The 115,343-nt window shown below is 47.2% G+C and carries 107 protein-coding genes and 1 tRNA gene (1 of these 108 running past the window's edge); 56 read left to right on the top strand and 52 right to left on the bottom strand.

Features of this window, described 5'->3' with window-relative positions; translation table 11 throughout:
- On the top strand, positions 1–1,866 hold the 3' portion of the coding sequence (pruA, locus tag H6G45_RS07175; RefSeq protein WP_190597771.1) for an L-glutamate gamma-semialdehyde dehydrogenase. The gene continues 1,107 nt to the left of window position 1, outside the view; only the last 1,866 of its 2,973 coding nucleotides appear in the window; the start codon falls outside the window, past its left edge; the stop codon is at positions 1,864–1,866.
- 286 nt (positions 1,867–2,152) lie between these two features.
- Here the strand turns inward: pruA and H6G45_RS07170 are convergent, their stop codons facing one another.
- The 8 genes from H6G45_RS07170 to H6G45_RS07135 all read right to left on the bottom strand — a co-directional run bounded on the left by H6G45_RS07170 (position 2,153) and on the right by H6G45_RS07135 (position 8,777).
- The gene (locus H6G45_RS07170; protein ID WP_190597770.1) at positions 2,153–2,305 is read right to left on the bottom strand and encodes a hypothetical protein; all 153 of its coding nucleotides are present in this window, start codon (positions 2,303–2,305) and stop codon (positions 2,153–2,155) included.
- 94 nt (positions 2,306–2,399) lie between these two features.
- The gene (locus H6G45_RS07165; protein ID WP_190597942.1) at positions 2,400–2,888 is read right to left on the bottom strand and encodes a pentapeptide repeat-containing protein; all 489 of its coding nucleotides are present in this window, start codon (positions 2,886–2,888) and stop codon (positions 2,400–2,402) included.
- A gap of 424 nt (positions 2,889–3,312) precedes the next feature.
- The gene (locus tag H6G45_RS07160) at positions 3,313–3,759 is read right to left on the bottom strand and encodes an NUDIX domain-containing protein (protein WP_190597769.1); all 447 of its coding nucleotides are present in this window, start codon (positions 3,757–3,759) and stop codon (positions 3,313–3,315) included.
- Positions 3,760–3,763: 4 nt separating this feature from the next.
- A complete protein-coding gene (gene argH / locus H6G45_RS07155) occupies positions 3,764–5,149 on the bottom strand; it encodes an argininosuccinate lyase (protein ID WP_190597768.1) in 1,386 nt (461 codons plus the stop codon).
- Positions 5,150–5,221: 72 nt separating this feature from the next.
- Entirely contained in the window at positions 5,222–5,476 is a 255-nt protein-coding gene (locus H6G45_RS07150; protein ID WP_199309619.1) for a hypothetical protein, read from the bottom strand.
- A 26-nt stretch (positions 5,477–5,502) separates the two neighbouring features.
- On the bottom strand, positions 5,503–6,939 hold the full coding sequence (locus H6G45_RS07145) for a PP2C family protein-serine/threonine phosphatase (protein ID WP_242018087.1): 1,437 nt from the start codon (positions 6,937–6,939) through the stop codon (positions 5,503–5,505).
- A 279-nt stretch (positions 6,940–7,218) separates the two neighbouring features.
- Positions 7,219–8,574: a TIGR03279 family radical SAM protein gene (locus tag H6G45_RS07140; RefSeq protein ID WP_190597767.1), complete on the bottom strand. Its 1,356-nt coding sequence runs from the start codon at positions 8,572–8,574 to the stop codon at positions 7,219–7,221.
- Positions 8,571–8,777: a hypothetical protein gene (locus H6G45_RS07135; RefSeq protein WP_190597766.1), complete on the bottom strand. Its 207-nt coding sequence runs from the start codon at positions 8,775–8,777 to the stop codon at positions 8,571–8,573. Before H6G45_RS07135 ends, H6G45_RS07140 begins: the two co-directional genes overlap by 4 nt.
- 28 nt (positions 8,778–8,805) lie before the next feature.
- On the opposite strand from H6G45_RS07135, the gene H6G45_RS07130 reads away from it, so the two are divergent.
- The 7 genes from H6G45_RS07130 to H6G45_RS07100 all read left to right on the top strand — a co-directional run bounded on the left by H6G45_RS07130 (position 8,806) and on the right by H6G45_RS07100 (position 17,222).
- Positions 8,806–11,235, top strand: a complete 2,430-nt coding sequence (locus H6G45_RS07130; protein ID WP_190597765.1) for a sucrose synthase — start codon at positions 8,806–8,808, stop codon at positions 11,233–11,235.
- A 156-nt stretch (positions 11,236–11,391) separates the two neighbouring features.
- Positions 11,392–11,628, top strand: coding sequence for a hypothetical protein (locus H6G45_RS07125; protein WP_190597764.1), 237 nt, complete (start codon positions 11,392–11,394; stop codon positions 11,626–11,628).
- Positions 11,629–11,650: 22 nt separating this feature from the next.
- On the top strand, positions 11,651–13,996 hold the full coding sequence (locus tag H6G45_RS07120) for a ribonuclease R family protein (RefSeq protein WP_190597763.1): 2,346 nt from the start codon (positions 11,651–11,653) through the stop codon (positions 13,994–13,996).
- A gap of 128 nt (positions 13,997–14,124) precedes the next feature.
- Complete coding sequence (locus H6G45_RS07115) at positions 14,125–14,511, top strand: hypothetical protein (RefSeq protein WP_190597762.1); 387 nt, start codon at positions 14,125–14,127, stop codon at positions 14,509–14,511.
- 204 nt (positions 14,512–14,715) lie between these two features.
- Positions 14,716–15,000 carry a hypothetical protein gene (locus H6G45_RS07110; RefSeq protein WP_190597761.1) on the top strand — a complete coding sequence of 95 codons (285 nt, stop codon included), beginning with the start codon at positions 14,716–14,718 and terminating at the stop codon, positions 14,998–15,000.
- On the top strand, positions 14,997–15,407 hold the full coding sequence (locus H6G45_RS07105) for a putative toxin-antitoxin system toxin component, PIN family (protein WP_190597760.1): 411 nt from the start codon (positions 14,997–14,999) through the stop codon (positions 15,405–15,407). The genes H6G45_RS07110 and H6G45_RS07105 overlap by 4 nt, the downstream gene beginning before the upstream one ends.
- Before the next feature lie 21 nt (positions 15,408–15,428).
- Positions 15,429–17,222, top strand: a complete 1,794-nt coding sequence (locus H6G45_RS07100) for an FAD-dependent oxidoreductase (RefSeq protein WP_242018086.1) — start codon at positions 15,429–15,431, stop codon at positions 17,220–17,222.
- Here H6G45_RS07100 and H6G45_RS07095 read toward each other — a convergent pair.
- Both H6G45_RS07095 and folP read right to left on the bottom strand, forming a co-directional pair.
- Positions 17,144–18,508: a glycosyltransferase family 39 protein gene (locus H6G45_RS07095; RefSeq protein WP_242018085.1), complete on the bottom strand. Its 1,365-nt coding sequence runs from the start codon at positions 18,506–18,508 to the stop codon at positions 17,144–17,146. The genes H6G45_RS07100 and H6G45_RS07095 overlap by 79 nt on opposite strands.
- Positions 18,509–18,531: 23 nt before the next feature.
- Positions 18,532–19,401 carry a dihydropteroate synthase gene (folP, locus tag H6G45_RS07090; RefSeq protein ID WP_190597757.1) on the bottom strand — a complete coding sequence of 290 codons (870 nt, stop codon included), beginning with the start codon at positions 19,399–19,401 and terminating at the stop codon, positions 18,532–18,534.
- A 170-nt stretch (positions 19,402–19,571) separates the two neighbouring features.
- Between folP and H6G45_RS07085 the strand changes: the two genes are divergently transcribed.
- The 3 genes from H6G45_RS07085 to hemW are packed head-to-tail and all read left to right on the top strand — an operon-like array spanning position 19,572 to position 22,071.
- Positions 19,572–20,123, top strand: a complete 552-nt coding sequence (locus H6G45_RS07085) for a glyoxalase-like domain protein (RefSeq protein WP_190597756.1) — start codon at positions 19,572–19,574, stop codon at positions 20,121–20,123.
- Positions 20,124–20,161: 38 nt separating this feature from the next.
- The gene (locus H6G45_RS07080; protein WP_190597755.1) at positions 20,162–20,764 is read left to right on the top strand and encodes a nicotinate-nucleotide adenylyltransferase; all 603 of its coding nucleotides are present in this window, start codon (positions 20,162–20,164) and stop codon (positions 20,762–20,764) included.
- A 47-nt stretch (positions 20,765–20,811) separates the two neighbouring features.
- Complete coding sequence (gene hemW / locus H6G45_RS07075) at positions 20,812–22,071, top strand: radical SAM family heme chaperone HemW (RefSeq protein WP_190597754.1); 1,260 nt, start codon at positions 20,812–20,814, stop codon at positions 22,069–22,071.
- Positions 22,072–22,115: 44 nt separating this feature from the next.
- Here hemW and H6G45_RS07070 read toward each other — a convergent pair whose 3' ends face one another.
- The 3 genes from H6G45_RS07070 to fabD form a co-directional block, all read right to left on the bottom strand.
- A complete protein-coding gene (locus H6G45_RS07070) occupies positions 22,116–22,577 on the bottom strand; it encodes a YbjN domain-containing protein (protein ID WP_190597753.1) in 462 nt (153 codons plus the stop codon).
- A 57-nt stretch (positions 22,578–22,634) separates the two neighbouring features.
- Entirely contained in the window at positions 22,635–23,174 is a 540-nt protein-coding gene (locus H6G45_RS07065) for a response regulator (RefSeq protein ID WP_190597752.1), read from the bottom strand.
- A gap of 314 nt (positions 23,175–23,488) precedes the next feature.
- Positions 23,489–24,370 (bottom strand): ACP S-malonyltransferase, encoded by an 882-nt coding sequence (gene fabD / locus H6G45_RS07060; RefSeq protein WP_190597751.1) that lies wholly within the window; start codon positions 24,368–24,370, stop codon positions 23,489–23,491.
- Between the two features lie 188 nt (positions 24,371–24,558).
- Here fabD and H6G45_RS07055 point away from each other — a divergent pair, with 188 nt between their 5' ends.
- Entirely contained in the window at positions 24,559–26,796 is a 2,238-nt protein-coding gene (locus H6G45_RS07055) for a heavy metal translocating P-type ATPase (RefSeq protein WP_190597750.1), read from the top strand.
- Between the two features lie 223 nt (positions 26,797–27,019).
- On the top strand, positions 27,020–27,769 hold the full coding sequence (locus H6G45_RS07050) for a hypothetical protein (RefSeq protein WP_190597749.1): 750 nt from the start codon (positions 27,020–27,022) through the stop codon (positions 27,767–27,769).
- 67 nt (positions 27,770–27,836) lie between these two features.
- Here the strand turns inward: H6G45_RS07050 and H6G45_RS07045 are convergent, their stop codons facing one another.
- The 6 genes from H6G45_RS07045 to H6G45_RS07025 all read right to left on the bottom strand — a co-directional run bounded on the left by H6G45_RS07045 (position 27,837) and on the right by H6G45_RS07025 (position 34,806).
- On the bottom strand, positions 27,837–29,618 hold the full coding sequence (locus tag H6G45_RS07045) for an ABC transporter ATP-binding protein (RefSeq protein ID WP_190597748.1): 1,782 nt from the start codon (positions 29,616–29,618) through the stop codon (positions 27,837–27,839).
- 377 nt (positions 29,619–29,995) lie between these two features.
- A complete protein-coding gene (locus tag H6G45_RS07040) occupies positions 29,996–31,903 on the bottom strand; it encodes a hypothetical protein (protein ID WP_242018084.1) in 1,908 nt (635 codons plus the stop codon).
- 39 nt (positions 31,904–31,942) lie between these two features.
- Positions 31,943–32,386, bottom strand: a complete 444-nt coding sequence (locus tag H6G45_RS19530; protein ID WP_242018083.1) for a hypothetical protein — start codon at positions 32,384–32,386, stop codon at positions 31,943–31,945.
- Positions 32,387–32,465: 79 nt separating this feature from the next.
- Positions 32,466–33,530 (bottom strand): prepilin-type N-terminal cleavage/methylation domain-containing protein, encoded by a 1,065-nt coding sequence (locus H6G45_RS07035; protein WP_190597747.1) that lies wholly within the window; start codon positions 33,528–33,530, stop codon positions 32,466–32,468.
- Complete coding sequence (locus H6G45_RS07030) at positions 33,475–33,957, bottom strand: type II secretion system protein (protein WP_190597746.1); 483 nt, start codon at positions 33,955–33,957, stop codon at positions 33,475–33,477. Before H6G45_RS07030 ends, H6G45_RS07035 begins: the two co-directional genes overlap by 56 nt.
- A 57-nt stretch (positions 33,958–34,014) precedes the next feature.
- Entirely contained in the window at positions 34,015–34,806 is a 792-nt protein-coding gene (locus H6G45_RS07025; protein WP_190597745.1) for a prepilin-type N-terminal cleavage/methylation domain-containing protein, read from the bottom strand.
- A 462-nt stretch (positions 34,807–35,268) separates the two neighbouring features.
- On the opposite strand from H6G45_RS07025, the gene H6G45_RS07020 reads away from it, so the two are divergent.
- Positions 35,269–35,994 carry a Crp/Fnr family transcriptional regulator gene (locus H6G45_RS07020; RefSeq protein ID WP_190597744.1) on the top strand — a complete coding sequence of 242 codons (726 nt, stop codon included), beginning with the start codon at positions 35,269–35,271 and terminating at the stop codon, positions 35,992–35,994.
- A gap of 23 nt (positions 35,995–36,017) precedes the next feature.
- Here the strand turns inward: H6G45_RS07020 and H6G45_RS07015 are convergent, their stop codons facing one another.
- The 8 genes from H6G45_RS07015 to H6G45_RS06980 form a co-directional block, all read right to left on the bottom strand.
- Entirely contained in the window at positions 36,018–37,325 is a 1,308-nt protein-coding gene (locus H6G45_RS07015; RefSeq protein ID WP_190597743.1) for a DUF58 domain-containing protein, read from the bottom strand.
- Between the two features lie 115 nt (positions 37,326–37,440).
- Positions 37,441–38,112, bottom strand: a complete 672-nt coding sequence (locus H6G45_RS07010; protein WP_190597742.1) for a Na(+)/H(+) antiporter subunit B — start codon at positions 38,110–38,112, stop codon at positions 37,441–37,443.
- The gene (locus tag H6G45_RS07005; protein WP_190597741.1) at positions 38,109–38,675 is read right to left on the bottom strand and encodes a hydrogenase subunit MbhD domain-containing protein; all 567 of its coding nucleotides are present in this window, start codon (positions 38,673–38,675) and stop codon (positions 38,109–38,111) included. Before H6G45_RS07005 ends, H6G45_RS07010 begins: the two co-directional genes overlap by 4 nt.
- The gene (locus tag H6G45_RS07000) at positions 38,668–38,955 is read right to left on the bottom strand and encodes a monovalent cation/H(+) antiporter subunit G (protein WP_190597740.1); all 288 of its coding nucleotides are present in this window, start codon (positions 38,953–38,955) and stop codon (positions 38,668–38,670) included. Before H6G45_RS07000 ends, H6G45_RS07005 begins: the two co-directional genes overlap by 8 nt.
- Complete coding sequence (locus H6G45_RS06995; protein WP_190597739.1) at positions 38,952–39,203, bottom strand: hypothetical protein; 252 nt, start codon at positions 39,201–39,203, stop codon at positions 38,952–38,954. The genes H6G45_RS07000 and H6G45_RS06995 overlap by 4 nt, the downstream gene beginning before the upstream one ends.
- On the bottom strand, positions 39,200–39,589 hold the full coding sequence (locus tag H6G45_RS06990; RefSeq protein WP_190597738.1) for a cation:proton antiporter: 390 nt from the start codon (positions 39,587–39,589) through the stop codon (positions 39,200–39,202). Before H6G45_RS06990 ends, H6G45_RS06995 begins: the two co-directional genes overlap by 4 nt.
- Positions 39,586–41,049 carry a cation:proton antiporter gene (locus tag H6G45_RS06985; RefSeq protein ID WP_190597737.1) on the bottom strand — a complete coding sequence of 488 codons (1,464 nt, stop codon included), beginning with the start codon at positions 41,047–41,049 and terminating at the stop codon, positions 39,586–39,588. Before H6G45_RS06985 ends, H6G45_RS06990 begins: the two co-directional genes overlap by 4 nt.
- Positions 41,046–41,390 carry an NADH-quinone oxidoreductase subunit K gene (locus H6G45_RS06980; protein WP_190597736.1) on the bottom strand — a complete coding sequence of 115 codons (345 nt, stop codon included), beginning with the start codon at positions 41,388–41,390 and terminating at the stop codon, positions 41,046–41,048. The genes H6G45_RS06985 and H6G45_RS06980 overlap by 4 nt, the downstream gene beginning before the upstream one ends.
- 101 nt (positions 41,391–41,491) lie before the next feature.
- Between H6G45_RS06980 and H6G45_RS06975 the strand changes: the two genes are divergently transcribed.
- Together H6G45_RS06975 and H6G45_RS06970 are read left to right on the top strand one after the other, a co-directional pair.
- Positions 41,492–41,695 carry a hypothetical protein gene (locus tag H6G45_RS06975; RefSeq protein ID WP_190597735.1) on the top strand — a complete coding sequence of 68 codons (204 nt, stop codon included), beginning with the start codon at positions 41,492–41,494 and terminating at the stop codon, positions 41,693–41,695.
- A gap of 19 nt (positions 41,696–41,714) precedes the next feature.
- Positions 41,715–42,431: a DUF2301 domain-containing membrane protein gene (locus H6G45_RS06970; RefSeq protein WP_190597734.1), complete on the top strand. Its 717-nt coding sequence runs from the start codon at positions 41,715–41,717 to the stop codon at positions 42,429–42,431.
- Between the two features lie 52 nt (positions 42,432–42,483).
- Here H6G45_RS06970 and H6G45_RS06965 read toward each other — a convergent pair whose 3' ends face one another.
- Entirely contained in the window at positions 42,484–43,269 is a 786-nt protein-coding gene (locus tag H6G45_RS06965; protein ID WP_190597733.1) for an MBL fold metallo-hydrolase, read from the bottom strand.
- A gap of 275 nt (positions 43,270–43,544) precedes the next feature.
- Here H6G45_RS06965 and H6G45_RS06960 point away from each other — a divergent pair, with 275 nt between their 5' ends.
- The 3 genes from H6G45_RS06960 (at position 43,545) to H6G45_RS06950 (ending at position 46,541) form a co-directional block, all read left to right on the top strand.
- Entirely contained in the window at positions 43,545–43,799 is a 255-nt protein-coding gene (locus tag H6G45_RS06960) for a hypothetical protein (protein ID WP_190597939.1), read from the top strand.
- 199 nt (positions 43,800–43,998) lie between these two features.
- A complete protein-coding gene (locus H6G45_RS06955) occupies positions 43,999–45,852 on the top strand; it encodes an ABC transporter ATP-binding protein (RefSeq protein ID WP_190597732.1) in 1,854 nt (617 codons plus the stop codon).
- An 80-nt stretch (positions 45,853–45,932) separates the two neighbouring features.
- On the top strand, positions 45,933–46,541 hold the full coding sequence (locus tag H6G45_RS06950; protein ID WP_338116549.1) for a PAP/fibrillin family protein: 609 nt from the start codon (positions 45,933–45,935) through the stop codon (positions 46,539–46,541).
- 148 nt (positions 46,542–46,689) lie between these two features.
- Here the strand turns inward: H6G45_RS06950 and H6G45_RS06945 are convergent, their stop codons facing one another.
- A complete protein-coding gene (locus H6G45_RS06945; protein ID WP_190597731.1) occupies positions 46,690–48,939 on the bottom strand; it encodes a PBP1A family penicillin-binding protein in 2,250 nt (749 codons plus the stop codon).
- Between the two features lie 155 nt (positions 48,940–49,094).
- On the opposite strand from H6G45_RS06945, the gene H6G45_RS06940 reads away from it, so the two are divergent.
- The 3 genes from H6G45_RS06940 (at position 49,095) to H6G45_RS06930 (ending at position 52,263) form a co-directional block, all read left to right on the top strand.
- Positions 49,095–49,712 (top strand): hypothetical protein, encoded by a 618-nt coding sequence (locus tag H6G45_RS06940; protein WP_242018082.1) that lies wholly within the window; start codon positions 49,095–49,097, stop codon positions 49,710–49,712.
- A gap of 162 nt (positions 49,713–49,874) precedes the next feature.
- Entirely contained in the window at positions 49,875–50,816 is a 942-nt protein-coding gene (locus H6G45_RS06935) for a hypothetical protein (RefSeq protein ID WP_190597729.1), read from the top strand.
- A gap of 70 nt (positions 50,817–50,886) precedes the next feature.
- On the top strand, positions 50,887–52,263 hold the full coding sequence (locus H6G45_RS06930) for an OB-fold nucleic acid binding domain-containing protein (RefSeq protein ID WP_190597728.1): 1,377 nt from the start codon (positions 50,887–50,889) through the stop codon (positions 52,261–52,263).
- A gap of 199 nt (positions 52,264–52,462) precedes the next feature.
- Here H6G45_RS06930 and H6G45_RS06925 read toward each other — a convergent pair whose 3' ends face one another.
- The 4 genes from H6G45_RS06925 to H6G45_RS06910 all read right to left on the bottom strand — a co-directional run bounded on the left by H6G45_RS06925 (position 52,463) and on the right by H6G45_RS06910 (position 56,094).
- Complete coding sequence (locus H6G45_RS06925; RefSeq protein ID WP_190597727.1) at positions 52,463–53,728, bottom strand: M23 family metallopeptidase; 1,266 nt, start codon at positions 53,726–53,728, stop codon at positions 52,463–52,465.
- Positions 53,729–53,851: 123 nt separating this feature from the next.
- Positions 53,852–54,046, bottom strand: a complete 195-nt coding sequence (locus H6G45_RS06920) for a heavy-metal-associated domain-containing protein (protein WP_190597726.1) — start codon at positions 54,044–54,046, stop codon at positions 53,852–53,854.
- 43 nt (positions 54,047–54,089) lie between these two features.
- Positions 54,090–55,097 (bottom strand): hopanoid-associated sugar epimerase, encoded by a 1,008-nt coding sequence (gene hpnA, locus H6G45_RS06915; protein ID WP_190597725.1) that lies wholly within the window; start codon positions 55,095–55,097, stop codon positions 54,090–54,092.
- A gap of 130 nt (positions 55,098–55,227) precedes the next feature.
- Positions 55,228–56,094 carry an aspartoacylase gene (locus H6G45_RS06910; RefSeq protein WP_190597724.1) on the bottom strand — a complete coding sequence of 289 codons (867 nt, stop codon included), beginning with the start codon at positions 56,092–56,094 and terminating at the stop codon, positions 55,228–55,230.
- Positions 56,095–56,331: 237 nt separating this feature from the next.
- Between H6G45_RS06910 and H6G45_RS06905 the strand changes: the two genes are divergently transcribed.
- The gene (locus H6G45_RS06905) at positions 56,332–56,775 is read left to right on the top strand and encodes a hypothetical protein (RefSeq protein ID WP_190597723.1); all 444 of its coding nucleotides are present in this window, start codon (positions 56,332–56,334) and stop codon (positions 56,773–56,775) included.
- Positions 56,776–56,848: 73 nt separating this feature from the next.
- On the top strand, positions 56,849–58,414 hold the full coding sequence (locus tag H6G45_RS06900) for a serine/threonine-protein kinase (RefSeq protein ID WP_190597722.1): 1,566 nt from the start codon (positions 56,849–56,851) through the stop codon (positions 58,412–58,414).
- A gap of 260 nt (positions 58,415–58,674) precedes the next feature.
- Here H6G45_RS06900 and H6G45_RS06895 read toward each other — a convergent pair whose 3' ends face one another.
- The 3 genes from H6G45_RS06895 to H6G45_RS06885 form a co-directional block, all read right to left on the bottom strand.
- Positions 58,675–58,875: a hypothetical protein gene (locus H6G45_RS06895; RefSeq protein ID WP_190597721.1), complete on the bottom strand. Its 201-nt coding sequence runs from the start codon at positions 58,873–58,875 to the stop codon at positions 58,675–58,677.
- A 179-nt stretch (positions 58,876–59,054) separates the two neighbouring features.
- Positions 59,055–59,885, bottom strand: a complete 831-nt coding sequence (locus H6G45_RS06890; RefSeq protein WP_190597720.1) for a hypothetical protein — start codon at positions 59,883–59,885, stop codon at positions 59,055–59,057.
- Between the two features lie 177 nt (positions 59,886–60,062).
- On the bottom strand, positions 60,063–60,281 hold the full coding sequence (locus H6G45_RS06885; RefSeq protein ID WP_190597719.1) for a hypothetical protein: 219 nt from the start codon (positions 60,279–60,281) through the stop codon (positions 60,063–60,065).
- An 866-nt stretch (positions 60,282–61,147) separates the two neighbouring features.
- Between H6G45_RS06885 and H6G45_RS06880 the strand changes: the two genes are divergently transcribed.
- From H6G45_RS06880 to H6G45_RS06860, 5 genes are all read left to right on the top strand, one after another.
- Positions 61,148–61,666 carry a phycocyanin subunit beta gene (locus tag H6G45_RS06880; protein WP_010871861.1) on the top strand — a complete coding sequence of 173 codons (519 nt, stop codon included), beginning with the start codon at positions 61,148–61,150 and terminating at the stop codon, positions 61,664–61,666.
- A gap of 110 nt (positions 61,667–61,776) precedes the next feature.
- A complete protein-coding gene (gene cpcA, locus H6G45_RS06875) occupies positions 61,777–62,265 on the top strand; it encodes a phycocyanin subunit alpha (protein ID WP_010871860.1) in 489 nt (162 codons plus the stop codon).
- A 114-nt stretch (positions 62,266–62,379) separates the two neighbouring features.
- The gene (locus H6G45_RS06870) at positions 62,380–63,201 is read left to right on the top strand and encodes a phycobilisome linker polypeptide (protein ID WP_190597718.1); all 822 of its coding nucleotides are present in this window, start codon (positions 62,380–62,382) and stop codon (positions 63,199–63,201) included.
- A gap of 45 nt (positions 63,202–63,246) precedes the next feature.
- The gene (locus tag H6G45_RS06865) at positions 63,247–64,122 is read left to right on the top strand and encodes a phycobilisome linker polypeptide (protein WP_190597717.1); all 876 of its coding nucleotides are present in this window, start codon (positions 63,247–63,249) and stop codon (positions 64,120–64,122) included.
- 148 nt (positions 64,123–64,270) lie between these two features.
- The gene (locus H6G45_RS06860) at positions 64,271–64,522 is read left to right on the top strand and encodes a phycobilisome linker polypeptide (protein ID WP_190597716.1); all 252 of its coding nucleotides are present in this window, start codon (positions 64,271–64,273) and stop codon (positions 64,520–64,522) included.
- Between the two features lie 225 nt (positions 64,523–64,747).
- Here the strand turns inward: H6G45_RS06860 and serS are convergent, their stop codons facing one another.
- From serS to H6G45_RS06845, 3 genes are all read right to left on the bottom strand, one after another.
- Positions 64,748–66,040, bottom strand: coding sequence for a serine--tRNA ligase (gene serS / locus H6G45_RS06855; protein WP_190597715.1), 1,293 nt, complete (start codon positions 66,038–66,040; stop codon positions 64,748–64,750).
- A 90-nt stretch (positions 66,041–66,130) separates the two neighbouring features.
- On the bottom strand, positions 66,131–66,880 hold the full coding sequence (locus H6G45_RS06850; RefSeq protein ID WP_190597714.1) for a DUF1995 family protein: 750 nt from the start codon (positions 66,878–66,880) through the stop codon (positions 66,131–66,133).
- Positions 66,881–66,913: 33 nt separating this feature from the next.
- Positions 66,914–67,177, bottom strand: a complete 264-nt coding sequence (locus tag H6G45_RS06845; protein WP_190597713.1) for a TIGR02450 family Trp-rich protein — start codon at positions 67,175–67,177, stop codon at positions 66,914–66,916.
- Positions 67,178–67,319: 142 nt separating this feature from the next.
- On the opposite strand from H6G45_RS06845, the gene H6G45_RS06840 reads away from it, so the two are divergent.
- The 4 genes from H6G45_RS06840 (at position 67,320) to H6G45_RS06825 (ending at position 74,970) form a co-directional block, all read left to right on the top strand.
- Positions 67,320–68,897: an SLBB domain-containing protein gene (locus H6G45_RS06840; protein WP_242018081.1), complete on the top strand. Its 1,578-nt coding sequence runs from the start codon at positions 67,320–67,322 to the stop codon at positions 68,895–68,897.
- A gap of 176 nt (positions 68,898–69,073) precedes the next feature.
- Positions 69,074–72,421, top strand: coding sequence for an ATP-dependent helicase (locus H6G45_RS06835; protein ID WP_190597712.1), 3,348 nt, complete (start codon positions 69,074–69,076; stop codon positions 72,419–72,421).
- Positions 72,422–72,598: 177 nt separating this feature from the next.
- Complete coding sequence (locus H6G45_RS06830) at positions 72,599–74,242, top strand: BRCT domain-containing protein (protein ID WP_190597711.1); 1,644 nt, start codon at positions 72,599–72,601, stop codon at positions 74,240–74,242.
- 299 nt (positions 74,243–74,541) lie between these two features.
- Complete coding sequence (locus H6G45_RS06825) at positions 74,542–74,970, top strand: ferredoxin (RefSeq protein ID WP_190597710.1); 429 nt, start codon at positions 74,542–74,544, stop codon at positions 74,968–74,970.
- A 130-nt stretch (positions 74,971–75,100) separates the two neighbouring features.
- Here H6G45_RS06825 and H6G45_RS06820 read toward each other — a convergent pair whose 3' ends face one another.
- On the bottom strand, positions 75,101–75,955 hold the full coding sequence (locus H6G45_RS06820) for a DUF1350 family protein (RefSeq protein ID WP_190597709.1): 855 nt from the start codon (positions 75,953–75,955) through the stop codon (positions 75,101–75,103).
- Between the two features lie 163 nt (positions 75,956–76,118).
- Here H6G45_RS06820 and H6G45_RS06815 point away from each other — a divergent pair, with 163 nt between their 5' ends.
- The 4 genes from H6G45_RS06815 to H6G45_RS06800 all read left to right on the top strand — a co-directional run bounded on the left by H6G45_RS06815 (position 76,119) and on the right by H6G45_RS06800 (position 81,557).
- Positions 76,119–77,279 carry a SpoIID/LytB domain-containing protein gene (locus H6G45_RS06815; RefSeq protein ID WP_190597708.1) on the top strand — a complete coding sequence of 387 codons (1,161 nt, stop codon included), beginning with the start codon at positions 76,119–76,121 and terminating at the stop codon, positions 77,277–77,279.
- A gap of 12 nt (positions 77,280–77,291) precedes the next feature.
- Positions 77,292–77,930: an alpha/beta hydrolase gene (locus H6G45_RS06810; protein WP_190597707.1), complete on the top strand. Its 639-nt coding sequence runs from the start codon at positions 77,292–77,294 to the stop codon at positions 77,928–77,930.
- A gap of 9 nt (positions 77,931–77,939) precedes the next feature.
- Positions 77,940–78,890, top strand: coding sequence for a 7,8-didemethyl-8-hydroxy-5-deazariboflavin synthase subunit CofG (gene cofG, locus H6G45_RS06805; RefSeq protein ID WP_190597936.1), 951 nt, complete (start codon positions 77,940–77,942; stop codon positions 78,888–78,890).
- Positions 78,891–79,079: 189 nt separating this feature from the next.
- Positions 79,080–81,557 carry a plasma-membrane proton-efflux P-type ATPase gene (locus H6G45_RS06800; RefSeq protein WP_190597706.1) on the top strand — a complete coding sequence of 826 codons (2,478 nt, stop codon included), beginning with the start codon at positions 79,080–79,082 and terminating at the stop codon, positions 81,555–81,557.
- Positions 81,558–81,872: 315 nt separating this feature from the next.
- Here H6G45_RS06800 and H6G45_RS06795 read toward each other — a convergent pair whose 3' ends face one another.
- From H6G45_RS06795 to H6G45_RS06785, 3 genes are all read right to left on the bottom strand, one after another.
- Positions 81,873–83,561, bottom strand: a complete 1,689-nt coding sequence (locus tag H6G45_RS06795) for a hypothetical protein (RefSeq protein ID WP_190597705.1) — start codon at positions 83,559–83,561, stop codon at positions 81,873–81,875.
- A gap of 87 nt (positions 83,562–83,648) precedes the next feature.
- A complete protein-coding gene (locus H6G45_RS06790; RefSeq protein WP_190597704.1) occupies positions 83,649–84,494 on the bottom strand; it encodes a nucleotide-binding protein in 846 nt (281 codons plus the stop codon).
- Positions 84,495–84,816: 322 nt separating this feature from the next.
- On the bottom strand, positions 84,817–85,893 hold the full coding sequence (locus H6G45_RS06785) for a glycosyl transferase (protein WP_190597703.1): 1,077 nt from the start codon (positions 85,891–85,893) through the stop codon (positions 84,817–84,819).
- 37 nt (positions 85,894–85,930) lie between these two features.
- On the opposite strand from H6G45_RS06785, the gene H6G45_RS06780 reads away from it, so the two are divergent.
- On the top strand, positions 85,931–86,650 hold the full coding sequence (locus H6G45_RS06780) for a TetR/AcrR family transcriptional regulator (RefSeq protein ID WP_190597702.1): 720 nt from the start codon (positions 85,931–85,933) through the stop codon (positions 86,648–86,650).
- A 125-nt stretch (positions 86,651–86,775) separates the two neighbouring features.
- Here H6G45_RS06780 and H6G45_RS06775 read toward each other — a convergent pair whose 3' ends face one another.
- From H6G45_RS06775 to H6G45_RS06765, 3 genes are read right to left on the bottom strand one after another with little or no spacing between them, the layout of a single operon-like run.
- Complete coding sequence (locus H6G45_RS06775) at positions 86,776–87,288, bottom strand: GNAT family N-acetyltransferase (protein WP_190597701.1); 513 nt, start codon at positions 87,286–87,288, stop codon at positions 86,776–86,778.
- A gap of 35 nt (positions 87,289–87,323) precedes the next feature.
- Positions 87,324–87,749 (bottom strand): hypothetical protein, encoded by a 426-nt coding sequence (locus tag H6G45_RS06770; RefSeq protein WP_190597700.1) that lies wholly within the window; start codon positions 87,747–87,749, stop codon positions 87,324–87,326.
- 16 nt (positions 87,750–87,765) lie between these two features.
- Positions 87,766–88,368 carry a VWA domain-containing protein gene (locus H6G45_RS06765; protein ID WP_190597699.1) on the bottom strand — a complete coding sequence of 201 codons (603 nt, stop codon included), beginning with the start codon at positions 88,366–88,368 and terminating at the stop codon, positions 87,766–87,768.
- A gap of 281 nt (positions 88,369–88,649) precedes the next feature.
- Here H6G45_RS06765 and dcd point away from each other — a divergent pair, with 281 nt between their 5' ends.
- Entirely contained in the window at positions 88,650–89,231 is a 582-nt protein-coding gene (dcd, locus tag H6G45_RS06760; RefSeq protein WP_190597698.1) for a dCTP deaminase, read from the top strand.
- A 24-nt stretch (positions 89,232–89,255) separates the two neighbouring features.
- Here dcd and cax read toward each other — a convergent pair whose 3' ends face one another.
- The gene (cax, locus tag H6G45_RS06755) at positions 89,256–90,374 is read right to left on the bottom strand and encodes a calcium/proton exchanger (protein ID WP_190597697.1); all 1,119 of its coding nucleotides are present in this window, start codon (positions 90,372–90,374) and stop codon (positions 89,256–89,258) included.
- Between the two features lie 186 nt (positions 90,375–90,560).
- On the opposite strand from cax, the gene H6G45_RS06750 reads away from it, so the two are divergent.
- Positions 90,561–90,633: transfer RNA gene (locus tag H6G45_RS06750), tRNA-Ile, on the top strand.
- A 48-nt stretch (positions 90,634–90,681) separates the two neighbouring features.
- On the opposite strand, the gene H6G45_RS06745 is transcribed toward H6G45_RS06750, so the two are convergent.
- Positions 90,682–90,852 carry a hypothetical protein gene (locus H6G45_RS06745; protein ID WP_190597696.1) on the bottom strand — a complete coding sequence of 57 codons (171 nt, stop codon included), beginning with the start codon at positions 90,850–90,852 and terminating at the stop codon, positions 90,682–90,684.
- Between H6G45_RS06745 and rpsB the strand changes: the two genes are divergently transcribed.
- The 7 genes from rpsB to H6G45_RS06710 all read left to right on the top strand — a co-directional run bounded on the left by rpsB (position 90,851) and on the right by H6G45_RS06710 (position 96,506).
- Positions 90,851–91,660, top strand: a complete 810-nt coding sequence (gene rpsB, locus H6G45_RS06740) for a 30S ribosomal protein S2 (RefSeq protein WP_190597695.1) — start codon at positions 90,851–90,853, stop codon at positions 91,658–91,660. The two genes, H6G45_RS06745 and rpsB, sit on opposite strands and share 2 nt — an antisense overlap.
- Positions 91,661–91,813: 153 nt before the next feature.
- Positions 91,814–92,470: a translation elongation factor Ts gene (gene tsf, locus H6G45_RS06735; protein WP_190597694.1), complete on the top strand. Its 657-nt coding sequence runs from the start codon at positions 91,814–91,816 to the stop codon at positions 92,468–92,470.
- A gap of 225 nt (positions 92,471–92,695) precedes the next feature.
- Positions 92,696–93,181 carry an NAD(P)H-quinone oxidoreductase subunit N gene (locus tag H6G45_RS06730; protein ID WP_190597693.1) on the top strand — a complete coding sequence of 162 codons (486 nt, stop codon included), beginning with the start codon at positions 92,696–92,698 and terminating at the stop codon, positions 93,179–93,181.
- 200 nt (positions 93,182–93,381) lie between these two features.
- Positions 93,382–94,314 carry a cation diffusion facilitator family transporter gene (locus H6G45_RS06725; RefSeq protein WP_190597692.1) on the top strand — a complete coding sequence of 311 codons (933 nt, stop codon included), beginning with the start codon at positions 93,382–93,384 and terminating at the stop codon, positions 94,312–94,314.
- A 101-nt stretch (positions 94,315–94,415) separates the two neighbouring features.
- Positions 94,416–94,598: a ssl1498 family light-harvesting-like protein gene (locus H6G45_RS06720; protein WP_190597691.1), complete on the top strand. Its 183-nt coding sequence runs from the start codon at positions 94,416–94,418 to the stop codon at positions 94,596–94,598.
- A gap of 98 nt (positions 94,599–94,696) precedes the next feature.
- Complete coding sequence (locus tag H6G45_RS06715; RefSeq protein WP_190597690.1) at positions 94,697–95,140, top strand: DUF29 domain-containing protein; 444 nt, start codon at positions 94,697–94,699, stop codon at positions 95,138–95,140.
- 16 nt (positions 95,141–95,156) lie between these two features.
- Positions 95,157–96,506 (top strand): GTP-binding protein, encoded by a 1,350-nt coding sequence (locus H6G45_RS06710; protein WP_190597689.1) that lies wholly within the window; start codon positions 95,157–95,159, stop codon positions 96,504–96,506.
- A gap of 53 nt (positions 96,507–96,559) precedes the next feature.
- Here the strand turns inward: H6G45_RS06710 and H6G45_RS06705 are convergent, their stop codons facing one another.
- Both H6G45_RS06705 and H6G45_RS06700 read right to left on the bottom strand, forming a co-directional pair.
- The gene (locus tag H6G45_RS06705) at positions 96,560–97,081 is read right to left on the bottom strand and encodes a photosystem I assembly protein Ycf3 (RefSeq protein WP_190597688.1); all 522 of its coding nucleotides are present in this window, start codon (positions 97,079–97,081) and stop codon (positions 96,560–96,562) included.
- 107 nt (positions 97,082–97,188) lie between these two features.
- Positions 97,189–100,050, bottom strand: coding sequence for a cation-transporting P-type ATPase (locus tag H6G45_RS06700; protein ID WP_190597687.1), 2,862 nt, complete (start codon positions 100,048–100,050; stop codon positions 97,189–97,191).
- Positions 100,051–100,202: 152 nt separating this feature from the next.
- Here H6G45_RS06700 and rpe point away from each other — a divergent pair, with 152 nt between their 5' ends.
- Positions 100,203–100,895, top strand: coding sequence for a ribulose-phosphate 3-epimerase (gene rpe, locus H6G45_RS06695; protein WP_190597686.1), 693 nt, complete (start codon positions 100,203–100,205; stop codon positions 100,893–100,895).
- Positions 100,896–101,044: 149 nt separating this feature from the next.
- On the opposite strand, the gene H6G45_RS06690 is transcribed toward rpe, so the two are convergent.
- On the bottom strand, positions 101,045–101,374 hold the full coding sequence (locus H6G45_RS06690) for a MoaD/ThiS family protein (RefSeq protein WP_190597685.1): 330 nt from the start codon (positions 101,372–101,374) through the stop codon (positions 101,045–101,047).
- A 331-nt stretch (positions 101,375–101,705) separates the two neighbouring features.
- On the opposite strand from H6G45_RS06690, the gene H6G45_RS06685 reads away from it, so the two are divergent.
- The 8 genes from H6G45_RS06685 (at position 101,706) to H6G45_RS06650 (ending at position 114,802) form a co-directional block, all read left to right on the top strand.
- Positions 101,706–102,623 carry a DUF4007 family protein gene (locus tag H6G45_RS06685; protein WP_190597935.1) on the top strand — a complete coding sequence of 306 codons (918 nt, stop codon included), beginning with the start codon at positions 101,706–101,708 and terminating at the stop codon, positions 102,621–102,623.
- 21 nt (positions 102,624–102,644) lie between these two features.
- Positions 102,645–106,127, top strand: a complete 3,483-nt coding sequence (locus tag H6G45_RS19355) for a hypothetical protein (protein ID WP_242018080.1) — start codon at positions 102,645–102,647, stop codon at positions 106,125–106,127.
- 134 nt (positions 106,128–106,261) lie between these two features.
- Positions 106,262–107,059 carry a phosphoadenosine phosphosulfate reductase family protein gene (locus H6G45_RS06675; protein ID WP_190597684.1) on the top strand — a complete coding sequence of 266 codons (798 nt, stop codon included), beginning with the start codon at positions 106,262–106,264 and terminating at the stop codon, positions 107,057–107,059.
- Between the two features lie 24 nt (positions 107,060–107,083).
- Positions 107,084–109,306, top strand: a complete 2,223-nt coding sequence (locus H6G45_RS06670; RefSeq protein ID WP_190597683.1) for a DUF262 domain-containing protein — start codon at positions 107,084–107,086, stop codon at positions 109,304–109,306.
- Positions 109,307–109,309: 3 nt separating this feature from the next.
- Positions 109,310–110,917, top strand: a complete 1,608-nt coding sequence (locus H6G45_RS06665; protein ID WP_190597682.1) for a DEAD/DEAH box helicase — start codon at positions 109,310–109,312, stop codon at positions 110,915–110,917.
- Entirely contained in the window at positions 110,914–112,740 is a 1,827-nt protein-coding gene (locus tag H6G45_RS06660) for an ATP-binding protein (RefSeq protein WP_190597681.1), read from the top strand. Before H6G45_RS06665 ends, H6G45_RS06660 begins: the two co-directional genes overlap by 4 nt.
- Positions 112,740–113,660 (top strand): phospholipase D family protein, encoded by a 921-nt coding sequence (locus H6G45_RS06655; protein WP_190597680.1) that lies wholly within the window; start codon positions 112,740–112,742, stop codon positions 113,658–113,660. The genes H6G45_RS06660 and H6G45_RS06655 overlap by 1 nt, the downstream gene beginning before the upstream one ends.
- A complete protein-coding gene (locus H6G45_RS06650; protein WP_190597679.1) occupies positions 113,657–114,802 on the top strand; it encodes a cysteine desulfurase family protein in 1,146 nt (381 codons plus the stop codon). Before H6G45_RS06655 ends, H6G45_RS06650 begins: the two co-directional genes overlap by 4 nt.
- Positions 114,803–114,949: 147 nt before the next feature.
- Here H6G45_RS06650 and H6G45_RS06645 read toward each other — a convergent pair.
- A partial coding sequence (locus tag H6G45_RS06645; RefSeq protein WP_190597678.1) for a transposase occupies positions 114,950–115,343 on the bottom strand: 394 nt, incomplete at its 5' end.

The following is a 115,343-nucleotide window of genomic DNA, read 5'->3' as shown; positions in this document are numbered from 1 at the left end:
CAAGCCCTGGCCTGTGCGATCGCCGAAGAGTTAAATATTCCCAAACGACGTTATGAAATGCAAATCCTCTATGGCATGGGGGAACCTTTGGCCCGGGCGATTGTGAAACGGGGTCATCGGGTGCGGGTCTATGCGCCCTACGGTAAGCTACTGCCGGGCATGGCCTATTTGATTCGACGGTTACTGGAAAATACGGCCAATAGTTCTTTTCTACGCCAAAACCTAGAGGAGCGCCCCATTGAAGAATTAATTACTCCGCCCCAGGTTAAAGGCATTAATGACCTGCCCACCAAGGGTTATCCCAACGCCCCTGATGCGGATTATGCCGATGCTGATTTACGCCAAAAAGCCTTCCAAGCCCTAACCCGGGTTAAACAGCAATTAGGCAAAACCTATCTGCCCTACATTAACGGCGAGTACGTCGAAACCGAGACCTATATTGATTCCGTTAATCCCTGTCGTCCATCCCAGGTGATTGGCAAGGTGGGGCTAATCAGCGTTGACCAGGCGGATCATGCCCTGGAAATGGCTAAGGCGGCCTTCCCTGCTTGGAAGAAAACCCCAGTACGGGAACGGTGCGGCATTCTCCGGAAAGCGGCGGACATTATGGAAGAGCGTCGCCATGAGTTAAACGCTTGGATTTGTTTGGAAGTGGGCAAAATTATTCCCCAAGCTGATGCGGAAGTGTCCGAGGCGATCGATTTTTGTCGCTACTATGCCGATGAAATGGAACGACTGGACCAAGGCGTTAACCTCGATATTCCCGGCGAAACCAACCGTTATTTTTATCAACCTCGCGGTATTGCTCTAGTGATTTCTCCCTGGAATTTTCCCATGGCGATCGCCGTTGGCATGACAGTGGCGGCCTTGGTGACGGGCAATTGTACGTTGTTAAAACCAGCGGAAACTTCCACGGTAATTGCGGCCAAAATTGCGGAAATTCTCATTGAAGCGGGGGTTCCCCCGGGAGTTTTCCAATATGTGCCCGGTAAGGGAGCGGTGGTGGGTTCCCACATGGTCAATCACCCCGACGTGCATTTGATTGCCTTCACCGGCTCCAGGGAAGTGGGCTGTCGTATTTACGCCGATGCCGCTTTGGTGCAACCGGGGCAACGTCATCTCAAACGGGTGATCGCCGAAATGGGCGGTAAGAATGCCATCATCGTCGATGAAAGTGCAGATCTGGATCAGGCGGTGGCTGGCGCGGTCTATTCAGCCTTTGGTTATACGGGGCAAAAGTGTTCTGCTTGTTCCCGGGTGGTGGTGCTTTCCCCTGTCCATGATGCCTTTGTGGAGCGGTTTGTGGAAGCGACCCGTTCCCTCAATGTCGGCCCCACCGATGACCCCAGCACCCAGGTGGGCCCAGTGATTGATGCCAAAGCCCAAGCCCGCATTCAGGAATATATTGAGCAGGGCAAAGCGGAATGTGAATTGGCGATCGCCTGTAATGCTCCCAGTGAAGGCTATTTCGTTGGCCCCACGGTGTTTAAAAATGTCGAACGCCATGCCACCATTGCCCAGGAAGAAATTTTTGGCCCGGTGGTAGCCATTATCCGAGCGGCCAATTTTGATGAAGCGTTGGAAATTGCCAATGGCACCGACTACGCTTTAACAGGGGGTCTCTATTCCCGCACTCCTGACCACATCAATCGTGCCGCCGCTGAGTTTGAAGTAGGCAATCTTTACATCAACCGCACTATCACCGGGGCGATCGTTTCCCGCCAACCGTTTGGGGGCTTCAAAATGTCTGGGGTGGGCTCCAAAGCTGGTGGCCCGGATTATTTACTCCAGTTCTTGGAACCCCGCCATGTCACGGAGAATATTCAACGGCAAGGTTTTGCACCCATTGAAGGAGCAGATCAGTAGTAAATTGATAAAACAGAGGAGGTGTTTGTCTCCTCTATTTCATCCAGGCTTAGATTAATAACGTTTTATACGTTTATTTTTATAGAGGATGACGTTAGGACAAATACCGGGAATCAAGCAATTATTGCTTCCCCCTGCAAAAAGCCCTGTAGCTGTTGGTCATGACCTAATGACCCCAAAGGTAAATCTTCCAGGGCATAATTTTAATTCCCTTTTCAATCTATCCTCCGGGGGCAAAGGTCAAACACGACATTGATTTATAGACCTAAATTAGCGGTCTGGTTTCTTAGAAAATTCCTACAAACATTAACAACATAAATGCAACAAAAAATACTAGAGAAAAAGCAGCAAAACCCAGCCAAGGCTCATGATTAACCCGGTCTAGATATTTGTTGACTTTTTCGTCTTTTTCTTCTGGATGCCAAATCATTGGTTTCATAATTTTATCCTCTTAGATAACAAAAAAATTATCCGCTTAAGAATTAAATATTCCTAAGCTTTTTGCCCCTGGCTATCGAGACATGAATAATTCCTTAGGAGAGATTGACAACATTAACCAGTGCGTCATCACTTATGTAAGCTCCCGTTAAGTCCGCCTCGCTAAAATCCGTATCTGTTAAGTTAGCTTCGATTAAGTTCACACCACGCAAATCTGCCCCTCGAAGGCTAGCTTCAGATAAATTCGCCTTCCGTAAGTCTGCACCTCCTAGTTTCGCACCGGATAGATCTGCATTGGAAAGATCTGCCCCCATCAAATTTGCACCACTAAGGTCTGCACCACTCAAATCGGCATAAATTAAACAAACCTCGGTCATATCAGCTAAAGCAAGATTTGCTTTTTTTAAAACTGCATTATTAAGGTGTGCATGCTTTAAATTTGCACCACTAAGGTCTGCAAAAATTAGTTGTGTTCCCATTAAGTTTGCATTCGACAAACAGACTTTAACCAAGTTTATATGACTAAAATCCCTCTGTCCTTCCGCGTAACACTGAAGAATTTCCTGAGCATCCATAGTTTTTATCCTTTTCTACGTAACAATCTTTTTCTTTTTAACTTATACTGATTTACTTATTAAGTTTGAAGTAATTTCCTTTTTCCATTCTAGCTCAAATCTCATTTATGGCTAGATGTAACTTTACGCCAACTGCTATTGTGACAAGTGGTGCAAAGGGACACTCAGGTTGGTCGTAACTGTTATGTAGCCCGTCTTTCTAGACACATTCCCTCGACTCCCCCAGGATAGACAAGACAAACTAGATGGAGATCATGCTTGTAGAATTGGCATCGATAGTTTTGGAATTTTAGTTAAATGAGAGTAATATTGGTTGAAGCAGAAGTGTTGAATGAATTCCCCAACCATTGGACATGGGGAACGTAGATTAAAGACCTCGTCGAAAACTTAGCTGATTTATACGGAATATTTACCCCAGAAGAAATACTGGGAGTCAAGCAATGATTGTTTCCCCCTGCAAATAATCCTGTAGCTGTTGGTCATGGTCGTGGCTTAATGACCCCAAAGGTAAATCTTCCACAGTAAAAGCCTGTACCTGGGATACCTCCTGGCGATCGCCAACGAGCAAATTACCTGCCGCTTGAACCACCAGGGAAATGGTGACGGAGTGCATGCGGGGATCTCGGTCAGGACTGGAATAGACCCCAAGCAGGCGATCAATTTTGATTAACTGTAAACCAGTTTCTTCCCGTAACTCCCGCGCTGCCGTTATTGTCACCGTTTCTCTCCAGTCGATCAGCCCCCCCGGCAAACTCCATTGCCCCGTATCCCGCCGTTTAACTAAGACAATAGAACCACTAGGCAAAACGGGAATTAATGTCACCGCTGACAGGGGACGACGGAGCAGTAATTTGATGAAAACCTGGGCATATCTCCACACGGGTTTAACCTAGGCCCAACTCAGCTTTGGCATTGGCGATCGCCAAATTAACTTGGTCAAAACCCGTGCCGCCGTAACTATTGCGAGCTGCCACCACCTGTTGGGGGGTAATGGCTTGGTAAATGTCCTCTTCAAAAGCCGGATGGAGTGCTTGCCATTCTTCCATAGTTAAATCCTTGAGCAATTTCCCCGCCGCTAAGCTGGTTTTTACTACCTTGCCCACTAGGTTATAAGCCTCCCGGAAGGGGACCCCTTTCGCCGCCAGGTAATCCGCCACATCCGTCGCATTGGAAAAATCTTCTGCCACTGCCTCTGCTAACCGTTCTTGCCGGAAGACAATGCCTTCATCAAGCAAAATAGTCATGGCTTCCAAGCTCACCTGGACCGTTTTAACCGCATCAAATAAAGCTTCCTTATCTTCTTGCAAATCCTTGTTGTAGGCCAAAGGTAAACCCTTCATCAGCACCAGCATGCCCTGGAGATGGCCCATCACCCGCCCTGCTTTACCCCGGATTAGCTCCGGCACGTCTGGGTTTTTCTTTTGGGGCATAATGCTCGACCCGGTGGCACAACTGTCGGTCAAACTGATGAAGCTAAATTCCTGGGAGGCCCAGAGGATCATTTCCTCACTCAACCGGCTCAGATGCACCATGATCAAACTGGCAGCATTGAGAAATTCGATGGCAAAATCCCGATCGCTCACCCCGTCTAGACTGTTGGCGTAAATGCCTTCAAAACCCAGCAATTCCGCACTGTAATGGCGATCGATGGGAAATGTGGTACCCGCTAAGGCCCCGGAGCCCAGAGGAGAAATATTAGTTCTAGCTCGAATCTCCCCTAACCGTTGCCAATCCCGTTGGGCCATCTGGAAATAGGCCAGCAGATGGTGGGCCAAACTCACTGGTTGGGCCCGCTGGAGGTGGGTGTAGCCAGGAATTAGGGTTTCCACATTGGTTTCCGCCAGTTGCAACAACACCGATTGAAAATCCCTTAACCGTTGGCGGATGTCATCAATCTGGGCCCGCAGGTAAAGACGAACATCGGTACCTACCTGGTCATTGCGGGAACGGGCGGTGTGGAGTTTTTTGCCTACGTCCCCCACCAATTCCGTTAATCGTCGCTCCACCGCAAAGTGTACGTCTTCCTGGTCTACCCCTGGGTTAAAATTACCAGCTCGGTATTCCTGGCGAATTTGCTCCAAGCCCTGCACCAATTGTTCTGCTTCCCCTGGGCTGATGATGCCCGTTTTGGCCAACATTTTGCCATGGGCGATCGAGCCATTCAGATCATGTTCAATTAACTCAATATCAAAACCAATGCTGGCATTAAAAAGGGTAATGGCAGGATGCAACGTGCCTTCAAAACGATCGCTCCAGGTTTTTTTTGTCATTGGGATGGGGGAATTTCGTGGTGATAATTAGCAGATGGTGGCCTAGCAGTTAGTTGTAGCCGGAGAAAAATATTAACCGCCAGTGAAACCCCGGAAGCCCCAACCAAGCACAAAACCAATAATCAAAGCCCAAATTTGCCCAGACTGGACAAATTTGCTCCAGGCATCCTGAAAATCCCCCAGAATGTCAACATCCCTAACATTTTGAGCAAAAAACAAACCGTGGTCCAGCCAGGAAGAGAAAACGGCGGGGGCAGTGGGGGAAAAATGCTCTATTCCTCCATGGAGAGGGAAAATATTCAAGGCTAAATCTAGGCACTGCCACATAAACGCTGACTCCCAAACAGTAAGACTCACTCCGTCGATTTTACCCGCAGAACGACCAATGTCATATCGTCCCGAGCCGGGATTTTATCGGTTTGATGACTATTGTCTGAGCCCACAAATGCTTCCACCGCAGTGAAAATTTCCGTCAGGATACCCTGGGCCGTTGGGGCGCTTTCACAGGCCCGTTGGAACGCAATGCGGAGATTTTTGTCGTCGAACCGATCGCCTTTGGCGTTACCGGCATCGGTCAGACCATCGGTGTAGTACAGCACCACGTCCCCGGGAATGAGTTGAATTTGGGCATCCCGGTAATCGGAATCTGACTCCAAACCGATTAAAGCCCCCTCCGTATCCAAGGGAATTAAACATTGGGGAGTGTCACTGCTGGCCCGCCATAACAGGGGAGGATTATGGGCGGCGTTGCTGTAGGAAAGCACACTCGTTTCCGGGTCGTACTCAGAATAAAACAGGGTGACAAAGCGATGGGAATTTTCCAGGTCGGCATACATGACCCGATTGAGGTGATTGAGAATCTGGGCCGGACTATGGCGATTTAACACTTCCGCCCGGAGCATGCCCCTGGTCATGGTCATAATTAGTCCCGCTGGCACCCCCTTACCCATGACATCGCCGATGACAATACTCCAGGGCACCCCCAAATGGCTGGTGTTGCGACATAACCAATCCCCCTGGCGCAGTTGGTCATAGTTGGCAGGAATAAAATCGTAGTAGTCTCCCCCCACCCGACTGGCGGTTTTACACTGGGCGGCAATGTCCAAACCATTAATTTGGGGGCAACAACGGGGTAACAATTGATTTTGAATTTCCGAGGCGATTTCCAATTCCCGGTCCTGACTTTCCCTGGACCTGAGTTTTTGGTTCAAGTCACTGTTGGCGATCGCCACAGCGGTTTGGTCAGAAATTAGTTGTAGTAGTTTGCGACGGGTGGGAGTCCAGCTATAGTTACGGTCCTGGCTGAAAATGTACAGACGCCCCACTTCCTCTTGGTGGCTCAAAATGGGGGTGTTATAACAGGCGATCGCCGGTAATTCCTGGCGCAATTTACGGTCAAAATAACTCAGAATAGTGGAGGAATCCGGTGCCGGAGTAATCTGGCGAGCCTTCTGTAAAGCACCTTTAATGGTGCCCTTGAGACCATTTTTGTGGCCATGGATTTGTTCAAAAATCGATATTTCCCCCTCCCGCATCAGCACTAAAACACTGCCGTCAGCATCGGTCACCCTGGTGGCCATCAGGGGGGTCAATTCCAGAAATTGATTGAGATTATGTAAACTCCGCAGGGCATAACCCATGGCGCCCAACAAATCCTGCACCTTGTTTTGTTCCCGGTACAACTTAGCCACCAACTCCTTGAGAATAACCACCGGAGAGGTGGGAGGTTCAACAAAGTTACCGGGGGGAATAACGGTATCAGTGGACGGTAAGCTAGGCACGGAGGGCATGGAGGACATCCCAGAAAGGTTAGTTGGAGCGATGCAGGAAAAAGTTGACAGAATCCATAGATGGACAAACTAGTAAATCAGAGATTGGTGCAGAAAGTACAAAGCCGTGGTCAAAATCGGCTAACTCATCAAGCAGTTTTACCAGTGGTTTGATCAAAGTTATTTTTAACCCACTATCTGCTGGGAAAAAACTATTGTTTTTAACGAAGGCAAACGACAACAATCCGGCCCATTGAACTGCTCAATTTTCCCCTGGAGAAGAAAAATTAGCGGGGCTTTTTAGCAATGGTGGGGGACAGCCATGGGCTGAACACAATGTTCCAGCAAACCGGCCACATCGGCCACAGGATAGATGGTTGTGGCCAATTTCTGGGCCACATCGGCCACCCGGAGGTCATCCAAAAAGCAAGTATCATCGTGTTTCAACATCAGAGCAGGCAATAGGATACCATCCCCTAAATCTCTGCCTGTCAATTTAGCGATTAAATCCTGTCCCGTCAATAGTCCCGTTACCGTAATTTCCTGGCCCCAATAATCACTGTTCAAGGGGGCTAAATTAACCGTTAAACCCTCTACCTGATTTAATTGTTCCACCAGGGGCTCAAACGCCTGTTCCACAGCATTGCCCACCACCCAGGTCAACGTCTTGGCTACGGCGATCGCCGGGGGGAGAAATTCCTGGGCCTGTTGTTGAAATTCCCTAATAAATTGACGGATCGAACCGACCCCATTGCCAATTTGGGGATAGTCTTCGTAATGGCTTTCCGGCGGCAAAGGTTGACGGGCAATGAGAAACCACTCATCGGCTAACCAAGCAAAGTTACTACCTAGTTGTTGGGCAAATTCCTTTTGTAAAGCTTGCACCTGGGCAATTACCTCCCTGGCTTGAGCTTGACTGACAGGACTTAACTCATCTTCCTGGGGACGGAAACGGGTCAGGCCCACCGGCACTACGGCCACGGAAATGACCGCTGGGATTTCTCCCCGGTGAAACTGGGCTAAATCCCTCAAAGTTCGTTCTAAATGGGCCCCATCATTAATACGGGGACACACCACCACCTGGGCGTGGATCTGTAACCTCCTCGCCTGGAACCAAGCTAACTGGTCGAGAATTTGCCCCGCTCGCTGATTTTTTAACAATCTTTCCCGCACCGATGCTTCCGTAGCGTGGATAGAAACGTAGAGGGGAGAAAGCCTTAACTGCTCTATGCGTTGCCATTCCTTAGCACTCAAATTGGTCAGGGTGAGATAACTGCCATAGAGAAAACTGAGACGATAGTCGTCATCTTTGTAATACAAACTCTCCCGTTTCCCCGGCGGTTGTTGGTCAATGAAGCAAAAGGGGCAACGGTTATTACACTGGATTAACCCGTCAAATAGGGCCGTTTCAAATCCCAGTCCTAAATCCTGATCAAATTCCTTCTCCACCGCCAGTTCATGCAGCTCTCCTTGACGATCCAATACGTCCAATTCCAAATAATCGTCGGCGCACAGAAATTGGTAATCAATCAAATCCCTCGGTGCCTGACCGTTAATGCGGACAATGGCATCCCCAGGCTCAAAGCCCATTTCTTCCCCCAGGGATCCCGATAACACGGTACTAATTTTGGCGGGACGTAGGGAAGCTTCACTCATGGCTTGGGGGACAAAGCAGTGGTTTGACTGACAGAATAGTTATTGAAAATTAGCGAAGACCGCATTAATTCAGTGGATGATTTATCCTGACCCATTCTACCTTGGCCCATGGAGCCCATGGTTTTAGCCCCTGTCCGGTTGGGGAAAAGGCGATCGCTAAAGGAGAGCAAATCGGGGGAAGATTGTCGATAGTGTATTATCAATAATGAATACTTCTCACATTAATATTTTATGCACAATCTGATTAAAGCAGTGGTGAATAGCAATGAAAATACCCTGCTGAGGGAATTTCTCCACCAACTGCGGCAACAGAAGCGTACCTATTGGTTAAGAAACGACATCATCGTCTTTTTTGAACAATTTTGTCAGGAACAAAAGCAAGAAGGAAAATTATCCCCGACGGGTCAAAGCACCGTCCAGATTGAAAAAATTCTGCAAGTTATCCAAGAAATTATCCTCGAATCCGAAAGTTATTGCATTGTTATTCGCCCCAAAATTGCCCAGGAAGAATTCTATCGCCTCACCAATGCCCTGGAAGTGGAAGCCATTTCCGTCCAAGAAATTCTCGCTATCCGTGACCGCTATGTCAACCGCCATCATCCAGCGGATGGAAAAATTTTTGAAATTGATTTTCGTCCTTTTTATGACTATTCTCCTCTGATTAGAGACAGTAAAAATATTGGTAACGGAGTACAATATTTAAACCGCTTTTTATCCAGTAAATTATTCCAAGATCCCCAGCAGTGGTTATCGGAGTTGTACAAATTCCTGAGCCTGCATAACTACAATGGCACCCAGTTGCTAATTAATGAAAGAATCCAAAACCAGGCCCAATTATCGAATCAAATTAAAGAGGCGATCGCCTTTGTGGAAAGTAAGCCTGGAACGGAACCCTATCCGGAATTTCGCTTTCCCCTCCAATCCCTTGGTTTTGAGCCTGGTTGGGGCAACACCGCCGCTAGGGTCCAGGAAAGCCTAGAGTTGCTCGATGCCCTGCTAGATTCACCGGATCACCAAATCCTAGAAGCCCTACTGTCCCGCATTCCGATGATTTTTCGTTTAGTGCTGGTGTCCTGCCATGGTTGGTTTGGCCAAGAAGGAGTGTTAGGGCGGCCAGATACCGGCGGCCAAGTAGTTTATGTGCTGGACCAAGCTAAAAGCTTAGAGCAACAATTGCTGGAAGATATTACCTTAGCGGGGCTTGATGTGCTAAAAATTGCCCCCCAAGTAATTATCCTCAGCCGCTTAATTCCCCAGAGTGACGGTACCCGTTGTGACGAACGTTTAGAAAAAGTTTATGGCACAGAAAATGTCTTTATTCTCCGGGTTCCCTTCCGTAGCAATGGCCATTCCACTGATTACTGGATTTCCCGCTTTGAAATTTGGCCCTACCTGGAAACTTTTGCCATTGATGCAGAAAAAGAATTGTGGTCGGTTTTAAACGGTCGTCCTGATTTAATTGTTGGTAATTACACCGACGGTAATTTAATTGCTTTTCTCCTGGCCCGTAAACTGAAGGTAACCCAATGTAATGTGGCCCACGCCCTGGAAAAGTCGAAATATTTATTTAGTAATCTCTATTGGCAAGATTTGGAGAGTCAATATCATTTTTCTCTGCAATTTACCGCCGATTTAATTGCCATGAATGCGGCCAATTTCATTGTCAGTAGCACCTATCAAGAAATCACCGGCATGCCCGATAGTGTGGGGCAGTATGAATCCTATAAGCATTTCACCATGCCAGATTTGTACCATGTGGTGGATGGTATTGAGCTATTTAGCCCCAAATTTAATGTGGTCCCCCCTGGCGTAAATGAGTCCTATTTTTTCCCCTACAGTAATTATCAAGACCGCACCATGGGCGATCGCCAACGGTTGGAGGAATTGTTATTTACCCTTGATGATCCGAGTCAGGTCTATGGCAGGTTGGACAATCCAGAAAAACGCCCCCTCTTTTCCATGGCCCGGTTAGACCGAATTAAAAATCTGACCGGATTGGTGGAAATTTTTGCCCAGAGCGATTCATTACAAGCACAATGCAACCTAATTTTAGTGGCGGGGAAATTACGCCTGGAGGAATCGGAAGACCCCGAAGAACGCAGTGAAATCGAAAAAATGTATGCCCTAATTGACCAGTATCAACTCCAGGGCAAAATTCGTTGGTTGGGGGTGCGGCTCTCCAAGGGGGATACGGGGGAAGTGTATCGGGTCATTGGCGATCGCCGGGGCATTTTTGTCCAGCCAGCTTTATTTGAGGCCTTTGGTTTGACCATCCTGGAAGCGATGATTTCCGGCCTGCCCACCTTTGCCACCCGCTTTGGCGGCCCCCTGGAAATTATCCAAGACGGAGAAAATGGTTTTCTGATTAACCCCACCCAAACTAAGGAAACGGGCGATCGCCTAGCAAAATTTGTCCAGCAATGTGACCAAGACCCCGATCTTTGGTCGAAGCTTTCCCAGGCGGCCATGGCCAGGGTTTACAGTACCTATACCTGGAAAATTCATACCACTAAACTCCTTTCCCTTTCCCGGATTTACGGCTTTTGGAATTTTGTCTCCCAGGAGGAGCGGGAAGATATGCTCCGTTACATTGAGGCCTTGTTCTATTTGCTCTACAAACCCAGGGCTAATCAGCTTCTAGCGGCCCAGCACAGCCGTTAACCAGCCCGTATTAAGAGCAGATTTTAACTTTTCCCTGCCCTATCTAACCTCAGAGGGAAAGGGGATCAAAATCCCCATTTAGGGCGTCAACCTAAACTTTACCAACAGGCCCCAACCACAAAGTTGACGTCCTCTTTGATACAATTGAGGGTTGTTATGGATTGTCATCGTCGGATTTGCTTCCATCGGTGCATTGCCCTTAATACTGGTTTACTTGCCCTCCGCCATGGCTCACCCACCTTCCAGGGATTGGGGGAGGGGGAAACACCGTTCCAAACATCTGTACATCTGCAGTTGACATGGTTCAGTAATTTACTGAGGACGGCTTTCCACTACAAACTTTATGGGCAATGGCAAACCGCGGCAATCCTAACGCTTCCCTTCACCCCGTAAGCCCACCTCAGGATTCAGTTTCATGGATTATTCGATCGCCACACTTTTGTCCTATTTTGTTGATGACAAATTAGTAGCGGGTAAATTTCTCGAAAAAAAATTAGGTTGTGAAAGTCCTGAGGCCATAGAAGCCCTGCAGATTGTCCTCGATGCCCTGGAAAAAATGGGCGTACTAGTGAAGGAGCGGGGGAAATACAAACGGGTATCCCGGGAAGATGTGGTGGAGGCACGGCTGCGTTGCTCCAGTAAGGGTTTTTGTTTTGCCATCCAAGACGATGAAGATGCCACCGATATTTACGTCCGGGAAGGCAATCTCAGCAATGCCTGGAACGGCGATCGGGTTTTGGTCAAAGTGATTAAAGACGGTACCCGCCGCAAATCCCCCGAAGGGGCCGTCCATCTCATCCTTGATCGGGCCAATCCCTCTCTGTTAGCCCAGGTGAAAAAAAGCGAAGATAATTACCGCGCAGTGCCCCTGGATGACCGTTTGCTATTTGAGCTAGAACTCAAAGACGAAGAGCAAAACCTCGCAGAGGCAGTGGACCACCTCGTCCATGTTTCCGTTCTCCGTTATCCCATTGCCCAGCACCCGCCCCTGGGGGAAGTTACCAAAGTGTTGGGTAGTGACGCTGAGGCCGCGGCCGATACCGATATCGTCTCTTGTAAGCATGATTTACCCCTAGGTTGGACTCCCGAAGCCATCGAAGCTCTGCAAAATTTGCCCAAGGTAATTGAACCCGGAGAACTGAAGAAAAGGCAAGATTACCGCAAACTCCAGTTAGTTACCTTTGGCGATCGCCTCCGGGGAGAAACCTTACCCTGGCAAGAAGTGGCCCTGAGTCTAGAAAGCCAGCCAAACCAATGGCAAGTGGGCATTCACATCACCGACATTGCCCACTACATCGCCGAAGATAGTCTGTTGGACCAGTTAGCTCGTAAACGGGGCACCACCGTATACCTAGAAGAGCAGGTTTGCCCCCTTTTCCCCGAAGGGTTGACCGGACGCTGTTCCCTCATCCCTGATGAAGATCGTTTGGCCCTATCTTTCTTCCTCACCGTGGATGACCGGGGGGAAGTAACCGGGTTTGAATACCACAGCAGTGTGGTCAAAGTTGATCGCCAACTGGACTTCAGCGAAGTGCAAACGGCCCTGGCGGATATTGAATCCGTCAATGATGATTTGAAACCCTACAGCGGTCTGCTCCAGGAACTATTTTTCCAAATTTGCCCCCTGATTAAATCCCAACGCCTACAACGGGGCAGTTTCAACCTCCAAACAGAAACGGCTTCCCCCCGCCTGGATGAGGGCCGTTTAGGGGTGATCATGACCCAAGAAACCCTGCCCATTCGTAGCTTGTTAGCAGAACTGATGGTGGTGTTGCAACGGCAAGTGGCTCTCCAACTCCAAGCCCTGGGGATACCGGGTCTCTACTGTGGGCAAGTAGCACCGGAGGCAGAAGATCTGACGGACATTGTTAAATTAGCGGAAAACCTTGATTTAGGCGTAAAAATTGACCTAGAAGGGGACATTATTCCCCAGCATTACCATCACCTCAGCCAAGCATTTGAGTCCCTCCCGGCCAAAGCGGTGTTGAACCATTTGCTGGCCAATACCCTCAAACTCGAAAAGTACTTTAGCCATCCCGCCCCCCACTTTGCCCTCGCCTACGACTCCGGTTACACCCACTGTGTTTCCCCTGCCCAACGGTATGGGGACTTGGTGGTGCAACGGTTGCTGAAACTCGTATTGGCGGAGGGGCGCGATCGCCGTACCAAACAAATGAAAACTGGGGTAGAGCTCAACGCCCACACCTGCCGCAACCAAATTAGCTGGAATGTGTTGCCGCCCAACCTCCAAGAAACCATTGAAGGGGATTTGCACCAGTTGGTGTTGGGACTCAATGACCGGGAGCAAACCGCCGAAGATGCGGAAAAAGATCTGTTAGGGCTGAAAAAAGCCGAAAAAATGAAAGCTCGCACCGGGGAAATTTTCCGGGGGTTAATCACCGGCGTCCAATCCTACGGCTTCTTTGTGCAAATTTTCGATCTACTAGCTGAAGGCCTCGTCCATGTTAGTTCCCTCAAAGATGATTGGTATGAGTTCCGCAGTCGTCAATGTGCCCTAGTGGGACGCAAAAGTCGTACTTCCTACCGCTTAGGCAACGAGGTGGACGTGCAGGTGCGCAGTGTGGACTATTACCGTCAACAAATCGACCTCGGAGCAGTTAACAATGCCCCCAAAGGTTCTGCCAACATTGATTTGGATGATGATGACGAAGAGGGAGATGACCAGGACCAGGATGGGACCATGGATTGGGATGCCATGGACGATGGTGATGATGACGAAGGAGGGGCGGTAATTTTCTAGCTGTTGTCCAGGGACAAATCCTGCAAACCAAAGCAGACTAGGGCAAAGGCCATTGTCGCCTGGGCAAAAGTTGCTAAAATTTAACAATTCGCAATAAATTTTAACAATTACCCCAGGAGCAACGATCAATGGCCGGATTATTTGGCTTATTTGGTAAAAAAGCACGGTACGTCGAAGATATTGAAGCCAACCCCGGCGCTCAACCAGAAAAAAAAGAGGCATTTTTCCTCGAAACCGACGATGCCAAGAGCTTAGGCAATGCTGAATATATGCGGACTCCCATCAAAATTAAACGGAGTTTTCCTAAAACCCTTAATTCCCAAGGAGGGGAAGTGGTAAAAGAAGTTTCTGCCATGGAAGTGAAAAAAATCCAGGCCAATGGCCAGCCGGCCCCCAGTGCCCAAACAGACTCCGCCCCATCTCCGGCCAACACCACTCCCGCAAACGACGATCGCCGTTCCAGCGACAACAGTTTGGATATGTTCCGCCAGATGGCTAAGGATTTGAAAAAATAAAATGGCAAGGGGCAGCGAAAATTTCTGAACTTGCACACAGACCATGGCCGGGTGTCTTGACCACTCTCTAATGGCAGAGGAGTTAGGACACTCGGCCAACACTAATTAAAATGCACTGTAGTTCCGGCAGGGCAATCATTAAATTCTTGCCTGGGCTGGGTAACCTATGATGGTAGTGGTAATCTTTGCTTTTCTTTCCAGACCATGAGCATTATCGAGCAAGTTCTCACCGCCACCGTCACAGCAGAACAAACTTTAGAGCTTCCCCCGGAAATTAGATCCAAACTTGTTCCCGGTGAGACCTATAGAATCACGATTCAAGAAAATATCATCGAACTAACAAAAATTCCTAAATTTGATTGGGAACAGTGGCGACAAAATTTAAGTAGGGATGGTGAGGAACTTACCGATGAAATCATGGAAGAAATTTGCGAACTTGTCCGAGAAGTACGTCATGAAAATCGTCTTGAGAGAGAATCGGCATCATGAAGGTTGTCTTGGACACAAACCTTTGGCTATCGGCGTGGTTATGGCAAGGTTTACCCAAAGAGTTAATAGAGTTGGCTAAGAAAGGAGAAGTCTGCAGTTGTACGTCCTTAGAAATTTTGCAGGAGTTAAAAAAAGTTTTAAGTTATCGTAAACTGCAAAAGAGGCTCGCAATACTTTCTTTAACATCGGAAGATATTCTGATCGGAATGCAGGAAATTTCCGTTATTTTCCCTATCCAGCCCCTGGAAGTTCCCGAACTGCGGGATCCTAAAGATGCCATGGTTTTGGCAACGGCGATCGCCTCCCAGGCCGATGCCATTATCAGTGGCGACAGCGATTTGCTCATTCTCGAAACGTATCAAAATATTCCCATTTTGACCGCAAAACAATTTTTAGATAGTTTGTGATTCCCCAGAAAAATTATGGCCATGGCAACAAAATCCATTCCCCAATTGACCACAGATATTTTGGTAGTGGGGGGGGGCACTGGGGGCACTGCGGCGGCAATCCAGGCGGCCCGGCGGGGAGTAAAAACCATCCTGGTAAGTGAAGGGCCCTGGTTGGGGGGCATGTTAACTTCAGCTGGGGTAGCGGCCCCCGATGGTAATGAATTAGCTGCTTGGCAAACAGGTTTATGGGGACAATTCTTACGGACTTTGCAAACCCAACAACCCGGGGGTTTGGATCATGGCTGGGTTAGCTTATTCACTTTTGATCCTCGCTTAGGGGCCAAAATTTTTGCTGACTGGGTGGCGGAGTTGCCTACCTTGACTTGGATTACCCATCAGTTTCCAGTAGAGGTATTAAAAAATGGCGATCGCCTGGTGGGGGTGAGATTTCCAGACTATGAAATCCGGGCTAGGGTAATTCTCGATGGCACAGAGTTGGGGGATTTACTGGCTCTGGGAGACATTGACCACCGCTGGGGTTGGGATTGGCAGGATAAATTTGATGAACCTAGTTGTCCCGTTGCGCCTAATGGCATGACAAAAGAGTATCCAATACAGTCTCCCACTTGGGTATTTTTGCTACGAAAAACGACAAATAATCAGACAAACATCATTACCGAACCTGCCATTGATGTGACCCAAGATTTCACTAATACTTGGCAGAACCACGGGGAAAAAGATTTCTTAACCTATGGTCAATTGCCTGGTGAGCATTACATGATTAATTGGCCGATCGCCGGCAATGATTATGGCAGAGATTTAGACCGTTTACTGGGTAGTGAAAAGGAAAGGCAAGCCTATTTACGGGAAGCTTACCAATATAGCTATGCCTACGCCCATTATTTACAAAAATATCATTCGAAAAATTTAGAATTAGCCACAGAATTTTTTCCACAAACGGGGGAGCTATCTACAGCCTTTGCCCTCCATCCCTACTATCGAGAAAGTAGACGTTTGAAAGGTCAACAAGTGATTACGGAAAGGGATATTTTACCCCAGGGCCAGGTGGCTTCCCTGCCAATTCATAACCAACAAGTTACTAGCATTGCGGTGGGAAACTATGCTAACGATCACCACTATCCTGGTTACGAGTTTCCCCTCGCTCCTAAATCCTTAATTTGGGGGGGACGGTGGACAGGAACTCCCTTTACCATTCCCTTCGAAGCCCTTTTATCCCCAACAATGCGGGGCTATTTACCCTGTGAAAAGAACATTTCCGTTAGTCACATGGCCAATGGCAGTACCCGTTTGCAACCCCTCGTGATGAACACAGGGCAAGCGGTAGGCATGATAGCCGCCTTAAGTGTGGAAAAAAACTGTGACCCCCAGGATTTGGACGTGCGGGATGTGCAGGAAGCCCTGATTGGCGATCGCCAAGCTCCAGCGGCGGTTATTCCCCTATTTAATTTGGTTTCTGACCATCCCGAATGGCGGCAATGGCAGAGGTATTATTTAGACAATCCTGAGCAATATCCCCCATCAGGTCATTGTCCAGTGGATGTTAATTTGACTCGATTACCATTTTCTAAAAGTCAATGTGTTTACAGCGGTGAATTGCAAAAAAACGAAAACCAAACCTATCAGTTAACCTGTCAAAAATCGGGCAAAGCCCTCAAAGTAATTACGGAACGGCCAGAAGTGGCAGAGCAATTAATCAACTGTGCTCATGGCCAAAGGATTACCCTGGGAGGTCGCTACAATCTGGCTGGTAATTGGTTAGTGGTGGAAACAGTGGAAACCATCACATCAGGTAAAGATCTTGGGGGCAGATAGCTCAGGGGCGTATAAATAACCAAAAATAGGCAGACGAATAATCCCCAAAAAAGCACATTGATAAACTCAGAACGCTGACGGTCTAGCAATAGGGAAGTCATCGCCAAAGTTAAGGCTAACAAAACTAGCACTAATATGGTGAGCACTCCGTCCTGGGCAGTCCAAGTGGTTAAATTGCCTCGGCCATAGGCGTGATAAACTGCCATGGCCCCTAGGCCCGCACAACCCCCCAGAATTAAGAAAAATCTCCGCCACCAGGGAGGATAAACCCAGGTAAGGCTTTCTTGTCTCACTTCAGCTAAAGTTAACCCCGCCGCCACTGCCAGAACTACCAACAGGGGCATCACCAAGGACGTGCTAGACCAGGGGGAAATAATCACTAACATGCTGTACGCTCCTGCTTGACAGAGGAGAAAACGGGCCCAACTCCAATGCAAGGCCTGTTGAGCTTGGGGAAAGGCATGCAGAGCAAAGATCAAACCGGGGGCACTGGCCAATAACCAAAACCAACCCCGCAGTTTAGTTGGCCAGGGGGAACCACTGATGAAATCAATGCCGGTCAACAGGTCGACACTGGAGGGTAATGAGCTATGGCCTAGCCACCAGGCGATCGCCGGCATCAAACCTAAAATGAAACCGATCCAAAAGAGGAATGAGGATTTTAAACGGGGTGTATCCCAATAAAGAAAAAGTAGACTAGTAGCCAATAGAACAATGGCTGTGGGCAAATTCGTTAATGCCAGGGCACTAAGGGTTAGACCCAAAGGTAGGGCTCCCCGTAAATCCCGACGGCAAAACAAGGCGCTAGCTAGGTAGGCAATGGTTAAGGGCAAAATAAAACTGTTAATGCTGGCTACCCTGGCCCAATAAACCACTGTGGGGGCCGTGCCATAGACCACCGCCGTTAGCAAAGCTGGCCAACGGCGGCCGTACAGTTCCTTCCCCAGCCAATATAACAACGGCAAACTGGCCCCATTGAGCAAGGCTCCCAGTAAACGATCGCCCCATAATCCTTGGCCAAAGATTATTTGACTAAGACTAATCAACCAAATGGGCAATGGCGATCGCCCTAGGTTATCGAACAAGCTAGTGGGGGTGAAGCCATAATTTTGTAGTGTCGTCCGCCAATAATGGGCTGATTCCACTAAATTTGTTTCCTCTCCCCGCCGTAGGCTATGGAAATCCAACCCCCAACAGAACAGCAAAGCTATGGGGAGCATGACCAGCACTACACTGGACCATGCCTCCAGGGGCCAACGCTGGAGTTTTTGCCCCAGATTTGCCATTAATTTCCTTAAGTTGGGCCTACTCATCGCCACAGGGCATCCGCCACCCTACAGACCTGGGCCATGGCTTCTACGTCATGCACTCTGATGATATCTGCTCCTCCGGCGATCGCCCGACAGCAGGCCGCCCCGGTACCCCAAACCCGTTGCTTGGGATCCGGCTGGTCTAAAATTTTGCCAATGAAGCTTTTGCGGGACGGCCCCACCAACAGGGGAAAACCAAGTTTTTTTAGCTCCGGCAACTGACGCAGCAGGGTGATATTTTGCTCAGCGGTTTTGGCAAAGCCAATGCCTGGATCAAGGATGATTTGTTGGGGCAATACGCCGTAATGGCGGGCTAGGTCAATTTGTGTGGCGAAAAACTGCTTCATTTCCCCCATTAAATCCCCATAATCCGTTAAATTTTGCATGGTCTGGGGAGTGCCCCGTATATGCATCAGAATAATGGGGGCCTTATGCTGGGCGGCGATCGCCAAAATTTCTGGTTCAAAGGTAGCCCCGGAAATATCGTTGATCAGATCTGCTCCAGCCTGGAGGGCTTGCCGTGCCACCTCTACCCTGGTGGTATCGATGGAAATGGGGATGTCCAATTCCTGTCGGAGAGTCTGGATAACGGGAATGGTGCGTTCCAATTCTTCCGTGGGGCTAACGGTTTCTGCCCCCGGTCGGGTGGACTGGCCGCCAATGTCGATGATATCGGCCCCCGCTTCTACCATGGCAACAACTCTGGCGATCGCCTTGGGTAAAGAGTCGAATTCGCCTCCATCGCTAAAACTGTCTGGGGTGGTGTTCAAAATCCCCATCACATAGGTGCGTTTACCCCAATCGAAGCGGCTCTGCCCCACCTGGAGGGGAGGGGGAAAATAATCACTCAATTGATCCAACTGATCCATGGGCTATTGGGACGTAAGGTTGGAGCACCGGGAGCGCTCTTGGTAGAATGTACCCCAAGGGCAATGCTAGTTGGCCAGTGTTTGCTAGCTCCGGTCATAGCAAAGCTCCATGATCCTAACCATACAATTTTCGCTGATTTTTCGGGTTTTATTCCCCCAGTTGCCTAACCATGCCCCTGCATTTCGCCTCCTTGATTCCCATTGACAGCTTATTTTCCACCCAAGGCATTATGGTGATGCTGTTGGGGGCCTATGCTTTGGCCATGTGGTTATTTCTCACCAGTGCCCCCAAGGTTTACACCGTGATGGTGTCTGACCTGGCGATCGCCAAAGCTTTTTATGAAGGGATGCTGGACTTAAATGGGGCTGACGTGCCTCTGCATTACTACTACAACTATGAACAAACCCTAGGCACCGCTGGTTGGGATTCCTTTGCCATGGCCGCTAACCCCCAAATCCCCCCCGAAAATCGCTACAGTGCCCAGGACGGCCTGTGGTATCAGTTGAAAAAGAATACCCAACTGCACATCATTGGGGGAGCTAGCTTTGGCAGTAAAAATCGCCAACGCCACGTTTGCTTTGACCACGATTGCCTAGAGCAAATTTTTCTGCGGGTGCAGTCCCGTCGTCTCCGGTATAAAGTACGCAGTCGCAAGCCATTGAATTTTTTGGTCAAGGATTACGATGAACGGGTAATCGAACTAACAGAAGTGAAAAACTGATTGTTTGGAGACGTAAGAAATCTAGATTAAACCCCCCTGTGAAAATAGCCCTTTTTGGCACCAGCGCCGATCCTCCTACCCTGGCCCACCAAGCCATTCTCATTTGGTTAGCTCAACATTTTGACCGAGTAGCGGTGTGGGCCGCCGACAATCCTTTTAAGCAAGGCCCCAATCCCCAAACAGGACACTGGGCCAGCCTTGGCGATCGCCAAACAATGTTGAAATTGCTAGTGGAAGACGTACAGAGTCATTACGGCACGGTACAAATTTGGGAAGATTTGAGCGATCGCCGTAGTTTAATTAGCCTGCAACGGGCCCAACAACGGTGGGGTCTGGAACCTAATTATGCTCTGGTGGTGGGGGCTGATTTGATTACCCAAATTCCCCAATGGTACGCAGTGGAAAAATTGTTGCCCGCTGTCCAATTGCTGATTTTTCCCCGACCAGGTTACAGCATTGATCAAGCTAATTTGGCTAGGTTGGAGCAGTTGGGAGGGCAATATCAAATAGTCGATCAGGTTGGTGATCAAGACATTACTCCGGCCATTTCCTCCAGCATTTATCGCCAAACCAAGGAGGAGGAGCTAATTCCCCCTGCGGTGCAAAGTTACATTGAACAAAAACAACTGTATGAACCCTAACCATGGTCAGCTAGGGTCAGTACCATCGAGCATTCCCCATTAATTCCATGGCAACATCGTCAGACCGTGGCTTAGGTTATGCCCCTGCACCGGCTCCCACCGCCGCCTACATTCACATTCCCTTTTGTCGGCAACGTTGTTTTTACTGTGATTTTCCCATTGCCGTGACGGGTTTCCAATCTTTAAATCTAGATGGTTGGGTGGGGGAATATGTGGAAGCAGTATGTCAAGAAATTGCTGGACAACAATATTTAGGCTTGCCCCTGAGCACGGTTTTCTTCGGTGGGGGTACCCCTTCTTTATTACCGATCGCCGGTCTGGAAAAGATTTTAACTGCGGTGGATAAATCCCTAGGCATTGCCCCGGCCGCTGAAATTAGCATGGAAATTGACCCAGGCACCTTTGACCAAGCCCAACTGCACAGTTATAAAAATTTGGGTATTAACCGCTTTAGCTTGGGGGTACAGGCTTTTCAAGATAATTTACTAACCCTCTGTGGCCGCCATCACCGTCGTCGGGATATTGACCAAGCGATAATGGCGATCGCCAAGGAGAATATTACAAATTGGAGTTTAGATTTAATTGCGGGGCTACCGGAGCAAACAACGACCGATTGGCACAGTTCCCTCTCCTTGGCTCTAGAAGCTGGCCCTAATCACATTTCCTGCTATGACCTAGTATTGGAACCCCAAACTGTTTTCGATAAGTGGGAACAGCGGGGAAAATTGACTTTGCCTCCTTCCGAACGTAGTGCCAACTTTTACCGCCATGCTCAACATGTATTAACCCAAGCCGGTTTCCACCATTACGAAATTTCTAATTATGGCCGCCCCGGTTACCAATGTCGCCATAACCAAATTTATTGGCGTAATTTGCCCTACTACGGCTTTGGCATGGGGGCCACCAGTTACATTGACGGCAAACGTTTTGGTCGTCCCCGCACCAGAAATGACTATTACCAATGGCTAGAATCTTGGTTAAAGCAAGGGAGAAAAACTCCAGGAGAAAGGGTTGCTCCGTTGGAAAATCTGTTGGAAAGCTTGATGTTGGGACTACGGCTCACCGCTGGAGTGACCTGGGAGCAACTGCCTGTGATCAGTCCAGGGGCCAAGCAGACCATCCTGGCTACCCTCACTTCCTTTGGCGATCGCCCTTGGCTAGAATTTTACGACCGGAACAACGAATTACTTTCCCCAGAAAACATCACCACGGCTGCAGTGCAAAGATTCTGCCTCACAGACCCGGAGGGAATGTTATATTCCAACCAAATCTTGAGTGCCCTCTTCGCGGCCCTGGAGGAAGATTAATGGACTCACTGGAAGGTTACCTTTGGAAATCAACAAAATTTTGATCAAACGCCGTATTTTTCCTTTAGGCGATCGTCGTGGTCATCGGCCAACGTTGCCACCAGGGTAATAGCCCGGGAAATTTCACCGGGGGAAAGCTCTGCCACTGTGCGCTGATGGAGGGCAACTAAATGATTTTCCCGCACAGCAAAACAGGCCTCAAAGGTATCCGACCAGTTTAATTGCATCACTTCCGCCAATAATTGGCCTGGATCTGTTGGTAAGGGCATCACCTCGGCCCAGACCCGAAACAGATCATTTTCCCCTTCTCCAGTGAGCTGTACTAGCACTTCCACACTGCCATAGGCAAATTTCCAGATGCTGCCCTGGTCGTTATCTTGCACAAAGGCGCTATTTTCTTGGGCCATACCGGAAATAACCGTTTCTATGACGTCGTGGTGACTAACGGGGGCCATTTCATCCATGGTCGGGGGGGCTAACTCTGGTGCAGGGGATGCCATAGTCATATTTTCAACGCGAAAGTTCCAACCCAAGTCTAACGGTGAACCGGCCCCAGGCATAGCCTAGGACAGTCGTTGCTTGATGAAATTTACCAATTGCCCCAACTGTTTTTTCAATTGGTCGATTTCTCCGTGCATTTGGGCCACCTGTTGCTTGAGTAGCTGAACTTCGGCGGCCAAATCTCCGGCCGGGACGGCACTGCCCACACTGGCCACAGGGGCGTGTTTTTTCGCTTTGACCATGGCCTCCTTAATGGCGGCCACCAATTCCCTCTGTTCAAAGGGTTTTTCCACAAAGGCAAAATACTCGAAGGGTTCGGGAATTTTTTCGAGTACCTCTTCCTTTCGGCCGGACATCAGCACCAGGGGAATGGCCCTGAGTTCTGGTCTTTCCTGCACCGATTGGAACACTTCCCAACCACTCATTTTAGGCAGAAGAAAATCCAACATGATCAGGTTAGGCCGTTCACTCTGGATCAGGTTAAAACCTTCGAGGCCGTCCTTGGCTTCAATCACCTCGAAATTTCCCTGGGGCAACATATCCCTAACTCGCATACGGATAACTTTGCTGTCATCGATGACTAGAATCTTGTGGGCAGACACGGTAGACTCTCCTTCGAGAAAATTGGGTGAAACACAGCTATGGCAGACTTGTTGGATGCTGCCAACCCGTCAAAATTCTTACTTGCTCTGTACATATTAGAGGAATTTGGGGTGGGAACAAACTTCCAAAAGGTCAATGTTAGCAAGCTCAGATGGGAGAATGGGAACCCTAGGAGGATGTTGGATGAAGTTTCAATGCGCCCCTAAATCGATCCCCTAAAGATCCGTCCATGGTGGGAGTAGGGGATTTTGACTGGGATTTTAACTTGGATTTTCACCAAACTTGGCAGAACCAGGGACTTTAAAAAGGCCTCCTAAAGGGAATTCAAATCCTCCAACTGCCCAATGTTTTTTAGGTTTAGATCGGGACAGGTGCGTTTGCATAGGCCAGTCAGCACTTTGCCGGGGCCCACTTCCCAATAATCCGTTGCGCCAATTTCCCCTAAATTAACCATGGTTTCCCGCCAGCGCACGGAGCCGGTCATTTGTTGAATCAGTTTTTCCTTCAGGCGATCGCCGTTTTGGGTAGGGCTGGGGTCCACATTGGAGAGTACGGGCACAATGGCATCCTGGAACTGACAAGCGGCTAGGGTTTGGGCAAAGGCTTGGGCCGGTTCGTTCATAAAACTGGAATGGAAAGCCCCGGAAACTTTCAAGGGCACAGCTCGACGGGCTTTGACGCTGGCTAAAATGCGTTCCACTCCGGCCACCGTACCGGAAATAACCACCTGTTCCGGGCTGTTATCGTTGGCTAGCACCACTTCGGCATTATCCGCCAGGGCTGTTTGTAAGTGATTTGGATCAAATTTCATCAGGGCGGCCATCATGCCCCCCGAAGCTCCGGCCATCACCTGCGAGCGTTCCTTCACCAGTTGTAAACCCGTGGCAAAGTCGAATACTCCGGCGGCGTAGAGGGCGGAATATTCCCCCAGGCTATGGCCCGCCACATAATCAGGCTCAAAACCCTGATCTGTGAGCAAATCAATCAAAATCGTTTCGATAACGTACAGACAGGGCTGGGTATTTTGGGTCAGGGCCAAACTGGCTTCATCCCCTTGGCATTTTTCCACCACTGACCAGCCCAGAATTTCCTCCGCTTGCTGATATTTTTCCTTGGCGATCGCCGTTGGGAGCAGATCCACCCCCATGCCCACAGCTTGGGAACCTTGGCCGGGGAATACCCATGCGGTTTTCATGTACTTATCTCAATAAATTAAAAAACTAAAAATTTGGTCACTGCCAAAGAGTCCAACTACTGACATTGTCTGTCTTTAGCTAGGCAATTATACCAAGGCGGGGCCAGGGGCTAGACCTGAGCTTGCCAATATGCGGCGGCTAAAATTGAAGGTAAGCTTTTCTTTGTATTGAGTATTACCGATTAACCATGGCCCAAACCATCAATTTGCAACTGGAGGGAATGCGTTGTGCGGCCTGTGCTTCTAGCATTGAACGGGCGATCGCCAAAGTGTCAGGGGTGGAGTCTTGCCAGGTGAATTTTGCTTTGGAGCGGGCAGTGGTTAGTTACCAAGGGGAAATTAACCCGGAGAGTCTGACGGCGGCGGTGGCCAGGGCCGGCTACCACGCCCAACTGATCGAACCAGAGATGGCCTCTGCGGAGCAGAAGAAGGACAACAAGCCCCTATTTTCCGCCAAACTGGTGACGGGTTTAGGGATCAGTGCGGTGCTATTTTTCGGTTCTCTACCGATGATGCTGGGGGTGGATATTCCCCATTTTCCCCATATTTTCCATAATGCTTGGTTGCAATGGCTCCTGGCCACCCCAGTGCAATTTTGGTGTGGGGCGGAATTTTACCGGGGAGCGTGGAAATCCGTGAGAACCCGTAGTGCCACCATGGACACCCTGGTGGCCTTGGGTACCAGTGCGGCCTATTTTTATTCCGTGGCCATTACCCTTTTTCCCCAATGGTTGACCAACCAAGGACTAGCGGCCCATGTTTATTTTGAAGCGGCGGCGGTGGTAATCACCCTGATTTTATTGGGAAGGTCCTTGGAACAGCGGGCCCGGCGGGAAACTTCGGCAGCCATCCGTAAATTAATGGGACTACAACCCCAAACTGCTTTGGCCAAACGGGGAGAAACCTGGCAAACAGTGGCGATCGCCGATTTAACTATTGATGATGTGGTGCGGGTACGGCCGGGGGAAAAAATTCCGGTGGATGGTGTGGTGAAGGCTGGTAACTCCACAGTGGACGAATCCTTGGTGACAGGGGAAAGTTTTCCGGTGGATAAAACCGTTGGAGCGGAAGTAATCGGGGCCACGTTAAATAAAACCGGCAGTTTGGATGTCCGAGTTACTAAGTTGGGGCAGGATTCCGTGCTCGCCCAAATTATCCAATTGGTACAGCAAGCCCAGGCCTCCAAAGCTCCCATCCAACATTTTGTTGACCGCATTACCCACTGGTTTGTCCCCACCGTCATCGTAGTGGCGATCGCCGCTTTTTGTACCTGGTGGATCACAACGGGAAATATTACTTTGGCGGTTTTAACCCTGGTGGAAGTGCTGATTATCGCCTGTCCCTGTGCATTGGGTTTGGCCACTCCCACCTCCGTGATGGTGGGTACGGGCAAGGGGGCGGAATACGGCGTGTTGATCAAAGAAGCCCGCAGTTTGGAAATGGCCGAAAAGTTAACAGCCATTGTGCTGGACAAAACCGGCACGTTAACCGAGGGTAAACCCAGTGTGACCAACTTTTTTACCCTGCCTCCCACCTCCACTGAGGAAAGCTTGCAGTTAGTCCAGTTGGCGGCCAGTTTGGAGCAATATTCCGAGCATCCCCTGGCGGAAGCGGTGGTCAATTACGGTCAATCCCAGCAGGTGAGTCTACTAGAAGTAGAAAACTTCCAGGCGATCGCCGGTTGTGGCGTGGCAGGACAATGGCAGGGCCAATGGCTGAGATTGGGGACGCCCAATTGGTTAGCAGACCTGGGGGTGAATGATACGGATCATCAACCATGGCAAAGCCAGGCCCAGCAATGGGAAGGGGAGCAAAAAACCGTCATTTGGCTCGCGGTGGGCACGGAAATTAAAGCTCTGTTGGCGATCGCCGATGCCCTCAAACCGTCTTCTCCCCAAGTGGTACAAGCCCTGAAAAAACTAGGTTTATCCGTTTATATGCTCACCGGCGATAACCAGGCCACGGCCCAGGCCATTGCCGACAAAGTGGGTATTCGCCATGTCTTGGCCCAGGTACGTCCAGGGGATAAGGCCCAGCAAGTGGAACAACTGCAACAACGGGGTAACATCGTGGCCATGGTGGGGGATGGCATTAACGATGCTCCGGCCCTAGCCCAGGCCGATGTGGGTATAGCCATAGGGACCGGCACCGACGTGGCGATCGCCGCCAGTGACATCACCCTGATTACTGGAGATTTGCAGGGAATTTTGACTGCCATCAAACTGAGCCGAGCCACCATGGGCAACATTAGGCAAAATCTCTTTTTTGCTTTCATCTACAACGTGGTGGGTATTCCTGTGGCCGCTGGAGTGTTCTATCCTCTTTTTGGCCTACTGCTCAATCCCATCCTGGCTGGGGCCGCCATGGCCTTTAGCTCCGTTTCTGTGGTGACCAACGCTCTGCGTCTGAAAAAGTTCCATCCTTAGAGTATGGAAAAACGCTAATTTTTTTGGTACTGACAATTGGTAAAAGGATCGACTATGATGGCCGTGTTGACCATAAGCGTCAAATCTAACTTTTAAACGTCATCAGCAATGGTTTTCCTGGATTTTTGGGTATGGAGGTCTGGCCTGAACCTATTTTTCCCTTTATTCGCCCGTCACTTGCCAGTAACGCTCTGTTGCCCCCCCTTTTTGTGAATCCAATGCCATGGCTAAATCCCCCTGTTCTCAGTTACTAGGCGAAATTTTAAGGGATGCTGACCTCATCACCGAGGCTCAGATACAGGTTGCCCTTCAGGATCAACAGTATTCTCCTTTGCCCATTGGCGAGATTTTGGTAGTGCGGGGCTGGCTACACCAGGAAACCGTCGACTTTTTTGCTGAGTCCTGGCCCCGGATGGTTAAAACCCGCGATCGCCGTCCCCTGGGTTACTACCTACAGCAAGCTCATTTACTCCAGGAAGAACAGGTTGATTTAATCCTCGAAGAACAACGTAAGTTGGGAATCAGATTTGGTTCGGTGGCAGTACTGAAAGGTTGGATGAAGCAAAAGACCCTTGATTATTTCCTCGAATATTTGGCACCGGAAGCTAGAACTACCTCCGCTTTCCAGGGTCGCAATACCGAGGCCAACATAGCTTTTAGCCGGGATACCCGTCTGCAAACGGAAACGCCCCGCGAAACTGGCGATCGCCATGGCCAGACTAAGACCCCCCATCGGGATAGGGTCACCGGCTCTTCCCGCACAGCCAATAATAATGGCCGTATTACCCTCAATCCCTTTGCTAGCAGTTCTGGTAACGGTAAAGCCCGCACCAGTAAAACTAAGCAAACCCATAGCAATGATAGCCACACTACCAATCCTAACCGGGAGGACTTCGACTTAGCCTCGGTTTTGGGGGAAAGTGCCAAGTCCACTGCTGAGAGGGATTGGGAAAACCCCATCTGGGTTGATTAGTCCTTCTCGCTTTCCAAATGAGGTGATTTTGAAAAGCACCTAAAAGCCCATCTTCCCTGGACTAGAGTCAACTGACCCCGCTCCTCAGACCCGTTTGTACCCGCCAGAGTTTGGCGTACACCCCTTGCTGTGCCAGCAGGCTTTCGTGGTCGCCCATTTCCTCGACCAGTCCGTTTTCCAGTACATAAATTTGGTCAGCATAGCGCACAGTGGAAAGACGATGGGCAATGGTGATGGTGGTGCGGTTTCTGGTGATTTTTTCGAGGGAACGGACAATGGCCGCCTCCGTTTCGTTGTCCACTGCTGACGTGGCTTCATCCAAAATAAGAATGGGGGGATTCTTCAAAATCGCCCTGGCGATCGCCAGCCGTTGCCGTTGACCCCCGGAAAGTTTTTGTCCCCGTTCGCCGATGATGGTGTCGTAACCCTGGGGCAATTGCTCGATGAATTCTTCCGCCTCTGCTAAATTGGCCGCCCGTTGAATTTGGGTCAAAGTGGCATCTGCGCTGCCGTAGGCAATATTCTCCCGCACTGTGCCATGGAATAAAAACACATCCTGGCTCACCAAACCAATACTGCGCCGTAAATCCCCCAGGAAATATTTCTTTAGATCTACGCCATCGAGCAAAATATCCCCGCTGTCCCACTCGTATAACCGCAGTAATAACTTGACCAGGGTGCTTTTCCCTGACCCCGTTGCCCCCACAATGCCAATGGTTTGCCCCGCCGGTACCCGTAGGGAAATGTTTTTTAACACTGGTGAACGCTGGGGGTAGGCAAAGCTAATATTTTGGAAAATTACTTCTCCTTGTACTTGGCTAGGATGGAGACTCAATTCCCCTGGATGGGCTTGAATGGGGGTTGCTAAAAGTTGCATCACCCGCTGGGTGGAGGCCATGGCCCGTTGATATAGGTCCAGAGTTTTACCCAAACCTGTCAACGGCCAGAGCAGTCGTTGGGTTAAAAAGACCAACATGCTGTAACTGCCCACAGCCAAATTGCCCCGCACCGCATCTAAACCACCGAAGTAAAGAATGGTGGAAAAACCTACAAAAATAATCACCCGAATTAGGGGCACAAAGGCCGCACTCAAGGCGATCGCCTGTTGATTACTGTCTCGGTAGGCATCACTATCTTGCCGGAGCCTTTCCACCTCTTCCGCTTCGGTGGCAAAACTTTTAATGGTCATAATGCCACTGAGGTTATTCGAGAGGCGGCTGTTCAAATTACTGACCTTTTCCCGCACCAGGGCATAGCGGGAGGTGAGCAAAGACTGAAAGTAGATCGACCCCAACAGCACAAAGGGCATAGGCACCACCGCCATCCAGGCAATGTCCGGGGTAATAACAAAAAATGCACCGCCAATCACCACCACTGTGGTCAGCACCTGCAAAATTTCGTTGGCCCCCACGTCCAAAAACCGCTCCAACTGGTTGATGTCATCGTTGAGAATGGCCATCAGCCGCCCGGTACTTCTTTCTTCAAAATAGGCCAGGTCTAGCTGTTGCAGATGGGCATAGGCATCCAAGCGCAGATCATGTTGGATATCCTGGGCGAGGTTACGCCAAAGCCGCTCGTAGGCATACTCAAAAATTGATTCCAGGGCCCAAATAACCGCCGAAACCACCGTCAGCACTAGGAGTTGGCTTTCCACTGCCACAATGCCCCAGCGGGCCAGGAAAGAATCCTGCTGTTTAATCACCACATCCACCGCTAAACCAATTAGGGCCGGCGGGGCCAGGTCAAAAATCTTATTCAGCAGGGAGCAGGCGATCGCCCAGTAAATTTTGGTACGGTGGACCCGACTGTAATTTAAAAGGCTGAGGAGAGGAGCAATGGGTTTGGTCACAGGGCAGGCAAAGACAAAAAAACGGTGATTTTAGGCTGGGGCACCATCTAATACAGTACAGTGGAAGTCCTTTTTCTGCCCAAGGGTATGCTTGAAAATCTCAGGGCAATAAATTGACACCACTGAATTGCAATTTTCCTGAAAAGAGAATACCCACCAAAAAATCCCCCCTTAATAAGGGGGCCCAGGGGGGATTAATAGCTCCTATCAAGGGAGGCTAAGGGAGGAGGTTAATCGCCCTTATCAAGGAAAGCTAGGGAGAATTAATCACCAGAAGCCAAAGGATTTTAACTCCAACCACCCAAGCCAGTTCTAAACAAATTTAGTGGCTGAAATAGGGACTCCCTAAGCAATGATGAAAGAGCAACATGCAAATTTTACTGATCAAATTTACGAGAGAAGCCCTCTTGTTTCAGGAATACAAACCGGGGAGACAGAGGGGGGAGATTCTTGGCATTATTGAAGCGGGTCTCGTAGCTCCAATTCCGAGTCGGTGCACCGTATAGCTGATTGCTCCATCGGCCTGTAACTCGCTCCGGCGTGCCTGTACTAACAAAAGACCCCGTGTAGTTTAAAGTACCCCAATTTTCATGGAAGCGGGGATAATTCTCCAAACCACCATTATATCCGGGGGTCTCAGTTGAGTTGGTGATGTCCGTACCCGATAGAAAGGCTGAATTGATTGTTGTGTCAAACGCATTCCCACCACAGCCCGTACCGCTGGCCTTGCGAAGTTGCTGATCAGTATTATCTATGCACCGCCGTGAAAGAACATTTAATGAATCAGCCAGAACACTGGCTGGTTGCCAATTGGTGATGTTATAGTCCCCCACCATATAAACCGCTTGGTCACTGACAAAAGTTAGACCAGTGGGGTCAAAGTTATTGGTAGTTTCTGCTAATCCAGGCAATTGTTGACCCCCAACCAAAGCAAATCCGTAGGGGCTAGCGTTTGTGCTAGTAACTAGCGTGGGATTGGGGTTTGCAGTGCTACTAACAGTGGCATGGAACACGAGACCATTACTACTGGTGTCAGAACCGGCCAAACCTAATCTTTGGAAGGAATTTGCTGGAGCAGCTGCGTCCGCTGTTGCCGTGGCAAATAACAGTTGATTGGCAGAAACTAAGCCCGTGCCAGTGTCGTTAAGGTAGACCCCCTGGAAATTCCAAACAGTAAGGCTTTCGATGTTGATCTGCATCAGGCTCATGGTCCTGAAATTGTTGCCAGGACTGCGTTCACGGTTATTGATAAAACTCACTCCATTGGTGTAGCCTGTGGTGTTGGGATGCTGGATTGGGGCACTGATAAAACAACCACCAGCCAGGGCGGCAATTTGATTAGGAGTCAAGGCCCGTATAAGAGTTTGTTGAACAATTTGAGCACTGGTTAAAGTCCCAATAAACCCAAGATTCGTCTCTAATGCATTCCTGACTCCAACAGTACTATTTATAGTCACCCCCATGGCAGAGAAGGGAACCGGAGTGGTCTGGGACAAAATTGCTCTACGGAGTGCATCCGGTAAATCAGTAATTTGGGCTGGGAGCAAGCCAGTGACAAGCGGGGGAGTGACAGGAGTACAAACTCCCGCTGTTACCGCGGCTCCTGTCGCCAAAACGGGTTGACGTAAACTGGCCAATTGGGCGTTGGTCAGCGGTGTGGCAGTCCCAACCCCCAGCGCATCACGTTTGGTGGCTGTGACATTAAATGGAATGATAGTCGTGCCGATACCAGGGACATTAACACCAGTTTTCTCTGGAGCATAGACAAAGTTGATATCGGCTTGTTGAGCATAGTTACCCCCTGCCCCCAGGGAGCTGATGGTGGGAATGGACAATGCTTCAACGGCCAGTTGTACCTGACTTCCCCACGTAGCATTGACATTGGCCGGTATCATCGCCGCTGTTGTTTGGGTTGTGCTACCGGTTCCCCCCTGTAGAAGATTACGCAAAGTTCCGGCACTATTAGCTATCCTTACTCGGCCATCGGGATAAGTATCATTATTATTTTTACGGCGATTGAACAAATCTCGGCCCACCGTCACTTGCCCTGTAATCGCCAGTACATTGTTTGCCCCCAAAAACAGACTGCCGTTGGTGTGAACTGGACCGTTCAGGGTCATATTCGGCCCAGGCAGAATTTCCAAGTCGTTGAGATAAAAAGCCGCAAACTGGAACATGGGAATTTGCCGACTTTTCACCGTCATTTCAGTCATGGCGATTACTTCGTCAGGATTGGCATTTTCTTTGGCAGTAACGGAACTGATGTCATAACGAGTTTCCAGCATATTCAAGCCCTGAAAAGTCTCGCCAGGGGGCACCGTGCCCTAGATGGCTACACCACCGTTCTTGGGCACCACATAGCTGTAGGCCATAATGTTGGCCATATTTTTATCAGGGGAGGCAAAGCTTGCCACCTTACAACGGAAATCCCCACTGCCCATACTGGTCTGTTGTAGACATTGATTTAAAGAGCTTGGACTAGTGCCACTGGGGTTTCTATCACTGAGAAAAACATCCCGCAATTCCTCCACCCTCATATTTAGGGCGCCTTCTGCACCGTAAAAACCGCTATTTCCCGTGGCTGTCCCCTTGGCAGATAGGCTATTAACCTTAGCCAAAATTGCATAGGCCACCAATAAACCGGATAGGGTAATTAGTAGGGACACCACCAGAAAGAGCATATAGCCCCTAGGGTTACCCTTGGGATTTCTAGAAAATAAAAATAGGGTGAGGCGAATATTGCTAACAGCGTTAAATTTAGGTTTCATGGTTTTGACGAATAGGAAGAAAGATAAGATAAGTTAGAGCAGGCGATACAACAATAGAAAATAATTAAACTTTCCCCACTTAAAAATTAATTAAGTTACGGGGATAAAAGGTTTGGGTTTGGGTTCGGCTATTAATGTTATCAATGTTGGTAGTGGATAGCCCAGCAGTATTACCAGCAAGATTAGGTTTACTGGTAACTTCAATGCCATCAATTTGGGACCAATTGTAGGTTTCCGCCAAAGTGGGACTGCAGGTAAGACTATTAGTTTGGGGAAGAAGTCTTGTGCATTGGGAGACAGTACTGCCCTGTCTAACTGCCGCCCTAACGGTGAACTGGCCAACATTATTGATGAGATTAACTGCAGTGCCACCGTCAATACTTGTCTGGAGAGTATTTCCATTGAGTTGATAAGTACGTTCTTCTACAATTATTAATCTGGTTGCTCCCCCGGCAGTATAGCTATTGGCGAGGGTTCCGGTAACATCAATGGAGGCTGAAGCTACTTGGTTTAGGGTCGGAGCACCCGATATGGCGGTTCCCCCTGCATCATAAATTTTTTCCCCGGTATAACTGAGGAGTTCAAGCCGTCCACTGCCGTCATAAATATAAACTCTCAAAGTGCCGCCATTACTTTGTCGATAGCTTTTCCACTCGAGCCAATCATCGGGATAATTATCCCCATTGCCATCCACCGGAACACAACCTGCCGGTGCGGAAGGATTAGATGTTAACACCGTAATTGATGTCTGCGCCCCAGCCACGAGATCCTGACAAATTCTCAGCTTAGTTGATACTTTCAACTGACGAACGGTCAGTTTTGAGTTAGTAGAGCTCAAAGGTTCAATAGAAATAACCGGAAAACTAGAATCCACGCCAACACCTTCCCCCGCTTGGGTAATGGCCGGTCCCACTATCTCAAACACCGTTCTCAAATTCTGATTAGTGTCATTTTTTGCCGCATCTTTCAAATACATTTCCCGGTTAACGGAAAAAGCAAAGTAGGCTAGCTGAATCAAAATGCCAGCAATAACCATCCCCACAATTAGTTCGATTAGGGTCACCCCCCGATTATTTTTACGGGCAAAATTAGGAGCGGATGCGGAGGCGAGCAAAAACAGTTTGTACACGGTAGATAGTTTCATTGGGATTATTGGGGGCTTTAACTTCAAGTAAGATTTGGCGGGCAAAATCATTTTCCCCCACTGTTGTGGAACAGGTTCCAGCGGGATTGGCTGGATTTAAAGTGGTGCCCTTCGTGCAGATATACTGATCAACCTGATATTTATCGCCATTTTGTCCTGGCACGTTCGTTAGCACTGTTTTGCCCAACTTGCTGTTCAGATCAGTCATGGGTTGGCGGCGGAGATCGCTCATCAAGTTATTGGCTACCGCAGTAGCTCCACTGATCTGGCGGTTCTTGGCATTCTGCATACCAAAGTTCATAAAGGCAGGCAACATCACCGCTATGGTAATGCTGAGGATGATGAGGGAGACGAGGTTTTCCGTCATGGTGAAACCTTCGTCCACCGGTCTGAGTTTGAAAAGCTTAAGTACTTGTTTTTTTTGCATTGCCTAGAGTCCTTTGACTAAAAATTTCCCAAAATTTGTTTTAACAACTATTCATTTCTAATTTTCGATGGCTCCACCCGGGGCAACGACAACTTTTGCCTCTTCATTAGTACGAGAATTAGTTAAGACTAAATTAAGTTTATCGTTAACAACGCCATCGGCATTAAATAGACTCACTAAACCCCGACTGTTAATGCAGATAGACCATCCAGTCACTGCCGTACCGCCAAATTTTCCTGCCAAGCGAATATCAGGGTCAGTCTGGGAGCTTTTTTTGTTGATGTTAAGGTCTTCCTCTAGAAAAGCCCCGTCATTTTTCCAGTTTTTAACGGTTTCCACCTTTGTTCCCGTCGCTTTCGCCCCCACCGCCGCCCCTAGGGTTAGGGTGTTATCGCCGAAGTTGACTGACAGCACATCTGCCTGGGTCCCCCCCACACTCACACGATCGCCAATGGCAAATCCATTCACGCTATTCAGAGCAATGGTGGTATCCGTAGCTAGGGCGTCTTGGCGGAGGGTGGCATTGGCTTGACAGCTACCGCTTCTAATTTTTTGTACTTGGATAGACTCATTGGGATTGTTGGCATCGGCCCTAATGCGGTAAGTGGAGGTCGTGTTCATGGCCCGGGTTCTGGCCAACTTGATTGCACTCTGGAGACGGTCTTGGCTATTCTTGAGCGGATTTTCGTACCATGGTCTAGCGTTGATCACTATCCCCGACAGGATGCCAATCATCACCATTACCACCACCAACTCCATGAGGGTGTATCCGGAAGCCGGAGAAGCCCTTTGGGAATTCCTGGCCAACAGTAGAAGTGAGTGGAATTTGGAAAATGGGGTTTTGTACATAGTCAGTGGGGATTCTGGCGATCGGTGCAAGGCCGTTGGGGGATCTTTTCTTACTTATTTCGGGGTTGATTTTTAGGGTTAAACTTTGATTTAGTAATGAAATTTTAATCTTAAGTAAAGGACTTTTAAGTCTCTCCCAAAGACAACCAATGATATTCAGGTAATGGAGAATAAATGGGGGTAGGGGGGATTTTTGTCTGCAAAGTCAAGGTTTGGCAATGGAGTTTTTGAACAAAATCTCTGGGCTGTTGCTAGTCAAATCCAACACGTATTGGCATAGGATGGGTGACAACTAACATCACTTACAATACTAATTTAATTTACGGCATGTGATTGTTAACTAACGCACCAAAGGCTGTGACACTGAGCACCAAAATAGTCTATCTGTTTGCGATTTCTCCCTGTAATTAGTGGGATGACGGTGACTAGAGAGGGATTTAGTTATTATTCGGATACATTTTAATGGCACCGCAAAAGCCTGCAGCAAAACAAATTAAACAATTGGCCAACGAAATTTCTTTTTTCCGGGCCTTATCAAAAGATTTGTTGATGCAAACTATTACTTACCTAAGCTTTCGTAATTATCCCTGTAGTCAGTCAATGTTATTTGAAAACTACTACGGGGGGTCAATTTATTTTATTGCTGAAGGTTGGATTAAAGTGTGTGCCATTGATGAATCTTCAAAAAATAATATCTATACTCTTTACGGCCCAGACGAGATGGTGGGGGCGATCGCCGCGGTGGAAGAAGACTGGAATCCCAAGGAGGCGGTCACTCTGTCCCCTGCCAAGATCTGGAGTATTCCTACCCAAGATTTTCTAAATTTGCTCCAGGAAGATCCCCAAGCTGGTATTCAGGTGGCAATTTTTGCGTCCAAGCGTCTTAGAAAATTGAACCAATATTTTCGCCTAAGGGAAGCAGATAGTGTGACCAAAGTGGCCCATATTTTACTGGAGTTGATGGAACAGAAGGAAAATAAAATAAACACTAAAAAACATAGGGTATTAATACCGAATTTGCCCCATCGAGAAACCGCTATTCTCAGTGGAGTTACTAGGGAAACTGTCACCCGCACATTGAGTAAATTGGAAAAAAAGGGCCTCATTTTACGCCAGGGGGCCACGATTGAAATTCTCAACTTGGATTTTCTCCAGCAACTGGTTAATGGCAATTCCACTTCGGTCTGATTTTGACCAATTCCCCCATGGGATTAAAGCAGGGTGCGGGCTTTGAGTTGTAGGTAGCGATCCACTAACTGTTCACTGACTTTGTCCGCCGGAGCATCCAAGACTAAAACCCCTTTTTGTTTCAGCTTTGCCAGGGCTAATTGCCGCTGTTGCAACAGGTTAATAGCCACCGCCTGTTGGTAAGCACCACTAACTGTAGTGGCCGGGGAATGGGCTAATTGGTCCACCTGGGGGTCCCGCAGAGTGACACAAAAGGGCAGATAACGGGGAGCTAGCTGGGTGAGGGCAGTGAGCAATTCCCTCGAAGCAGTGGGATCAATTAAATCGGTGATGCACACCACTAGGGCCCGCCTGGTTTGTTGTTGCACCAGTTGACCGATCGCCGCACCGTAATCCGGTTCTTGCAGCACGGGTTGGAGGGGAGTCAAGGTTTTCAATAATTTGGGTAAATAATGCAAACCCCGCTCCGGGGGCAACCAACTCACCACTGTCCGGTCAAATACCCCGATGCCCAGGCGATCGCCTCGATGTAAAGCAGTCACTGCTAGGGCCAAACTGGTGTTCAGTGCCCAATCAAAACGCTGTAGTCCCTGCACCCAAGCGGTCATTAACCGGCCCCGGTCAAGCAAAATAATCACCGTCTGTTCCCGTTCCGGCTCTAACACCCGCATGAGGGGAATGCCCCGCCGGGCACTAGCTTTCCAGTCCAAATACCGCAGATCATCCCCTGCTTGGTAATCCCGCAGTTCCCGAAATTCTGTGCCCAAACCCAGCTTTCGCATTTGTCTGAGGTTGCCCGTGGTGGCCTGGGCCAGGCGAATAGTAAGGGATTTGAGCCCTATTAAATCGGGGTGGACAGTCACCGTTTCCCCCTCGCCCACTGTCCATTGGTGCCAAGTCAGTTGCCAGGGACATAGTTGCCGCACATTCACCTTGCCCCAACGGTATTCTCCCCGCTGACGGGGTTGCACGTGATAACTTAACTGGGTGCTGCCCTGGGGCAAAACCTGAGCTGTCTTGATCTCATCCGTAACCAAAAATGGGGCGGGATAATCATCTTTAATTTTGGCGATCGCCGACGGACCAGAATTTGCCACCGTAATGGTAACCGGATTTTCTCGACCGATGGAAAGGGGGCCCAGGGGTTGTCGTTGCACGGTTATTCTTCGCTTCCTGCCCCGGCCATAGTCGATTACCGTCAGTAACAAAAGTAAGCCATCTGCTATGGCCAAAATCCCCACTGCGTCAGGAATGGTGCTCATCTGGGCCACCACCATGGCCCCTCCGCCAATGAGCAGTAGACAGACATAAAAGCGGAGAGTGGGAACCATAGCCTTGGGGGGAAAAGGGGAAAGGAATTAGGTTGCCATGCCATGGGGCTGGGGAAGTATCTTTGTCACCACCACCATGCAACTGGGAAATTTCCCAGGGGGATGAACCATCAACTCACAATAACCCCCGATAACGAATAAAGACCAAAATTGCCCCCCAGGAACCGATCGCCACTTTGAGGGCCACCAGGATATTAAGCCAGGGAATCCAACCGCCACTGAGTTGGGCCCCCATTTCCCCCATGGGCAGGGCCAGTCCCAACAAACTACAGGCTGCGAGGGCAATGAACAGGAGCACGGAAATTTTTTCTAGGGTGGCGGCTCGCCAACGTTGGTAGAGCTGATGGAGCCATTCCGGTGGGGCCGTGATCGCCACCAGGCCAATGGCCGTGCCCCCAGCTACCCCGGCGGCAAATCCTCCCCCTGGACTGAGGTGACCCCGCAGCGCCAGTTCCACACTGATCAGAGCGGCAATGGTGGCCCCCAATCTGGCCAGAACAATGGAAGGATGGTCGGTAAATTGATGTACCACTGCGGCCGGTTGCTCGTCGGCCAACAAAAACCTCACCCCCATAATGGCAATGGTAAATACCACCACCTCAAACAGGGTGTCGTAGAGACGGTTGCGGAAAATAATGCCTGATACAACATTGGGCACGCCACTTTCCTGGGCAATGGTTTCCACAATGGACAGTTCGGACAACTCCTCCAGCGGCACCACTAGGTTGGGGAGCAGGATCATTTTCAGGTAAAAGCCGATCGCCGCTAGCACATAAATCCATTTCATCGGCTTACCTCCTGGGGAGAAGGGATGGGGTTAATGGGGGTCAACACCACTTTTAGTTGACTGGAAGGAATGGTGGCGGAGAAGATTTCTGCCAAACGCTCAATGGGGGTCAACAGGGCCGGGGCGGCCGGATCAAAAATAACCTGGGGAGATTGTTGGGGAGACACAGCTTCACTATCTAGGGGACAGGGCACAATTTGTAGGCGGAGATGGTAGGGGGCGATCGCCGTGGTGATGGCTTGGTGGACATCCGTGGGTAAAAGGCTTGGGTCTTGATCTAAGCCAGGCAAAATTCCCACCCGCAAAGTGAGGGAAGACCGCACCGCCACCGCATAGAGGGTAATGGACAACATGGTGCCCACTAACGCTTCCGTCAATGCCACATCCGCCGCCCCCAGCAGGGCATAGACCAACGCTGCCACCGCCCCTAAAATCCCCCGCATCACCAGGGCCTGATAGGGATTGCGTTGCACCACCACCAGACTGGCACTTACCGGCAATAAAACGGCGATCGCCAGGACAATGCCATCGGTATTTTGTAACCAGGCTCCAAAATCAAGCATCACTAATTCTCTCCTCCCCGCCGGTGGCACAATAGGCCAACACGTAGCCCAATACCGTATTCCACAACGCCAGGGAAATGAGCGCCAGCAAAAGCAATGGCCATTCCCGCGACAGTTTCAACAACAAGCCCACCACGATCGCCATTGATCCCAACGTATCGGCAACGGAAAGGCTATGGAGCTTGAACACAGAGGAACGTTTTCCCAGTAAAGGGGCCGTGCCCCAAAGCCAGAAAAAAGTCCCCATGGCAATCAAAATATTGGCAATCCCATTAATCATGTCTGTTCCAACCGTTTTAAAACCTGGGCTAATAACATCAAAGCGGCATTACCGACGCTGAGAATCAAAACCCCCACCACCCCAATCATCCAGTCGTCCCGCATGACGGAAACAATCAAAATCAACACAGATGTTTTGGTGCTCACACTGGCAAAGGCCAGCATCTTTGACCAAACATCCTCCTGCTGCACCGCCGCCACCAGGGGAATGACCAGAGCCAAAACCATCAACCACACCAAGAAATTCATGGCCGCCTCCGTCTTGTGACGTTGTGGACCTCATACCACCCCGCTTCATGGTACTTAAGCACCAGGGCTTTGGGGGTAAAGGTAATGAGGAAAATATCAAGAAAAATGAGTCCTGGGGTGCGTTGGGGTTTGACCCGTTCCATTTCCACCACTTCCTCCGTGTGTGGCCGGAGAATCATTTGCCACGCTTCCCAATAGGCCTGGGGAATGGCAATGAGAATTTCCCGCCCAATGCGTAACCCGTCACGCCACACCGACGAAGCAACGTAGCGACGGGGAATTAACAACGCCACGGTGATGCCAATCAAAATATTCACCAGACTCAAGTCCGATGTGAGCAAAAACCAAATCGTGAGCCGTAGCCCCAAATCTAAGACACCAATCATGTCAAAATCCAAGCGAATAATAGGGTCAAGCTAACGCTCATCATGCCGATCAAGTGATCGATTTTTTCGCCACCATCCGGTAATTTGATGGTGAGTTTTTTCACCACGCCCCAGTACAATGCCGCCCCCACTATGCAGGTCAGAGTTGCTTTGAGTAAATTCATTGGGGTGAAGGCTTGCCAATAAACCACATTGCCCACAGCTAATCCCCCCAATAACACCACTAAGGCTAGCCCCAGGCCCTTCGGGTAGGGTTGCCCCACAAAGTTTGGTTTGAGAAAGACAAATTTGGAAAAGGAAATGGCTGTGCCTACGGCAGCAATGTTAAGGGCGATCGCCAACCAGGGGGGTAATCCTTTTAGGGTAAGGGTTTTAGCTTCAAAGCCGGCCAGGAGGGGAAAACCAGCAATGGAAGAACTGGCCAGGACGAGGGGAATCCAAAAACCAGCGGCGATCGGCGTTTTTTTCAGAATTTTGAAGTCCCGACTGGGTAAATTACCAGCCAAGAGGAAGAGACTAGATTTAACTAGGCCATGGGTGAGGGCATAAAACCCGCCGGCCACCGGAGCGGCCAAGACAAAACCCATTTGGGAAACGGTGTGAAAAGCCAACATGCGTTTGCTGTCCTTGGCCAGCATGGCGTAGGCTACCCCAAAAACAGCAGTGGCCACCCCTAAAATTTCCACCAGTAAGAGTAATTGATCGGACAACATACTGCAGCGCAACAGGGGCAAAATGCCGGCTTTGACCACTACCCCGGACAGCACAGCGGAAACTGGCGTGGCCGCTTCTCCGTGGGTCTGGGGCAACCATAGTCCCGCTAGAAAAATGCCCCCCTTGGTCAATAAACCTAGAAAAATCAAGGCGATCGCCTCGGGGGGAGCGTCCGTTAAACCGCTGAAGGCAAAGGAGCCACTGCTGGTGTACACCAAAGCCACACCGATCAGATAAAACAACATGGCCGTGTTGCTGAGCAGGAGATAGCGCAGTCCCAACCAAATAATCCGGGGCTCCCGGGGATAGGTCATCAGACAAAAAGCGGCGATCGCCACCACTTCCAGAGCCACATAAAGACTCATAAAATCCGCACAGAGAAAAGCGGAGTTGAGACTAGTGTGCAGAATAATTAATTGGGCATAGAAAAAGGCTGAACGGCCGGTGTTCCAGCAATAAACCAACACTGCCAAAGTAACCAGGGCGTTGGTGAGCAGGAAATAGCCCGCCAAGGCATCTAGCTGTAGGGTGACGCCAAAACTGTCTAGCAATACCCAGGACTGGACATCGGGCACCGTAAATCCCAGATAGGCCAAACCGAGGGTCAGCAAACAAACGGCCAAAGTTAAAAATCGGACGGTGGCCGGCAATAGGTAACCACTAAACCCCGCCATCAAAGACAGGCAGATAATCCCGGTTAACCAGGGCAAAGCATTAAATTCCGCTGGAACTGCAAATAGGGTCATGGCCAGTACTGTTTCTCAATCGCCTTTACTTCTAGGGTGGGATTCTCCTGGGCCAGCTTCATGGTGGCCACCAACATCAATGCCTGAATCGAAAGACCAATGACAATGGCCGTTAAAATCACCGCCTGGGGCACAGGATCGGCATAGGTCAAAGTCGATTTTTCCCCGGTGACAATGGGGGTGAGGAAGCCGGTGCGGGAGGCAGTCAGGCAATAATAGGCAATCACCCCGGTACTCATCACATCCATGGCAATGATTTTCATAAACAGGTTGGGTTTATAAATCAGGGCTAAAAAGCCGATGATCACCGTCACGAAAATACAAGCTTCCAAACCGACCATGGCCAGTTCCTCCTTTTTGCACTAGGTTAAAATCACTAAAAACCAAGAATATGTTCAAAAATTTCCCTGGGCGCCAAATTGCCGCGGGGAAATTCTGTCCCATGCCTCCAGCGATGTCCCTGGGGCTTCACAGGGCAGTTGCCGGTGGATCTGTAGACCAACAGGCCGTTGAACATTTTCAGGTGACATTCACCTTTGGTTATGTAATTTATGTTTTAGATTGCTTAGATTCTATCCTTGTCGGGGTAACAATAGCAATGGCGATCGCCATAAAATCCCCTGATGGAGGGGTCGGCCTGGGATAATTAGGATTAATGGTTATCCATGGCTGAAAATGGCCCTAACTGTGCTGATTTGGGAGCAACGATTATGCTGGAAAGTACCACTGTCAACCCCACCTACCAAGGGCAATTTGGCCCCTTCACCGTCAACGACCACGATCGCCGGGAGGTTATGCTCTACCGCACGGGCTTAGCCCTGGCCGCCGGAGGATTTAGCCTGGGAGTAGCTCTGGCTTTAGCCCAACCTTTCCAGCCCTTGGCAGTTAATTTCCACCTGGCCACAGGTTGCTTTTGGCTGATGACAGCGGGTTTGGGACTGAGCCTCTGGACGATTCACATTTATCTCGCCGTACTGCACCGCACTTTGCAAATTTTCTGGGCGATCGGCACCCTCGCGGCCCTTTACTTCAGCTTTGCTTACCCAGAGGTTCTAGTGACTACAGTCTATGATCGACCCTGGACCGTCCTTGGTATTGGCTTTACCTTTGCCGCCCTGACGGGAATCTTCTTCAAGGAAGCCTTTTGTTTCAATCGCCTGGAAACTAAATTTTTAACCGCCATTATCCCTCTCTTGCTGTTGGGTCATTTAGCTGGGATATTGCCGTTAACTGTGGCCAAGGATGGGCTAGTCCTGGCCAGTATTTTATTCCTGATTTTTGTGGCCAGGAAGGTAAGGCAACCCCTTGATCCAGACATTGGGGATAAATCCGTATTTATTTACCTAGCGGAGCAACGCAAAGCGGGGCAAAGTTCCCTTTAGGAAATCTGCCAAAAATCTGGTTTCGTTCTCCGTATAGGTTTACCGGTATCTCTTAGGCCAACAATCCCTGTTCACTAAAGATGCGGATCAGGGTGCCTTCCGCCGGCAGATTATTGGCCCGCAGGGAGAGGCGGTTACTATTAATCCGTTGAATATTCATGCCTTCCACCAAATCCAAAAAGGGTTGCAGGGTTTGGAGGTCACAGTTGGCCCGGTCAGCAGCAGGAGTGGCGTACTGAGTCGGTACTACCATGCGGGGATTGAGCACTTCCATGGCGGCCTTGGCTTCGGCGGCGTCGTAGTTTTTTGGCCCACCCCCCACAGGAATTAGGGCCAGGTCAGGACTGCCCAAAAGAATTTTCTGTTCTTCGGTGATGGGAGAAGCCGCTCCCCCCATGTGTACCACCCGAATGCCTCCCTGACTCCAACGCCAGACTACGTTTTGACCAAATCTTCTTCCCCCCAGGCGATCGTGGGGCGCACTGATACCCTGAAATTGGATGCCGCCGATGTCGTAACTGCCTGGTTCAAATAAAATTCTTGGGTTGCCTGGTAAGTTCTCCGCTGCCCCTTCGTCCCACAGTTGGGAGCTAATGAGTACTAAATCGGCTTGCACCCTAGGCAAACGAAATCCCTTGGTGCAACCAATGGCCCGGAAAGGATTGGCCAAGATGCGGAAACCGTTGGCGGAAAACAAAAAAGCGCTATGGCCCAACCATTCCACCTGTAAACCAGAGTTAGCTTGGGCTGTGGCTGGTCTGAGTCGATCGCCAATTTGAACCCCAGCAACGGCCAGCAACCCGGCTCCAGCAGTACGAATAAGTTTTCGTCGTTTCATGGAAATGGAGAATGGAAAAATTTTTAAGATTCAAGGACTCTAGGGACAAACCTTTGGCGATCGCCGAATGCACTCCCAGCATAATACCAGCAATGGTTTTGGGCTTTGGCGCAGGAACAAAATTTAAGTCCCCATTAACCCCGTCTCAAAACTTAACATCATTAACGGAAATATCCTTTAGAATTTTGGCCAATTGCCGCTTTGACCATTGGTCAATGTTGTTAGCCCTGGCAGGGGTTAACGTTTCCCCGTCAACAACATAGGATTTTTTAATGATGGAACAAGACTTACCTAAATATCGCATGGTCTGTACCCTATCCTTTGGGGATATTTACGGCCAAATTATTGTCTGGTTAATTGTAATTTTCCTTTCCCTGGCATCGGCCCTAGCGTTGGCCAGCAGTACCAGGCCGGTTTATGCCCTGGCCACAGTGGGTTTGGTGTTGGTGCTTTCGCTGCCATTTTTACTGTTTAGCTTTGTCACCACCCTATTTAACCATTTGGACTTTGTCCCAGTGGAATCGGATTAAAGGTCAAAGGCTACCCACGGGGATAAGGGGAGAAATTAGGAGCTACCGTGGCTTTTGCGGCTCTGTTTGCTAGAGTTTGAGTGGCAAATTCTTGGGATGCATTTTATTGGCTTGATTTACCCTGCCGATGCTCCCTCGGGATTTATCAAAAAACTGTCACCATCTCCTCTTAGCAACTTTTCCCCTCCCCAGAGACTCTATGAACGACCCCATTTTGGCTGTGCGTCAACTGGAAATTGCTTTTCCCGATGCTGATACCAGGGAAAAATTGTTGGCAGTCAAGGGCATTGATTTTGGGTTAGAACGGGGGGAAATCCTCGGCATTGTGGGGGAATCCGGCTCCGGTAAATCCGTTACGTCCCTGGGCATTATGGGCTTGGTGCCGAAACCCGGTTGGGTGGAGCCCAGCAGTGAGATTAGTTTTTATCCCCAAGGGGATGGACCGGCCGTGGATTTGATGACCTTGTCGGAAGGGGAAAGGCGACGGTACCGGGGCGGCAAAATTGCCATGATTTTCCAGGAACCAATGAGTTCCCTCAATCCGGTCTATACCATCGGTTTTCAGATTGTCGAAGCCATTCGCTTACACCAAAATGTCAGCCAAACCCAGGCCCAACAACAGGCGATCGCCCTTTTGCAGGAAGTGAGGGTTTTGCCCAAGGATGAGGTGCTAGAGGCAGAATTTTTAGCCCAGGGTCAGTCCCAAACCAGGGGCCAAGTGAGCCAAAACCTAGCCAGTTATATCCGACAGCGCAAGCAAAGTTTTCTCAAACGTTATCCCCACGAATTGTCCGGCGGCCAACTGCAACGGGTAATGATTGCCATGGCCATTTCCGCTAATCCCCGCTTGTTAATTGCCGATGAACCCACCACCGCCTTAGATGTGACGGTGCAGGCAGAAATTTTGCGGCTCCTGCGGGATTTGTGCAAACAACACCAGGAAATGTCGTTAATCTTCATTTCCCATGATCTGGGGGTAATTAACGAAATTGCTGACCGGGTGGCAGTAATGTACCGGGGAGAAATTGTCGAACAGGGGGAGAAGGAACAAATTTTACATAGCCCCCGCCATCCTTACACTAAAGGTTTATTGGCCTGTCGTCCCCGCCTGGAAATACAACTAGACCATTTACCCACCGTGGGGGATTTTCTCGATGCCGATGGCCCGGCCCCCAGTTACCAAGTGATTACTACCGCCCAGGAAGGCGATCGCCTAGCTCGGTTGCAGGAAAAACCAGCTTTGTTGGAAGTGCAAAATTTGACCGTGAGCTATGGCCAGGGGGGATTTTGGGGTAAAAAATCTACGTTCACAGCGGTTAACGATGTCTCCTTTACCGTTTATCCGGGGGAAACCCTGGGGCTAGTGGGGGAATCTGGCTGTGGCAAATCAACCTTGGCCAGGGCTTTATTACGCTTGACTCCCATTCAAACTGGAAAAGTTATTTTTGATGGCCGCAACATTATCAATTTGCCGGAAAAATCCCAGCAATGGCGGAGGTTACGGCGGGAAATGCAAATTATTTTTCAAAATCCCTACAATTCCCTCAATCCCCGCATGACCATCGGCCGGGCCATCCAGGAACCACTAATTATTCATCAGCCCCAACAATCCACCAAGCAACAACGGCAACGGGTGGCGGAATTACTGGAAAGGGTGGGTATTAGCCCCCAATGGTTTAATCGTTATCCCCATGAATTGTCTGGGGGCCAACGGCAACGGATTTGCATTGCTCGGGCTTTGGCGCTCAATCCCCGCTTTATTATTTGTGACGAGTCCGTTTCGGCGCTGGATGTGTCGGTGCAAGCCCAGGTTTTGAATCTGCTCAAGGAATTGCAACGGGATTTACAGTTGACCTACATTTTCATTTCCCACGATCTGAGTGTGGTTCGTTTCATGGGCGATCGCATTATGGTGATGAACCGGGGAGAATTGGCGGAACCCATCAACACGGCCCAGGAAATTATTGAAAATCCCCAGAGTGCCTACACCCAAAAGTTAATTCAATCCATTCCCCGCTTTCCTGAAACCCTCAATTGGTTGCAATCGGCCTAGGTTATCCCCCCGATCGCCAATTCCAGCCAACGTGGGATAATTGGTATAGCTACCCAATGGAATTTTCGACGAAGTTAGCCGTGGCCAATAGTATGGATGCCAGTATGGATTTTAAAACCAACCTCCTAGAGGCGATCGCCGGCAAAAATCGAGGGCTGTTGGCGTCGGATCGGGACCGGGTAACAATTCTCTCCGCTGTGGAAAAACTGGAGGACTATAACCCCCACCCCAAGCCACTCCGGGAGAAAAATTTGCTAGATGGTAATTGGCGGCTCCTCTACACCAGTAGCCAAAGCATTTTGGGGTTGAACCGTCTTCCCCTTTTGCAACTGGGGCAAATTTATCAGTACATAGATGTGGCGGAGTCACGGGTAGTAAATTTAGCGGAAATTGAGGGCATTCCCTTTTTTGAAAGCTTAGTGTCCGTGGTGGCATCCTTTCTGCCCGTTTCTGATAAGCGTATTGAGGTGAAATTCGAGCGTTCCATTCTCGGTCTGCAAAAGCTCCTTAACTATCAGTCTCCCCTGAAATTCATCCAACAAATTTCCACAGGCAAACGTTTTTTACCGGCGGATTTTAATTTGCCCAGTCGAGAAAGCGCCGCTTGGCTAGAAATTACCTATTTAGATGAAGATTTGCGCATCAGTCGGGGTAATGAAGGTAATGTATTTATCCTGGCTAAGGTTTAGAAAGTGTTTTAAAAGCCCCCCTAGCCCCCCAACTCTGGGGGGAACAGTGTTCAAATTCCCCCAAACTTGACGGAGCCGGAGCTTTAGTGAGGAGATTTAGGGGGCGGATCATGACTTTTTAAACAAGCTTTTTGATAAACTCAGCTAACTATAACGGGGCGATCTGGCGCATATATTGACCCCAAAGACTGGCGGCCAAACCGCTACTACCCTGGGTGGGACTACTGTCGTCATTGCCCAACCAAATGCCGGTGACTAGATGTTTTTGCGGTAAGAAACCGATAAACCACAAATCCACTGCCTTGTCGGTGGTGCCGGTTTTACCTGCGGCTCCATAGCCAATTTGGGCAGCTTGCCCTGTGCCATTGTTAACAGCGGCCTGTAACATTTGGGTCATGGTGGCGGCGATCGCCGGGGAAACCACTTGTTTTTGCCTCCGGCCGTCCTGGCTGGCCTGATAAATTTCCCGACAGCTTTTCAGTTGCTCCGGATCAGGACAATCCCCCCCATCGCGGATATTGACAATGCCATGGGGCCGATTCCACATGCCCTCATTGGCGATCGCCCCGTAGGCTCCAGTCATTTCCAACACCCTGGCTTCACTTTGCCCCAACACTAAACCCGGTTCTTTAGCGAGGGGAGAGTTAACCCCAAAATCCTTAGCTAAAGCAATAATTTCGTCCAGCCCCACCGCTTGGGCCACCCGTAGGGCCACCACATTTTCCGACTGGGTAAAACCTTCCGTGAAGGTAATGGCCGGAGCCGCTCCGCTCCGTTCACAGGGCTTATAGGCCTGCCCCTGCCAGGTGAAAGGGCCACATTCAAAAGCTTGGTCTGTTCTCACTCCCTTGGCGATCGCGGCTGTGTAGGCAAAAAGCTTAAAAGTAGATCCCGGTTGCCGGTGGGCTTGACTGGCGCGGTTAAACTGACTTTCCCGGTAACTTTTGCCCCCCACCATGGCCAAAACGGCCCCCGTGCGACTGTCGAGGGTGACCACCGCCCCTTGGGAAACGGCATACTTTTTTCCCTCCGTGGTGAGAAAATTCTGCAAATTTTTTTCCGCCAGGGCCTGCATTTTCAAATTCAAGCTAGTTTCCACAACAAAATTGCCTTCGTCGGCCACGTCTTCCCCTAGCAACTGGTTCAATTCACCGAAAATATAGCCATAGAAGTAGGGAGCTTGCCGTTGGGATAGGGTTTGGGTGGCCTTGGGACTAACCTGAATGCGCGATCGCCGGGCCCGGTTCGCTTCCTGTTCGTCGATCATGCCCAACATCGCCATACGTTCAATGACCCGATTCCGCAACTGCACTGAGGTTTGGTAATCCTGCACGGGATTATACAGGTTAGGGGCTGGGAGCATGGCCACCAGGGTCGCCGCTTCCCCCACATCCAAATCCTGGGCAGATTTATCGAAATAAAATTGGGCCGCATCCTCAAAGCCGTAATTGCCCGCCCCCAAGTAAACCCGATTTAAGTAGGCCTTTAAAATATCGTCTTTGCTATATACTGCCTCCAACTTGAGGGCCACAAACATTTCCCGAATTTTGCGCCCCGCGGTGTTTTCCCGTCCCACTTCGCTGAATAAGCTGCGGGCTAACTGTTGGGTGAGGGTGCTGGCCCCCTGTTTCACGTCTTGATCCTGGAGGTTAATATAAATAGCCCGGCCCAAACCGTAGGGGTCAACACCAAAGTGCCAGTAAAAGCGAGTATCTTCCGACGCAATCACTGCCTGGGGTAAATAGGGCGAAAAATCACTTAAATTGTCAAATTCCCGGTGAATTTCCTGCTTAATGGGGTTGATTTCCGTGACCCCATCCCCCGCATAGACCTTCACTGGCCCGGTGACGCCGCTGGGCATCGGTTTGACGGGAATTTTGCTCCATTGCCAGGCGATCGCCCCGGTGATGATCAGAAAAAACAGAATACCAGTGGAAAAAAAAGTGCGCATTCCCTTGAGCCACAGTGGCGGCGGGTTGAAATAAACTAATTTGGGCACATCCACCAATTCCGGCGGCCCCAGGGTAATTTCATCGCCATGGTGGAGACGATAGCTTTTCAGGCGACGACGTTGCAGATAAATACCGTTGCTAGAACCTTCATCCCGAATAAAAAACTGGTTAGGATGGTCAGGGTCCCGCCGCAGGGAACAATGGGTTTGGCTCACGAGGGGATTTTGCAGTTGAATATCGCAACTGGAACTGCGACCAAGGAAATATCGATCGCCAAGGAGGGGAAACACACGCCGGGATTGGGAATCTTTGCCCGATTCCTGCAGACGAATTTTGGCCACCCTCGATCCTTTTTTGAGGGCCACCTTTTGGCTATTGCCGCCCTGGGAAAGGTTAGTTTGACTTTTTTTAGGGACAGAAGGGGCTTTGCGGGAACGGGTAGCCATGGCAAATTAGGGCAAAAGCAGTCCAATTTTAGACCGATACAGTGGTGAAATCAGAATCAACTATTTCTATGCAGACGCATTTATTGCCAAAAAAGGTTGCCTCCTGGATTGCAAGTTTCAGTCTGGCGGGGCTCTCCATTCTAGCCTTAGACCCTATGGCCAGCCGGGCCGATAGTCCCCTGACTTCCACGGATCTAGCCGGGGCCTACTCCGATATTGCCGCGGTGGCATGGGCCCAGCAGTATCGCATCATGTCCCCCCTCATTGTAGATTTTCTCCTTGGCGATCGCCCTTTGGGAGAAAAGGCCGCAGTGATCAACGCCATCGGATGGAATATTGACGGCACTAATAACGCCGAACAATTTTTAGTGGCCCTGGCCAGAAAAAAGGGAAAACCCCCCACCCACCTTGATTTAGGAGATTTAACCCCGGAGGAGTTATTCCTGGTCGGTTATCTGCTGGCTTTGGACGATTATCTAAATCTCGGCCCCCTCAGCGCCCAGGGCGGCAATGACCTCTGGCGATCCACCCCGGTGCAACTGCTATCCAAGGCGGCCTATGCCCTGCCGGAGAATTTCACGGTGCAATTTGTCCGTTCCCTAGTGACGGGACAGGCCTGGTTTGGTTCTTCCTGGTGCGCCCTGTATCTAGAGCCGGCCAATGTGTTGGCGAATTTTCCCCCGAAAAAGCGTAATTTACGTCCCCAAGCGGTGCAAAATGCCATGGAATACCTGAATTTATACGAATCCTATTGTTTACAGGGAGATATTTAGTTATTTGCCCACTGCCCACCATCGGAAAAACGGTTTGTAAAGTTTTGAGAAAATTTTAACGACGTTGGCGGATTATCGCAGTACCTTACCGGGGAATTTTGCCGATATTCCAGGCGATCGGGGTAGAATCCAAGCAATAGTTCCTGTATTTTGCTCGCCGTTATGTCTAAGCAACCTTCCCCCGGTGGCCTAACTAGCCTCAGCGTTGGTGATGTGGTTTCCGGTGGCCTAAGGGTTTATCGAGACCATTTCAAATCCTATCTCTGGCTGGCTGGTCAAGCTTACCTTTGGTTGTTGGCACCATTTTTGATCACAGTTTTAGGAGTGACAATTTTGGCCGGACTGGCGGCGATAATGGAACCGATCGCCTTAGCAGGGCTGATCATTTTGGCGATCGCCATTTTGTTGGTGCCCTGGGGCTATTGCCTGGGCAAATTCTTCGCCGTCCAGGGGGTATTAGCTAGGCTAGTTTTCTTTGAAGTAGGGGAACAACCGGAAACGGTGGCGGCGGCCAAAATTCAGTTGATGCCAAGATTTTGGCGATTTCTCTGGGTTAGTCTGCTCACGTCCCTAGTGTTTTTTCTGTTCCTCATTCCGATTATGTTGGGCTATGGCGTTGTCTTTGCCGTGTTTGCCTTTCTCTTCACCGCCAATGACCCCGGTGTGGTTGCTATTCTGTTGGCGGCATTATTAACTATTGTTTGGAGCCTAATCTCCCTTTACATTTACATTTGGGCCTTTGCCCGCTTAGCTTTGGTGGACGTTTGTTTAGCGTTGGAGCCTACCCTTAGTCCCCTCAATGCCGTAGGCCGCAGTTGGGCTTTAACTAAGGGTTATGTTTTGAGCTTACAGCTAATTTTCTTCCTCGCTTTTTTGATTACTCTGCCCCTTTCCATGGTGACCAATCTTGGTTCCATTACCACCCTCATTCTCGATATTGACCCGGTTTGGGGATCGGTAATTGATGTTCCTTTGAGTTTAATTATCAGTGTTTTAATTGTACCTTTCTGGCAAGCAATTAAAGCCTTGGTTTATTATGATCTCCGTACCCGAAAAGAAGGGTTAAATTTATCATTAGATTTGCCGACGATGGATAGTTTTTAATCATATTGCTCAGAATTGAAAAAAGTTTCCTTAAATTTTAAACACAAGATTTGACATAATTGCTGTCCCCATGGTTAAAGTTATCGGCCGTCGTTCCCTCGGAGTGCAAAAAGTATTTGATATTGGTCTCCTCCAAGACCACAATTTTCTCCTAGCCCATGGGGCGATCGCCTCTAATTGTTTTAACAAATCCCATTCCACTGCCTACGCCTACGTCACCTATCAAACGGCTTATTTAAAGGCTAATTATCCGGTGGAGTACATGGCCGCCCTACTCACCGCCAGTAGTGATAGCCAGGATAAAGTAGAAAAATATCGGGAAAACTGTCAGAAATTAGGTATAACCGTCGAACCACCAGATATCAATCGTTCCCAGCGCCATTTCACCCCCCTAGGAGAATCTATTTTATTTGGACTTTCCGCTGTGAGAAATTTGGGGGAAGGGGCGATCGAGCAAATTATTACCGCCCGAGATAATTCCGAACAAAAACGATTTAAATCTCTAGCGGATTTCTGCACTCAAGTGGATTTAAGGGTCGTTAACCGTCGGGCGATCGAAACATTAATCATGGCCGGGGCATTCGATGGCGTGCAAACCAATCGCAACCAACTTCTCCATGATTTAGAATTGGTCATTGCCTGGGCTCAAAAGCGGGCTAAGGAAAAAGAAACAGGACAATTAAATATCTTTGACAGTCTAACCGCAGGGGAATCTATCAAAGCTAAAGAAGCCGCCAATAACGGTTTTGAACAGGAACCTTCTGCTCCCCCAGTGGCGGAATTTTCCCTACAAGAAAAGCTGCAACTAGAAAAAGAACATTTAGGCTTTTACGTATCGGAACATCCCCTCAAATCGGTACAACGTTCTGCCCGATTACTATCTCCAATTAATTTAATTGATTTAGATCAATATAAAGTCCGTCAGAAAGTTAGTGCAGTGGCAATTTTGGTGGCAGTGAAAAAGATTATTACCAAAAAAACTGGTCAACCCATGGCATTTTTAACCTTGGAAGATATGTCGGGACAATCGGAGGCAGTGGTGTTTCCGTCCAACTATGAACGTTTGCAGGATGTATTAATAGAAGGCAGTCAGCAAATGATTTGGGGCAAAGTTGACCGTCGGGATGATCAATACCAGTTAATTGTGGAAGATATGGAACCAGTGGAAGAGGTAAAAATGGTCATGCTGGATCTCACTCCCCAGGAGATTGCCAACACCAGTACCCAAGCCCAATTAAAGCAAATTTTGCAAAGCCATTCCCCCCAGAGGGAACAGATGAGAATACCAGTGGTGGCCTGCATCAATGAAGGGCCAACTAAACATTTCATCCGTTTTGGGGAAAACTACTGGGTGAATGACTACGGTGCTGCGGTGGCATCCCTCCAGGAATTGGGTTTTCGAGCCCGGTTGGAGCCATTGTTACCCCAAAGCCAGAGTGTTGGTTAGCAGTAATTTTGTGGCTGATTTAATTGAAAATAAGACGAAACTGCTGGCTAAATTTTCTGTCGACTTAAACAAATTACGGCAAATTTTGAATCAATCATGGTCAAACAAAAAATCCCCGAGTTGGATGCACTCAGGGAATTGAAGCTGAAACAATGAAAAATCAATCAGCAGTTTTAGTTTTACTATGGCTGTTCGTTGTCTAACTTTGGGGCTGTGAACCAGCTTGGGATTGGGCGTATTTTTGGGCCGCCATCAAATTAGCTAAAGCCGCTTCCAAATGGGGGCCTGCATCAACGGCCACCCAACCATCGTTAGTCAGATGTCGCCATTCAAAGTGTAAATGGGGCCCAGTGGAGAACCCCGTGCTACCAATCCGGCCGATCACTTCGCCCCGAGCCACCTGTTGTCCAGTTTGTACAAAGGCTTCCGATAGGTGGGCATAACGGGATTCCTGGGTTCCATCTAAGTGACGCAGAGTGACCATCAAACCATAGCCGCCGGACCATTGGGCCGCTTCCACTATGCCGTCATAGGCCGCCAGCACCGGAGTGCCCATGGGAGCGCCGATGTCAGTGCCATTGTGCATACGCCCTTGACCACTGATGGGATGAATGCGCCAACCAAAGGCGGAGGTAATGGGATTAACACCAGCAACGGGGAACATGAGGTCAGTACCTTGACCCGGCTCACCTTGGGGAGAGTACAATCCCGTGGCCCTACTGTATTCCGGTAGCGGAGCTAGGGCGATTTGAATGCCCCGATTAGCCATGGGATCAAGGCTGAAAACCTGATTGGCCCCCACTGGTTGCCCGATCGCCAGGGAACTGATTTTGGGTTGAATATTGAGGGGATTGAGGGGAGCAACGGAGCTATTAGTGGGAGCCGTATTGCGGGCATTGATCCTCTGGCGACGGGAAGTTAGCGTCGTCGGGGGATTAATCGGACTGGACTGCTGGCGAGCCACGGGGGCACGGTTGCCTGTATTGCGATTGGCAGCGGGATAACGGGTGTTGAGGGGGGCCTGTTGCCCAGAGCGGGGAATAAATTCCACTTCCGTCCGAGTGGGCAAGTTGGGGGCCGCCGCAGTGCCTTGGGGAGCCGCATCAATATAACTATTCTTTTGCAAACCTTGACGTATCTGGGTTGGTTGGCTGGATACGGGGGCTGGGGGCAAAATGGTCGGTGCAGCCAGTTTGGGAGCTGCCGGTTTCGTGGCCGCCGGAGCGGGGGCCGGAGTAGATTTACTTTGCACCGGAGTGGACACCTTTACCGGGGCTGGGGGAGCGGCGGGAGTTGCAATGGGGGCTGAGCCTGAACTCTCCACTTCCAAATTTCCCGTAGTGCCACCGGGTAAAGACCAGATCAAACTACCAAGGACAATCAGCCCGCCTAGGGACAGGTTGTAGAGGCTGTAATCTCGGCAGGGCTTACTTTTTAGGTCTTTCACCTTCCATTGGGACTGCATTGTTCAGATCCTCACACACATACGGGTTGCAAAATACTCCCTCGATTGTAGAGGGTTGGGTTATAAATGCAAACCAGAACAGCCAGAACGAAAAATTGTCACTGTCTGGGTCGCCACCAAATTTCATTCAACTTCGTGCCCCGCCGAGGCGATTGCCGCCCGGAGTAATTCCTCTGTCACCGCACTGGTGATAGTAACTTGCTTGCTGGCCACATCCACTTGCACCGTTGCTTGGGCATCTTCATTTTGCACAGCTTTAGTGACGGCTGCAGCACAGGCTTCACAAACTATGGTGGGTACAGTTAGTTGAATGGTCATGGCAAGTTATGGAAATTTAAATCGATTATGGGGGGGGAGGATGTCAATGCGGCTCAACATAGCCCCGGTCTTGGAACCAATGCACCGCATCTGCCAAGGCCTGTTTGATGGGGGACTGGGGTAGACCCAATTCCCGCACCGCTTTACCAGCATCGTAATACATCTCTTGGGCAGACATTTTAACCCCGTCCATGGGCACCGACGGCGATCGCCCCAGGGGAGCAAGAACTTTTTCTTCCACCCAGGCCACCGCCAGGGGTAACCAAAGGGGCACTGTATTTTTGGGAGCTGACAACCCCGTAATGGTGGCTAGGTGGGCCAAAATGCCCTGGAGACTGATATTTTCGTGCCCGAGAATATAGCGATCGCCCCTGGTCAGAGCAGTTTTTCCCTTTTGCCAAGCTAGGAGATGCCCCGCCGCCACGTCCCGCACGTCAATTAAATTTAAACCAGTGTTAACGTAGGCTGGCATTTGTCGCCGCAGAAACCGCAAAATTATTTCCCCCGTGGGGGTGGGCTTAACGTCCCAGGGGCCAATGGGGGTGCTGGGGTTAACAATGACAATATCCTGTCCCTGCTGGGCCGCCGCCAACGCCTCCTGTTCTGCCCAATATTTTGACTGTTTGTAAGCCCCGATTAATTTTTCCACCGGACTTTGATAGGTTTCGTCGGCGCTTTGCCCTGCCCCTTTCACACCGATCGCCGCGACGGAACTGGTATAGACGGTGCGCTCAATGCCCGCTTTTTGGGCACAGGCCAGGATATTTCTGGTGCCTAACACATTGCTGTGATAAAGAGTCTTCCGGTCTTTTTGCCAAAGGGAATAGTGGGCTGCCACATGGAATAAACCCCGACAGCCCTGCATTTGCCGATGGAGATCAGCATCATTCAAATCCCCCACCACCCAATCGATGGGTAAATTTTGTAAATTATCGGGACGACTGGAAGCCCGCACCAAAGCCCTTACTTGATAACCCTGGACCAACAAATGCCGGACTAAATTGGCCCCGACAAAGCCAGTGCCCCCAGTGACAAAAAAACAATCCACCATGGCTATCCAGTGATTAACATGCCCATAATGCCATCAAAGGTTAGCTTATATTCCCCACTCCGTCGATCGCCGGGATAACTTCTTGCTATTTTCTCAACCTAACCACTGCGCAAAAATTATCATCAAGCCATCAAATAGCAATGGTTTTCCGCTGGGTTAAGGCCATGGCGATACCCTTTTCCACATAGGCCGCTTCGCCAATGAATACAGGGTAAACCGTTGAAGCTCCCCGATAGGGAGTGACATTACCCCGACGATGGTAAAACAATGGTGTGCCCGGTTTAATCGCCTGGTAATCCCGGATATGGGGCGCAATTTCCGCCACAATTTGCCCCTGGGCATCCCTGGGGTAGTCGATGGTTTCTATCTGTTGATAGACGGTGCAATTATCCGCCGAACGCACATTACCGGAGGTCAATGCCTGGAGATAGGCCAAAATTCTGGTTAGAGTCCGTTGGGTTTTGGCGATCGCCCCTTGGTCATAAACTCCCTGGGGCACGGGGCCAAACTCAATGGTTAAGCCTAATTCACACAGGCCACGAATATAGGGCAAATCCTTTTGGGGGGCGTACTGCAACACCCGAATTTCCTCATCATGGGCGCTGAGGTGGGCCGCTAGGTTGAGGAGCAGAGGATGGGGACAGTTTAAGATTAAAGTGGTGCCCATGGCCGCCGTAGTGGTGTGCAAATCCACAATAAAATCAATGCCCGCCAGGGAAATTTGATGGGCCAACTGCCTGGCCCGCAACTGTTCATAGCCCATCAGATAGGGGTTTTTGCGGTCCTGGGGCCGAAAGCAGCGGTTCAAATCCTGGTGAATATACCTACGATTAGCGGCGATCGCCCGGGGATTAGCCAAAAAATAATGACACTTCAATGCCGGAAAATACCGAGCAAAATCTTTCTGTTGCCACCGACGCACCACCTCCACCCCTGTTCGTTCATTACCATGCACCCCCCCCACAATGGCTAGGGAGCGGACTGCTGAATTTATCATTCCCCACTTAGTCCTATAAAAACTTAAGATCCAATAAAATGTCCTTATATTGTAACTTTGACTACTGTTCTAAAACAACAATATCATTGTTTTTATCTGTTTTTTAACAGTTTTTAACTAAACCGGGGATGACCAAGCTAAAGGTCGGCAATTGTAGTGTGGATTTTTTGTAATATTTCCTTAGGTCACTGCCAGAATTAGGGACAATGAAGTTGCATAAAACAGGAGAAAAACACCTTGGCCCACACTTTCCTATTGGAGCCAGGCCGATGGCATCTAGCGGGCTTTTGGCTGGAGCGTGATCAACCCCCCCTAGAAATCAAGGGAGGTGCCCTGATAGCCTGGAATCAAGAAGATTGGTTTACCATGGTGACTAAGTTTAGCTTTCCCGGCGGTGGCCACCAAGATATATCCTGTCAATATCGGGGTCGCCTCAACGGTGGGGAGTCTCAATACACTTACGTTTTGCAACACAGTCAACTAGGTAGGGTAGAAGGGGAAGGCTGGATTTCCAACCATGCCATTGTTCAGCGCTATTGGGTCCTAGGCGATCGCCAGCGACAGAGTGGCTTTGAAACCTTTTACCGCTTCAGTGATCACCGTTATTATTTAGCTAGTGGAACGCTCACTGGCCACTACTTGACCAGTACAATGGAAGCCACCCTGGAAAGACAGGGCTGAGGCTAGGGATCCAGACTAAATTGCTTGTTGCTCGAAAATTAACGTCACCGCTCGTCGCTGAGATATTTGCGCTATGACCCCTGACTCCCGTCACCGCCGCCTATTGGCCAATCGCTATCAACTGGTTGAGTTGGTGGGTAGTGGAGCTATGGGCCAAGTTTACCGAGCGGAAGATAAGCTCCTTGGGGGAGTAACCGTCGCAGTCAAATTCCTTTCCCAAGCTCTGCTCAACCCCCGCATGAAGGAACGGTTTGAAAGAGAAGCCACTATTTCAGCCCTATTGGGGGAAAAAAGTATCCACATTGTGCGGGTGCGGGATTACGGGCTGGACGAAAAGGAAATTCCCTTCTACGTCATGGAGTACCTGCAGGGGGAAAACATCAGTGACGTAATTAAATACCGACCCCTCAAGGTGGAGCGCTTTTTAAAAGTAGCTAGGCAGATTTGCTTTGGTCTGGATTGTGCCCATAAGGGAATTATTTACCAAGGAGAAGCCTGCCCCGTTGTCCACCGGGATATTAAGCCCAGTAACGTACTCTTGGTGGAGGATCCAGCCCTGGGGGAACTGGTTAAAATTCTCGATTTTGGTATTGCCAAACTAGTACAAGCGGCGGAGGAATCGAAAACCCAGGCCTTCATGGGGACCCTCGCCTATTGTTCCCCGGAGCAAATGGAAGGCAAGGAATTAGACAGTCGTTCGGACATCTACAGCCTGGGAGTGATGATGTACGAAATGCTAACGGGGGAAATGCCCCTGTTCCCCGACAATTCTTCCTTTGGGGGTTGGTATGAAGCCCATCACCACACTAAGCCCCATCCCTTCTCTGCCCGCTATAAAATTCCCGCTTCCCTCGAAGCCTTGGTGATGAACTGCCTGGCTAAAAGTCCCAAGGGTCGTCCCCAATCGGTGGATGTGATTATCCGGGCGATCGATGCCATTGAAACAGAAATTAAAGCTCCCCCCATTTCCGATACAGAAAAAACCCAGATTGCGCCCCATTTACTAAACAGTGACATGGAAGCCACGGTGGTGGCCCAACGGGGCACGGGAACAGCTCCAGAAAAACGATTGCCGCCAGTGAGTGAACTCTATAAGCAATTAGACTGGCCCTCTGACAAACCAAAACAAAAAATTGTTTTTCCCCACGTGCTCAACGCCGCTGAAGGAAAATTGGCCAGTTTGTGGGTGATGTTGAATCAAGAGGATATCCTCACCCGTATGTCCAGCATTCGCTACAACCAATTTTTGCTGATGACTTCGCCCCATCCCATGGTGCTGTGGATTACGGTACTCTACCATCGGGAATATGGCCCCCGTTGGTTGCCCTGTTACCTTGATTTAAAGACCACATCGGGTCAAAATTTTGCCCAAATGTTGGGGCAATCCGGTACCTATTGGTTGCTATTTTTTGCCTTGGAAAATCCCACTCGCTGCCAGCACATGTTAACCGCCACCGTTGCTCCCAATCAGTGTAAGTTGCTCAAGGAGTGGGCCCAGTCTAGTCAATCTCTGCCCGGCGGTAAGCCCCAGGTAACTAAACGGTTACTCAAACAGGAGTTGGACCGGCTTAAACCTAAAATTGAGGCGAAATTGTCCCAGGTTAAACCATCCTTCAACAAAGAAGTGTCGGGACTGTAGGGCGATCGCCAAAATTACAATTTCCCTCGGCCTAGAATGGGTCGGATTGTATTTATTAAAGCCCTTTATCGTAGAAGACTGCCTGGGCCCACACCTAGTCGGATTGACCATATCCCCCACAGTCAGCAAGGCCATGGCAGGCCAATATTCAAACGAGAGCCCAGCTCCCCCACAGCCAAAGCTAGACACAAACATGGGAAAACTGGGCAAGATTTGATTTATTTATTCGATCAAAAACAATCCGGGCGCAAAGAAAAGCACTAATCGTAATAATCTTGGCTGGAAACATTACCGATCGCCGCTTCATCTTGATTGATGCAACTGGTGTTACGGGCAAAGTTGCAGACCCTGGCCCAGAGCCGGGCCCTCGTTCCCGCTGGCCCAGAAGAAAAAACCACCTTAGAGCCATTTTCAATGGTGACGCCACATACGGGACAGGTTTCTGCGGGGAAAACACTCATGAGTATTTATTCCTAGTGAATGAATTAGAAGCTACGTTAGGGGATTTAACCAGAGTAGACCGTCACAAATGTTACTGTTTACCCGATTAATTTTAAGAAATTTTAAGTTATATTGACAAAAATGTCACTTTATATTCCAAAAGTGACAATCCATACGAGGTTATCTGGTTTGGCGCTACCTACCAACTAGCACTGCGCCAGTTGCCGTTGCCTTTGTTGTTAGTGGGCACCGTTTGCCCTTGACCATTGCCGATGCGGAGGGGCGATTGCAGCATCAGGGTCAAATCTCGGCTGGAAACAGTTAACAACTCCTCTGTGCCACCACCAACAATGCCTGCCGTGGGTAAGCCCCAACCGGCCAGGGCCCCCGCCGCTGCTCCCCCCAAAACTTCCAGGGGCGTAATGCGGCGATCGCCAGTGGTACCGGAAATGATCGTTGCTGTGCCAGCCCCAGCCAAGGTTCCCATAATTACATCGGAAGCACTCGCCCCCTTATTGACCGTTTGAAAACCTACCAGTTCGCGGGAACGGGCATTGATGGGAATATACTCACCCGTATTGAGCACCAACTGCTGGGCCACAAATTGCATTGCATTGCCATTGGAGATCGGGCGGAACTGACCAATAATTTCACTGCCAGCGGGAATAACCGTAACACCGTCGGATTGACGGAGGGCCGTTGTGGTGCGGAGACTGACTGCCCTGGTTTCTCCCCTTTTTAAAGTGATCTGTCCTTGGTCAACCGCCACAGGAATCATCGTTTGGGTCGGCACTTCCACATTGTAGAGTTGGCCGATGTTATAGCTAGAACGAGGAGCGTAGGGATAGGGGTTATTGTCATTCCATCGCTTGGAATTTTGGGCGGCATTGCCACGATTGGGACGGGGACGGGCTTCCACTGGGCTAGTAAAACTAGTAACCAATCCCCCCATTAATAAAGCAGTAGTCAACAAAGCAGTGGAGCGACGGGCTTGCCAATGCAGCTTAGGGAACGAAAAACTATTAAACATCCTAATTTCCTCACCTGATTGCGGATATGGGTTGTGGGAAAAATTTCCCTCACTGCATCCAGATTAGGTAAAGGAAAAAGGAATGTCAGTCCCCGTTAACATGGAAGCGTTGAGTAGAACATTGAGCAGTAAAGTGGAAAAAAAGGGAGTTCTCTACCCAGGCAGGCCCATCACTCATCAACCACGCTTTTGTTTGACCTGCCCCATCGATAGGCGGCGGACATAGGTTATTCTTCCCATACGGCTGGCCACAGAGCGAACAATTTCGGCCCTAGTTTCCTGGTCAACCGTCAGCTTATTCGGTACAGAATTTAATGATTTTTCCAGGTCGGCAATTTTACGCTTGAGGGCAAGATCACCGGGCAGACTAAAACAATCAGCAGTACAATCAAACATGATTAAAAAAAGACTTGAATGTCACTAACTACATCCAGTCTTTCTCATGACCAGTCTTTCCACCAGAGAAACTATCACATTGGCCAAGTGATTTAGGTCACAGACAAACCCCAGGGTCGTTACTTATATTCAATTATTCAATGCCATAGGATAATTTGCTCTGGCGATCCGGCTGGCGATCCGGCTGGCAATCCATCCAAGCCCCAGAAAAAATAGAGTTATAGCCGCGGTGGAGTTATTTAACCCATCAGCAAGGCAAATCAAACACGGCTCCTACTTCATTGTAAAATAAACTTAACAAAACTGTCCCCACCCACAGAAGCCAGTAATTGGGTATCAAGACGAGGGGAAAAGAAACAAAAAAATAAAGCAGACCCTGATTCCATAGAAAGTTATCTTCTTTGCCTCGGCGGAAACTAAAAACGAGAAAAGTTCGCACCGAACATCAATCATAGAATTTTAGCCCTAAAACATAAGCTGAACAGAAATTGTTGTCCTCTCTCCGCATCCAGGACAAACTGAGAATCGCCTGCAACATTACTTAACAAAAAAGCAGGAATAAAATTAACAAGACGTAACAGACAGAAGTCCCATCAGCGTTGTATAAAGTTAACTGTGGGATCGCAAAAGCATTCAAGCCTAGGCGTTGAGCTGTTTGAGCATCCCGGTGGCCCTGTCGCTGCCTCCGTGTTCCTCCCTGGATTTATTTAGGTAATATCTCTCATAAATCCCCGGGTGGTTAACGAAAGTTCATGGAGATCAGTAACAATAACTCCAGGGTCATTACTTTGGACTCCCTCAGTTTATCCGGGGGAATTGTGTTTAAGAAAATCCCAACTCATAAAGTCAAGTAGGAGATTAATTCAATGTTCGACGTATTCACTCGGGTTGTTTCCCAAGCTGATGCTCGCGGCGAGTACCTCTCTGGTTCTCAGTTAGATGCTTTGAGCGCTACCGTTGCTGAAGGCAACAAACGGATTGATTCTGTTAATCGCATCACCGGTAATGCTTCCGCTATCGTTTCCAACGCTGCTCGTGCCTTGTTCGCCGAACAGCCCCAATTAATCCAACCCGGTGGAAACGCCTACACCAGCCGTCGTATGGCTGCTTGTTTGCGTGACATGGAAATCATCCTCCGCTATGTTACCTACGCAACCTTCACTGGCGACGCTTCCGTTCTAGAAGATCGTTGCTTGAACGGTCTTCGTGAAACCTATGTTGCCCTGGGTGTTCCCGGTGCTTCCGTAGCTGCTGGCGTTCAAAAAATGAAAGAAGCTGCTTTGGATATCGTTAACGATCCCAATGGCATCACCCGTGGTGATTGCAGTGCCATCGTTGCTGAAATCGCTGGTTACTTCGACCGTGCTGCCGCTGCCGTAGCCTAGTTTGGTTATTTTAAAAACCAACTTTACTCAGGTTCCATACCCGAGAAAATCCAGCTTAAAGCTGACATATCTAGGAAAATTTTCACATTCTAACGGGAGATACCAGAACAATGAAAACCCCTTTAACTGAAGCCGTTTCCACCGCTGACTCTCAAGGTCGCTTTCTGAGCAGCACCGAATTGCAAATTGCTTTCGGTCGTCTACGTCAAGCCAACGCTGGTTTGCAAGCCGCCAAAGCTTTGACCGACAATGCTCAGAGCTTAGTAAATGGTGCTGCCCAAGCCGTTTACAACAAATTCCCCTACACCACCCAAACCCAAGGCAACAACTTTGCTGCGGATCAACGGGGTAAAGACAAGTGTGCCCGGGACATCGGCTACTACCTCCGCATCGTTACCTACTGCTTAGTTGCTGGTGGTACCGGTCCTTTGGATGAGTACTTGATCGCCGGTATTGATGAAATCAACCGGACCTTTGACCTCTCCCCCAGCTGGTATGTTGAAGCTCTGAAGTATATCAAAGCTAACCATGGCTTGAGTGGTGATGCCCGTGACGAAGCCAATTCCTACCTCGATTACGCCATCAATGCTCTAAGCTAGTCAGTTTTTAATTCTAGCTGGCCTGGAAGGGTGGGGAAGTGTTAACAACTGGTTGACAATATTCCGCTTTTCCAGGTCTTGTCGTATTTATTGACACTTATCTAGGAGAATAAAATGACTAGTTTAGTTTCGGCCCAGCGCCTGGGCATTGTGGCAGTGGACGAGGCTGTTCCCCTCGAACTTCGCTCCCGTAGTACAGAAGAACAAATAGATGCCGTTATCCTGGCGGTTTACCGTCAAGTTTTGGGCAACGACCATCTCATGTCCCAAGAACGGCTGACCAGCGCAGAATCTTTGCTCCGGGGCAGGGAAATTTCGGTCAGGGATTTTGTGCGGGCTGTGGCTCTGTCGGAAGTGTACCGGCAGAAATTTTTCCATTCCAACCCACAAACCCGTTTTATCGAGCTTAATTATAAGCATTTATTGGGACGGGCTCCCTATGATCAGTCGGAGATTGCTTTCCACACTGATCTCTATCACCAGGGAGGCTATGAGGCGGAGATCAATTCTTATATTGACTCCCTGGAATACACGGAAAGCTTTGGAGATTGGGTAGTTCCCTATTTCCGTGGTTTTGCTACCCAACGCAACCAAAAAACCGTTGGTTTTAGCCGTTCTTTCCAGGTGTATCGGGGCTACGCCACTAGTGATCGTTCCCAGGGGAATGGTTCCCGGTCTCGATTGACGCGGGAGTTGGCTCGCAATACGGCTTCTCCGGTTTATTCCGGTTCCGCGGCCGAGAGTTTGCGGGGAACTTCGGCGGGCAGTCGCAACCAAATGTATCGTTTGCAGGTGATTCAAGGGGCGGCCCCTGGTCGTGGTACCCGAGTGCGCCGTGGTAAAGCGGAGTATCTAGTTTCCTACGATAATTTGTCTGCCAAGTTGCAACAAATTAATCGCCAAGGAGATACGGTCACAATGATTTCCCTTGCCTAGAATCAGGATTTTTTGTCAACCTAGTTAGTAAAAGGAGATTATTTAGTGGCAATTACAACCGCAGCCTCCAGATTGGGGGTGGCTCCCTATAACGAGTCCCGCCCTGTGGAGTTACGCCCTGACTTTAGCCTTGATGATGCCAAAATGGTGATTCGGGCTGTGTATCGTCAGGTTTTAGGCAACGATTACATCATGGATTCCGAGCGCCTCAAGGGTGCCGAGTCTCTTTTAACCAATGGCTCCATCAGTGTGCGGGAATTTGTCCGTACCGTGGCCAAGTCCGAACTTTATAAGAAGAAATTCCTTTATAACAACTTCCAAACCCGGGTCATCGAACTCAACTACAAACATCTGTTGGGCCGTGCTCCTTTCAGTGAAGATGAGGTGATTTTCCATCTCGATCTCTATGAAAACCAGGGTTTCGATGCGGATATCGATTCTTACATTGATTCGGTCGAATACCAAGAAAACTTTGGGGAAAATATTGTTCCCTATTATCGTTTTAATAATCAGGTAGGCGATCGCACTGTGGGCTTCACCCGCATGTTCCGTCTCTACCGTGGTTATGCCAACAGTGACCGCTCCCAGTTAGAGCGCACCTCTACCCGTTTAGCGACGGAGTTGGGGCAAAATACTGTTTCGGCGATCGTGGGACCCAGTGGCAGTAATGCTGGTTGGGCCTATCGTCCTTCTCGGGCGGGCAATACCCCGGCAAAAGCGTTGGGCGGTACGGTTCCCTTTGGCCAAGCAAGCAGACTGTTCCGGGTGGAAATTACGGCCATTTCTGCGCCTGGTTATCCCAAAGTGCGTCGTAGCAATAAGGCAGTGATTGTTCCCTTTGAACAACTCAACCAAACCTTACAACAAATTAATCGTTTGGGGGGTAAGGTTGCTAGTATTACCCCAGCTAGCTTGAGCTAGATTTTTGTTTAGTTCAGGAGGAGAAGTGGCTTGACTTTATTTTCCCTCTGGGGAGTAACTTGGGGTCGCTTCTCTTTTTTTATTTTTGTAGATGATTTTGCAAACTAGCAAATTAAAAATTTAGTGTTTAGGAGTTTTTAGAATCGCCATGTTAGGTCAATCTTCTTTGGTGGGTTATTCCAATACCCAAGCGGCTAACCGTGTCTTTGTCTATGAAATTAGTGGACTCCGCCAGACCGATGCCAGTGAAAACATCAACCATGATATTCGTCGCAGTGGCAGTGTGTTTATTAAAGTTCCCTATGCCCGTATGAATGAGGAGATGCGCCGCATTTCTCGTTTGGGGGGAACAATTGTTAACATCCGCCCCTATCAAGCTGATAGCAACGAAGACAACTAGGTTATTTTGTTAATTGCGATTTGGGCTGGGTATGAAATATTTTACTTAGTCAAAAGCTCTAACTAACAATGACTAATCTGTTTTTCTGATTGAACTCCAAACTAAAATAGCCTTCAGGTCAGTCCATTTATTTCATTATTAATGAAAATTTGTCAGCGGTGGTTTATCAATAGGTAGTCCACCGCTTTTATTTTGGCAAAGAATAATTAGAATGCAGTGATGGAGTCAAAGATAATCCCGTTTGAGGAAATCCTGCAGGACGACGGGAACTTTAACCTGACCGGTGCCGGGTTCGTAATAATTTTCTAAAATTGCCGCCATGGTGCGCCCGATCGCCAAACCAGAACCGTTGAGGGTATGAACAAATTGGGTGCCTTTTTTGCCCTTTTCCCTGTAGCGAATATTAGCTCGACGGGCTTGAAAATCGTGGAAGTTGGAGCAACTGGAAATTTCCCGATAGGTGTTGGCCGATGGTAGCCAAACTTCTAAGTCGTAGCATTTAGCTGCCCCAAAACCTAGGTCACCCGTGCATAGTTCTACTACTCGGTAGGGTAATTCTAAAGCTTGGAGAATGGCTTCTGCGTCGGCCACTAGGGTCTGGTGCTCGACAGCGGACTCCTCTGGTTTAACTAATTTGACTAATTCGACTTTGTTGAATTGATGGAGACGAATAAGCCCCTTAGTGTCTCGACCATAACTCCCAGCTTCCCGCCGAAAACAAGGGGTATAGGCACAATGTTTGATGGGCAGTTGTTCCAGGTCTAAAATTTCATCTCGATAAAGGTTGGTCACCGGTACTTCGGCGGTGGGAATGAGCCAGAGGTCATCTTCCCGGCATTGAAAACTTTCTTCGGCAAATTTAGGCAATTGCCCCGTTCCCAGCAGAGAGTCACTGTTAACTAAAATGGGGGGCATAATTTCCTCGTAACCCACCCCGATGTGCCTTTCGAGCATGAAGTTAATCAAGGCCCGCTCCAAGGCGGCCCCGGCTTTCATGAGGGAAATAAAACGACTCTGGGCTACCTTGACTCCCCGCTCGCTGTCAATAATGCCTAATTTTTCGCCAATTTCCCAATGGGGTAAAATACCTTCTTTTTCTGCTCTTAGATACTGATCTCCCCAACGTTTTACCTCAACGTTATAGGTTTCGTTAGCCCCTATGGGAGTGGTTTCACAGGGTAAGTTTGGTAGTTCCAGTAACAGCTTTTGTAACTGCTCTTTGAGGTCTTTTTCCTGCGGTTCCAAATCCGCTAATTGAACTTTGAGATTATTGCCTTCTTCCCGCAAAGTTTGAATTTCTGTGCCCTTGGGATTGGCTCCTTGGCCAATTTTTTGCCCAATTAATTTGCCAATTTCATTACTACGACTTTGGAGCAGGGTTCGTTCACTTTCCTTGGCTTTCTGTTCAGCGGCGATCGCCAAAATGGGTTGGAGATCATAATCAGTGCCGCTTCCCCGTTGATTGAGACGATTTTGGACAGCGGTGGGATTTTCACGAATTTGCTTAAGGTCTAACACGAACCAACTCTACTTAAAATTCTGAATTTTTTGAACCATTAACGGCCAACCCCATACAGTTTAAAACGTTGGGGCGGACTTCTAACCGGACTATTGACTGAGGGCTTTGAGAAAACGATTCAGATTGGCAATGATGCCCCCCCGTTTAGGGCTGGGGCCCGTGCTTTCCGAGCCGGGCTCCTGGGGATTGTTACTTTCCATTAGTAGGCGCTCTAAAGCTTCTCCTACCGGTTTTTCGGGTAATTCTGTTAAAAGTTCGTACTCTTCTCCCTTTTCCAGCAATACCTGCCATGGAGAAGGGTGGGAGCGCAACACCACTGCCCCTTCCAGGGGACGGAAATAGTAGGCACTGAATAGGGTGCTCAAAAACCGTTGCCGCAGTTGTCGGGCCGCATAGCCAATACCGACAATGGATACATCTTCAAGTTGGGGAATGAGCAAAATCACCGGGCGATCGCCGGCCAATTCGCAAAGTTTTTCCACGCTCTGAACTTCCACCGCAGAGGGGGAAACTACCAAAAATACCTGGTCAGATTCGGCAATTTTGCGTTCGATAGGGGTGTAGCGACTGCCTAAATCCCCGATCTGGAAAGGGACTTCGCCCCAGTCCCGCTTGGCTAGGGCGGCCGCCCCGGTGTCGGGAAAAATGATCCGTAGCCCCAATCCTTGGTCGGCAAACAATTGGCTAAATTCCAACGCAATGGCCTGGGCTTGGAGGGCAATTTCCGGCACTGATAATTCCACCTGAATGCGGCGGTAACCGTCATCTAGGGCCCTTTGGGTGGCAGCGATCGCCTCGGTGATGGCCTCGTCAATGGTTGAGGGAACGGGGAGGGGCATGGTTAGGGGCAGTGATGGTTAGTGACTCGCAGGCTATTTTAGCGTTATCTGATCTTCCCCATCCTTTTCCATGGCTTGGAGAGGTTGCCAGCCCGATCGCCAGAGCAGATCATCTTTAAGTTGTTGGGCATTAAGCCAAAAGCGGACTTTGGGATCGCAACTAGCCACCATTTCCGCAAAAACCCACCGACCTTCCTGCCGGCGATTGGCCACCTGGAAGTGTCGCCAGCCCCAAGTTTTTTGTTGGGCTGTCCATTTAGAACCGAGGAGATGGGGAAATTTTTGCTTGCGGGCCATGGGGAAAGTCAACGAAAAGCTGGAGGACAATTTTCACGACGGTTTCCCCAACATATAATATGTACCTACGATATGCCCAGGCCATTGGGCTAATCCACCCCAAATGGAAACTAAAAAGGCAATAATTGTTTCTTGTAGTGGGATGAAAAACTTACTTTTGACTGCTTTGGACTTTTCTCCATTGGTGAATACGATGCTGCCCTTGAATGTGCTCAATCCCAGTCAATCTTTACCCTCGAAGTTAGGCGGCGCAGCATTATTAATTGCCGCGGCCTGGGCGGGTTTGGGGACTCCCGAAGCATTGGCCCAAATTGGTAGTCCTGCCCCTGGTCAGTTACAGCAATTTACGCCCCAAAATAATCCTTCAGTGCTGCCGCCAGAGAGTGAATATACCCTCGGCCCCGGCGATCGCCTCAGGGTAGACATCCTGCAAGTGGAAGGATTATCGGGGGAATATCAAGTTTTAGTGGATGGCACAGTGGGTTTTCCCCTCATTGGTACGGTCAGGGTGGCCGATCTCACCATCCCAGAACTGAATCAACTTTTGGCTAGTCAGTACGCAAAATATATTCGCCGCCCTTTAGTCACGGCCATTCTCACCAGCCCCCGTCCCCTCAACATTACCCTTTCTGGTGAAGTCAATTCCCCTGGAGCCTATGCCTTGGCGATCGAAGGCGGACAGAAATTTCCCACCCTCACCCAGGTCATTCAACAGGCTGGTGGTCTCACCCCCGTATCAGATATCAGTCGAGTGCAACTACGTCGACAAAAAGGTAACTACCAAGAAAACTACAGCATTAACCTGTGGGAGCTGCTACGGGAAGGAAACTCCCGTCAGAATGTAACCCTGCGGGACGGGGATGTTGTGGTTATTCCCAGCAAAACTGCCACAGATCCCAGGGAAGTCCGACAGTTAGCCGACGCAAATTTTGGTATTCGTTTTGAACAGGAAATTAACGTAGCGGTGATTGGGGAAATTTTTCGTCCTGGTTCCTATAAACTCTCCCCTGCCATTCGAGCCTCTAGTATCACCGAAGTGAGTGGTGACAACAGTAGCGGAGCGGGCACCGGCAGCCGTGCCAATGTGGAAAACACCCAGCCAGTACGTCTGACTCAAGCAATACAGGAAGCTGGGGGCATTAAATCCCAAGCCGACATTCGTAACGTGGAAGTGCGGCGGGAAAATCGGGACGGTAATTTTGAGTTAATTGTGGTTAATCTCTGGGAACTGTTGGACGAAGGTAACTTAGATAAGGACGTTATTCTCCAAAATGGTGATGTCATTACTGTTCCCCAAGCTAAGGAACTATCGCCAAATGAATTTGAGGCGATCGCCACTGCCAATTTTTCTCCCCGCTCCATCACTGTTAATGTTGTGGGAGAGGTGCGCCGGGGAGGGGCTATTCAACTGCAACCAAATTCAACTTTAAACCAAGCAATCCTAGCCGCCGGCTCTTTTGATCCAGTGAGAGCTGATAAGGCCAGTGTTGATTTAATTCGATTAAATCCCGATGGCACAGTTACCAAACTCAATATTGCCCCAGATTTTAGCCTCAACATCAGTTCGGATAGAAATCCCACTCTGAGAAATAATGACGTGGTTTTAGTCAATACCAGTGGTTTAACCCAAGCAACCGATACGCTTAGGGAATTATTTAGTCCCATTGGAGCACTCCTAGGAGGGGGAGGGTTAAGCCTAATTAACTTGATTAACAGGTAGAGTGGAATGGATACCTTTCTTTAGTAATTATTGGTAGATAGTCTAGTTAATTAATCAGCGCTGTACTCTAAATCAATTCTGATGTTTTAGTTACGAGTTGGCTGGTATTGAACAAAGATTACAAACTAGACTCAATTTTGACGGTAACACTTGGCAAATTTTTCTGGACACGTTCGATGAACAACGATAAAAAGGTCATAGATATATCTAAATCTTTGTTGTTGCTTCGTCCGGTTAAATTTAATTTAAAAGATAGCTTTTCTGCAATGTCAGAGTTATTTTATAAATTAATAAAAACGTTGACTGATTCAGAAAGTATAGTCTTTAGAAATTTTTATGCCAGGTTTAGATATTGCCTTAGTAATCTAAATCTAGATGGACAGGATGTCAGTAATCTTGATGCTTTTCGCCGGTTTATCCGCAGGGGTTTTTCTGAGAAAGTCAATCAAGTGGCAATTGAACAGGGAATTTTATTACTCCAAAGAGTGTGTTTAAAGGCAGTCAAAAATTCTGAATTGCTAGAATTTACTATTGACAATAATCAATATAACAATCAATATTTCACAACCCTTTCCCAAGCAAGGCGATCGCCCCGGATAAAATACCTAAAGCTTTTATACACTGGGCATCATCAGAGTAAATCCCGACGAGCCTTCCGTCTTTATGGCTTTAGCTTAGATAATCTGCAAACAAGCATTACCCTAGAGTGTGATTGGTTTAATGCTCCCCACTTATTTTATTTAACAGATTTATTAAACGAAGATACGTTAATTGCTTGTCATAATTTAGTGCCAGTAGCCGAAAATAAATACCAAGCTAATTCAGAATCTCTAATCGTTGTTGAACCCGACTTTCTGGTGGATGCCAGCGCCATCAGCGAATGTTTTGGCAACAGAAACACCAGTAGCGATATTTTTTGGCTCAATAAATTAGTAGGAGAACTGGCTGGAGCTCCAGCTTTTAAGGGGACTATTGTTGGTTACTATCTAGATGAACTGGTCAGAAATGAACAGATTGATATTGCTAAAATTTTTGCAGACTATAAGAAATCAGATGCTTTAAGATGTGCCTATCTTGGGGAAAAGGAAATGGTCGATATTCAAACATCCATCACCCAAGAACATCTGCCAAATATTGCCAGTTTAGTCAAGAAATTACATCAAGAAAATCTTAGTATTTGGATTGAGCCAACTTTTTTTTCACAGCATTATGGTTTGCAAGGACGATTAGATTTATTAACTATCAATCCAAAGGGCTCTAAAGATATTATTGAGCTTAAAAGTGGTGGCGCTCCCTATCCAGGCAGAGAATGGAAAAATCACAAAATGCAAGTAGTGGCCTATAACATGATGCTGGAAAGCACCTATGGTAATTATGTAGGAAATAAGGAAATATTTTATTCAAAATCAGACCAACCCCGTAGAAGTATTGTCAGTGAATCCCAAGAAAAAAATGAATTGATTAAAGTCAGAAATGAAATAGTTAGTAAAATTTACCAACTAGCCAAGGGTGATTTTATTAGCTTAGATAAACTTAAAAATAATGGGGCGGGAGAGTTACCAGAGTATAATCAAAGACGTTTAAACCGTTTTCAACAAGGCTATCAACCGGGTAGATTAACCACAAATTATTATCAACAATTAATTTCCTTTACTCTCAGGGAATTAATTAACAACAAAACATCAGATTCTCAACAGTCGGAATTGGAGGATAAGCATCAATCGTCCACAGGATTTGCTAGTTTGTGGTTGGACGATTTTAATACCAAGCAAAGTAACTATCAACTACTTTATGATCTCAGAGTAATGGAAGTTGACAAACGGAAGAGTTATCTTTCTCTGGCACTGACCCAGTCTGATATAGCCCATTCATTTCGAGCTGGAGACATGGTAATTATCTACCCTAAAATAGACGGGGAGTATGAACCTTTGAAGCAGCATATTTTTAAAGGTTCCATTAAAATCATTAACCAAGAACAGATTGTAGTTTCTTTATTTAATAAACAAACTGATTATTCATTTATTGAAAAATATGACTTTTGGGCTTTAGAGACAGATATTTTTGAGCGTAACTATTGGAGTAGCATAGCTTGCCTGTTAGAAGTGTTGGCCTGTTCCATGGAGAAAAAACAACTGCTATTAGGGCACTTGGAACCGCAAATATTATCGATAAATTATCAAGAAAACGATTTTTTGACTAGTAATCAAAATCAAATTATTTGCCAAGCCCTCGAAGCTAAACATTATTATTTACTCCAAGGGCCACCAGGCACAGGAAAAACCAGCATATTTTTGGTCAACTACGTACAAAATTTACTCAAGTTAGACAAGAAAAATATTTTCATCTTAGCTTTTACCAACAAAGCCGTAGAACAAATATGTAAGGCCCTTAAAAACCCACGCCATGGGGAGCCCATAGATTACCTCCGTTTAGGCAATAAAACCATAGTTGATGAAAATTTAGTCGCTAAGAAATTAACCGGTAACAATGCGGATCAATGGCGGAAATTTCTGCAGGAAAGTCGGATTTTTGTTACCACCGTTTCAACCTTTAAGGATAAGTATTTATTGCTGAGGGAATTTGTTGGTGAATTTGATCAACTAATCGTTGACGAAGCTTCTCAACTAACGGAGGCTGATGTGGCAGGGATAGTGGCACTGTTCAACAAGTTTGTGCTGATTGGCGATCAAAAGCAATTGCCAGCAGTTATTACACAAGGTGATGGGGATTGCCTAGTTAAAACAAAAGAATTCTTACGTTACAACATACATTTTACAGATTTAAGAATGTCTTTGTTTGAAAGATTAATTACCAATGCCAAAAATAAAAAATGGGATCATTGCTACGGTCAGTTAACTGAACACTACCGTATGCATAGAGATATTTCTTTGTTAATCGCCCATCATTACGATCGCCAGTTGGTGGAGCAACGGGGGCAACAGAGGGAAACGAAGCCGGACTATGGAGAGCAGGGCAATTATTTATTAAAAGAATTAAGTAAAAGCAGAACCGTTTTTGTGGAAACGCCATCCGAAATCGGTCTGCAACGGAAAAACACTAACGAAGCTATTATTGCGGCGGAAATTGTTAAAACTTACTGGGAAAATAATCTTTTTTCTGCGGCAGAAATTGGTATTATTGCCCCTTTTCGAGCTCAGGTGGCAGAAATCAATCAACAGTTAGAAAGAATTCTGGGTAATGCTGATTTACCGATTGTTGTTGATACCGTGGAGCGATTTCAGGGGGATGAACGGGAATTAATTATTTTTTCCACCACCATTTCCTGGTCTAAGCAAGTGAAAAATATTCAAAGCATTGCCGACCACGATCGCCAAAATACAGACCGTAAATTATTAGTCAGTATTTCCCGTGCTAAAAGCAAACTAATTATTTTAGGCAACTCATCCCAGTTGCAATTTGCCCCCGCCTATAGGGAACTAATTAAACACATTGAACAAACTAACGGACTGATTGATCTGGCAGTAGGAAGGGAAATAATAACCTGCTCTGGCTCAAATCCCTAGCATAGGGACGAAGTTGGGTAAGTTCAGGCCAGGGCCCCCTTTTGACGGCACCTCGATTAAGTTTTGCGACTATTTCTCCCCATCCCTCCATAAAAGGTTCCCAAACTTGCTATAAGAGGATCTAGAGTCCAGTCCAGTGACGATTGGCATTGATGTTCTTGATCGAGGAGACGGTGGATGACCCCATTGGAATTGAGCTACCCCTTAAGCGGATTGGTTTTGGCCCTAGGCAGTGGCATATATGTCTGGAATAGTCGTCGTGCCCTGGAAAAAAAATTGGCCCAGTCCCAACCTGCCGATCAACCGTCAACCATAACCGCCAGCTCCCCAACTCCGGCGATCGCCAAGGAAGTCAGCTCTAACGATGATGATGGCGAGGAATCTCCGGAGGCCATTATCCATACCAAGGGGAAACTGCGTCGCCTGGAGAAGGATTTACAGTCCATCCAGAACAGCTTACAAAACGCCCTGGCTGAAAGGGATCAGTTGACAGAAAACTACCAAGCCCAGGAGAAAATGGTGGCTGCTCTCCAACATCAGCTGGCCCAATACGATGACATCCAGAGCGAAAAATTGGTGGGCCTGCAAAAGCTCAATCAGGAATTGCTCCAGGAAAATACCAACCTGTCTGATCGCCTCAAGCAAGCGGTCAATGAAGTGGCGGAAACCCGTCCTAAATTGGTGCAGTTGCAGTCCCTAGTGACCAGAAATCAACAGTTGAGCGATCAACTCACCCATGTAGAACAAAATCAGGCCAAGGCGATCGACCAACGCCTAGCTTCCCAGGAAAAGCTCTGGCAACAAAAGCATCAAGAAGAGCAAGCTCACTGGAACAGTCAAGTTTCCCAGTGGGAGCAGCAGGTGCGGCAACTGACCACGGCACGGGATCAGGCTCAACAGGAATTGCAGACTGCAAGGCAACAAAGCCAACACTTCCAGAGCCAGGTGGAAAATTTACAAGCCGACCTCGGTCGCCTCAGTCAACAGGAAGAGCAATGGCAAGGGGCACGGAGTCAACTCACCGCTAAACTACATCAACTGGAAGAAGCGCAAAAAGAACTAGCCCTAGCCAATGCCGAATTAAAAGTCAAACTGGAAACCACCCAGGCCGAAGGCGATCGCCTTAAGGCAGAGAAAAAAGAACAGGCTAACGGCCTGCAATCTGCCCAGGGCCAAGTGATCCAACTGCAAGAGGAATTGGCCACCTTGAAAGAGGCCATAGCCAAAACCCAGTCCCCGGCTACGGAAGTACCGGCTAAAGCTAAAGTCGCCGCAACTAACCCCGCTCCGGTAAAACCGGCCGAGCCCCCCACATCAGTGGCCGTTGCAGTTGAGCAAGAATCAGCCAAACCGGCCAAAGCTGAAAAAGTTGACCCTACCCCCGCTAAAACTGAGGCAAAATCCGAACCCCAGCCCGCCAAAGTTGCTAAAGCAACCGTGTCCCAGCCATCTGAATCAAAAACAAAGTCTAATTCAGAGTCAGAGTCTGTAGAAAAAGCCCCGGTTAAAGTGGAAAAAACTCCGGTAGAGGCACCCCAGGAAGAATCGAAATCAGAGCCAACCCCAGCGGAAGTTGACCAGAGCGGAGTCCATCCCCTGGCCGAGAAAAAAGTTGTCATCCTCGGTACCCTCAACGCCATGAACCGCGAGGAAGCTAAAACTAGACTCCAAAATGTGGGGGCTGAATGCACTGGCACTCCCAGTGGTAAAACCGATTATGTGGTGGTAGGCAAGGCCCCCGGCGCGAAACTGAAAAAAGCTCAAAAGCTTGGCATTGCCCAATTGTCGGAAGCGCAATTCTTGGAACTGTTGGGCGAATAGGGCAAAGTTCATAGGTGGCCTTGGATTACCCAGTAAATTCCCCAAACATGGTCGATTAAACCTGTTACCTCCCCTAGTCGCTCCGATGGATCTTTGGGAGGTGTGGGGCCACTCGACAAAAAAATCTCAGAGTACAAACCAAATGACCGCTAAACCCAATAGGGTCAATAGCATCATTAAATGGTTCATCCAGTCATCAAAGTTCCAATCTTTAAACATAATAATTTGGGGGGGGTAAGGCCATTGAGCTTCATTCCCTCCAACTATACGGTGATTATTCAGTTTTGGCCCCCATTTCCATGGACAAGTCCGCTTCCATAACCTCCCCAGAAACCATCGTTGATAGTTGTCAACGCCTCGGCATCGATCGCATTCAACGGCACCTGTTTCTTTGCTGTGACCAGACCAAACCGAAATGCTGTAGCAAAGAAGATAGCCTCGCCACCTGGGATTATTTGAAAAAACGCCTACCGGAATTGGGGCTGGATTGCGCCCAGACCAGTCAAACAGGGCATATTTTCCGCACCAAGGCGAACTGCCTAAGGGTTTGTCAACAGGGGCCGATTTTGCTGGTGTATCCCGATGGAGTTTGGTATCGCAATGTCACCCCCACCGTGATGGAAAAAATTCTCCAAGAGCATATTGTGCAAGGTCATCCGGTGGAAGAATACCGTTTTTTCACCCATGCACTTCCGGTTTCTGAAGACATCAATGGGACTGGCCATTGAGCTTGGGGACTGGGCTATGCTGACCTTTCACTTTGGCACCCCTAGGACATAGCCCGACCAGGAAGAATTATTGAATATTGCAGTCTAAGTGCTAACTGACAGAGACTAGGGCACTTTAGGACATAATCTATCAGTTACTAGAATTGTCAAAATGACTATAAAAACGGGCCGGTTCTAGCCAACGGAGAATTTCCTTTTGCAGTCGCCTTAAATCCTGGGAAAGGGAATTTTTTAACCATTGCCCCACCGCATCCAGGGGGGAAAACTCCTGGCCCGTTTCCCATTGAATGTCTTGCCCTAAAGGAGTCAGGTGGTTGCCAGGCAGGGGACAATAGGCCACTAGGTCGGCGGTTTGTTGATTTAAAATCGGCCGGAGCCCCAGGGTTTGGTCAATGTCATCGTTGGAAAATTTGATTAATAAATTCCGTCGCACCCGGTAGCTTTCCGCAATTAAAAGGTTAGTTTCCTCCGGCGATGGGGTAAATTCAAAGTTTAAATCCACCTGGAGATTGAACTGTCTCAGTTGTTTTTGCACTCCGGTGAGGAATTTATCTAGTTGCAGTTGGGCTAATTGCTCCCCAAAGGGAATGGCCTGTTTAACCGGATAATTATTAAACGCAACGAGGATATTACCGGCCCGTTCCACTTCGTACAAACTGCCAATGAGCAAATGGAGCTTACAACCCAGGCTATGGCCTAAGCCGTACACCGGCAATAAACCATTGGTAATTTCCCCCTGTTTTCGCAGTCTTTCCAAAATAATTTCAAAACGATTCAGCACACTGCGGGCGATCGCCTGGTGGTCGAAGGTGTTGAGAAAAGGGGTGGCCACCACCACATAACCAGCTTTGCCCAGTTCTGTTAATAGCCAACGATAGGCCACATTGGGGGCAGTACCCACAAACGCTCCCCCGAGAAAATGCACCACGGCGATCGGTTGGGGCGGCACTAGAACCCAACTGCCGGAAATTTCACGCCATTCCATCGAAGTCTATTTCCTCTACAAAAAACTTGCCCAGTGGATAACCACCGTTATTTTAACGATCTTTCCCCCTTTGGTCGGCACTGTAACTGGCTTGGCAAAATCCCCGGCAACAGCTACCTTGGTTAGGATTGACCGGTAGATTGTGCTGTGAGGAAAATTTGTCATGGAATTGACGACCAAAACAGGGGGTTCCCTGCCGACAAACTTACGGGCTCTCCTCCCCTGGTTACAACTAATTGGTAAATCTAGTTTTTTCGGTTTAATTATTTCCCTGGCTTGGACTTTATCCGCCCAGGCGATGGAATTACGGGTTGCCATTAATAAAGGGGTGAGTAATGTCAGAGTGGGCAGTTCCACCCCGGCCCTGGTGAAAAATGCTGGGGGGGCCACCATTGGTCGCTTAGATTCCCTCGTCCCCGCCAATGCCACTGCCTCTGGTCGCAACATTAACCTGGCTGGCATGCAAGCTTCCCAAATCACCATTGAACCCAGCGGTGACGGCCGCATTTGGATCGGCGATCGTTGGTACCGAGGTAAGGTGCGTTTAATCCGCCAAGGCAATGGGGTAAGTGCCGTTAATCTGGTGGACATTGAGGAGTATTTATACAGCGTGGTGGGTTCCGAAGCCATTCCTTCCTGGCCTCTGGAAGCCTTAAAGGCCCAAGCTGTGGCCGCCCGTACCTACGCCATTTACCAAACCAGCAAAGATAGTAACCGTTACTATGACCTGGACACCACCACCGCCACCCAGGTGTATAAGGGGGTCAATAATGAATATGTCAGCACAGTGGAAGCCGTAGAAGCGACTCAGGGCCAGGTGATGACCTACAATGGCAAAGTAATTTTGGCTGCTTTTCATGCCGCTTCCGGGGGCCATACGGAAAACGTTGAGGATGTGTGGATGTCGCCCCTGCCCTATCTACGGGGGGTAGTGGACTACGACCAAGGTTCACCAGTGTTTAGTTGGAACCAGACTTTTAGTAACCGTGATTTGAGTCGTCACATTGGCGGCATCGGCACTATCACCGGCCTGACTCCCCTAAAAGTTACCCCCAGGGGTCGCATCGCTTCCATCCAAGTCAATGGTACCGGGGGGCGCAAAACGTTAACGGGCAATGCCATTCGTCAGGCTTTGAAACTCCGGAGCACCCTGTTCACAGTGTCAAAAAATGGCGATAATTTCACTATCATCGGCCGTGGTTCTGGCCATGGCATCGGTTTGAGTCAGTGGGGAGCCTACGGCTTAGCTCAAAAAGGCACCCCCTACCAACAAATTTTGTCCCATTATTACCAGTCCGCTAGTTTGACCCAGTTAAATCGCTAGGACTGTCCTGCCATGGCTTTAGATTTTTCAGCCCATCCCGCAGCGGATCTCTCGGCGATCGCCTATCCTGACCGAGGAAGTTCGCCGTCGGAGTCTGACCGTTTGTTGGTGATGCTCCATGGTTGGGGGGCCGATGCCAGGGATTTGGCAGATTTAGCCCCCATGTTGGACTTGCCGAATTATCAGTGGCGCTTTGTCAATGCCCCCTTTGCCCATCCCCAAATTCCCGGCGGGCGGGCTTGGTATGATCTGGAAAATCAAAGTTTTGCAGGACTAGCCCAGGCAAAGCAGAGTTTAAGGGCTTATTTATTGGGATTAGAGGCAGAAACGGGTATTCCCCTAGCTAGAACCGTGTTGGGGGGCTTTTCCCAGGGGGGAGCCATGGCCCTGGATGTGGGTTTGACCTTACCCCTAGCAAAGATTTTCTCCCTAAGTGGTTATCTCCATTTCCAACCTGAAACTCAACCCTCCCTCACTGCCCCCATTTTGCTCATCCATGGCAGTGCCGACCTAGTGGTACCAGTGGCCATGGCTCAGCAGACTAGGGCCGAACTAGAACGGATTGGAGCAGCAGTGGAATACCAAGAGTTTCCCATGGGTCATGAAATTCCGCCAATGGTGTTGGCTCGGTTGAAAGCTTTTTTGAGTTGAAAGTTGAACTTGCTCACCATCACCTACAGTCCCGCCCATACCCTGGTGCCCACCTACGAGTGCTTTAACCGCTGTAGTTACTGCAATTTTCGGCAGGAGCCTGGACAGGATCAATGGTTAACCGAAAGCGTTGCTAAACAGCGGCTGGAAAGTTTGGCAGGGCAGGGAGTAAGGGAAATTTTAATCCTAGCCGGGGAAGTGCATCCCCAATCCTCCCGCAGACAAGCTTGGTTTGAACTTATTTATAACCTGGGCAAAATAGCTCTGGATTTGGGTTTTTACCCCCACACCAATGCAGGGCCCCTCAGTCGGTCAGAAATGGCTCGTTTAAAGGAAGTTAATTTTTCCCTGGGGTTAATGCTGGAACAGATTTCTCCCCGCCTATTAACTACAGTTCATCGCCAAGCGCCGAGTAAAGACCCCCAACTCAGGCTAGAACAGTTACAGCTAGCGGGGGAATTGGCCATTCCTTTTACCACTGGACTTTTATTGGGTATTGGGGAAACTGACCAGGAAGTGGCCGAAAGTTTAATGGCGATCGCCAAGGTGCAGCGACGATATGGCCATATTCAAGAAGTGATTTTGCAGCCCCACAGCCCTGGGCAAAGACAAACGGATGGTATTCCCGCCTATGGCAGCCAAAAATTGGTGGAAGTGGTGACCTTAGCGAGGGAAATTCTACCCGCAGAAATTACTTTGCAAATTCCGCCTAATTTAGTGGCAAATTTCAGTACTCTACTAGCTTGTTTAGCCGCTGGGGTCAGGGATTTAGGCGGCATTGTTCCCATTGATGAAGTTAATCCTGATTATCATCACCGATCAGTGGAGCAACTAAGCCAGTTGCTAAAAGAGAATAGTTATAATCTTGAACCACGATTTCCAGTCTATCCCGCTTATTTCAATTGGCTAGATCCCTCTCTACAAAGATGTTTGCCCGACTCAGTGGCAGCCAAGGACTAAAAATAAATGTTTGCTAATTATTAGCATTGTTGGCGATCATAGCAGAGAAACAATACCCATTTAGGCTCAAAATTCCCATTTAAATATCTTCACAAACAGTTATCAAAATTAACTTTTCTATTAATTTTTCCCAGTCATAATCGTCAATAATAGGTTTATAGTAATTCGGTCTTTGACCTTAAACGAGCTATGACTAATTCCCCGGCGCAGACTAAGTCTCCTTCCCCCGAAGAGATTTTAAGTAAATTGAATACATCCTCCCAGGGATTAAGTACCGCCGAAGCCCAGAATCGTCTCTCTCAATACGGTTACAATGAATTAGCTGAAAAAAAAGTTAGTAACCTAGAATTGCTGTTGTCCTACTTTTGGGGCCCCATGCCCTGGATGATTGAGGCGGCGATCGTTCTCTGTGCCTTGGTGGGGGACTGGGTAGATTTTTTCATTATCTTTGCCTTGTTAATTGGCAACGCCATGATCGGTTTTGTGGAAGAGAAATCAGCAGGGGATGCGGTTTCAGCCCTCAAGGCCCAGTTGGCCCTCAATGCCAATGCCAAGCGAGACAATAGCTGGCAAACCATACCGGCGCGGGAATTGGTGCCTGGGGACATTGTCCGCATTAAAATTGGTGACGTTTTACCGGCGGATCTTGAACTCTTAAATTGTGATACGGTCTCCATCGACCAAGCGGCCCTCACGGGGGAATCTCTGCCGGTGACTCGTTCAGCCGGGGAAGAAGTTTATTCCGGATCAATTCTGAAGCGGGGTCAGGCAGAGGCAGTGGTCAGCGCCACGGGGGTAAATACATTTTTTGGTAAAACCGCTAAGTTGGTGGCGGAGGCGGAAAATACGGATCATTTACAGGAAGCGGTCCTCAAGCTTTCCGATTATTTAATTATTGTTAATCTCTTCTTGGTGGCGGCCATTCTAGTGGTGCGGGTCCACGAAGGGGATAATTTTATTCGGGTTTTGAAGTTTTGCTTGGTGCTGACGGTGGCTTCCATTCCCCTGGCGACCCCAACGGTGCTAGCGGTTACCATGGCCATTGGTTCCCAACTATTGGCGGCTAAGAATGCCCTAGTTACCCGTCTGTCGGCGATCGATGAATTGGCGGGGGTGGATATGCTTTGTTCCGACAAAACCGGCACCCTCACCCTCAACCAACTGAGTTTGGGAGATCCCTATCTGTCGGAGGGGGTGGATAATCAACAACTTTTGCTAGCGGGGGCTTTAGCTTCTAGTCGGGAAGATAATGATCCCATTGATTTGACTATCATCAACGGCTTAGCTAATCAGGATATTCTCAACGATTTTACGGTTGGCCATTTCACTCCCTTTGACCCGGTGAGTAAACGCACCGAAGCAGAAGTAACCGATGGGGAGGGTCGCACTTTTAAAACCAGCAAGGGAGCCCCCCAAGTCATCCTTGATTTAGATGCCAGGAATCAGGCCTTTGCCGGGGTGGTTAATCAAGAGATTTTAGCTTTGGCCAAACGGGGCTATCGAGCTTTGGGGGTGGCCCGCACCGATGACCAGGGAGAATGGCAATTTCTGGGCATTATTTCCCTGTTTGACCCGCCCCGGCCAGATTCCCAAATAACCATAGAAAATGCTAAACGTTTGGGCATTCCCCTCAAGATGATTACGGGGGATCAGGTGGCGATCGCCAAAGAAACCTGTCATCAGTTGGGGTTAGGGCAAAATGTATTGAATGCTGAACTGTTTCGCCAGACCCCGGCCAGTCAATTGAGCCAACTGGGGGCGCAGATCGAAGAGGCCGACGGCTTTGCCCAGGTGTTTCCTGAGGATAAATTTCACATTGTGGAAACCTTACAAAAACGGGGTTTCATCGTGGCCATGACGGGGGATGGGGTCAATGATGCTCCTGCCTTAAAACAGGCCAGTGCTGGTATTGCCGTTTCTGGGGCTACGGATGCCGCCCGGGCCGCCGCCGATATTGTCCTGCTGACACCGGGTTTGTCGGTGATTATTGACGCCATTGAACTGAGCCGCCAAATTTTCCTGCGGATGAATAGTTATTGCATCTATCGGGTGGTGGAAACTGTACGGATTTTGATTTTTATCACCATGGCAATTTTTGTCTATGGAACCTATCCGGTGACAGTGATTATGTTGGTGTTGCTGGCCCTAATTAATGACGGCTCCATGGTAACCATCGCCTATGACAACACAAAAATCCCTAAAACTCCCCAGCGCTGGAATATGCCCTACATCATTAGTCTCGCTACGGCGATCGGATTGGTGGGGGTGGTGGAGACCTTTTTGCTTTATTACTACACCGAAAAATATCTGGGACTTCCCCATGAAATGGTGCAAACCCTGATTTATCTCCATCTAGCGGTGGGGGGCATGATGACCATTTATGTGACCCGAGTACGGGGCCCTTTCTGGTCCATTCCCCCGGCCCCCAAGATGTTGATGGCCACAGGATTATCCGTTGCCATTTCCACCCTTATGGCCTGTTTTGGTATTCTTATGACCCCCATCGGTTTGATGTGGACCCTAGCCAGTTGGGGCTATGCTTTCCTTTGGTTTTTAATCTTTGATTGGGTGAAATTATGGCTTTATCGTCTGCTAGATTCTAAACAGGTGGTAATTTTAGGTTCCCGTTATCTCAAACGTTGGCAAGGGTTAAAAAACCGTTCCTAAGCATGGTTTACCAAAGTCCCCTGACCTTTTTTTTCAGGGTTGGGGGACAAAATTAGCTAATTTGGGCAACGATTTTTCCCGCAATCTGGCGACCCCAATGTTGCTGGCGATCGCCATGGACGATGGCAAAAGCACCAAGCATGACCAAAAGCACAGAGGCACGCACAGTAAGAAGCTAGTGGCGAAGAAGTTCTGGTGGGTAGGTCGTAAATTTTGTATGCGGCCTAACAACGGTTACAGTCAGCGGTTGCTAGTAATCTCTAACTCAGCACGAGTGACTTTCTTCAATCCGCTGCACTAGATTGTCGATTATGGTTACAGAGAAGTGGCAATTGAAGATAGACACTTTACAACGGCATTAATGCAAAGATTCCATGCCAGTCTTGGCACTTCGGGAACTGCTGCCACTCCCATCAACTGAAAAGCAGGTTCCAGTTCAGGATTGCCAATGTGTGCTGAACCTATTCGGAGTTCGTTCAAGCCAACTAAGGGAGCTGTTACTGTGCGAGCTTGTGTTTGGTCTAAACCCCTAGCCACCAGAATTTTTTCTAAAAGCTTTATCTGTCTCAAATTTTTGTCTACTGTCCCTCCTAGAGAAGTTAGAGTATTGCGAAGTGGATCAACCTGCATTGTTTCAATAATCCACCCATAAAGAATTCTAGCGAGATCAAGGACTTCCGTGAACTGGTTGCCGATTGCTCCTACGCTTAATCTACGTAACTCTTGCTCACTTGGTTCTATATCACTAAATAGATCGGCAGAAATTTGATTTTGAAATGCTGAATTAAGCTGAGATCTAGCCCCTCGAATCAAGTCAACTACCCCAGGCGAGTTGGGAGGATTTTGTTGCATTCTAGTTTGGATTAGCTCTTCACAAATTTCGCCGCTTGGTAATGAAGAAAATGAAGCCCAATATGCTTGTTCTGCAAGACCCAAATTAGCAATGTCAGGAGCAAAGGCATTCACAAGTCCGTGAGAATTGATCCCTGCGTCAATAGTACCCCTATCACCAGGCAAAGAAGCCACTCCCCAATTTCGCATATGAAAGAATACACTATACCCAGGGACTTGGAGATACTTTTGCAACACTTCTGGACGGAAATATAAATATCCAAGCTCCCCGATACCATTTTCAATATAGTTTCCAATATAAGTATTCTGAGGCAGAGATTGTTTCTCTCCCTCATCATTAACTATAAATCTCGGCAACTCTGAATCCTCTACTTGTGACTCTCCAAAGTAGTGCCAAGGACTGCGTTCAAACCTCGGTCTATCATAGGGTTCAATCAGAAAATTGCGGCGCAGTATTGATCTTCCACGAAAGCAATCGTGGTGAGTAAACTCAGGAGTATGTATATTTGTTGAAATCCAAGTGAGTTCACCAATCTGTTCGTCTTCTATTTGATTAAGCTCAAGTTCATCTTCTGTTGCTGCATTTGCAAAACGATCAGCAGTCAGAGAGATTAATAATCCCATACCTAAAGCTGCCAGAAAATCTCGTAAATAATCACGATGAACAATTACTCTGGCTGTAGGATCATAAATTTCATGAGAATCGAGTTTAGTCTCAGCTACTAGAAGATTGTCTACTGGATGATAGTACTGAGATGGATTTCTTTGTTGTAGAGCATGATAAGTAATAAACTCACGACTTAACTCAACGGTGAAGTCTTGGCTAATTGGATGTTTAACCAATTGAGCTAGTGCATAAAGTTGAATCTCTCCATAGTGAAAATAATCACCAAAACTGAATTGATCCTCAGAATTCCAACCCATTTCAAAGGTTAGATAATGAGGCGTTGTAATTTCAGCAGCAGCTATATTTAGTTGATCGATTGGAACAAGAGCAGAGTGAATTAACAACTCTTCACGCCGCCAATCTGGAGAATTAAAATTACTGAACTCATTGCGCCAAAACCCTTCAATGGTGATTGAAGTGCCAATAGTAGGATTGTAAGGAGATTTTTCTCTGTCTGAATACTGGAACCAATCACGACGCTGCATATCAGATAACCTAAAAACCTTACTCTATCAAATTGAAAGATAGATCAGCTCCGACAATAAAGGGGTAAACGAGCGCAGTGTTAGGGCCTACATGGCATCGTTCAAGTCTACGTTTAAACCAGCAACCTTTAGCTCTTTAGCCAAAGTAAGGCGCCAGGCACCTGCTGCATCGATATCGATATATAGAACACCGAGAAAGTCAGAAGGTATTTCAACGTTTCCTTTTCTTAATACGCATACTCGATTCCTTCCTATCTTTGCAGCCATATAGCCAAGTTCAACCAGTACATTTTGCCGAGCACGAGGTTGGAGTTTTTCTGGTGATGCTGAACATGCTCCAACATCATCAGGGGTAAATAAGACAACAGCATACGCAGCATCAGTATGCTTTTCGAGTTTCTCGATTATAGTTTGTCCTTCATTTGCTTGCTCATGGAGTATTACCGCATTCAAACCCAACTTCTCAATAAATCTTGCCGATGATTCTTTAGCTTGTTCATCGTGGCCGTGCACAATAAATACATTGTTGTTATTAGTCGAGATTACGTCCCCTTTGGTATTTATTACTTCTTGCTCTTTAAACAACAGATCATGCGTGTAGTCTTTTCCCGATGACAAAGGTAGTAACCTACGATCTGTCGCTATATCAGCTATACCGGAACTCCTCATTTTATTGTTGTGCAACTCAGCATAATAAGATTTTGGTTGCGGAGTATGTGTAATTTTGATTTTTTGAATATCATCAATGTTCTTGATGATCGTTCCATCAACGGTAAACGATCTGCCAGAATGCCAAGGTACTATTATCTGCTGACTAAGTTCGTCAAACGTGAAATCATTAAATACAGCAGATCTATTTTGATTCTTGCTATCTCTTGCCAACTCTACGTGACAGTGCCAGTATTTATCAGGGAAAACCTCTGCTTCTTCCATGTGTTCACTTAACCTATTTTTCTGAGTTGCCCTAACTAGTGATTAAACTGCAATGGGAACACTTAATGTAAATTTATTACTTAACTTGTAAGGATAAACAGCATTAAAACCCATGTTCAGCCTGCTAATGCTGAAAGATTACCTGAAAAGAACTACTAAGTCAAACTATTTGGATTAAGTTTTATTAAGTCAACGGAGGTGTCGGATAGCATTTGCATTGTAAAGATATACGGCATAAACAGCCATGAACGGCTTCCCATAGGTTAACCCCAGGTTTATGGTTTACCAAACTGACCTTTTTTTTCAGGGTTAGGGGACAAAATCAACTAATTTGGGCAACAATTTTTTCTGCTATCTGGCGATCGCCATGTTTGTCTAACTTCTGATTTAGCCGAGGTTTGTGGGGAGTTTCCAGCAAAAAATCCCAGTTCCCGGCGAAAAATTGCTGGTGGGGCACAATTTGGTGCTCTCCGTAGTTCTGTAAACCTGTCAGTAAAACTTGCGCTTCCGCAAAACCATCCCTGGTGAGGGAAATAATGGGCACCTCCCATTTCAAAGCCTCGGCAAAGGTGCCAAAACCAGGCTTGGAAAATATGCGACCACAAAGGGGCATTAGATCCACGGGGCGATAGGTTTTGTCCTTGATAATGGTCAGGTTATCTAACCTAGGGGCTTGGGCGTCAAAGGTAATAAATTGATAGTCAGGAAACTTTGTTAACACTTGATAGGGAATAGCTTCTAAACCTAAACCGCCAAAGGTTAGTAAAATAGTTTTTTCTTTGGTAGTTTTAATCGCAAATTTTTCCCTCAACATTTGCTTGCCGTAGCGGGGATCTCCCCCCAGTAATCCTGTGGCAATTTTTCTGGGAAAAATTTCCATTGGTTCGGCTAAAGGTAACTGAAATAATAAATCACATTGCCGATAATCCCGTTCAATTTTTTCGATAACTTCCCCAAATTCATCGCCCCAGTCCCGATAAATAAAATTCCAACCAAAATTACTGCTCATCCAACAGGGAATGTTGGCCCGATGGGCGATCGCCACTGCTAGGGCCGGAATGTCCGCCAGCACTAGATCCACCCGATTATTCCGTAAATAATTAGACTCCGTGGCCACCAGGGCATTTTTCCGGCGATAAATATCCTCTAAGGCTTGTCGGGTAGCGTTTTCATCCATCTGTAAACTGTCGGCCTGCACCACCCCCACATCAAAAGCCACGGGACGGTGGATAAAGGGTTTTTCCAGATAACATTCCAGCAACCAACGGGGGCTACGGGTGGCCATAATTACCAACACATCAGGGCAAAGTTCCTGGACACGGCGGGCAATGCAGGCAGTCCGCACCGCATGGCCAAAACCATGGCCCGTAATTGCACAGTAGAGGGTGGGACGTTTCATGCAAAAAGGTGAGAATTATGAAGATTTCTGTTGACCAGTGGGGCGATCGGGATTTTTCCCGCACAATAACAGTAATAGCTGGGTGAGTTTAGAGGTAAAGTCCATGCAGAGCAAAAAGTATTACACCGCCCCATCAACCTTTACCAATCCGGCTGAAGCTTCCACCCATGATCGCATTTTGAAGGGAGCTTTGAAATTATTTGGCACTAAGGGCTATGAAGGTACCACCACCAAGGATTTGGCCCAAGCGGCCAATGTGGCCGAAGGGACTTTGTTCCGTTATTTCACCAACAAGAAGGCCATTTTGGTGGAAGTAGCCACCGCCGGCTGGATAGAAATTCTCACTGACCTGCTGACGGAATTAAGTGAGATGGGCAGTTACAAGGCGATCGCCCAGGTAATGAAACGGCGTATGTTCCATTTGCGAGAAAATAAATATTTATTGCAGGTCTGCTTTGTGGAAGCCCAATACCACCCCGAGCTACGGGAGAAAATTCAGTCGGAAATTATCGACAAAATGACTGATGTGGCAGAGGCTTTTTTTCAAACTGCCATGGACCGGGGCATTTACCGGCGGATGAATCCCAAAATTGTGGCCCAGGTTTTCTTAGGCATGTTTGCCGTGGCGGGTTTTTCGGAACAAACGGTAATTGACCCCCACGCTTCCCCCCAGGCTTTGCAGGAAATGGCGGAAGGGTTAGCTGATATTTTTCTCCATGGAGTATTGACCAAAGGCGAAAAAAATACCAGCCATTAATGCAATACAGCAATAGCTCTTTTTTATCAGTCTAGGTGTATAAAGTGAAGATACAGCTACCGTTTCCTTGGCTTTACGGCGAACTACCATCTGCCACTTCTAGCATTCCGCTCTTGTCTTCTATTCTATCTTCCCTTTTCTGATAAAAGAGCGATATCTGGTAACTTTTTTTGCCAAAATAATGCTTTACCCATTTGGGGGTTTAGCTCATAGCTACCAAAACCAAACGACCTGTACGCTGATTGGGCAACATGATTTCCTTCAAGTACTTCTAAGGTGAGTTTACAACAGCCTAAATCTAAGGCAATGGCTTCTACTTTTTGCAACATTAGTTTTGATAATCCCTTACCACGATAGGGCAAAGAAACAATAACATCATGAATATTTAGTAATGGCTTACAAGCAAAAGTAGAAAATCCTTCTAGACACACAATAAGACCAGCAGGCTGAAAATCAACAAAGGCAAGAATGACATGGGCAGAAGGTCTTTTGGCAAGTTCTACAGGCAGATTTGCTTTAACATAATCAGATAATCCTTCTCCTCCTCCCATGGGATCACGGGCATATTCATCCATCAATTGAATCATTGCTTCCGCATGGATAGTTAAATTAAGATCTGCTTTTACAATGTCAATCATTTTTGTGATTTTAATAATATAAGACTATGTTAGTTTTAGGTTGATTCGTTATTTAATAAGGCAATGGCCGCGGCTAAGGTAGATGGATAATGCTTAGCTAAATCTGCAAACCAAATTCCCTCACCGGACAGTGGGTCAAGTTGGTCTAGCCATTGTTGTGCTTTTTGAGCAATGATTACCTGTCTTTGTTGCTCTTGGCGATCAATTAAATTTTTTAGTTCTGGATTTGAAACTTGGGGTGATTCTTTGATTATGGTTGGGATTTGATCTGTTTTTTCAGGAAAGTAATTAATCTTAAAACCTTGCTTTAATTCATTTAAAATTTTATCTAAAGTTGGATGCTGTTGCTCTTTGCTTAAGGTAGGGTCTATCGTTGAATTATTAGATATTATGTCTGGTTCTTGAATATATTTTTGGCGGAGGTCAGCCAGTATAGAGTCAATGGAATCGGAGTCGTTCATAATAAAATCTCTAGTTTTAATCCTCAATAGCGTTTAATAAAACTTCAGTTAATGTTAAATCTTCCATTTCATCAAAAGTTACCGTATCGACGATATCAAACTTGGCTCCTACTTCCATTAATTGATCATCAAGGGCTTGAAGAAATTTGGTAGCACTGGGGTCATTACCGATTTGCATGAATGAAATGGCCAATTCTTCATCTGCATCTAGACATTTGCTGGCTTGGATAATGATTTCAAACACGGATCTACGATCATTCGGTTCTCCATCCGTAATCACTAAAATAGTTTCGCCTATTTGGGCTTGATTAGATTTTTTTCGTTGTAAAAAATTATTGATCGCATCCTGTAGCACGGCGGTGAGATTAGTGCCCCCTACTGGCTCATTTTCTTGGAAAATTTGCTCTACTTTAGATGCGTTGACGTTATCGTAACGACGAAATTTACCAGAGAAGGTGTACACGGTGATCCCATCATCATCTAGCTGATCACACTTTCTGGCTAGGGCGAGGGTTGATTCTTGAACTAGCTCCCATCGGCTTTTTTGGAATTTTGGCTCGATGATAGACATGCTACCGCTTTTATCAATAATGAGTGTGTAATCCCGTTGGTTTGGCATCTTGAACCTGCTTGTGAAATGAACTTGTTGTCAATTATAGAAATTTTTCAGTCTGTCAGTAGCATAATTTTGATTTTTCCACGACTTTACCAATAAATTGGAGCATTCAAAATTATTTGATGAACTCAGAATTTACCAAGGATGATAAACATTTTTAGCCTTTTTGATGATTAATTATTCCGTTGACCACATTACGACAAAACTAGCTTTAATTATTCTCGTCGGCGATCGCCATTGATCCGGCTATAATGATTGCCGTTTTATTTCCTTGAACTTTGTCCATGATCAAAAATGACATTTGGATCCGCGCCCAGGCTGCCCAAGGCATGATTGAGCCTTTTGAACCCCAGCTAATGCGGCAAATAGAGGGGGAACCGGCTATTTCTTTTGGTCTAAGCAGTTTTGGTTATGATATTCGACTTTCAGCGGCGGATTTTCGCATTTTTCGTCATATTCCGGGCACTGTAGTTGACCCCAAAAACTTTAATCCCCACAATTTGGAAGCAACCCAACTCCACAAAGATAGCAGTGGCAGTTATTTCATTTTGCCGGCCCACTCCTACGGCCTAGGGGTGGCAGTGGAAAGATTAGCGATCCCCGCCAATGTCACTGTGCTTTGTATCGGTAAAAGTACTTACGCTCGGGCTGGCATTATCGCCAATTTAACTCCGGGGGAAGCGGGGTGGTGTGGTCACCTCACCCTGGAATTTTCTAATTCCTCCAGTGCCGATTGCCGTATTTACGCCAATGAAGGCATTGTGCAACTGCTCTTTTTTGAAGGGGAAAACTGCGACATTAGCTATGAAACCAGAAGGGGCAAATATCAAAATCAGCCCCAATCGGTCACATTACCCCGGGTTTAGGGTTGCCAAAAACTACGCACTAGATCAGGTTAGGGTGGGATGGAAGTAAAAGGCGAGGGCCACAATGGCATAGGTGGCCAGCAATAGGACCCCCTCTAGCCAATTGGAACTGCCGTCACCACTGATGGAGTTAACAATCAACACCGCCACCAATACCGCCACCAACTCGAAAGGATTGAAATTTAAGTCCATGGGTTGGCCGATCGCCCAGCCGACGATGACCAGGACTGGTGCCACAAAAAAGGCAATTTGCAGGCTCGATCCCATCACCACAGACATGGAAAGATCCATTTTGTCCTTCATGGCCACAGTGACGGCGGTGGCATGCTCAGCGGCATTACCAATAATAGGTAGGAGAATTACCCCAGTAAACAGGGCAGTTAATCCCAGGGACTCTGTGGCCACTTCAAGGGAGCCCACCAGTAATTCCGACTCCACGGCTACCCCCAGGGTGACGGCCAATAAAACCCCCGTCCAAAGCCAAAGATTTGGTTTTTCCTCTTCTGTGGGAGGGGACGGTTCCGCCATGGTTTCGCCGAGTTCCGGCATTTCCATATTTTCAGCTAAACCCACATCGTACAAATAGGCGTGGGTTCCCATGGAAAATACCAGAGAAAGCAAGTAAACCCCAATCAACACTACGGCTACGGCCACGGACAAATTTTGCAAAACCGTTTCCGTCACCCCTGTGGAGGTATATTGCAACGCTGTGGGCAAAAGAATGGCCACTACGCCCAAATTCATGGTGGAGGCATTTAAACGGGCGGCGATCGGTTGGAAATTCTGTTCCTTATAGCGCAATCCCCCCAGGAAGACGGCAAAACCCATTACCAGCAGTAAGTTGCCAATAATTGATCCCGTCAGGGTGGCCTTAACTACATCGATCAATCCCTCCTTCAGGGCAATGTAAGCCAAGATTAGCTCCGTGGCGTTGCCGAAGGTAGCATTGAGCAAGCCCCCCGCATTGGGACCGATGACCACAGCGATTTCCTCCGTGGCGGTGCCCATGAAGGCTGCTAGGGGCACAATGGCCAAACCCGCCAAAATGAACACCGTCGTTTCCCCCCACCCCAACCAGTGGGCGGCGAAGGAGAGGGGACAAAAAACTAACAGAACAAGAAAAATCTTACTTTTGGTGGACATAACCTGGCGATCGCCATTGCAATGGTTTTTTGGATAGCTCGATTCATTATGCCCCAGGAAATTTCAAAATCATCTTGATCTGAAAAAGATTAAATAATCGATCCCGAGGGAAATTATTGATTGCTCTCCTGGGGGGTAGGCCGTGGTTTAGAATATATCCCTGGGTGTTTCCCCACAAACCGATTACCAGGGTTGGCCGAGCGGTTGAGGCAGCGAACTCATAATTCGCCCTAGACAGGTTCAACTCCTGTACCCTGGACTTTTATTCAGTTGATGAAATTTTTAGAGATTATCCTAAGCTTTGTCATTAAGCTTGGTGACGGCTAACGAGGCTTATTTTTTGGTGGTAACCGTGGCGATCGCCTGCTAGACTAGAAAGGTTGTCAAAAATTCGCACATCCAAGCTTTCGGGTGTTTCTGCAACAAGCTGAAATTCCCTTGGATGAAGGATAAACCCGAATAGGAGAAAATTTAACATGCCCGTAGTTTCTCTCGCAGATTTGCTAGAGTCTGGTGTTCACTTCGGCCACCAAACCCGCCGCTGGAACCCCCGCATGGATCAATATATCTACACCGCCCGCAATGGTGTACATATCATTGACCTAGTGCAAACCGCCCAACTGATGGAAGATGCCTATGAATATGTGCGTTCTTCCACCATCAGCGGCAAAAAGTTTTTGTTCGTCGGTACCAAGCGCCAAGCCGCTGGCATCATTTCCCAGGAAGCCCAACGCTGTGGAGCTCACTACGTTAATCAACGGTGGTTGGGGGGCATGCTCACCAACTGGGAAACCATCCGCAAACGGGTCGATCGCCTGAAGGAATTGGAAGCCCTAGAAAGCAGTGGTGCCATTGATCGTCGCCCCAAAAAGGAAGGTTCCATGCTCCGGCGGGAATTAGGCAAACTACAGAAGTACCTCGGCGGCATCAAAAATATGCGCAAGCTCCCTGACGTGGTGGTAATCGTCGACCAACGACGGGAACATAACGCCATCCACGAGTGCCAAAAACTAGGCATTCCCATCATCGCCATGTTGGATACCAACTGTGATCCCGATGTGGTAGATGTGCCCATCCCCGCCAACGATGACGCGATCCGTTCCATCAAACTGATCGTGGGCAAATTAGCCGATGCCATCTATGAAGGTCGCCATGGTCAGCCGGATGTCAGCGATGACTACGAGGAATTTGACGAAGGTTTAGATGGGGATAATCTGGAAGTAGAAGCCGCTGAAGAGGTGGAGGAAGTGGCCGAAGCAGAAGCTACGGCAACCCCAGAAGCTTAAATTTTGTCCCTTTTTCCCTTTGTCCTCCCGATGGACCGAGGGAAACCCAGTCCCGGTGCTAGGGGAACATCTAGCTGGTGTTGGCCATCACTTTTTTCCCTTAGCCCAATAATTACCGTGCAATCATAGAAAAACTGATTAGGAACGATAACCATGGCAGAAATTACCGCTCAACTCGTGAAGGAACTGCGTGATAAAACCGGCGCAGGCATGATGGACTGTAAAAAAGCCCTAAAGGAAAATGAGGGTAATTTAGAAAAGTCCATTGAATGGCTCCGGCAGAAGGGTATTGCCTCCGCTGATAAAAAATCTGGCCGCACCGCCGCCGAAGGTTTGGTCCACAGCTATATTCATTTTGGTGGCCGCATTGGCGTGTTGGTGGAAGTTAACTGCGAAACTGATTTCGTGGCCCGGGGCGATCGGTTTAAAGATTTGGTTAACGATGTGGCCATGCAGATTGCCGCCTGTCCCAACGTGGAATATGTCAGTGTGGCTGATATTCCCCAGGAAATGGTGGCTAAAGAGAAGGAAATTGAAATGGGGCGCGATGACCTGGGCAAAAAGCCTGCCAACATCAAAGAAAAGATTGTCCAAGGCCGCATCGACAAACGCCTGAAGGAGTTATCTTTGCTGGACCAACCCTACATCAAAGACCAAAACCTCACCATCGAAGAATTGGTCAAACAGGCGATCGCCGAATTGGGGGAAAACATCCAAGTTCGTCGCTTTATTCGCTTTAACCTTGGCGAAGGCATCGAAAAAGCAGAAACTAACTTTGCTGAAGAAGTGGCCGCCGCTGCTAAGGGCTAATAACTCAGATCTGATCACCAAGCTAGTTATTAGCTAAATTTGAGAACCCGTTGCACCCAGATTTCCACCGCCACAGGCCAGGGGAGATTTGGGTTTTTACTTTCGATATCAACTCCAGAAAATCTTGGCCGCCTATCTTTGCTTTGCCCGGAGAGTGTGTCAAAATCGTGGATAACTTAGTCTGTCCTAGGCTTCCATAACCTTATAACTATCGCCATCATTGCTATGTTGCCATTGCCATTAATTGCTAACGGAAAAGGATTTATCCGCGCTTTAGAAAACGACGGGGCTTTGGCAGTGTATGCCCCCCTAGAAGGTGGTTATGAAGGTCGTTACCAAAGACGTCTGCGGGCTAACGGCTACACCAGTGTGTCCCTTTCCGCTAGGGGTCTGGGGGATGTGGAAGCTTATTTGATGCAGGTCCATGGGGTACGCCCAGCCCATTTAGGCAAGAAAAACATTGCCCAGGAAGGGGCAGTGGGGCCCGTTTATTTTGCCCAGCCGATCGCCGGTTACCAATTAGAAAATTTACCGGCCCAAAGTAAAGGTTTGGTGTTGTGGATTTTGGAAGGTTATATTCTCTCCCAAACCGAAATTCAAGATTTAATTAGCCTCACCAAACGGGAACCCAAACTGAAAGTGGTACTGGAAATGGGTGGCGATCGAGTTTTCCGCTGGCAACCGTTACTAGATTGCCTCCAGGCGGCCTAGGTTGCAACTTTCCGGCAGCCGGACAATTACTAATACATCAATGTGGATAAAGTCCCCTGACCGGCTGGGTTATGGGGATTTAATTATTTGCTATGCTGCAGGTTGCTCCAAGTTGGGGGATCTGCGAAAGTTTTCTTCAAAAGTCGAAAGCTCATTGCCTGCCCTATTGTGAACTCTGATTTTTACCTTATTAAACCCTGATGACTGCCCGTATTGCCCGTCCCTACACGGTTTTGTCCATTGGGGCGGCCCTGGCCACCATGGGTCTCAAGCTGGCAGCCTATGCCATTACCGATTCTGTAGGGCTGTTGTCCGATGCCCTGGAATCTACGGTTAACTTGGCTTCGGCGATCGTTGCTTTTTGGGCTCTCTCCCTAGCAGCTACCCCGGCGGATTCAGAACATCCCTTTGGCCACAGTAAAGCAGAATATTTTTCCAGTGGGCTAGAAGGGGCTTTTATTCTCATTGCGGCCCTGGGTATCGGTTACAGCGCAGTGGAACGTTTATTTCACCCCGAACCCTTGGAGCAAAGTAGCCTGGGCATTGGTTTGGCGATCGCCGCGGCACTGTTAAATGGAGCGGTGGCTTGGATCCTTTGGCGGGCAGGAAAAAGATTAAATTCCATCACCTTGCGGGCCGATGCCCAACACCTGCTAACCGATGTCTGGACTTCGGTGGGGGTAGTGGTGGCAGTGGTGCTAATTTTCTTCACTGGTTGGCAATGGTTAGACCCCCTCATTGCCCTGGGGGTAGGACTGAATGTGCTTTGGACTGGCATACGTTTACTGCGAGAAACCTTTTCGAGTTTGATGGATAAATCCTTGGACTCTGGGCAATTGCAAAAAATCACCCACTGCTTTGCCACCTACGAGGACCAGGGAGCGCGCTTTCATTTATTGCAAACTAGGGAAGCCGGGTCCCAGTCCTTTATCTCTTTCCATGTTCTGGTACCGGGGCATTGGACTGTGCAAAGGGGTCATGACCTCTGTGAATCGGTGGAAACGGCGATCGCCCAACGCATTGCTGGCTCCCGGGTAACTACCCATTTAGAACCCCTAGAAGATCCCAAATCTTGGCAGCATGGCGATGATTTTCCCCCATCTCCCCCTTTAGGTGAGGGCAAGCCAGATTAGATTTTGGGGTATTATGCAAAAACTTGGGCTCGGCCTCCGCCGGTTCAAGCTTCCATGAAAAACTTTTTGTCATTTGTCAAGACAGGAGAACTTTTAAAAATATGAACTATACCAAAGACGACGATGGACGGCTGAATAATTTTGCCGTTGAACCTCGGGTCTATACAGCAGATGCCCCAAGCAAAGCCGATAGAAGGAATTATTTGATCATGGCCGCCATTGCCGTTGTCCTTGTGGCCGGGTTAATTGCTGTGGCGGTGGCAGCTTCCGGGGCCAGCACTTAGTTTTCTCCTTAGATTAAAAAGGGATGGCCATTGTTGCTCTCTGGTGACGATGGCCAGTTGGCTTTTACAATTAAGTTGAGGTGAAGGGGAAAAATAGCATGGAACAACAAACCACCACTCTCTACGACACCGATTTTAATCTTTGGATTGAGCAAACTGTGCATCAGCTTAAACAGGGCGATTTACAATCCTTAGATTTAGAGAATTTAATTGAAGAAATAGAATCCATGGGCCGCAGCGATAAACGGGAAGTCTATAGTCGCCTGAAAGTTCTTTTCCTACACCTGCTCAAATGGAAATATCAAACCCAGAAGCGCACTGGTAGCTGGAAAAATACCATTGATGAGCAACGGGATCAGCTTAATTTAATTCTGGCCGATAGCCCCAGCCTAAATCCCTATTTGCAAGCTATATTTGCCGATTGTTATCTTAAAGGGAGAAAGGGCGCAGTCAACGAAACTAATTTACCCCTCTCAAACTTTCCAGTGGATTGTCCCTTTTCTTTGGCGGAAATCCTTGATGCTGAGTTTTTCCCCGATTAATCTGTTTCCAAGCTGAATGACTTCCCCTGCCCCTGATCCGGCCCTCTCCACGGCGATCGCCAGCATTCAACAATCGTTAAATTGGTATGCTAGCCAGCGCCGCCATTGGAACTATCCCCCTAATCTGGAATTGCAGGGAGCGGTACGCCAGGATATTCAAGCTATGCACCAGGCCCTGGCCAAACTGGAGCAAAGGGTATTTAAAATTGCGGCCTTTGGTTTGGTCAGTCGGGGCAAATCCACCGTGATTAATGCGCTTTTTGGGGAAAAACGTCTGGAAACGGGGCCGCTCCACGGGGTAACCCAATGGCCCCAATCGGTGCGGTGGTGCAATAACGACAAAATTCAAATTGATCTGATTGATACGCCGGGGCTAGATGAAGTTGCCGGGGGGGCGCGAGCTGCCATGGCCCAAACCGTTGCTCACCAAGCGGATCTGATTTTATTCGTCATTGCTGGGGATATTACCCAAACCGAATTTGCTGCCCTCCAAACATTGCGCCAAGCCCAAAAACCCCTACTGTTAGTATTTAATAAGATTGATCTATATCCAGAACAGGATCAACAACAAATTTTTGCCCAGCTACAGTCCCTCACCCCCGCCGGGGAAGATAGTCCCATTTTTTCTGCCGAGGACATTGTACTAGTGGCCGCTGAGCCTCCCCCCATAATGGTGCGGGTGGAATATAGCAATTCCCCCAGAGGTTCCCGCCCAAGCCCCCCTCCAGAGGAACGGTGGGAAAAGCCGGCACCCCAACTGGATCAACTACGCCAGAAAATTTTTACCATTCTGAACCGGGATGGTAGTCGGCTGTTGGCCCTCAATGCCCTGCGTCAGGTGGAAGAAGCGGAAAAAAATATTGCCACTAAAACCATCGAAATTCGCACGGCCGAAGCGGACCAACTCATTGGTAAATATATGCGTTACAAGGCCCTGGCGATTGCCGTTAATCCCATCGGTCTCTTGGATTTGGGGGCCAGTTTGATCACCGATCTGTTGTTAATTCGGGGTCTAGCACGGCTCTATGGTTTGCCCATTACCAGCTACGAAGCGGGCCGCATCTGGAAAAAAGTGGTAATTGGTGCAGGTGGTATTTTATTAAGTCAATGGGTGTCAGCTTTATTTTTAGGCTGGCAGAAAACCGCCGGTATTTTTGACAATCCTGGCAATCTAGGGGCCTACGTTGGGGGCGCTGTAATGCAAGGGGGAGTGGCCGCCTACAGTACTTATATTGTGGGGGAAGGGGCAAAAATTTACCTAGCCCAGGGGGCCAGTTGGGGCCATACCGGCACCAGCACGGCGATCGCCAAAATTAAAAATAGTGCTCCCCCAGAAAGCCTGATCCAGCGCTTGGATAACCCTTAAGAACTTGGGGGTAGAGAAGGGAGATTTGAAAACAAATTCCTAGGGGATAGGGGCTAGAAAAACACATCCATTTCTGATCGCCCGGTAATTTTAAGCCAGTTTTGGGCCTCAATGTAATTGTTAGGGGCCAGACGTATGGCCTGTTTCCAATATTCCGCTGCTTTATCAAATAGATTCTCGGCGTCGTCTTCCTGCCCCGCTTCCTTCGCCTTTTCCCCTTGGAAATGGTAAATCACCGCAACATTATTCAACGCTGAAGGCATTTTGGGGTTGAGTTCAATGGCTTCTTGGTAAAGCCCCAGGGCCTTTTCATGGTCGCCGTTACTGGCGTGGATTAGGGCCATGTTATAGAGAATGTAACTGCGGTCATTGGGATTTTCCTCCAACCGTAACGCTTCCTCGTAGTTATCCAAAGCCTCAGCATATTCCCCGTCCGCCTGGGCCGACATACCGTCGCGATAATAAACAAAGGCTTCTTTCGCTTTTTGGTTAGTGGGCAGAATTTTCAGGATAATGTCCGCCATAACGGTAAAGGACTTATCAATGAAATTATCGTTACGTTGGGTGCGGGGCATAGTAATTAAATAATCTTATTTGGTCAACCATTCTAACTTTTCTCGTAGCGTCGGCAAAACTCTCCTTTTCCCCATTGCTTATTTGGGGAATTTGATGATGGCCAAAATTATCTCGTCAACCGGGCAAATAATTTTTCCAACTCCACCCAGACGAACATTAAACTGCTAAAACCAAAACAAATCAGTAGTTGCTGGGGGCTGAGCCAATCAGTACCAAAGAAATTTCTCAGAGGTTCAACGTACACTAAGCCCAATTGCAGCATGGTGGTGACAATTACGGCTCCCCAGAGGTAGGGATTGGTCAAAGGGTTCATTTCTATGGTTAAACGGTGGCTGGAACGCACCGCAATGGCATGGCCCATCTGGGCAATACAAAGGGTAGTGAAGACCATGGTTTTCCAACTGCCCGGCACACCGGCTAGCTCAGTGGTGTGATAGGCCAAGAGCATGAGGGTGATGGTAACCACAGCAAAAACCAGACCGATGCGGATAATATAGGCCCCCAATCCCCGCGAAAAAATACTTTCCTGGGGACTAAAGGGGCGACGCTGCATAATGTTTGGTTCCCCCGGTTCCATGGCCAAAGCTAAGGCTGGTAAGCCATCGGTGACCAAATTCATCCAAAGGATTTGTAGGGGGGTGAGGGGCACCCCAGACAACCCCAGCAGGGGAGCGGAAGCAATGGTGATCACTTCCCCCACATTGCTGCCCAGAATGTATTTAATGAAGCTACGGATGTTGTTATACACCACCCGCCCTTCCTCGGCGGCGGCCACAATGGTGGCAAAGTTGTCGTCCAACAAAACCATGTCGCTGGCTTCTTTACTGACATCGGTGCCAGTGATGCCCATGGCAATGCCAATGTCGGCTTGTTTGAGGGCCGGGGCATCGTTGACCCCATCGCCGGTCATGGCCACAAAACGATTCCTGGCTTGGAACGCTTTGACAATGCGTAGTTTATGTTCGGGGGAAACCCTGGCAAAGACACTCACCTCTTCCACCTGGGCTTCTAGATCGCTTTGTTGTAGCTGTTCTAAGGTTTGCCCTGTCAAAAAACGATCGCCGGCTTGGTTAATGCCCAGATCCTTGGCGATCGCCAGGGCGGTGAGGGGATGATCGCCGGTAATCATCACAGTGCGAATGCCAGCGGCGAGGGATTTTGCCACTGCTAGCCGCACCTCTGGCCGGGGCGCATCCAACATGCCCACCATCCCCAACCAAACCAAATTTTCTTCGGCGGCAATCAGATCTGGGGTGCTGGGAATCTGGGGCAGGGATTTACAGGCAAAACCCAATACCCGTAACCCCCGACTGGCCATGAAATTGTTATCACTCAAAATTTGTTCTTGATGTTGGGGGCTAAGGGGCACCCCATGGCCAGCGATGTGAATCTGGTTGCACTGGGACAGTAGCAACTCCGGCGATCCTTTGGAAAAAATTAAGTAGGGTGCCGACGGTGAAGCCAAGGTCTGCAAAATCCTCGATAAATCCGGTAAATGGAGATCCTCTTCGCTGGGGACTTCCACCACCACTCCCATGCGTTTACGTTCCGAAGAAAAAGGAAATTCTCCCCGGCGGATAAAACTAGGCCGCAGTTGTGCCTGGTCAAAGCCAAATTTCCTAGCCAGAGCCAGTAATGCGCCTTCGGTGGGGTCGCCAATAACTTGCCACTGCACTTCCCCAGGATTGCAGCTCAGGTCAGAATCGTTGCAGAGGATGGCGTTGAGACACAGGAGTTGCAGCGCTGGGGGCCATGGCCCGGAGGTAGTCCTCTGTTCCCCGTCCGATAGGTTGATAATGTTGCCCTGGGGTTGGTAGCCTTCTCCGCCAATACTGAGGCGATCGCCATGGGTCAGCACCTCCCGCACCACCATTTTATTTTGGGTGAGGGTGCCGGTTTTATCGGAACAAATCACATTGACGGATCCTAGGGTTTCCACTGCCGGTAACTTGCGGATCAGGGCGTGACGTTTAATCATCCTCTGGGTACCCAGGGCCAGGGTAACCGTAATCACCGCTGGTAAACCTTCTGGCACTACTGCCACCGCCATGCTCAGGGACGTTTCCACCAACTGTCGCAGTTGTCCCCAGCCACTCTGCCAAACCCCCAGAATAATTACCACCGCCACCAACATGAGGGAACCAGACACCAGGATGCCGGCCAAATTTTCCATTCGTTTTTGGAGGGGGGTGGGTTCCGGGGCCACGGTCTGTAACATCTGGGCGATTTTGCCTAATTCGGTGGCCATGCCAGTGTTGGTAATCACCGCTCTGCCCCGGCCTTGAATAACTTCGGTGCCGGAAAAGACCATATTTTGGCGATCGCCAAGGGGGGTATCTAGGGGTAAGCCGCTCTTACTGACAATTTTTTCCACCGGCTGGGCTTCCCCGGTCAGGGCCGATTCCCGCACCAATAAATTAGCTACTTCAATTAGTTGCCCATCGGCACAGAGTTGACTGCCCGCCTCCAGCAAAATAATGTCCCCCGGCACCAAGCTGGCCGCTTTAACTTCCTGGCGATCGCCGTCCCGTACCACCTGTACCTTGGGAGAAGCCATTTTTTTTAGGGCTGCTAAGGCCTTTTCTGCCCGACTTTCTTGGAAATAACCCAACAAGCCATTAAGAATGACAATGGCAAAAATAGCGATGGTATCCTTGAAGGGCAAACCCTCCGTCTGGGATTGTTCTAGCCGTAAACTGAGCAGGTCTAAAACCCCGGAAATAATTGCCACCCCGATCAGCATCAACAACATCACATTGGTGAACTGGTCAAGCAAAATTTGCCAATTATTACGACCGGCGATCGTGGCAATTTCATTCAGCCCATGGGTACGTCTTCGTTCCACCACAGTCTTTTCCGCCAACCCCCGATGGGGGACAGTGGTCAACCGGCGTAGGGTTTTTTCGATGCCATAGCTATACCAAGCCTCGGCCTTGACTGGGGAGACGGACACATCAGGGTCAGACATTAAAAAGTCAGCTTAAATTTGGCTTCTAATTTGTTCTAACGGACTATTTTCTATTTTAAAGGCCGGCTTTGGGGGCCTACTACAATTGACCGTAATTGTTTACACTGAATTTCAAGCTTGTTTATGAGTTGAAATACTTAGAGACCCTTCCCATGCCCAAAAATATCGTCGTTGCTCCCTCAATTTTGTCAGCGGACTTCAGCCGCTTAGGTGAAGAAATTAAAGCCGTGGACGAAGCTGGGGCTGATTGGATCCACGTTGATGTGATGGACGGCCGCTTTGTGCCCAATATCACCATTGGCCCACTGATTGTGGACGCTATTCGTCCCTTGACCAAAAAACCCTTGGACGTTCATTTAATGATCGTTGAACCGGAAAAGTACGTCGAAGATTTTGCCAAGGCCGGTGCTGACATTATTTCTGTCCATGTGGAGCACAACGCTTCTCCCCATTTGCATCGTACCCTTTGTCAAATTCGGGAATTGGGTAAAAAGGCCGGGGCGGTGCTCAATCCTTCTACTCCCCTTGATTTTCTTGAATATGTATTACCCGTCTGTGATCTAATCTTGATCATGAGCGTCAATCCCGGCTTTGGTGGTCAAAGCTTCATTCCCGAAGTGTTACCCAAAATCCGTGCCCTACGCCAAATGTGTGATGAACGGGGCCTGGATCCCTGGATCGAAGTGGACGGTGGCCTCAAACCCAATAACACCTGGCAAGTGCTAGAGGCCGGAGCCAATGCCATTGTGGCCGGTTCCGCTGTGTTCAATGCCCCCGATTACGCTGAGGCGATCACCGGAGTGCGAAACAGCAAACGTCCGGAACCCCAACTACTAACGGTGTAAACCTGGACCGATGGACAAAATAGGGAAACTAGGGGGCGTTGTTCAACCCCCATTTCCTGCCACAACAAAATCCCAGGAAGGAATCCCCCGGGACCATTGTGAGGTGAATTGCTTTTTTCACCTCTGCTTAATTTGGCGATCGGCGATCGTTAACCCCCAGCTACGGCGGGCACAATACTTACTTCATCTCCTGCACTCAGGGTTGTGTCTGTACCTTCCAAAAAGCGGATGTCTTCTTCGTTGACGTAAAAATTGAGAAAGCGGCGGGGTTTGCCTTCTTCGTCGCACAGCCGGGCCTTAATACCGGGACAACTAGCTTCTAGAGCTTCAATCAACTGCCCTACGTCAGCGGCTTCACAATCAATGGTGGCTTGACCACTGGTGAACTTTTGTAGCGGAGTCGGAATAAGAACTTTAACCGTCATGATATTTGCAAAAAAAAGAGGATTGCTCAACCGGGGCAAAGCCGGTGAAACCACTAGATCGATTAGACCGCTAAAGTCCCTTCAACGTCAAGTTAGTCACTGTGAACCAATTCCATCCTAGGATACTAGATTTGGAATTCAAAGCAGACTTAAAGTGGTTCATTATAGCTAATGTAGCTTGCCGCAAAAAATGTTAAGGTTAATCACTTGATCGACAAGTTAAAGAATTGTTGCAAGTCTTATTTTTTTAAAGTTATTTTGTGAGTGGGGAATCAATAAATTTATGTTATCTCCAGGTTTTAATTTCAAACCCGTAAGTGATTTTTTATTTACTTTAACAAGATTAACAATATCAATAATAGAATTTTAAGTTAGTTGTATGACTATGAGAGTTCAGCTTGGTCTTGATATTCCAAAACATCAAAATCAATTAAAGCCTATCTTTGCAAGACATGAGACATTTCATCCCCGTTTTGGTTGGCTAAAAAAAGGATTTGATCGTGCAAAGGCTAATTCGCGTATTTTCTTGGTAGAAGATGCACCAATGTTGCTCGGAGTCGGGAAGAATATGGTGCGGTCAATTCGCTACTGGTGCGAAGCCTTTAAGTTGTTGGAAGATGATCAACCAACGATTTTTGGAGAGGCATTACTGGGAGATCAGGGATGGGATTCTTATTTGGAAGATCCCGCATCGCTATGGTTATTACACTGGAAGTTACTGGAAACGCCATGTTTAGCCTCGGCTTGGTGGTTCACATTTAATCAATTTAATCGTTTGGAATTTACCGACCGTGACTTGTTGGATGCGTTATTAGATTACGGCGATCGCCTATCGGGGAATATTGCTGAGTCTTCCCTAAAAAAAGATGTCAGTTGTTTGCTTAGGATGTATGCTAAGCAACCTAATGTTAAAAAGTTTATTGCCAGTGAAGAGTCATTAGATTGTCCTTTTGTGGATTTAGGATTGATTAGTCCAGCCGGTGGCAATCATTATTTGTTCCGTTTAGGATATAAACCCACCTTAGTCCCTGAAGTCATTTTGTATGCAGTCTTGAACTACGCTCAGCGAGTTAATGAAACGGCGCGGACAATTCCTTTAGCCAAGCTCCTTTATGATGAAGGGAGTCCGGGAATGGTTTTTAAGTTAACAGAGAGTAGTTTATGCGGTGCAATAGAGACAGTTGGCCGTAGCCACAACCAGTTAGGGCTAGAAGATGCGGCCGGTAAATTGCAATTCTGGTTTGATTCAGAGCCGATAGCATTAGCTAACCAAGTCCTAGAAACCTATTACGCTGATATTTAGTATTTATTGATTTAAGCAATCGTGACTACCCTAAGCCAATACTTCCAGATACATCGCCGTTATTATCGTTCAGTCAATTTAGAACGAGATTTAGGCAAAGCAAGCACGGTTGAAGGTTATGTTCTTACAGAGCGTTCTACGGCGACATTAGAGCGGATTTTACCTGCATTCTCAAAATCTAAGACCCATCGTGCCTGGACATTGACAGGGGTATACGGAACGGGAAAGTCTGCCTTTATTCATTTTTTAGCAAGTCTTTGTACGCCAAAAAATACGGAAGTTCATAACGTTGCTGTCACAATTGCAGAGCGATTTTTGAAACCGACAAACCCGATTCTAGAGGCGATCGCCGCTTTGCCTAACCAAGGCTTAGTGGTGGCTTTTGCAACAGGTCAACAGGAACCCTTAACCTGGACATTGGCCCGTGCATTATCCCAAGGGGCAGAGGACTTTTTTTCAAAAAATCAACGGGCAGATAAATTACTGCGTCAACTCACGGATTGGAAATTTGAAGCAGAGACAGGGGATCGTCAGGTTACGCCGAAGTCTATTTTACGGGCGATTAAAGAGTTGGTGGCGATGGCCAATACGCCGTTGTTAATAATCGTGGATGAATTGGGCAAAAACTTAGAGTATGCTGCCCAAAATCAAGGGATTACAGATTTATATCTTCTTCAACAATTAGCAGAATTGTCGCTCACTGGGGAAAACCAAGTTTACTTTATTGGTCTACTTCATCAATCTTTTGGGGGCTACGGCGATCGCCTGTCGGTGACAGAGCAGAATGAGTGGAATAAGATTCAAGGTCGATTTGAAGATATTCCGTTTACAGAATCACCAAATCAAATGACTCGATTAATTGCTCAGGTGATTGATCGGGAAAAGGCTGAATCAATCCTAGAGACGGTTCAAGAAAAAAGTGGGCAATGGCATCAGACATTATCGGGTTTAATTGGCGATCAGGAAACAACACCGGAGTTATTGACACGAGTTTATCCGCTGCATCCGCTCACAGCGTTTGTATTACCGCTTTTATGCACTCGCTATGCTCAAAATGATCGATCACTGTTTACGTTTTTAACGAGTGATGAACCCCATTCTTTTAAGCACTTTTTAGAGACGATTGCTATTGACTTTAGTTTACCTACCCTAAAACTTCATCATTTATATGACTATTTTGTAGAAACGGTGACGGGATTGGCGTCTCGGTTGAATCTGCAACGGTGGGTAGAAATTCAAGGATTAATTGAAGATGCTCGTGATCAATCTCCCCAAACACTCGAAGTTCTGAAAACTGTGGGGATTTTGAACTTGGTAACAACGACAGGCAACCTGAAGGCAACTTCGGCGTTAGTTACTTGGGCGTTATGTGATCAAGCAGACAGTGAGCAATCTGATTACTGGCAAGCTGAAATTGAAGGGTTAATGCAAAAGGGTTTAATTACCCATCGTCGCCAGTTGGATGAGTTACGTATTTGGGAAGGATCTGATTTTAATGTGGAGTTGGCGATCGCCGAACAGATCGAAAAGAACCGCAGTCGTCTAGCTGATTTATTGCAAGAAGTCTATCCATTAAAGCCTTTAGTTGCCCAGAGACATTACAATCAAACAGGTAATTTGCGTTATTTTGAGCAACGTTACACTGATGGAACTGAACAGTGGGAAAATTTAACCTGTTCCGATCCAAGCTTTGATGGTTTAATTCTTTATTGGCTGGATACTGAAATTATTCAAGATCCTCCCAAATTAACAGCGGATCATAAACCGCTAATTCTGATCGCTATTCATAGTTTTGATTTACTGAGAACACGGAGTAGGGAGTTTCAGGCACTTCAAATTATCTATAAAAATGCCCCAGAGTTACAAAATGATGGTGTTGCTCGTCGTGAAGTTCGACATCGACTACTAGAAGCTGAACGTTTACTAGATGAAGCAATTGCAAAAGCATTTAGTTGGTCATCTAGTAAAAATAAATGCTGGATAACAGGGGAGGTTGTAATTGTTAAACATGCGCGGACTTTGCAGTCAAAACTTTCGGCGCTTTGTGATCAGATTTATGTAAAAGGTATTCAACTCGATAATGAACTGATCAATCGACGAGAATTAACCTCCCAAGGTAGTAAAGCACGGCGCGAGTTAATTGTAGCGATGATCGAAAAAAGTGAATATCCACGGCTAGGTTTGGAAGGTTATGGCCCAGAAGTGACCATGTATGCATCATTGCTAGAAGTAAGCCATATTCATCGTCTATTTATGGATGATGAATGGGGATTTATGCCGCCTAAGCCGGAATCTGGTCTTGCTACGGCTTGGGAAGCAATTGAAGATTTTTGTATGGAAGCTAAGGAAAAACCCAGGACACTAGATGGCCTATACAAAAAAATAGAGCAACCTCCCTATGGAATTAAACAAGGTGTTATTCCAATTTTGTTGACTGCGGTTTTAATCCATCACATGGATGATATTGGCATTTATCAAGATGGGACTTTTATTCCTTTGTTAGGGGTGGAGCATCTTGAGCTATTGATACGTTATCCAGAGCGGTTTGCGGTCAAGTCATTTGAAATTGCAGGTATTCGCGCAGAAGTATTTAAAGAACTAGAAAGTATTCTCAAATCGCCGAATTTAAAACCAGTTGGTGCGATGCGAAATACTACTCTTTTAACGGTTGTATCGCCTTTATACCAATTTGCCAAAAAACTTCCTCGTTATACTCAGCAATCCCAACAATGTTCTCCAGAAGCCAGAAAAACTCTGTCAATCTTAAAAAAAACTGTTGAACCCGATGAACTCTTATTTGTTGGAATTCCTGAAGCTTTAGGACTCGAACCGATTTTAACAGATAGTGATGAAAATCAAACTCATAAAGCCCAACTATTGAAAAGAAAACTAGTTGAGGTTTTAAAGGAAATTCACGGAGCCTATGATGCATTGTTATCTCGCTGTCAGTTTTTAATTTATCAAGCATTTGGAATTCAAAAAGATTCCATTAAACTTCGAGAGGATTTGGGAACTCGTTCCAAATTTTTATTTGATCAATGTGTTGAACCATTACTGAAACGATTTTTAATTGCTGCTTGTGATCACAGTGTTCCAGATCGACAATGGTTGGAAGCGTTGCTAATGATTATTGCAGATAAGCCAGCAGAGTCATGGACGGATCAAGATGAAACTCAGTTTGAGATCAAGTTAGCGGATATATCACGCCGCTTCAAAAACTTAGAAGCATTACAGAAAGATATTGAGCCGAAGGGAGATACCTACGAAGCCCGCAGAATAACGGTTACTCGTCCTGATGGGCAAGAGGAAAATCGAATGGTGTGGATTGAACGCCAACGTAAGGCCCAGGCTCAGGAAACACTCAATAGAATCTTAGGGGAGATAGACAAGGAAGATCCTCAGTTACAGCAAGTTATCCTGATGGAATTAATGGAAACTCTCCTAAAACGATTAGATAAAGAGCAATTAGGCAAATTAAAGCGAAAAAATCGCCTCAAGGAATAACAAGGAATGACAGGGAAAATAAAAGTTACATATACCATAGAAGGTAAGTTGTTGAGTTTTGTAAATTAATTTGTTTGGCTTTATGATTTAGGTGTTAACATACTGGCTTGAGTCCCATACCATTGGGGTAATGCGTGAGTAAAAAAGTACGAAAAGTTCTAGGACTATCTGGAGGCAAAGACTCAACGGCCTTAGCTGTGTTACTGCATAAGGAAATTCCAGATTTAGAGTATTTTTTCTGTGATACCCATAAAGAGCTTCAGGAAACCTATGATTATCTTGATCGAATTAAGGCTAGGTTAGGGATCAAAATTAATTATCTGAGCGAAAATCGAGGATTTGATCACCTCCTAGATCTTCATGGTGGAATGTTGCCATCACCTCAAATGCGCTGGTGTACGAGCATGATGAAAATCAAGCCATTTGAAGATTTTGTTGGTGATGATGATGCCATCAGTTATATAGGCATCCGAGCGGACGAAAATCGAGATGGTTACATCTCAACAAAGCCAAATATAAAACCAGTGTTTCCTTTTAAGGAACGTGGCTTAGTGAAGGCAGATATTATCCGCATCCTTGAAGAGAGTGGGATCGGAATGCCAGATTATTATCGATGGCGTAGTCGTTCAGGTTGTTTTTTCTGCTTTTTCCAGCGTAAGTATGAATGGGTAATGCTGGCAGAGGAACATCCAGATCTGTTTAAACAGGCGATCGCCTATGAAGAAAACCACAGTGATGGCCGTACCTATACCTGGACTCAGGGGGAAACGCTACGGGAGCTTTTAACTAGAAAGGAAGAAATTGTTGCAAAGCATAAAAAAGCAATGCAACGAGAAACAAAATCTGCTCCAAATCGACCTTTATCAGAAGCCTTAGAAAGTGTTTTAGAAGAAGAGGATATGGGACTACCTTGCTTAGCATGTCATTTATAACTTTAAAAAATAAAAAATTTTATTATGGAATTTTCTAAAGAGACTTTAAGAAATTTTTTTAAAGAAGAAGCACGAGGGGCTATTGTTTTACCAGATTTTCAAAGAGACTTTGTTTGGAGTATTGAAAAACAAAAAAAATTGCTTTCCTCTTTGATTGTTGGTTTACCGATCGGTAGTGTATTAATTCTCAAGGGACGTAAAGATGACTTTCCATCTCGAAAATTAGGTTTTGCTATCTCCTCAGAACCAGTAGAAGAATGTAGATTTTTATTAGATGGTCAACAAAGACTTTCCTGTATTAAAAGTGTGTTTGATGACTTATGTTTGTCAGGTAAAGATTCATGGAAAGATACATGGAATCAATTATATCGTCCTCTAAGATGTCGATGGTTTTTAAGAATTCATATAGCTTCAAGTGAAGATGATATTTTTGGTTTTGAAAGCTTGAGATTTAACAAAGAATCTTTATCTCAGTACGAGCCTGAGCAACTCCAAGATTATATTTTTATTTATCAAATTCTTGTTAAAGATGCAGAAGAAAAAAATTATCATCCTGCATATGTTCCGAAAGATAATGATAATAATTTAATTGAAGATGATAATCAAAAAGCGCTTGCTCTCTCGAAACAATTTGCAGCTAAAAAGCTTGTCCCTTTATATGAAATTTATAAAAAGGGCTCTGACAGTACTTCTATACATAAACGAGTGTTAAAGCAAATCGCCAACGAACAACGAGAGCATCTTCTTGCAAAAATCAAGGACAATAAGATAAATGCCAACACACTTCTCGGTCATATTGAGCCTGGCATTAACAATGATTCTTCTGAATCTGATCTTGATGATGCGCTACGTGATTTAGCCGCTCAGTGGTCAACAGATATTAACGCTGCTCTAGAAAGCTTATTAGAAATTGAGCTTCTAGAGACTATTTTACCAACAGATGAAATCGCTAGAGCTGCTGCAATTTTTGAAACGATAAATGAATCGGGGACACCTTTAAATAACTTTGATCTTATTGTTGCAAAAACAGCAAGAGCGGGTACTCGATCATTGGTTGATACACTAAAAGACTGGTTATCTCAAGAGTTTAAAATACCAGAAAGTTTATCCGGTAATTCTACGAGCACTTTAATTGATTGGAAGCCAGAATTAATAAAAGTACTTAAGGATAATTCTCTAGATAAAGTTTTCCAAGAAGAATTACTTAATATCTTGTCAATTGTTTCTTTTTCTTTAAGTAAGGATTTTAATATTGACAAAATAAGTGTTGATTATATTAAAAAGAAGAAGATATTGAATTTAAAGCCAGACCAGATTATGGCAAATATCTATATTGCTGTATCTTCTTTGGTCAAAGCCCTTTCTTTTGTTCAGTTTCGATGTGGTATAACTTTCATTGGTGATCTGCATTACAAGCTTATGCTTTTACCCATTGCGTACTGCTTTTTTCAAAGCGATTTGAAATCCTTGAAAGAAGAAGAACAATTAGACAATACTCAGGTTTCATTAGAATTATCTTTTAATTATGACGATACCTTACTAAACAAAATCGAATACTGGTATTGGCTTAGCTTATTTTCTGGTCGTTATAGAGATAGGCAAAATGAACAATGTATTGAAGATCTCAAAAAGTTGTATAAATGGTGTTTTATTGAAGATTATGAAAACCCATTTAAGGCAGACGAACCTAATGTCTTGAATAAAGATGATTATGCAACAAAAGCATTATTGCTACATCAGCAAGAAGAAAACCTGCCATCCACAGCTATTAAAACTGCAATTCTTCAATTTATCTTGAGCAAAAATCCAAAAGACTTTTTACTTAAATTAATTGATTATGGTGATTTATCTTCCCAGAGGTTGAGCTCATGGGAGATTGCTAAGGATGAGGACAAATCACTAGAAACGCATCACATTATTCCTTTAAGTAAAGCAACGAAGATTGAAGAAAGTACGAAAACTCTTAGAAAAGATAAAAAACATATTCTCAATTCGCCATTAAATCTTACTTATATTTCTAAAGTTGCTAATCGAAAGATTAGTGATTTATCCCCTAAGTTATACCTTGAAAAATTAACAAGTATTTCTCTAGATGATCATATAATCCCTACCTCGATGGAGAGTAAACTAAAACAAGCTCCAAATAGTTTTAACAATGATTTTTATTCAGAAGTTTTAGAGAGTAGATTTGATGAATTGAGCAGAAACGTAAAAAGTAAATTAGAAAAACTTTTAGAGGTCGAATAAAACGTGGAACTATATTCTCTGTTAAAAGCTAATTCAGGAAAAATATCTAGTCTGCTTGATCAAGACACATCAAAGCTCTTGCAAGCTCTAGGTTATAGTTCAGATAACTATATAGAAAATTATTTAATTAAAACTATTGATGCCAAAATTTTATTAATCGAAAAAAAAACAAGAGATATTATTTTTTCTTTGCTGAGTGCTAAACAACAAAAGATTCTTGCTACTATATTAGATTTATCATATGATAATGCTGAATCGTTAGAGTCAATTAAAATACCAAAAGGTTCTGAAAGAGAAAGAGATTTATTTCGTTTTTTTGAAGTGCCTATTCAAAGTAATCATCAAGAGATAAACATAGAAATTATTTCAGAGGAGATTTTATATCCTAAATATAGTTTATTTGCCCATCAACGTCATGCGGCTTTCAAGATAAAACAATATCTAAAGAAAGATCCCTATCGAGTAATTCTCCACATGCCTACCGGGGCAGGTAAGACTCGAACAGCGATGAATATTATTGCTGATCATTTGAGAGCTAATGAACCTACACTGATAATTTGGCTAGCCTATAGCGAAGAACTTTGTGAACAAGCCGTTCAGGAATTTCATAAAGCATGGAGTTTTCTTGGCGATCGCCCCCTATCCGTATATCGATTTTGGGGGAAGCATGATTTAGATTTAGCTAATATTCGAGATGGGTTTGTTGTTGCTGGACTCTCGAAAGTTTATAATTCAACAAAAAAAAATATTCAGTTTATTAATCAACTAGGGGCACGCTCTTCTTTAGTTATTATTGATGAAGCACATCAAGCAATAGCTCAAACCTATAGTTTAGTTTTAGATGCTTTAGTTGTTCCCTATGAAAAAAATGCTCTCCTAGGATTGACTGCAACTCCAGGAAGAACGTGGAATAATATTAATGCTGATGCCAAACTTTCCAAATTCTTCGCTAACAATAAAGTTACTCTTGAAGTAAAAGGATATGACAGCCCAGTTGATTATTTAGTTGATCAACAATACCTTGCTAAAGCAAATTATCGTTCCTTATTTTATGACAGTGGTGTAGAACTTAGTCTGCAAGACATAGACAAAATTCATCAACAGTTGGAAATTCCGAATGCTATTCTCAAGCGACTAGAAGAAGATGAGCAACGCAACTTACGCATCATCCTAGAATTGGAAGATCTAATTCAACGTCATCAACGGATTATCTTTTTTGCAATATCAGTACACCACACCAAAGTGATTTCTACCGTGTTAAAAGTGAGGGGGTATTCAGCCGAAGTTGTCACAGGTGAAACTCCTAGAGTTGACCGAGAAAAAATTATCAGTAATTTCAAGAATGATGACCCAGAATCTAAAATTTTATGTAATTACGGGGTTTTAACCACTGGATTCGATGCCCCGAAAACAAGTGCCGCAGTCATTGCCAGACCAACCAAGTCTCTCGTCCTCTATAGCCAAATGGTGGGTAGAGCTATTCGAGGGGTTAAAGCCGGAGGCAATGAAACTGCCGAAATTGTTACTGTAGTTGATAATCAGCTCCCTGGTTTCGGATCTGTTACAGAAGCTTTTCACAATTGGGAAGACGTTTGGAGGAAAAAACCATGACCCAGAAAACTCATGAAATTGTACCTGCTCACCTAGCTGTTACTGCAATGCGAGATAACGGCTATAAAAATGCTGCCTATGCGATCGCGGAATTAATGGACAATGCCATCCAAGCAGGAGCCACTCAAGTAGAATTACTTTGTGGTGAAGTCAAAAATAAAACAGGACAAAGAGCCACTAATCAAATTCATCAAATAGGTGTGTTAGACAATGGCAGTGGCATGAGTGCCGATGTTTTACGCCTTGCCTTACAATTTGGTAATGGCACATATCTAGAGTCGAATAAACATACGGGTATTGGTCGCTTCGGCATGGGATTACCCTCATCTTCGATTTCCCAATGCCAGAGAGTTGATGTTTGGTCATGGACTGATAGTGTAGAAAATGCGCTTTATACCTATTTGGATATTGATGAAATCAAAGAAAAACAAATTACGGAAGTTCCTACGCCCACTTCAAAACAAATTCCTCAAGTATGGCGACAAGTAGGGAAGAGTTTTCGTAACTCAGGAACTTTAGTGGTTTGGTCAAAAATTGATCGCTGTATGTGGCGTACAGGCAAGGCAATTATCAATAATTCAGAATTATTAATTGGTAGGATATACCGTCGCTTTCTTCATAAAGGTGATGTTCAAATTAGACTGGTCACTTTTGATTTGGAGGACTTATACTATAGCTCTAAAATTGATCAAAATGCTTTACCGAATGATCCAATGTATTTAATGGAGAAAACATCTTGTCCGGAGCCCTTTTCAAATCGTTCCATGTTTATTCCTTGGGAAGATAGTGAAGATGATATTGTAAAATTTCCTTATCTTTTGAATGGCAAAGAGCATATTGTTTCAGTTAGATTCTCCTATGCCAGCGAAGAGGCTCGTCAAGGTCAAAATCCCGGTGGAAAGCTTCATGGTAAACACGCATCAAAAAACTTAGGCGTTTCAATTGTCAGGGCTGGAAGAGAGCTAGAGCTTGATGCGGGAATGGTAAATACCCACGATCCAACTGAGCGTTGGTGGGGGGTTGAAGTCGAATTCCCTCCTGCCCTCGATGAAATTTTTGGTGTAACTAATAATAAACAATCTGCACGCAATTTTAAAGAATTCCTTGAAATAGACTTAGATTCATTAGTAGAAGATGGCAAAACTATTCATGAATATATCCAAGAACTAGAGCAAAGTAACGATCCCAACGCTCTATTGATTAAAATTGTTCATAAAATAGATAATAATTTGTCTTTAATTCGCAAACTATTAAAAAATCAAACCAAAGGTACAAGAAAAGACAATTCTAACAAACGCCATGATCCTTACAAAGTAGAAGAATCAGCAACTCTTGTGACTAGAGAGCGTCAAAGAAAAGGCTATGCTGGAGAAAGTGATAAAACAGAAATTTTACCAATACCTCAAAAGAAAGCGGAAATTAAAGAGACATTAATTAATGATGGATTTACAGAAACTCAAGCAACAGAAATCGCAGATATCACTGTAGAAAATAATTTCAAATATACTTGGACAAAAGCTTACCTTGACGATAATGATGCATTCTTTTCTGTTAAATCTAAAGGGGGTTCTGTGATGGTCACCCTCAATATGAATCATCCGGCATATAACAATTTAGTTGAAATTTTAGAAAAAAATGTAGAAGATGCTGACATCGAAACTCTAAAAAATAGATTGATTAATGCATTAGATGGTCTAGAATTACTCATCATGGCTTGGGCAAGATATGAAGACGAATTACCTCCAGGAGAATTAAAGCAAAATGCAAGCCGTGCTAGGAGAGATTGGGGTTTAGTTGCTGGAGAGTTCTTGAGAAGCGAATAATGTATCAAGACCTAGGTAATAATATTCTGTCTCGTACAGACAATACTAAAATTGAATTGGTATTAGTTGCTCCCTTTATCAAACAAAGTGTACTGTCTCAAATTTTAGATAAAACTTCAGAAAACATTGATTTGATAATTGTCACCCGATGGATTCCTGAAGAAATTCTTGGAGGCGTTAGTGACATAGAAATTTGGAATCTAATTAATGATCGTGAAAGATCTCAGTTGTTTTTATGTCAATATTTACACGCAAAATATTATCGTTTTGATGACTTGTGTTTACTTGGTTCAGCAAATTTAACAAATCGAGGCTTGGGATTTAACAAACAATCTAATTTAGAATTACTTATTTGTTGCTCATTTACCGATAAGTCTCTTCAAGATTTTGAAGAAAATCTTATTTCTCAAAGTTTTTTAGTCACGCAAGATATTTATGAAGCCTATAAAAATCTGATAGAAAATATTGATATTAAGCTTGAACTTAACTCTCCGTCCAACTTCTCCATATTTGAAGTCAATCCTAATTGGATTCCATTATTGAGAAATCCGCAAGAACTTTACCTTGCTTACTCTGATCAATGGGAACGGTTGACCACAACAGGCAAAGAACTGGCAAAACAAGAACTAGAATATCTTTCTTTTACCCAAGGATTATCAGAGAAAAATTTTAACTTGTATATTGCTTTAGCTTTAAAACAAACACCGATTATCCAGTACATAGATAAACATTTAAATAAGCCTCGCAGATTTGGCGAAATGAAGAATATTATTGATCACTTTTTAACTGAAATAAATCTTAGCTTAGACTCTTCTCATACATGGCAAACTTTAATGCGATGGTTATTATATTTTTTACCGGATTGCTACTCTTATAAGGTCTTTAACTACTCGGAAGTTTTTTATCGCTGTAAAAAATGATTTACCTGGATTACCATGCCACAACCCCCGTTGATCCCAGGGTTGCCAAAAAAGTCTTGGCATTTATGACTAATCAATTTGGAAACGCTAGCAGTGTTGACCATGCCGTTGGTGATCATGCTCGTGTCGCTGTTGATCAAGCTAAACAACAAATCGCTGAACTCATTAACTGCCGCCCCAAGGAAATTATTTTCACCTCAGGCGCAACCGAGAGTGTTAACCTTGCTATCCAAGGCACAGCCCTAGAAAGGCAACAGCAAATTCCCCGCATTGCCATCTCCGCCGTCGAGCACAAAGCCGTTCTTGATACCTGTCGCCACCTCGAAAAACAAGGACGCATCGAATTGATCGTTTTACCCGTTGATTCCCAAGCAAATCTCAACCTCAATGAAATCGAAGAAGTCTGTCACCAAGGCTTAGACCTGCTCTGCGTCATGGCAGCCAATAATGAAGTCGGAACCATCTACCCTATTGAATCGATTGCGGCGATCGCCAAACGCTACTCTGTTCCTTTCCTCTGTGACGCATCCCAGGCGATCGGTAAAATTCCCATTAATTTTCAGGATCGGGGTATCACTCTGCTGGCTATGTCTGGCCACAAACTCTATGCTCCCCAAGGCATTGGCGCACTCATCCGTAAAACTAATCATCGCCTTGAACCCTTATTTTTGGGTGGTGGACAGCAGCAAGGACTACGCCCTGGCACATTAAATCTTCCCGGCATTGTTGGACTCGGTGAAGCCTGTCGTTTACGTCAATTAGAAATGGAGGTCGATGAAACGGCGATCGCTCAAAAACGAAATTATCTCCAAACCAGGCTCCAAACAGTCATTCCAGAGATTATCGTTAACGGCAACCAGTCCCAACGTTTGGCGGGAAACCTGCATATCGCCATTCCCGATATCCCCAACAGCGCTATCATTGCCCGAATTCGGGAGCAAATAGCCATTTCCACTGGCTCAGCTTGCTCCAGCGGAACAATTACGCCATCCCATGTGTTGAGAGCGATGAATCTCCCTGATAACTTCATGGATGGAGCCTTACGGATTGGCATAGGCAAATTTACAACCGATGCAGACATTGAACAAGCAGCGGATATTCTGGCTAAAGTGATTCAAGCCGTACAAATATCTTGGAATTGACTAAATAGGTAAATAACGAATCCGAATTTTTTCATCATCAACAGATAAAATTGCTCCGGCTTCTAAATCTTGTAAACCAGAAACGTTGAATGGTATTTATGTGCCACCGAAAAATAAGCAGAATAACCCTATAGCAAAGCAAATTCATCACCTTAGTGCTAACTCCCTTAGCCAGTGTACATAGCTTATTTTTTCACACATGAAAGCCTGTAGATAACGTAGTTTATCTAACATTGTTGTACCTGCTTCTTTCGGGATTACCAGTAATTTCAGTATCAAATAAGCAATTATACAGGTATAAATTTGAATCGCAATTGCATTCTCATTTTTGGCAATCAGCCTATTCAGTTTTAAGTGCATTTTTAAGAATTTCCATAACAATTCTATTTGCCATCTTTTTTTATAAATTTCTGCTATTTCTTCATCACTAACTCCTTCTATTTCTGTGCTTTTTATAGGTAAATTTGTAACTAATCTAAACTCTGAATTATCATGGGTAAACATTACCACCCTACTCTCTATTTTATTCTTTCCAGTTCCA

Source organism: Synechocystis sp. FACHB-383 (assembly GCF_014698605.1).
Taxonomy (GTDB): Bacteria; Cyanobacteriota; Cyanobacteriia; order Cyanobacteriales; family Microcystaceae; genus Synechocystis; species Synechocystis salina.
This window is presented reverse-complemented; position numbering and strand designations above follow the sequence as displayed.

Bases quoted from the DNA above. Each gene is read 5' to 3' on its own strand.
- H6G45_RS07170 (WP_190597770.1), bottom strand. From the start codon at position 2,305: ATGAAACCAATGATTTGGCATCCAGAAGAAAAAGACGAAAAAGTCAAC.
- argH (WP_190597768.1), bottom strand. From the start codon at position 5,149: ATGACAAAAAAAACCTGGAGCGATCGTTTTGAAGGCACGTTGCATCCT.
- H6G45_RS07150 (WP_199309619.1), bottom strand. From the start codon at position 5,476: ATGTGGCAGTGCCTAGATTTAGCCTTGAATATTTTCCCTCTCCATGGA.
- H6G45_RS07145 (WP_242018087.1), bottom strand. From the start codon at position 6,939: ATGCCCTCCGTGCCTAGCTTACCGTCCACTGATACCGTTATTCCCCCC.
- H6G45_RS07140 (WP_190597767.1), bottom strand. From the start codon at position 8,574: ATGAGTGAAGCTTCCCTACGTCCCGCCAAAATTAGTACCGTGTTATCG.
- H6G45_RS07130 (WP_190597765.1), top strand. From the start codon at position 8,806: ATGCACAATCTGATTAAAGCAGTGGTGAATAGCAATGAAAATACCCTG.
- H6G45_RS07125 (WP_190597764.1), top strand. From the start codon at position 11,392: ATGGATTGTCATCGTCGGATTTGCTTCCATCGGTGCATTGCCCTTAAT.
- H6G45_RS07120 (WP_190597763.1), top strand. From the start codon at position 11,651: ATGGATTATTCGATCGCCACACTTTTGTCCTATTTTGTTGATGACAAA.
- H6G45_RS07115 (WP_190597762.1), top strand. From the start codon at position 14,125: ATGGCCGGATTATTTGGCTTATTTGGTAAAAAAGCACGGTACGTCGAA.
- H6G45_RS07110 (WP_190597761.1), top strand. From the start codon at position 14,716: ATGAGCATTATCGAGCAAGTTCTCACCGCCACCGTCACAGCAGAACAA.
- H6G45_RS07105 (WP_190597760.1), top strand. From the start codon at position 14,997: ATGAAGGTTGTCTTGGACACAAACCTTTGGCTATCGGCGTGGTTATGG.
- H6G45_RS07100 (WP_242018086.1), top strand. From the start codon at position 15,429: ATGGCAACAAAATCCATTCCCCAATTGACCACAGATATTTTGGTAGTG.
- H6G45_RS07095 (WP_242018085.1), bottom strand. From the start codon at position 18,508: ATGGCAAATCTGGGGCAAAAACTCCAGCGTTGGCCCCTGGAGGCATGG.
- folP (WP_190597757.1), bottom strand. From the start codon at position 19,401: ATGGATCAGTTGGATCAATTGAGTGATTATTTTCCCCCTCCCCTCCAG.
- H6G45_RS07085 (WP_190597756.1), top strand. From the start codon at position 19,572: ATGCCCCTGCATTTCGCCTCCTTGATTCCCATTGACAGCTTATTTTCC.
- hemW (WP_190597754.1), top strand. From the start codon at position 20,812: ATGGCAACATCGTCAGACCGTGGCTTAGGTTATGCCCCTGCACCGGCT.
- H6G45_RS07070 (WP_190597753.1), bottom strand. From the start codon at position 22,577: ATGACTATGGCATCCCCTGCACCAGAGTTAGCCCCCCCGACCATGGAT.
- fabD (WP_190597751.1), bottom strand. From the start codon at position 24,370: ATGAAAACCGCATGGGTATTCCCCGGCCAAGGTTCCCAAGCTGTGGGC.
- H6G45_RS07055 (WP_190597750.1), top strand. From the start codon at position 24,559: ATGGCCCAAACCATCAATTTGCAACTGGAGGGAATGCGTTGTGCGGCC.
- H6G45_RS07050 (WP_190597749.1), top strand. From the start codon at position 27,020: ATGGCTAAATCCCCCTGTTCTCAGTTACTAGGCGAAATTTTAAGGGAT.
- H6G45_RS07040 (WP_242018084.1), bottom strand. From the start codon at position 31,903: ATGCTGGAAACTCGTTATGACATCAGTTCCGTTACTGCCAAAGAAAAT.
- H6G45_RS19530 (WP_242018083.1), bottom strand. From the start codon at position 32,386: ATGAAACCTAAATTTAACGCTGTTAGCAATATTCGCCTCACCCTATTT.
- H6G45_RS07035 (WP_190597747.1), bottom strand. From the start codon at position 33,530: ATGAAACTATCTACCGTGTACAAACTGTTTTTGCTCGCCTCCGCATCC.
- H6G45_RS07030 (WP_190597746.1), bottom strand. From the start codon at position 33,957: ATGCAAAAAAAACAAGTACTTAAGCTTTTCAAACTCAGACCGGTGGAC.
- H6G45_RS07025 (WP_190597745.1), bottom strand. From the start codon at position 34,806: ATGTACAAAACCCCATTTTCCAAATTCCACTCACTTCTACTGTTGGCC.
- H6G45_RS07020 (WP_190597744.1), top strand. From the start codon at position 35,269: ATGGCACCGCAAAAGCCTGCAGCAAAACAAATTAAACAATTGGCCAAC.
- H6G45_RS07015 (WP_190597743.1), bottom strand. From the start codon at position 37,325: ATGGTTCCCACTCTCCGCTTTTATGTCTGTCTACTGCTCATTGGCGGA.
- H6G45_RS07010 (WP_190597742.1), bottom strand. From the start codon at position 38,112: ATGAAATGGATTTATGTGCTAGCGGCGATCGGCTTTTACCTGAAAATG.
- H6G45_RS07005 (WP_190597741.1), bottom strand. From the start codon at position 38,675: ATGCTTGATTTTGGAGCCTGGTTACAAAATACCGATGGCATTGTCCTG.
- H6G45_RS07000 (WP_190597740.1), bottom strand. From the start codon at position 38,955: ATGATTAATGGGATTGCCAATATTTTGATTGCCATGGGGACTTTTTTC.
- H6G45_RS06995 (WP_190597739.1), bottom strand. From the start codon at position 39,203: ATGAATTTCTTGGTGTGGTTGATGGTTTTGGCTCTGGTCATTCCCCTG.
- H6G45_RS06990 (WP_190597738.1), bottom strand. From the start codon at position 39,589: ATGATTGGTGTCTTAGATTTGGGGCTACGGCTCACGATTTGGTTTTTG.
- H6G45_RS06985 (WP_190597737.1), bottom strand. From the start codon at position 41,049: ATGACCCTATTTGCAGTTCCAGCGGAATTTAATGCTTTGCCCTGGTTA.
- H6G45_RS06980 (WP_190597736.1), bottom strand. From the start codon at position 41,390: ATGGTCGGTTTGGAAGCTTGTATTTTCGTGACGGTGATCATCGGCTTT.
- H6G45_RS06975 (WP_190597735.1), top strand. From the start codon at position 41,492: ATGCCTCCAGCGATGTCCCTGGGGCTTCACAGGGCAGTTGCCGGTGGA.
- H6G45_RS06970 (WP_190597734.1), top strand. From the start codon at position 41,715: ATGGCTGAAAATGGCCCTAACTGTGCTGATTTGGGAGCAACGATTATG.
- H6G45_RS06965 (WP_190597733.1), bottom strand. From the start codon at position 43,269: ATGAAACGACGAAAACTTATTCGTACTGCTGGAGCCGGGTTGCTGGCC.
- H6G45_RS06960 (WP_190597939.1), top strand. From the start codon at position 43,545: ATGGAACAAGACTTACCTAAATATCGCATGGTCTGTACCCTATCCTTT.
- H6G45_RS06955 (WP_190597732.1), top strand. From the start codon at position 43,999: ATGAACGACCCCATTTTGGCTGTGCGTCAACTGGAAATTGCTTTTCCC.
- H6G45_RS06945 (WP_190597731.1), bottom strand. From the start codon at position 48,939: ATGGCTACCCGTTCCCGCAAAGCCCCTTCTGTCCCTAAAAAAAGTCAA.
- H6G45_RS06940 (WP_242018082.1), top strand. From the start codon at position 49,095: ATGGCCAGCCGGGCCGATAGTCCCCTGACTTCCACGGATCTAGCCGGG.
- H6G45_RS06935 (WP_190597729.1), top strand. From the start codon at position 49,875: ATGTCTAAGCAACCTTCCCCCGGTGGCCTAACTAGCCTCAGCGTTGGT.
- H6G45_RS06930 (WP_190597728.1), top strand. From the start codon at position 50,887: ATGGTTAAAGTTATCGGCCGTCGTTCCCTCGGAGTGCAAAAAGTATTT.
- H6G45_RS06925 (WP_190597727.1), bottom strand. From the start codon at position 53,728: ATGCAGTCCCAATGGAAGGTGAAAGACCTAAAAAGTAAGCCCTGCCGA.
- H6G45_RS06920 (WP_190597726.1), bottom strand. From the start codon at position 54,046: ATGACCATTCAACTAACTGTACCCACCATAGTTTGTGAAGCCTGTGCT.
- hpnA (WP_190597725.1), bottom strand. From the start codon at position 55,097: ATGGTGGATTGTTTTTTTGTCACTGGGGGCACTGGCTTTGTCGGGGCC.
- H6G45_RS06910 (WP_190597724.1), bottom strand. From the start codon at position 56,094: ATGATAAATTCAGCAGTCCGCTCCCTAGCCATTGTGGGGGGGGTGCAT.
- H6G45_RS06900 (WP_190597722.1), top strand. From the start codon at position 56,849: ATGACCCCTGACTCCCGTCACCGCCGCCTATTGGCCAATCGCTATCAA.
- H6G45_RS06895 (WP_190597721.1), bottom strand. From the start codon at position 58,875: ATGAGTGTTTTCCCCGCAGAAACCTGTCCCGTATGTGGCGTCACCATT.
- H6G45_RS06890 (WP_190597720.1), bottom strand. From the start codon at position 59,885: ATGTTTAATAGTTTTTCGTTCCCTAAGCTGCATTGGCAAGCCCGTCGC.
- H6G45_RS06885 (WP_190597719.1), bottom strand. From the start codon at position 60,281: ATGTTTGATTGTACTGCTGATTGTTTTAGTCTGCCCGGTGATCTTGCC.
- H6G45_RS06880 (WP_010871861.1), top strand. From the start codon at position 61,148: ATGTTCGACGTATTCACTCGGGTTGTTTCCCAAGCTGATGCTCGCGGC.
- cpcA (WP_010871860.1), top strand. From the start codon at position 61,777: ATGAAAACCCCTTTAACTGAAGCCGTTTCCACCGCTGACTCTCAAGGT.
- H6G45_RS06870 (WP_190597718.1), top strand. From the start codon at position 62,380: ATGACTAGTTTAGTTTCGGCCCAGCGCCTGGGCATTGTGGCAGTGGAC.
- H6G45_RS06860 (WP_190597716.1), top strand. From the start codon at position 64,271: ATGTTAGGTCAATCTTCTTTGGTGGGTTATTCCAATACCCAAGCGGCT.
- H6G45_RS06850 (WP_190597714.1), bottom strand. From the start codon at position 66,880: ATGCCCCTCCCCGTTCCCTCAACCATTGACGAGGCCATCACCGAGGCG.
- H6G45_RS06845 (WP_190597713.1), bottom strand. From the start codon at position 67,177: ATGGCCCGCAAGCAAAAATTTCCCCATCTCCTCGGTTCTAAATGGACA.
- H6G45_RS06840 (WP_242018081.1), top strand. From the start codon at position 67,320: ATGAAAAACTTACTTTTGACTGCTTTGGACTTTTCTCCATTGGTGAAT.
- H6G45_RS06835 (WP_190597712.1), top strand. From the start codon at position 69,074: ATGAACAACGATAAAAAGGTCATAGATATATCTAAATCTTTGTTGTTG.
- H6G45_RS06830 (WP_190597711.1), top strand. From the start codon at position 72,599: ATGACCCCATTGGAATTGAGCTACCCCTTAAGCGGATTGGTTTTGGCC.
- H6G45_RS06825 (WP_190597710.1), top strand. From the start codon at position 74,542: ATGGACAAGTCCGCTTCCATAACCTCCCCAGAAACCATCGTTGATAGT.
- H6G45_RS06820 (WP_190597709.1), bottom strand. From the start codon at position 75,955: ATGGAATGGCGTGAAATTTCCGGCAGTTGGGTTCTAGTGCCGCCCCAA.
- H6G45_RS06815 (WP_190597708.1), top strand. From the start codon at position 76,119: ATGGAATTGACGACCAAAACAGGGGGTTCCCTGCCGACAAACTTACGG.
- H6G45_RS06810 (WP_190597707.1), top strand. From the start codon at position 77,292: ATGGCTTTAGATTTTTCAGCCCATCCCGCAGCGGATCTCTCGGCGATC.
- H6G45_RS06800 (WP_190597706.1), top strand. From the start codon at position 79,080: ATGACTAATTCCCCGGCGCAGACTAAGTCTCCTTCCCCCGAAGAGATT.
- H6G45_RS06795 (WP_190597705.1), bottom strand. From the start codon at position 83,561: ATGCAGCGTCGTGATTGGTTCCAGTATTCAGACAGAGAAAAATCTCCT.
- H6G45_RS06790 (WP_190597704.1), bottom strand. From the start codon at position 84,494: ATGGAAGAAGCAGAGGTTTTCCCTGATAAATACTGGCACTGTCACGTA.
- H6G45_RS06785 (WP_190597703.1), bottom strand. From the start codon at position 85,893: ATGAAACGTCCCACCCTCTACTGTGCAATTACGGGCCATGGTTTTGGC.
- H6G45_RS06775 (WP_190597701.1), bottom strand. From the start codon at position 87,288: ATGATTGACATTGTAAAAGCAGATCTTAATTTAACTATCCATGCGGAA.
- H6G45_RS06770 (WP_190597700.1), bottom strand. From the start codon at position 87,749: ATGAACGACTCCGATTCCATTGACTCTATACTGGCTGACCTCCGCCAA.
- H6G45_RS06765 (WP_190597699.1), bottom strand. From the start codon at position 88,368: ATGCCAAACCAACGGGATTACACACTCATTATTGATAAAAGCGGTAGC.
- dcd (WP_190597698.1), top strand. From the start codon at position 88,650: ATGATCAAAAATGACATTTGGATCCGCGCCCAGGCTGCCCAAGGCATG.
- cax (WP_190597697.1), bottom strand. From the start codon at position 90,374: ATGTCCACCAAAAGTAAGATTTTTCTTGTTCTGTTAGTTTTTTGTCCC.
- rpsB (WP_190597695.1), top strand. From the start codon at position 90,851: ATGCCCGTAGTTTCTCTCGCAGATTTGCTAGAGTCTGGTGTTCACTTC.
- H6G45_RS06745 (WP_190597696.1), bottom strand. From the start codon at position 90,852: ATGTTAAATTTTCTCCTATTCGGGTTTATCCTTCATCCAAGGGAATTT.
- tsf (WP_190597694.1), top strand. From the start codon at position 91,814: ATGGCAGAAATTACCGCTCAACTCGTGAAGGAACTGCGTGATAAAACC.
- H6G45_RS06730 (WP_190597693.1), top strand. From the start codon at position 92,696: ATGTTGCCATTGCCATTAATTGCTAACGGAAAAGGATTTATCCGCGCT.
- H6G45_RS06725 (WP_190597692.1), top strand. From the start codon at position 93,382: ATGACTGCCCGTATTGCCCGTCCCTACACGGTTTTGTCCATTGGGGCG.
- H6G45_RS06720 (WP_190597691.1), top strand. From the start codon at position 94,416: ATGAACTATACCAAAGACGACGATGGACGGCTGAATAATTTTGCCGTT.
- H6G45_RS06715 (WP_190597690.1), top strand. From the start codon at position 94,697: ATGGAACAACAAACCACCACTCTCTACGACACCGATTTTAATCTTTGG.
- H6G45_RS06710 (WP_190597689.1), top strand. From the start codon at position 95,157: ATGACTTCCCCTGCCCCTGATCCGGCCCTCTCCACGGCGATCGCCAGC.
- H6G45_RS06705 (WP_190597688.1), bottom strand. From the start codon at position 97,081: ATGCCCCGCACCCAACGTAACGATAATTTCATTGATAAGTCCTTTACC.
- H6G45_RS06700 (WP_190597687.1), bottom strand. From the start codon at position 100,050: ATGTCTGACCCTGATGTGTCCGTCTCCCCAGTCAAGGCCGAGGCTTGG.
- rpe (WP_190597686.1), top strand. From the start codon at position 100,203: ATGCCCAAAAATATCGTCGTTGCTCCCTCAATTTTGTCAGCGGACTTC.
- H6G45_RS06685 (WP_190597935.1), top strand. From the start codon at position 101,706: ATGAGAGTTCAGCTTGGTCTTGATATTCCAAAACATCAAAATCAATTA.
- H6G45_RS06670 (WP_190597683.1), top strand. From the start codon at position 107,084: ATGGAATTTTCTAAAGAGACTTTAAGAAATTTTTTTAAAGAAGAAGCA.
- H6G45_RS06660 (WP_190597681.1), top strand. From the start codon at position 110,914: ATGACCCAGAAAACTCATGAAATTGTACCTGCTCACCTAGCTGTTACT.
- H6G45_RS06655 (WP_190597680.1), top strand. From the start codon at position 112,740: ATGTATCAAGACCTAGGTAATAATATTCTGTCTCGTACAGACAATACT.
- H6G45_RS06650 (WP_190597679.1), top strand. From the start codon at position 113,657: ATGATTTACCTGGATTACCATGCCACAACCCCCGTTGATCCCAGGGTT.